Genomic DNA, 115,343 nt, shown 5'->3' with positions numbered 1-115,343 from the left:
CAGGTGGCCGAGATCACCGGCGCGCAGGGCGTCCAGCCGCTCCCCGGTCTCCTGGGCGGCGCGCAGCGGTCCCTGGCGCCAGCGGGACTCGAAGGTGTCCAGCCGGGGCGCGAGCAGCCGCGCGGCGGCGTCCAGGAAGGCGGCGAAGGCGTCCCGGCCCCCGTCGCGGAGCGTGAGGAACCCCTCGACGGCCAGGTCCCGGCGCTCCTGCGGGTCCGAGCCCACGGCCTCGGCGTACCGGCCGGGGTCGGCCAGGACGTCGGAGGGGAAGGTCAGGACGGCGTCGCCGGCCTCGGGCAGGCCGCTGTTCTGCATCAGCACCACGATGCGCAGACCGCCGTCGTTGACCAGGCGGTGGACGGTGCCGGGGGTGAACCGGACGACCTCGCCCGGGGCCAGCGAGGTCTCCCGGTAGCCGCTCCAGGTCAGGGTCTGCACGGTGCCGGAACCGGCCACCACCACGTACGCCTCGGAGCAGAGGGTGTGCAGGTGCGGGGAGCCGCCCCGCAGGCCGTCCGGGGCGGGCCCGTCGTAGACGGACAGGCCGCTCACGCCGACACCGAACACGGCTCCTCCTTCGCGCTCGTCCCGCCCGCACCCGTCCCGCTCATCCCTGCGCCGGCCACGGGTGCTCCTTCACGTACGCCTCCAGCCGGTCGCGGTCCCACGCGCCGGTGGCCACCGTCACCCGGTAGCGCAGGCGCAGCGTGTCACCGGGCGGCAGCAGGAGCGGCTCGTGGAAGGCGATGGAGGGGTTGACGGCCGCGAACGGCGTGGTGCGGACGAACCAGACGGTCGGCAGGGCGCTGCGGAACAGCAGGGTGGAGGACCGGTCGACCTCGTCGTGCCTGCCGGCGTAGGCCAGCCACTCCGACTCCCGGCCCATCATCTCCGGCCCGTCGCCGCGCTCGGCGATCACCGTCCCGTGCTCGAAGGAGCGCGGCCCGCGCCAGAACAGGCCGCAGTAGCCGGCCATCGGGCGGCCGTTGGTGGTGGGACTGCCGAAGACCAGGTCGGCGCCGCGCACGTTGACGATCTCCGTGGACAGCTCCAGCGTCCAGGAGTCCTCCTCCACGTCGCGCACCTCGAAGGTCCGGAGCTCGTCCACCCAGTGCTCGCCGCCCTGGGTGTGCCAGGTCAGGCGCTCCACGCCGGGGGAGGGGAAGTCCTCGTGCCGCATGGTCCCGTTGTTCGGCAGGTCCACGTACCCGGCGGCCTCGCGGACGTAGCTGCCGCCGCCCCAGAAGTTCTCCCCCGACAGGTCCGAGACGGTGAACTGCAGCCCCCGGTGCCAGCGGTGGTCGTGCGGGCGGTAGGCGCTGACCACGTCGCCGGCCGTGGTGCGGATCGGGTGGAAGTACGGTTTCGGTGACTCGAAGACCGGTGTCTCCGGCACGTACACGTAGCGCAGGATCGGCACGCCGCGCTCGGTGAGGGTCAGCTCCATCCGCGTCCGTCCAGTCGGTCGTAGAAGGGGTGGCCGGGGACGAGGTCGGCGCGGAGCACGGGCCGGCCGGTGGCCGCCGAGGCGTACAGGCCGGTGATCAGCTCCAGGGCCCGGCGCCCGTCGGCCCCGCCCATGGGCGGGGGCCCGCCGCGCTCGTAGGCGTCCAGCAGCTCGGCGAGCTGGGCCTCGTGCGAGCTGGGCAGGTCCTCGGGAGGGTTCCACAGCGCCGAGGTGGAGCTCCAGTCGGCGTTGCGGTAGCCGTACAGGTGGCGCAGCTCCACGGTGGCCTCGGTGTAGTCGAAGCGCAGGTAGCTCTCCTCGCGCCGCGACAGCACGCTGTTGACGACCGAGGCCATGGCGCCGGAGTCGAACCGGACCGTGGCCATGGAGACGTCCTCGGTCTCGATCCGGCGCTCCAGCGTGCCGGTCATCGCGCGGATCTCCGTCCAGTCGCCCAGCACCGAGAGCATCAGGTCCATCTGGTGGATGCCGTGGCCCATCGTGGGGCCGCCGCCCTCGGTCTCCCACCGGCCGCGCCAGGGCACCTCGTAGTAGGCGTCGTCGCGGTACCAGGTGGTCACGCAGAGCGCGACCAGCGGGCGGCCCAGCTCGGGCGCGAGCGCGCGCAGGTGCCGCGCGCCCGAGCCGAAGCGGTGCTGGGAGACGACCGAGGCGCGGCCGGCCCCCTCGGCCGCCGTGATCAGGTCGTGCTCGGCCAGCGACAGGCAGGCGGGCTTCTCGATCCACACCCAGGCGCCCGCCTCCAGGCAGGCCACCGCCTGCGCGGCGTGCAGGTGCGGGGGCGTGCACAGGTGGACCAGGTCGGGCCGCTCGGCCTCCAGCATCTCCTCCAGCGAGGTGTACGCCCCCTCGACGGAGTGCTCGGCGCAGAACGCCTTCACCCGTGCCTCGTCCACGTCCACCGCGGCCACCGGCCGGACCCGGTGGGCCTGGGAGCGCAGCGCGGGCAGGTGGCAGATCCCCGCGATGCCGCCGGTGCCCACCACCGCCGCCCGGATCACCGCCCTCCCCCCGCGATGCTCCGCGGCAGGGGGGACGTTCCGGGCGAAGGTGACGGGGGGAGGCTCATGATCCTCATCGTACGACCACGGTCGTCAGGGAGCGGGGCGGCAGGACGAGGTCTCGGCCGCCTCGCAGGCCCGGCAGCGGGGTGGCGGTGAGCGAGTGAGCGGTGTCGGTCAGGTAGGAGGTGGCCCGCCCCGGCCTGGTGGTGACCTTGGCGGAGACCTCGGTGGTGGCGGTGTTGAGGATCTCGACGACCTCCGAGCCGTCGGCGTTGCGGAAGGCGGTCACCTTCAGCGCCGGGTCGGGCGCCTCGGCGGCCAGCCGGACCGCGCCGGGCCGGATGAAGCGGCTGTAGGCGGCCAGCGCCCACAGGCGCTTGGCGACGCGGTAGGTGGAGGTCGCCTGGTCGATCTGGATCATGCCCCGGGTGGTGCCGCGCGAGGCGCCGAACCAGAAGACGTAGCCGGAGACCCCGCCCACGGTGAACGAGTCGTGGATCTGCTGGGCGACCGCGAAGCCGTCGTAGCCGCTGCCGTCGTCCCAGGCCTCGTTCCAGGTGTCGCCGTTGGGCGACCACTCCGACATCCAGGTGGGCCGGTCGGTGGGCAGCGGGCCGTCCACCGGGCTGACGTAGGGGTGCCCGGTGTGCGTGGCGACCCACCGGCGCGCGATCGGGTCGGCCTCGATGGCCTTGGTGTACTCGCGCTGCTGGGCCCACCCGGCGGCGTCGCAGCAGGCGACCTTGATGCCGGCGCGGGCCGCGACCGGGCCGAGCACCTTGACGAAGTCCGCGGCCTCGGCCGGGGTGAACCGCATCGAGGCGTAGGAGACGGTCAGGTCGGGCTCGTTGGTGAACCCCAGGTCGGTGACGCGGATGCCCTCGCGGGCGTAGAACTTCGCGTACTGCACCAGGTAGTTCGCGTACGCCTTGCGCCACTCCGGGAGCAGCGAGCCGCCGTTGCTGTCGGAGCCGTTGTCCTTCATGTAGCCCGGGGCGCTCCACGCGTCGGCGTAGAAGCGCTTCACGCCGTACCGCTTGGCCTCCTTGGCCAGCCACACCTGGCCGCCGTCGTCGCCGTCCCAGACGTACTTCGGCGGCGCGTCCGGGCCGCCCGGGTCGACGGGCTGGATGGAGGACATCAGGTCGTACGGGCTGCCGGTGGGGGAGGAGCCGATGCCCAGGCGCAGGATGCTCAGCCCGGCCCCCTTGGTGGGGCTGAGCCACAGGTCCAGGATCTCCCGCTGCGACGAGGCGGGCAGCGCGCGGACCAGCTCGTTGCGCCGGAACGCCTGGGAGAAGCCGAAGCCGTCGATCCGCTGGAGGGTCCGGTGGCGCTCCAGGCGGATCTCCGGGGCGGTCCCCGAGCCGGTCCGCGCGGCGGTCGTGCCGGCCTCGGGCCCGGCCTGGGCGGCGGCCGGGACGGAGCCGAGCAGGGGGAGCAGGAGGATCGGTACCAGTACTGTCCTGCGACGTCGAGACATGCGGGAACCCGCTTTCCGAAACTTTCACAAGATTACAGATACTTTTCGTGTGAGTACCGTAGACGTCACGCGGATGAGCGTCAACGCCCGGCCGGTGGCGAGGTGCTCTCCCGCACGACGAGTTCGGTGGCCAGCTCCACCCGCCGGGGCTCGCGCCCGCCCGGGGACGGGTCGAGCACCATCCGGGTGGCCAGCGCCGCCATCTCCTGGAGCGGCTGGCAGACCGTGGTCAGCGGCGGCCAGGCCGAGCGCGCCAGCGGCAGGTCGTCGAAGCCCACCACCGACAGGTCGCCGGGCACCCGCAGGCCGCGCCGCCTGGCCGCCTCCAGCACGCCGAACGCCTGCATGTCGCTGCCGGCGAAGATCGCGGTCGGCGGGTCGGGCAGGGAGAGCAGCTCGTGCCCGCCGTCGCGTCCGGAGCCGACCAGGAAGTCGCCGTACCCGATGAGCGCGGGGTCCACCGGAACGCCCGCGGTCTCCAGCGCGGCGCGGTAGCCGTCGACGCGGGCCCGGCTGCACAGCATGCCGGGCGGGCCGCCGATCATCCCGATCCTGCGGTGCCCCAGCTCCAGCAGGTGGCGGGTGGCGGCCAGCCCGCCGTGCCAGTTCGTGGCCCCGACCGAGGCGACCCCGGCCGGCGGCTCGCCGTCGGGGTCCACCACCACGAAGGGGATGGACCGGGCGGCCAGCCGGTCGTGCCGGTCGGCGCTGATCCGCGAGCCGACCAGGATGGCCCCGTCGGTGTGCCGGGCGGCGATCCGCTCCACCCAGTCCCGGCCCGGCCCGGCGCGGTCGTGCAGGACCGAGATCACCACACCGGCGCCGACCTCGCGGGCCGAGGCCTCCACCCCGCGCACCAGCTCCATCGCCCACGGGCTCTCGATCTCGGTGAACACCAGGTCCACCAGCCCGGCGGGGCCGTCGCCCTGGCCGCCCCTGCGCCGGTAGCCGTGCTCGCGCAGCAGCCGCTCCACCCGCTGCCTGGTCGCGGGGGCGACCTCTGGCCTTCCGTTGATGACCTTTGAGACGGTGGGCGCGGAGACCCCTGCCCGCTCGGCGATATGGGCGATCGTCACGCGCCTTGTGGTCGACATGAGCCGAATACTAAACGAAAACTTTCGGGAACCTCACCATCCCTACCGGGAGGGACACCGGGACGGGAGGGACACGGGATGGGATCACTACCTCGGCGACTATTGACGCGTAACCGCCATTTTACCTATTCTCCGGGTCACGAAATATTCGGGGTACATATGAAACTTTCTAGCCTCACTCCCGAAAGGGGATCCCATGCTGAGTCGGCGAGGCGTGGTGGCTCTGGCGGTATCGACGCTGCTTCTCGGAGCTTGCAGCACGAGCGGAGAAGGTGGCGGGGCCACGTCCGGTGCGGCCGCCGGCTCTGAAAAGGTCACCTTCGAGTTCTGGAACCTGGCGACGGCAGAACCGATGAAGACGTTCTGGGCGGAGCGCATCAAGGAGTACCAGGCGGCCCACCCGAACGTGACGATCAAGAACATCGCCATCGAGAACGACTCCTACAAGCCCAAGCTGGCCACGCTCACCCAGTCGGGCAAGGCGCCGGACCTGTACTCCACCTGGGGTGGCGGCGTCCTGAAGCAGCACGTCGAGGCGGGACTGGTCAAGGACCTGACGTCCGACGCCGCCGACGTCATCGGCGGCATCACCCCGGCCGCCCTGTCCGCCTACCAGTTCGACGGCAAGACCTACGGGCTGCCCACCGACATCGGCATGGTCGGGTTCTGGTACAACAAGGCGCTGTTCAAGAAGGCCGGCATCACCGAGCCCCCCACCACCTGGACCGGGTTCCTGGACACGGTCAAGAAGCTGAAGGCGGACGGGACCACCCCGATCGCCCTCGCGGGCAAGGCCAAGTGGCCGGGCCACTACTACTGGTCCTACCTGGCCATGCGGGTGGCCGGGCTGGAGGCGTTCAAGCAGGCCGGCACCAGCAACGACTTCACCGGTCCCGACTTCGTCGCCGCCGGCCAGAAGCTCAAGGAACTCGTCGACCTCCAGCCGTTCCAGAAGGGCTTCCAGGGCGCCGACTACTCCACCCCCGACGGCCAGGCCGCGACCATGGGCAACGGCAAGGCCGGCATGGAGCTGATGGGCCAGTGGGCCCCGTCCGTGCAGAAGGACTCCGGCAAGGGCCTCGGCGACGACCTCGGGTTCTTCACCTTCCCCGCGGTCGAGGGGGGCAAGGGGGCACCCGGCGACGCGTTCGGCGGCGGCGGCGGCCTGGCCGTGGGCGTCAACGCCCCGCCCGCGGCGCTGGACTTCCTGAAGTTCTCGCTCAAGGCGGAGAACCACAGCAAGGCCGTCAAGGCGGGCGGCGTGCTGCCCGTGCTCAAGCAGGGTGAGGAGGCGGCCGTCACCGACCCCCACGTCAAGACGGTCTCCGAGACCCTCGCGGCCGCGACCGGCTTCCAGCTCTACCTCGACCAGGAGTACCCGCCGGCCGTCGGCCAGGAGATCAACGACTCCGTGGCCGAGCTGATCGGGGGCACCAAGACGCCCGAGGAGGTCGTCAAGAGCATCACCGAGACGGCCAAGGCGGAGTCGGAGTAGCCGCCCGGATGAAGACGATGACAGGGCCGGACGCGCGTCCGGCCCTTTCCCCCGAGGGACCCGCACCGGCGCGAAGGCGCGGGCGCGGGTCCCGGCGGGGGCGCGGCTGGGTCACCGCGATCCTGTTCGTGCTCCCCGCGCTGGTCCTGTTCGCCTTGCTGGTGCTGGCCCCGATCCTGGTGGCCGGCTACACCAGCCTCTACAAGTGGAACGGCATCGGCCCGCCGAGCAACTTCGTCGGCCTGGACAACTTCACCCGGCTGTTCGCCAGCGACATCTTCGTCGGCGACCTGCGCAACGGCGGCATCCTGATCGTGCTGGGCCTGCTGGTGCAGCTGCCGCTCTCGCTGGGCCTGGCGGTGATGCTGAACCAGCGGATCCGCGGGCGGGCCTTCTACCGGCTGCTGTTCTTCGCGCCGTACATGCTCTCCGAGGCGATCATCGGCGTGCTGTTCTCGCTGATCCTCTCGCCCGAGGCGGGCCTGGCCAACCGGATGCTCGTCTCCTGGGGTCTGGAGCCCTGGACCTGGCTGTCCGAGCCGGACACCGTGATGTTCTCGCTCTTCCTGGTGATCACCTGGAAGTACTTCGGCTTCCACATGATCCTCTACCTGGCCGGCCTGCAGGGCATCCCCAGGGAGCTGAGCGAGGCGGCCAGGATCGACGGCGCCGGCAGCTGGAACGTGTTCCGCCACGTCACCCTGCCGCTGCTCGGCCCCACCATCCGGGTCAGCGTCTTCCTGTCCATCATCGGCACCATCCAGCTCTTCGACCTGGTCTGGATCCTCACCGGGGGCGGTCCTTCGCACGCCTCCGAGACCATGGCCGTCAGCATGTTCGAGTACGGCTTCAAGCGATCCCAGATCGGCTACTCCAGCGCGATCAGCGTCGTGATGTTCCTGATCAGCCTCGTCTTCGCCCTCGGCTACCAGCGGTTCGTCCTGCGCCGGGACCTGGAGGGGGCCAGCACCACCATGGGAGACCGCCGATGATCGCCCGGCTGCGCACGTTCCCGATCCACGCGATCATCTGGGTCGCGGCCGTCTTCATCGTCGTGCCCTTCCTGTACGGCCTGCTGGGGGGTTTCAAGACCTCCGACCAGCTCTCGGGCAACCCGCTGGGCCTGCCGTCGCCGTGGGTGACCGGCAACTACACCGACGTGATCCTCTCCGGCACGTTCTGGCGCCAGTTCCTCAACAGCCTGTTCGTCGCGGTCGTCACGACCGTGCTGGTCGTGGGCCTGTCGGCGATGGCCGCCTTCGCGTTCGCGCGGTTTGCCTTCCGGGGCCGCGAGTTCCTGTTCACGCTGTTCGCGATCGGGCTGATGTTCCCGTTCGCGGTGGCGATCCTGCCGCTGTTCGTCCTGCTGCGCACGTTCGGCCTGCTGGACAACCCGCTGGGGGTCATCCTGCCGCAGGCCGCGTTCGGCCTGCCGCTGACCGTCATCATCCTGCGGACGTTCTTCCGGTCCATTCCCCGGGAGGTGGAGGAGGCGGCCATCATCGACGGCTGCACCCCCTTCGGCTTCTTCTGGCGGGTGCTGCTGCCGATCGCCCGGCCCGCACTGGCCACGGTCTCGGTCCTGGCCATCGTGGCCAGCTGGAACAACTTCTTCCTCCCGCTGGTGGTCCTCAACGACCCGAACCTGTGGACGCTGCCGCTGGGCGTCCAGCAGTTCCAGGGGGAGTACATGGCCGACACCGCCAGGATCCTGGCCTACGTCATCGTCTCCATGGTCCCGGCTCTGGCCTTCTACGCCGTCGCCGAGCGTCAGCTGATCAGCGGCCTCACCGCGGGCGCCACCAAGGGCTGATCCCGTCCTCGTTCATCCCCGTTCGTCGTGTAGGAAGCGAGAAACAATGACCTTGAGCGTTGCCGGATCCCGTCTCGTCGACGCGGCCGGCACCCCGGTACGGCTGCGCGGAGTGGGCCTCGGGGGCTGGCTGAACATGGAGAACTTCATCACCGGCTACCCGGCCAACGAGGCGTCGATGCGCACGGCCGTCCGGGAGGCGCTGGGCGAGGAACGCGCCGAGATGTTCTTCGACCGCCTGCTCACCTCCTTCTTCGGGCCGGACGACGCCGCGCTGCTGGCCGGGCTCGGTACCAACTGCGTGCGTATCCCCATCAACTACCGCCACCTGGAGTCCGACGACCGCCCCTTCGAGATCGACGAGCACGGCTTCCGTCACCTGGACCGGGTGATCCGCCTGCTCGGCGAGCACGGCATCTACAGCGTCATCGACCTGCACGCCCTGCCCGGCGCGCAGAACCAGCACTGGCACTCCGACAACCCCACCCACATCGCGGCGTTCTGGCAGCACCGCCACTTCCAGGACCGCGCCGTCCACCTGTGGGAGGTCGTGGCCGACCGCTACCGCGACAACCCCTGGGTGGCCGGCTACAACCCGGTCAACGAGCCCGGCGACCCGAGCGGGCAGGTCGTCGGCCCCTTCTACGACCGCCTGGTCAAGGCCGTGCGCGCCGTCGACCCGGGCCACGTGCTGTTCCTGGACGGCAACACCTACTCCACCGACTTCTCGATCTTCCGCGAGGTGTACGAGAACACCGTCTTCGTCTGCCACGACTACGCGCTGGCCGGGTTCGCGCACGGCGGCCCCTACCCCGGGCACACCCGGGGGGAGTGGGTGGACCGCGAGCAGCTGGAGCGCTCCTTCGAGCGCCGGACCGTCTTCCAGCGCGAGACCGGCACCCCCATCTGGGTCGGCGAGTTCGGCCCGGTCTACACCGGGAACCCGGAGATCGACCGGCAGCGCTACCAGATCCTCCGCGACCAGCTGGAGATCTTCGACGCGCACGAGGCCGGCTGGTCGCTGTGGACCTACAAGGACGTCGGCCTGCAGGGGCTGGTCTGCGCGGGCGAGCCGTACATGAGCCGGTTCGGCGACTTCATCGCCAAGAAGCAGCGGCTGGGCGCGGACCGGTGGGGATCGACGATGGAGGAGGCGGCGAGCGAGCTGGCGCCGCTGCACCGCCTGATGGAGACCGAGTTCCCCTCCTGGGACCCCTACCCCTGGGGCGCCCGGTACCAGGTCGACGACCTGATCCGGCACATCCTCATCGCGCAGGCGCTGCTCCCGGAGTACGCCGGGCTGCTGCGCGACCGCTCCGACGAGGAGCTGGTCGCCCTGGCCGACTCGTTCGCGCTCGCCCGGTGCAGCCGGCGGCAGCCGCTGCTGGACCTGCTCGCCGAGAACCTGCGCGCCGGGGATCCGCTCGGAGGGGATCTCCTCGGCGGGGACTCGCACGCGGGGAACCCGGGCACGGGGAACTCGCACGCTGGGAACTCGCACGCGGGGAACTCGGGCGAGCAGGACCCGCACGCCGGGGACCCGCTCGGGAGGGAGCGGCTCGGGCAGAACTCGCTCGGGGCCTGATGCCCGGCGGCTCCTAGGTAGTAGATATCCAGAAAAATCAGGAAAGGCGTGGTATCCCGGGAAGGCCGTCACACCCCCCACCGTCCCCTTCGTTTCCACTCCTACCTGACCGAGGAGCACCGGAAAGATGCGCGCCCCCCGGCCGCGGGCAACGGCCCTGGCCCTGCTGTCCCTCGCCCTGTCCCTGCTGGCCGGAACGGTGGCGGGCCTGCCCGCCACCCCGGCCGCCCACGCCTCCACGACCGACGCCTCCACCGCCCACGCCTCCGTCACGCACACGTCCGCCGCGCAGGCGTCCGCCGCCACGATCGTCACCTACGACTTCGAGTCCGGGACCCAGGGCTGGGAGCCGCGGGGCTCGGGGGTCTCGGTCGCGACCACCCCCGACGCCGCGCACGGCGGCGCCCGCTCCCTGCTCACCACCGGCCGTACCGACACCTGGCACGGCGCGGCCGTCACCCCGCCGTTCGAGAAGGGCGTCGCCTACGAGGTGTCCGCGTGGGCACGGGCCGCGGCCGGGCAGGAGTCCTCGACGGTCGCGCTCACCGTGCAGCGCACCCCCGCCGGGGGCGAGGCCGTCTACGAGCGGGTCGCGGCGGCCACCGTCACCGATTCCGCCTGGGTCCGCCTGACGGGCACCTACACCTACACCGCCGACTCCACGCTGTCGCTGTACGCCGAGAGCTCGGTGGCGGCCGTCGCGTTCCACCTCGACGACATCGTGGTCACCGCCGACACCGACCCGGCCAGGTCCGGTCTGACCAGCGACTTCGAGACCGGGACCACCGAGGGGTGGACCTCGCGCGGCGGCGCCGTCCTGACCGCCGAGGCGGGCTCCGCGCACGACGGCGCGTACGGCCTGGGCGTCACCGACCGGCAGGCGTCCTGGGACGGCCCGTCCCGGACGGTGCTCGGCAAGCTGGCCAAGGGATCGAAGTACGACCTGTCGGTCTGGGTGCGCAGCGCCACCGCCCAGAGCGTGAGCCTGTCGATCGAACGGCGCTCGGGCGAGACCCCGTCCTACGACCGGGTCGCCGGGCCCCGCGACCTGGCCGCCGGCGAGTGGACCCGGCTCGCGGGCACCTACCTGCTCGCCCACGACGCCGACTTCCTGAGCGTCTACGTCGAGTCGGCCGAGGGGACGGCGCCGTTCGCCGTCGACGACTTCCGGCTGGCCTACATCGAGCCCAAGCCGGTGCAGACCGACATCCCCTCGCTCAAGGACGTGGTGCCGTTCACGATCGGCGCGGCCTTCGAACGGGCCGCCACCCTCGGCGAGCACGCCAAGCTGATCACCAAGCACTACGAGAGCGTCACCCCGGGCAACAGCCTCAAGTGGGACGCCACCGAACCGGCCGAGGGACAGTTCACCTTCGCCGAGGGCGACCACCTGGTGGACTGGGCGACCGGCAACGGCCTGAGGGTGCGCGGCCACACCCTGGTCTGGCACAGCCAGACGCCCGCCTGGGTCTTCGAGGGCGCCACCAAGGAGATCCTGCTGCGCCGGATGGAGAACCACATCCGCGCCGTGATGGGCCGCTACAAGGGCAGGATCGACACCTGGGACGTGGTCAACGAGGTCGTCGACGAGAACCGGCCCGACGGGCTGCGCCGCTCCCCGTGGTTCGAGATCGCCGGCCTGGACTACATCCGCACCGCCTTCCGGGTGGCCCGCGAGGTCGACCCGGACGCGACGCTCGTCATCAACGACTACAACACCGAGTTCCCCCGCAAGCGGCAGGCGCTGTACGACCTGGTCGCGAAGCTGCGCGCCGAGGGCGTCCCGATCGACGCGGTCGGCCACCAGCTGCACGTCAACGTCGAGCAGCCGCCCGCCTCGTACATCGAGGACACGATCGAGAAGTTCGCCGGCCTGGGCGTCGAGCAGCAGGTCACCGAGCTGGACGTGAGCGTCTACACCGACTTCGTGAGCTCCTACGAGACGGTCCCGGCCGAGGTCCTCGCCCTGCAGGGACACCGCTACCGGGAGATCTTCGACGTCTTCCGGCGCCAGGCGGAGCACCTGTCGTCGGTGACGATCTGGGGCGTGGCCGACGACGCGACCTGGCTGTCCACCTTCCCCATCGCGCGGCTCAACCCGCCGCTGCCGTTCGACGACGAGCTCCAGGCCAAGCCCGCGTACTGGGGCATCGTCGATGCGTCCAGGCTGCCGCCGCTCGTCCGGTCCCTGAACGTGCCCGCGGGCACGGTGCGGGTGGACGGCAAGCGGGACGGCGAGTGGGACCTGCTGCCCGGCGCCCCCGTGCCCCGGGTCGGCGGGCTGTCCGCGACCTGGCAGGCGCGCGTCGCGTCCACCGGCCCGTCCGGGGGCCTGTACGTGCTGGCCGAGGTCGTCGACGCCACCGTGAGCAAGGACGACTCCGTCACCTTCACCGTGGACGGCACGCCGTACCGCGTCCGGCGGGGCGGCACGCACGCCCACGGGTTCAAGGCGCACACCAAGCCGACCGCGACCGGCTACCGGGTCGAGGCGCTGCTGCCCCTGCCGGCCGGTACGGGCACGACGGCCGACGCGCGGGTCGTGGTGGACGACGCGACCGGCGGGGAGACCTCCTGGGCGGGGAGACTGACGTTCGTCCCGGCCGTCAGGACCGCCCTGGCGCCCAGGGGCGCGCCCGTGGTGGACGGCGTCGCCGAGGCCGCCTGGAACAGGGCACCGGAGATCACCACCGGCACCCGCGTCCAGGGCACCTCCGGCGCGACCGCCAGGGTCAGGGCCGTGTGGAACGCCGGGGTCCTGTACGTCCTGGCCCGGGTGACCGATCCGGTGCTCAGTGAGGAGTCGCCCGACGCCTGGTCGCAGGACTCCGTCGAGATCTTCGTGGACCCGCAGAACAACAAGACCAGGGGGTACGACGACGACGACGGCCAGTACCGGGTGAGCTTCACCGGCAGGCGGACCGTGGGCGGCACGTTCGACGCGTTCGCGGTCCGGGACAACCTGACCGCCGCGGCCGTGCGGACCTCCGGCGGCTACCTGGTCGAGGCGGCGATCAGGCTGCCCACCGTCACCCTGGCCAAGGACACCCTGCTCGGCTTCGACGTGCAGGTCAACGACGCCACCGGCGCCGCCCGAACGGCCGCCGCGACCTGGAACGACCCGACCGGTCGTGGCTACGTCGACACGTCGAGGTGGGGCGTGCTCCGGCTCGTCCCGTAATCACCCGCAGGCCGGTCCGACCGGCACCGCCGGCCGTCGGTCGGCCCTCATGCCCCGGCCGCCGGGTCCCGCTCCGCGAGGGCGGGACCCGGCGGCCGGTCGCGTGCCGGCCCCCCGTTCCCGGCCCGGGACCCCCTCTCACGCCGGTGGGATCAACGCGCCGAGCGCGGCGGCGGCGTCGAGGAGGGCCCTGGAGCGGGCGTCGATGCCCGCCTCCCGGGCGGACAGCGCGGCCGTCACCTCGTCCCACCGGCGGGCGCCGCGCAGCTGCGGCATCAGGGTGCGGAGCGCGGCGACGCGGTGTCCGGCCCTGCGCAGCTGGTGGACGATCCGGGCGTCCCGCACGTCGTCGGGGAAGTACCGCCGCGGTCCCGCCGGGGAGTCCCGGCGGGGCACCACCAGGCCCTCCGCGTCCCAGTGCCGCAGCGTCGAGGTCCGCACCCCCAGCGCGACGGCGAGCTCGGAGACGCTCATGACGTCCGACGGGCGCACGTCGCCGATCGGCTCCTCGGAGATCGTCGCGGCGGCCCGCCTGGCCAGCGCGAGGTCCCGCCGCTCGGTGTCGAGCCGGGCGTGCGCCGCGTCGAGCAGGGCGAGCAGCTCCGGCAGAGGGCGGGTGTGCGCCGCGCGCATGATCCGTCTTGCCTCGGCCGGCCCCGTCCCGGCCGCGAGGGCCCGGTAGGCCAGCGCCGAGCGCACGTGCGTCTCGTCGTAGACCCGGTATCCCGTGGCGGTGCGCGCCGCCACGGGCAGCACGCCGTCGCGTTCGAGATCGCGCACCTGCTGGACGGAGCACCCGGCACGCCGTGCGACGTCGATCGTCCTCATGACGGCGACTTGTGACTTCTCACCGCTCCACCTGGGAGTGTCCGGGGTGAAGTCTCCACAAGCACATGAATGAAACGCTACAGCACATGAGCATCGACGAGATCATCGAATTCCTCGGCGGCCTGGAAGGGGTCCTGGTCCTGCGGCCGGTGCCCGGCGACGGCTCACCCGAGATCAGCTGGGGCGACGCGTTCTTCTACCACGCGCCCGACGGCAAGGTCCCGGAGCGGACCCAGCCCTTCGCGACGATCGTGACGAAGGACTACCCGGACGACGAGCGCTCACGACTGGACCGCCCCGGCGCCTTCCGCCTCAACCTCTTCGCGGGCAAGGACGCCTTCGCCCGGCACACGGGCCGCGGGCCGCGCGACCCGGAGCCGGACGGGACCGACCCCAGTGTGGCCGACACCGTGATCGCCCACCCCGTCTACGGCACCCTGGGCTGGCTGGCCGTGGTGAACCCGGGGCCGCGGACGGAGCCCGCGGTCCGGGAGCTGCTCCGCGCGGCCCACGACCTGGCCCGTTCCCGTCACCTGCGGCGTGCCGGCTCGGAGTCGCCGTAGACCTCCGGCCCGGCCCCGCTCCACCGGGAGCGGGGCGGGGCCCGCGGTCGCCGATGAGGTGGCTCAGCTCTCCGAAGGGCCGGGGGTCGGGGTCTCCTCGGCCTGGAGCAGCATGTCGAGGTGCCTCTGCACCACCGGCTTGGCGGTGACGGCGATCTGCTTCACCTCGGGCGACGCGCCGCTCGCGATCTCCTTGTCCACGGCGGCGAGGGTCGCCCGGTGACCGGCGATCTCCGCGGTGATCCAGGCCCTGTCGAACTCGGCGCCGTTCAGCGCCGCCACCTTGTCCAGCTGCTCGCGCTGCGCGGGGGCGGGCGCGTCCGGGAGCTTGACCCCGAGCCGGCCGGCCACCTGCCGTACCGTCGCGTCGAGCTTGGTGTGGTCGGCGATGAACATCTCGCCGAGCTCCAGGACGGTGGCGGCGTTCGGCCGTCCGGACTGGTCGGTGGTCTTCTGCCGGGCCGCCTTGCCCGCCTCGATCTCGGAGAGGTTGGACTGGTGCGCCTTGACCAGGAAGTCCTTGTCCTGCTGGTTGGCGGCCTGCGGCGAGCCCGCCGGCGCGGAGGGGTCGGCGGGCGCCGGGGGCGGCGGGGGCGGGGGCGGCGAGAACGCGAAGGCGGTGGTGCCGCCCGTCATGGCCAGGACGGCGGCCAGCATAATGATCAGCTTTCGAAGCATCGGATCCTCCGTCGGTCCACGATCGGAAACCTCACTCCTCTCACATATGCGCCTATCCATACCGATGTAGCGCTTTGAGCGGTAAATCCTGACAAAAGGACTCATGTGCTTCGTTGGTACGGCGGCCGTCCGCCCGGGGGAGAGGCTCTGCTGGATACGCCCGGTTACTGGGTGTCTGACCGAGTGTGATGAGATTTACCTGTCGCGTCCGTTCGCGTCGCGGCCGGTCCGGGGCCCGCCACGGCCACCGGGCACCGGCCGGACCGGCCGGTCAGGCGACCCCGTCACACAGGAGGTGGGCGTCATGGGCATCGTCTCGCCCGGGTTCTTCGGCCGCCGCCGCGCCGCCAACCCGGACCTGCCGCCGGGGCAGTACCTCACCGAGGACTTCCCCGTCCTGTCGGCCGGGCCCACCCCGCACGTCTCCACCGACGAGTGGGCCTTCGAGATCGTCACCGAGACCGGCGAGACGACCCGCTGGACCTGGGCGGAGCTCGGCGCGCTGCCCCTGGAGCGGTTCACCGTCGACCTGCACTGCGTCACCAAGTGGTCCAAGCTGGCCACCACCTGGCAGGGGGTGTCGCTGGACACCCTGCTGGCCGGGGTGGAGACGTCCGCGGAGTACGCCCTGGCGCACTCCTACGGCGGCTACACCACCAACCTCCCGTTGGAGGACCTGCTCGACGGGAGGGCCTGGATCGCGACCCGCTACGACGGCGAACCCCTGGACCCCGAGCACGGCGGGCCCGCCCGGCTGCTCGTGCCGCACCTGTACCTCTGGAAGAGCGCCAAGTGGGTCCGCGGCATCCGGCTCCTCGACGAGGACCGGCCGGGGTTCTGGGAGGGCGCCGGCTATCATTCCTACGGAGACCCATGGCGCGAGCAACGGTACTGGGGCGACTGACCTGGCGGGTCGCCACGGTCGCCGCCGTCCGCGACGAGACCCCCGGGGCGCGCACGCTCGTCCTGGACGTGCCGGGCTGGCCGGGCCACCTGGCCGGCCAGCACCTCGACGTGCGGCTCACCGCCCCCGACGGCTACTCCACCCAGCGCTCGTACTCCATCGCCTCGGCCTCCGGCGGGGACCGGCTGGAGCTCACCGTCGAGCTGCTGCCCGACGGCGAGGTCTCCCCCTACCTCGCGGGCGTCCTGGCACCGGGCGACCCGCTGGAGGTGCGCGGCCCGATCGGGGGCTGGTTCGTCTGGCGTCCCGAGACGCCGGAGCCGGTGCAGCTCGTCGCGGGCGGCTCCGGCGTGGTCCCGCTGATGGCGATGATCCGCGCCCGCGCCGCGGCCGGTGCCGACGCGCCGTTCCGGCTGCTGTACTCGGCGCGCGAGCCCGGGACGGCCCTCTACCGCGCCGAGCTGGACCGCCTGTCCACCGGCGGCTCCGGCCTGGAGGTCACCTACGCCTACACGCGCCGGGCGCCCGAGGGCTGGGGACGCCCCGCGGCCCGCGTCGACGCGGACCTGCTCGCACGGGCCGTCTGGCCGCCGGAGCGGGAGCCCGCCGTCTTCGTCTGCGGGCCCACCGGCTTCGTCGAGACGGTCGCCGACCTGCTCGTCTCCGCCGGGCACGAGCCCGGCCTGATCCGCACGGAACGCTTCGGCCCCAGTGGAGGACGACCATGACCCAGGACCACATCGACGGCAACGCCGCGGGGGGAGCCCTGCGCGACGTCTTCGCCGTCGACCTGACCGCCGCCACCGGCCGCTGCTCCGCCTGCGACCGGTCCCTCGCCCTGGCCGAGGCGCACCTGTACACCCACGCCCCGGGCCTGGTGGCCCGCTGCCCCGGGTGCGGGGAGGTCGTCTTCCGGCTGGTCCGCGCACCCGGCCGGGCCTGGCTGGACATGCGCGGCATGACCTGCGTCGAGTTCGAGCTGCCCGCCCGGCCCTGACGTCCCGCCCGTCCCCGGTGCCCCGGCCCGCCCGGTCCGGCGGGCCGCGGGCGACCCGTGTTCCGATGCGCCGGCCATTGTGGAGTCGCCGCAGCTCGGAATGGGTGTCCGGCTTTTCGGCGTGAATTTTCCGGGTTTGTGGATCCGGCCGGAAATCGCCCTCACATCAGCTATTTTTCGCCATAATTATGGCGGTTTTTCTCTCTCGTTACAAAGCGCACCTTGGTATAGCATCCCTGGCATTTGGTATGGCATCCAAGGAAGGCGCAGCCGTGCCCGAACCACACCACGACGTAATGACGGCATTCGCCGAAACGGTCAGCCGAAATCCGGGCCGGACGGCGGTGACGCACAACGGCCGATCCCTTACCTACGCCGAACTCGACCTGTGGGTGCGTGCCACGGCGCGACGTCTCGGCCCGGATCCGGGAGTGGTCGGAGTGATCACGTCGCGGTCGCCGGCCACCGTGGCCGCCCTGCTCGGCACGCTGGCCGCGGGCGGTACGTACTGCCCCATCGACCCGGCGTACCCGGAGCCGAGGCGGCGGGCGCTGGCGGCGGCGGGCGGATGCCGCCTGGTGATCACCACCGGGCGGGAGACGCCCGTGCCGCCCGGGACGCGCCCGGTGCCGCTCCCCGGCCTCCCCGAGGCCGCGCACGCTCCCGGTGACACGTCCGGAACCACGCCGCCGGCCTTCGCCACCGGCGATCCGGGCGATCCGGCGTACGTCCTGTTCACCTCCGGCTCCACCGGGGAGCCGAAACCCGTGGTGACCCCGCGCGGGGCCATCGCCACCGCGACCGGCGCGCTGCGCGACCTTTTCGGCCTCACCCCGGCGGACCGCGTGCTGCAGTTCGCGTCGCTGAACTGGGACACCTGCTTCGAGGAGATCCTGCCCACGCTCACCGCGGGCGCGACGCTGGTCTTCCACGACCACGCCCACTCGGGTTCCTTCCGGCGGATGCTGCGGATGCTCGACACCGAGGGGGTCACCGTCCTGGACCTCCCCTCGGCGTTCTGGCACGAACTGGTACGCCACCTGGCGGAGGAGCGGGCGGCGCTGCCCGCGTCCGTGCGGACGGTCGTCGTCGGCGGGGAGGCGGTCAACCCCGCCCGGCTGGCCGACTGGTGCGCGCTCGACACCGGCGCGATCCGCCTGGTCAACACCTACGGATGCACGGAGACCACGCTGGTCACCCATGCCGCCGACCTGAGCGGCCCCCTCGCGGCCGGCCGGCCGGCCCCCTGGGGCCCCGGGGAACGCGTGCCGATCGGGCACCCCCTGCCCCATGTCCTGCAGCACATCGGCGAGGAGGGCGAACTGCTCGTCGGCGGTCCTTCGCTGGCGCTGGGATACGGGGACAGGCCCGACGCGGACGCGGAGCGGTTCGTCGAGCTCGACATCGGCAGTGGTCCCGAACGGTACTTCCGCACCGGCGACCGGGTCGGCCGCAGGGCCGACGGCATGCTCGTCCACGAGGGCAGGCTCGACCACGAGCTCAAGGTGCGTGGCGTCCGGGTGGACCCGGCCGAGGTGGAGGCCCAGATCGCCGGTCACCCGCAGGTGGCCGCCGTGGCGGTGACGGGCGTCACCGTCGCCGACCACACGACGCTCGCGGCCTACGTCGTACCGCGCTCGCCCGGCGGCGCCGTGACGCTGGCCGAGGACGTCCTGAACCACCTGCGCGACCGTTCCCCGGCCCATCTCGTGCCCGGACGGATCACCGTCGTGCCGGAACTCGTCCACACGGCCAGCGGAAAGGTCGACCGGGCGGGCTCGCACCGGCGATACGCATCCACCACCACCTGAAAGGGATTTTCTATGAGCGTGGACGAGTTGACCGACATATTTCGGAACGTTCTAGAAAATAACAATATAAATAGCGACTCAGACTTTTTCCTCATGGGCGGGGATTCCCTGCTCGCCACCCGCGTCCTGAGCGCGGTCGCGCGCACATGCGGCGTGGAACTCGACTTCGACGACTTCCTGGACGCGCCCACCCCCGGGGCCCTGTACAAGAAGATCGCGAGCCTGACGTGAGCGTCGTGGTCGTCGGGGCCGGGCTGGCGGGCCTCACCGCCGCCGCCGACCTGGCGGCGCACGGCCTCGACGTCACCGTCCTCGAGGCGCGTGACCGGGTCGGGGGCCGCATGCGCGGCATCGAGGTCGCGCCCGGCGGCTGGGTGGACGCCGGCGCGGCGTACCTCGGCGACCGCCACACCGCGCTGACCGCCCTGATGACCGGGCTGGACCTGAAGACCACGCCCGCCACCGTGGACGGCGACAGCCGCTTCGCGCTCGGCGGCGACGAGCGCACCAGGCCCGGCCGGTTCCCCCCGTTGTCCGCGGTCGCGCTCGGTGAGATGTTCGACGCGCTGGACGAGCTGGTCCGCACCCCGGGCCTGGACGCCCCGTGGTCGGCGGCGGACGCCGCCCGCCTCGACGCGCTGACCGCGGCCGAGTGGGCGGGCGAGCACCTGCGCCATCCGGACGCGCGGCTGTTCTTCCCGTTGTTCCTCGGGGAGATGATGGCCGCCGACCCGGCGGACGTGTCCGTCCTGCACATGGCGTTCTACCTCCGCTCCGGAGGCGGGATCCGCTACCTGAACGCGTTCGAGGGCGGTGCTCAGGAGCACCGGATCGCCGGTGGGGCGCACCGGGTGTGCGAACGGCTGGCCGCCGGGCCGGGTGTCCGGGTACGCCTGAACGAGCCGGTGCGCGCGATCCACCAGGACGACGACGGCGTGACCGTGACGGCCCCCGCCGGATCGCTGCGGGCCGACGCCGTGGTGGTCGCGGTGCCGCCGTCGCTGGCCGGCACGATCGACCACCGTCCTGCCCTGCCCGCACCCCGATCCACCGGACGCACGGCGCCCGGGTGCGCGGTGAAGGTGCACCTGGTCTACCCGGCGCCCGCCTGGCGGGAGCACGGGCTGTCCGGCTGGTCGGTCAGCGCGCGGGGCCCCCTGCTGTCCACCGTGGACGACTCGCCCGCGGACGGCGGGGTGGGCGTGCTGACCGGGTTCGTGACCGGCAGGGAGGCGCACCGGTTCTCGCGGCTGTCCGAGGACGAACGGCGCGAGCGGGCGTTCGCCCAGGCCGCGCGGCTCTTCCCCGGCCTGCCCCGGCCGATCGGGTTCCACGCCACCGACTGGGTCGGCGAGACCTACAGCCGCGGATGCTACGCGGCGCTCTTCGGACCGGGGGACTGGCTCCGGCTCGGCCCGCACCTGACGACCCCGCACCGGCGGGTGCACTGGGCCGGCACCGAGACGAGCGTGGAGTTCTTCGGCCTGATGGAAGGTGCCGTCCGGTCGGGACACCGGGCGGCCGCGGAGATCATCGCGACGTACAGATGAAGGGACATCCATGCCTGACGCCACCTCGATCGCGCCGTTGCCGGTCCGAAAATCACTGATGACCGAGCCGGACCTCGGCGCGGGGAACTTCCTGCAGTACGCCCTGGAGACCAACCCCAATCGCGGGGTGCCGTTCGTGTACAGCCACCACGACGACCACCGCGGCCGGGTGGTGCTGCGCGGCCACAGCCTGACCGACCTCGCGGCGCTGCGCGACCGGTACGCCGCCTGGTACCACGCCAACGGCGCACGGCCCGGCGAGCCGGTGGGCGTCGTGGTGGGGGAGGGGCTCGAGCCGCTGATCCACTTCCTGGCCCTCACCGCGCTCGGCGCCGTACCGGCGATGGTCAACGACGCGATGCGGCTCGACACCATGGTCCGCTACCTCGACCACGTCGGTGTCACCGGTGTGGTGGCCGACGACCCGGCCCGGCTGAGCCTCGCCTACCGTGACGCGCCGCACAACAGGCCGCGCTTCGTCGTCCCGGCCGCGGAGGTGAGGGCCCACGGCGCCGACCCGTCCGCGCTTCCCGCCGAGTACCCCTACCGGCACGCCCCGGACGACGTCGTGGCGCTGATCCACTCCTCCGGCACCACCGGCACGCCCAAGTCGACGATCCTGGGCCACCGGCAGTTCTGGGAGGGCAAGCAGCCGCGGATGCTCCGCTTCCCCGCCGAGCCGTACGACAGGCTGATGTCCCTGATGCCGCACACCCACGCGGGCGGGCTCAGCTACTTCCTCACCGCCGTGCTGCTCGGCCTGCCGACCGTGGTCATGGCGGACTGGCGGCGCGCGGCCGTGGAACCGGTCATGGAGGCGTTCCAGCCGACCATGATGGCCTCGTTCCCGCGGACGTTCGTCGAGCTCGCCACCGGGGAGCTCCCGGTCAGGGGGGGCGGCGAGGGTGCACTCCTGGTTCAACACCGGGGACAGCGCGCACCACGGGCACATCAGGCGGCTGGTGCAGCTCGGCGAGCGGCCCGCCGGTCTGATCAAGCCGTGGCTGATCCCGGACGGCACCGCGGCGGGCGAGCCGCTGCCCGGCTCCCAGTTCATCGACGGCCTCGGCTCCTCCGAGATGGGGATGGCGCTCTTCGGCCAGGTGACCACGCCCGAGAGCCCCCGGGACGACCGCTGCGTGGGCAAGGCCCAGGAGGCGGTGATCAAGGCCGCGGTACTCGACGAGAACGGCGAGGAGGTCCCCGACGGCACCGTGGGCCTGCTCGCGGTGATCACGCCGTCGCGCACCCCGGGGTACTGGAACGACCCGGGGCTGACCCGCAGCTTCGAGCTCAACGGCTACTGGCTCACCGGCGACGTGGCCCGCAGGGACGGCGAGGGCAACTTCTACCATCTCGACCGGACCGCCGACGTCATCGAGACCGCCGACGGTCCGGTCCACAGCCTGCCCGTCGAGGAGGTCCTCATCGCCGACTGCGCTGCCCTCGTCCAGGACTGCTCGGTCGTCGGCGTCCCCGGGAAGGCGGGGGAGGGGCAGCGCCCGGTCGCCGTGGTGCGGCTGCAGGCCGACGCCGGCGACGTCACCGCCGACGAGGTGCGGGAGAAGGCCAACAAGGCCCTCGCCGACGCGGGCCTGGCCACGCTCGACGCGGTGGTCATCGCCCGGACCGGCGACGACCTGCCCCTCGGTCCCACCGGCAAGGTGCTCAAGCGCGAGCTCCGCACCCGGCACGCCGCGATGTTCACCCGATGAACACCGACGCCTCCCACCGGCCGTACACCTACGTGCGCCGGCCTCTCGTCGAGCCGGACTGGCGGCGCCTGCCGGGCTGGCGCGGCGTCGGCGACGCGCAGTGGCGCGACGCCCGCTGGCAGCGCGCCCACTGCGTGAAGAACGCCGGGGAACTGCGCGCCGTCGTGGGGGACCTGCTCCAGGAATCCTTCTACGCCGACCTGGCGGCCGACGTGGAGCGGTTCGCGACCATGTCCATGCTGATCCCGCCGCAGATGCTCAACGTGATGGCGCCGCAGGCCGAGAGCGACCCCGCCTCCTTCACCGAGGCGTTCATGGCGGACCCGGTCCGCCGGTACATGCTGCCGGTGCGCTCGGACCGCCACCCGCGCTGGCCCAGCCACCCCCGCGCGCAGCGCGACTCGCTGCACGAGGCGGAGATGTGGGTGGTGGAGGGGCTGACCCACCGCTACCCGACCAAGGTCCTGGCCGAGCTGGTGGCCACCTGCCCGCAGTACTGCGGGCACTGCACCCGGATGGACCTGGTCGGCACCTCGACCCCGCAGGTCGTCAAGACCCGGCTCGTCCTCAAGCCGGCCGACCGGCAGGAGCTGATGCTGGACTACCTCAAGCGCACGCCCGGCGTGCGGGACGTGGTGGTCTCGGGCGGCGACGTGGCCAACGTGCCCTGGCCCCGGCTGGAGACGTTCGTGCTGCGGCTGCTGGAACTGGAGTCCGTACGCGACATCCGGCTGGCGACCAAGGCGCTGGTCGGCCTGCCGCAGCACTGGCTCCAGCCCGGCGTGGTCGAGGGGATGGCCCGGATCGCGGGCCTCGCCCGGCGCCGCGGGGTGAACCTGGCCGTGCACACCCACGCCAACCACGTCCGGTCGGTGACGCCGCTGGTGGCCGAGGCCGCCAGGGCCCTGCTGGACGCGGGGGTGCGCGACGTGCGCAACCAGGGCGTGCTCCTGCGAGGGGTGAACACCACCCCGGCCGACCTGCTGGACCTGTGCTTCGCCCTGCAGGGCGAGGCGGGCATCCTGCCGTACTACCTCTACCTCTGCGACATGATCCCCAACGCCGAGCACTGGCGGATCCCGGTGCACCGGGCCCAGCGGCTCCAGGAGGCCATCATGGGCTACCTGCCCGGCTACGCGACGCCGCGCATCGTGTGCGACGTGCCGTACGCCGGCAAGCGCTGGGTGCACCAGGTGGTCGAGTACGACCGGGAACGCGGCATCTCGTACTGGGCCGGGAGCCACGGGACGGGCCTCGACGGCGACGGCCCCCAGGACCGCCGGTTCCCCTTCTACGACCCGATCGACACCTTGCCCGAGTCGGGCCGCCGCTGGTGGGCCGACGGAGAGGGACGACCATGACCCCGGCCACCCCGGCGACCCCCGCGACCCCGGCGACCCCGGCGACCCCCGCGACCCCGGCGACCCTGGTCACCTCCGCGACCCCGGCCACCCCCGTCACCCACGCCGCGAGCACGCTGCGCCGCATGTGCTGGATCTTTCCCGACAGGGAGTCGAGCCGCGCGACCGCGATGTGGCACGACTTCTTCTGGGACGTCTACGCCGACGTGGCCGCCGAACTCGGCCTGAGCTGGACCAGGCACGCGCCCGACGCCGTGACGGTCGACCTGCTGGGTCCCGGCGGGCCGCGCGTCTACGTGGACGACGAGCTCGTCACCCCCGAGGACACGCTCTTCATCACCGCGCTGTACTCGCTGCCGTACCAGTCCATGGACATCTTCAACCAGTACGCGCTGTACGCGGTGCTGGAGCGGGCCGGCTTCTACCTGTCGTTCCCGCCGGGCCTGTCGGCCGTCGCCAACGACAAGCTGGCCACGATGCTCCACCTGAGGGACTCGCCCGTCCCGCCGATCCCCACGCTCCGCATCGGCACCGGGCGGGACATCGGCAAGCACCTGTACGAGGTGGCGCTCAAGGACCTCACCTACCCGGCCATCGTCAAGCCCGCGGGATGGTGCGGCGGCGGCGGGGTCAACCTGGCCCGCGACGCCGAGGAGATCCGGGGCCTGGCCAGCCTCGCGCAGGGCGGCGACACCACCCTCGTCATCCAGCCCTACCTGGGCGACGGCACGGTCGACTACCGGGTCTACGTCGTCGACGGCGAGCCGTACGCCGTCATGAAGCGGATCCCCGAGCCCGGTTCGCCGGTCGCCAACGCCAGCCGCGGCGCCACGATGGAGTTCCCGCCGGTCCCCGCCGAGCTGGCGGAGGCGACGGCGTACTTCTACCGCAAGGTGCCCGTCCCGTTCTTCTGCGTCGACTTCCTGTTCGACGGTGAGCGCTTCTGGTTCTCCGAGCTCGAACCCGACGGCGTGATCGCCCCCGACTACGGCGATCCGGAGCGGAAGCTCCAGCGGGACATCACCCGGGCGCGCTGGATCGCCTACCGCGACGCCCACGCCCGGTGGCTGGCCGCGGGTGCCGTGGACACGACCATCGAAAGCCGGTGACCACATGACCGAATCGTTCTCGCTCTCGCCCGAGGCGGCCGAGCCGCACCTGGGCGTCCCCCGCCGCTCGCTGGAGCGCCTCCGCAGCGTGCCGGAGCTCGCGCCGCGGTACGCGGGCCACGAGAAGGTGCTCACGCTCGGGGACGTCGCCGCCCTGCCCGTCATGGTGAAGGACGACCTGAACGTGGCCCTGGCGCACCTGAGACCGAAGGCCGAGCGCGGCGCCACCTGGCTCTTCCAGAGCGGCGGCAGCACCGGCGCGCCCAAGGTCGGCCACGCCCCCACCGGGTTCTACATGGACGGCGTGTACGAGCGGTGGCGCCCCCTGGAGCGGGACGACGTCTTCGTCAACGCCTGGGGTGCGGGCCGCATGTGGGGCGCCCACTTCCTGGCCGCCGCCTTCGCCGACCTGTCCGGGTGCGACGTCATCGCGCTGGGCTCGGTCGGCAGGGAGGAGTACGGCGACTGGCTGGGGTTCTTCGCCGCCAGGGGCGTGACCGCCATCGGCGGCACGCCGAGCGTGCTGCGGCTGTGGTTCGCGCACGCCCGCGCGGCCGGGACGACCCTTCCCGCGCTGCGCAAGGTGCTCTGGCTCGGGGAGGCGTGGCACCCGCAGCTCGACGAGGACATCGCCGAGGTCGCGCCGCTGGCACGCCGCTGGGGCATGTTCGGCAGCACCGAGACCTGGGTCGCCGGCACCAACACCCCGCGGTGCCCGCCGGACGTCTTCCACCTCCTGCCGGACCAGCTGGTGCACGTGGACGCGGACGAGCTGCTGGACTTCACCACCCTCAACCCGGACATGCTCAACCCGGTGCTGCGGTACCGGACCGGTGACGCGGGCCGGTTCGTGACGTGCGAGTGCGGCGGCGAGGACAGGGCGGTGCGGATCCTGGGCCGCCGCGACTCGGTGGTGCAGGTGCGCGGCCTGGGGCTGCACGTGAACGACGTCGTCGAGCGGGCCGAGCGGGAGCCCGGGGTCTCACGGGCACAGGTCCTGATCACCGAGCGGCGGGGCCGGGTGTCCACGGTGGACGTGCTGCTGCTCACCGACCGGGACGCGCCGCCGGACCTGGCGGAACGGCTGCGCGCGGACCTGATGTCCTCGACGTTCACGATCAGCACGGCGTTCCAGCACGACCCCGGGTCGTTCCGGGTGGAGGTCGTCGACGCGCTGGTCAGCAACGATCGCACCGGGAAGACCGCGGCCTTCGTCGTACGGGAGGAGCCGTGAGGCCGACGGGCTCCCCGGGCTCTTCAGGCTCCCCGGGCTCCCCGAGCTCCGCGGGCCGGGAGTTCAACCTGCTCTGGGGCGGCCAGACGGTGAGCCTCCTCGGGGACCGGATCACGGTGTTCGTGGTGCCCGCCCTGATGATCTTCGCGTTGGACGCCTCGCCGTTCGAGGTGGGCGTCGTGGCCATGGCCCAGTACCTCGGCATCCCCCTGCTGGGACCGGTCGCCGGCGTGCTGGTCGACCGGTGGGACCAGCGCCTGACCCTGATGATGTGCGACCTCGTGAGGCTGGCGGCGGTGGTGGCCATGCCCGTGGCCTACTGGTGGGGGGTGCTCTCGACACCGGTGCTGTTCGCCTGCGTGGCGCTGATCAGCGGCGCCACGATCTTCTTCAACGTCGGGTACCTCGTGGCCGTGCCCGCCACGGTGCCGCAGGACCGGCTGGTCGGGGCGTACTCGCGCCTGGAGGGCAGCAGGACGGTGTCGGAGGTGGCGGGCCCCTCGGTGGCCGCGGGGCTCTACCACGCGCTCGGGGTGGCCGCGCTGCTCGTGGACGCGGCGACCTACCTGGTCTCCGCCCTCTGCCTGCGCGCCATGCGGCCGTGGGGGACCAGGACGGTCCAGCACGGGTCGGTGCTGTCGCGGCTGTCCCTGGGGTTCCGGCTGAACTGGGCCGACCCGGTCCTGCGCCGTGTGATCGTCGCCGCCGTGATCCTGAACTCGGGCGGGCCGATCTTCGTCACGGTCCTGCCGGTGCTCGCGTACCAGGGCCTGGGCGTCTCGGTCGGCGTGTTCGGGGCGGTGATGTCCGCGGCCGCGGTCGGCGCGGTGCTCGGCGCGGTCGCCGCACCCAGGATCGCCGGCAGGCTGGGCCTCGGGCGGACCATGGCGTGGGCGCTCCTGCTCCACTGCCTGGCCGGCGTGGGCGTCCTCGCCGCACCCGCGCTGCCGCCCGCGCTCGTGATCGGCGTGACCATCGGGTTCTACGGCTTCTTCATGTCGTGCATCAACGTCTGCAGCGCCCCGATCAGGCAGTCGCGGATGGCGGCCGAGAACCAGGGGGTGACGCACGCGGCCTTCCGTACCGCCACCTGGGGGGTGATCCCGCTGGCCGCCTTCCTCGGCGGCCTGGCGGTCACCCTGCTGACCGACGACCTCGGCGTGCTCGGCGCGACCAGGACGGTCATGGTCGCCGGCACGCTGCTGGCCGCCCTGTCGTTCCTGCCGGCGACGAGGATCCAGCCGCTGCTCGACCAGGCCGAACGGCGGGCCGAGCCGGAACCCTCGGGGAGCACGCCATGACGGCACGGCGCGGGACGGTGCTGATCACGGGGACGTCGTCGGGCATCGGCCTGGCGACCGCGGTCACCGCGGCCAGGGCGGGGTTCTCCGTGGTGGCCACGGTGCGCGACCCGGACAGGACGCGCGAGCTGAGGGAGGAGGCCGTCCGAGCCGGGGTCGCGCTGGACGTCCGCCGCCTCGACGTCACCGACGAGGAGTCGATCGCCACCTGCCTCCGGGACGTACGGGAGACGTACGGGGGGCTGGACGCGGTGGTCAACAACGCCGGGATCTCCAACTTCGACCCCACGATGGAGATGTCGACGACGCAGGCCCTGCGGGCCAACCTGGAGGTGAACTTCTTCGGGGTCGTCGCGGTGAGCCGTGCCGCGATGCCGCTGCTGCGCGCCGCCGGGGGCCGCCTGCTGAGCGTCGGCAGCGTGCACGGCGTCGTCGGCCAGCCCTTCAACGAGGCGTACGCGGCGGCGAAGTTCGCCGTCGAGGGCTTCATGGAGAGTCTCGCGCCGGTCGCGGCCGAGCACGGCGTCAGGGTCTGCGTGGTCGTGCCCGGCTTCGTGCACGACACCCGGTTCGGCTACTTCCCCGACGTCAACCGGCAGACGATCCAGGCCGCCTCCGGGCCGTACGCGCGGACGTTCTCCGGCTACATCGACCGGCTGGCCGCTCAGGGCTGGGGAGGGGGCCAGTCGAAGTGGGAGGTGGCCGAGGTGGTGGTGGGCGCGCTGACCGCGGAGGAGCCGCCGTTCCGCATCCCGACCAGTGACCGGGTGGCCGGTTATCTGGCGCACAAGCTCGCCGACGGGGACGGGTCGGCCGTCCAGGCCCTGGCCAGGACCTGGGTCGCGGGCACCGAGGCGACGGTGAGGCCCACATGAGCGCGGAGCAGGACCCGTCCAGGACCGGCTACGAGGAGGACCCGGCCTGCCGGTCGCTCGGCATCGTCATCGAGGAGATCACCACGGGACGGGCACGGCTGCGGATGCGCGTCTCCGAGGACATGATGAACGGGCACGGGATCGCCCACGGCGGATACCTCTTCCTCCTCGCCGACGCCGCGTTCTCCTACGCGTGCAACACCCACGGCCCGGTCACGCTGGCGCACAGCGCGCAGGTGACGTTCCTGCGCCCGGCCGCCGCCGGCGACCAGCTGGTGGCCGAGGCGGTGGAGCGCGTCCGCCACGGCAGGGGCGGCGTGTACGACGTGACCGTGCGGCGCGCCTCGGGTGAGGTCGTCGCCGAGTTCCGCGGGCAGAGCGTGATGGTCTCCGGCACACCCGCGAGGACGCCGCGATGAGAGCGGCCGTCACCCCGCGCCGCCCGCGTCCCGCTCCGCGGCGCGACGTACCGACTAGACAAGGAACGACACATGCCCGCTAAGCCATTGCACGTCCTGGTCGACTTCGCCCGCCGGAACTCCCCGTTCTACGCGGAGCTGTACCGCGACGTCCCGGACGTCGTCTCCGACCTCACCCAGCTGCCGATCATCGACCAGAAGGAGTTCTGGGCCGCGAACACGTGGCCGGACAACCGGCTGCTGACCGGGCCGCTGACCGACGCCGGCGTGTACACCTCCGGCGGCACCACCGGGGCGCCGAAGTTCTCCCCGTGGACCCGTACCGAGCACGCGGACTCGGTGACCGCGTTCGGGGCCGGCATGGTCAGGGCGGGCCTGAGGCCGGGGCACCGGGTGGCGAACCTGTTCTTCGCCGGGGAACTGTACGGGGGGTTCCTCTACATCGAGAACGCCCTGCACCACGCCCCGGTGGAGAACGTGCGGCTGCCCGTCGGCGGCACCACGACGAACGAGTACGTCGCCGACCTGATCACCGTCTTCGGCGTCAACGTGCTGGCGGGCCCGCCGATGAAGCTCGCCGCGGTGGCCGAGGCGGTGAGCGCCCGGGGACAGGCGGCCGACACCGTGGAGCTGCTGCTGTTCGCCGGTGACCTCCTCTTCGACGACCTGCGGCCCCAGCTGACCGGGGCCTTCCCCAAGGCCGCGATCGCCTCGCTCGGGTACGCGTCGGTGGACGGCGGGCTGATCGGCGCGCCGGTGCCGGGCGACGACCCGCGGGTCCACGAGGCGTTCCCCGACCGCACGATCGTGGAGCTGGTCGACGAGGTGACGGGCGAGCCGATCACCTCACCCGGCGTACCGGGCCGCGTGGTGGTCACCAACCTGTTCCGGACCCTGATGCCGATCATCCGGTATCCGGTCGGGGACCTGGCCGAGTGGGTCGGCGACGACCTCCGCCGGTTCCGGCTGGTCGGCAGGGCGGTCGAGGGAGCCAGGGTGGCGATGGTGTCGATGAGGACCGAGGACGTCCGCGCGGCGCTCGCCTCGGCCGATCAGGACCGGGTCGTGTCCGGGGTGCAGCTGGTGCAGCGCCGCTGGGACGGCAAGGACGGCCTGGTGCTGCGGCTCGCTCACGCCTCCGCCGGGGAACCCCCGGCGGAGCTGACCCGCAGGCTCGTCGACGCCGTCCACGAGGCCCGCCCGATGTACCCCGAGTACGTGGGCCTGGGCTTCATCCACCCCCTGTCGATCGAATGGGTGCGGCCGTCCGAGCTGGTGACGAACCCGCGCACCGGCAAGCTGGTGCAGGTGGTGGACGAACGCTCGCACTCCTGACCCCTTCCCGGCCGAGCCCGAGTCCGGGCCGGGCCGGACCGGGCTGAGCCGGGCTGAGCCGGGCTGAGCCGGGCCGGGCTGAGCCGGGCTGAGCCGGGCCGGGCTACACCGCGACGGACGTCGGTGCCGTGGCCGGGTAGGGGCCGGGACGCGGCCGGAGAAGCAGGAACACGACCAGCCCGAAGGTCACGAGGAGGGCCGCGACGGCGAAGGTCCAGTGCGTCCCGCGGGCCACTTCCGCCGGTGTGGCGGTGCTGACGTCCTTCACGCCCGCGGCGAAGGCGAAGACGGCCCCCATGACCGACGCGCCGGTCATGAGCCCGAGGTTGCGGGAGAGGTTCAGCGTGCCCGACAGCAGGCCACGCCGGTCCGGGGGGACGTCCCTCATCACCGCGGTGTTGTTGGCCGCCTGGAACAGCGCGTACCCGGTGGTGACGACGACCAGGGGCACGACGTACCCGGCGACCCCGGCGGCCGTGGGCGTCAGGGAGAGTGCCACGGCGCCGCCGATGATGCCGGCGAGCCCCGCCACCACCATGGTCCCGGACCCGAGACGATCGGTGGCGCGGCCCGCCGGGACGCCGGCGAGGGCGGACACGGCGGGGCCCGCCGACATCACCAGGCCGGCGAGGGCCGGGTCGAGGCCGAGCGCCCAGGACAGGTGGAAGGGCCCCACGACGAGCGTGGTCATCATGACGGTCGAGACCAGGGCGCTCGTCGTCAGCCCGGCGGCGAGGACGGGGTCGCGGAACGTCGACAGGGTCAGCAGCGGGGACGCGACCCGGCGCTCGACGACGACGAACAGGGCCAGACCCGCCCCCGAGGCGAGGAGAAGCCCGGCGGTGAGCGAGCCGAAGGAGTTCCCCTCGATCGTCACGGCCAGCGCGTAGGTCCCCAGCGTGATCGCCAGCAACGCGGTGCCCCCGCCGTCGAACCGCCCGCGTACGGGGGTCGCCGCCGGTGCGGGGCCGGGCGTCGCCCCGAAGATGAGCGCGAGCGCGAGGAGGCCGGGCGGCACGACGGCGAGGAAGACCGCGCGCCAGCCGAAGGCCGCGACCAGGACGCCACCGAGGCCGGGTCCCAGCGCCGTGCCGACCGCCGACATCGTCCCGAGCAGCCCCATGACCCTGCCGGTGCGCTCCCTGGGCACCGTCTCGCCGACGATGGCCATGGTCAGCGCCATCATGCACGCGGCGCCGGCTCCCTGGAGCGCCCGGGCGGCGACCAGGGCCGGAAGGTTCGGGGCGAGACCGCCCAGCAGCGTCGCGAGCGTGAACACGGCCACGCCACCCCGCAGGACGCGACGCCGGCCCACGAGGTCGCCGAGCCGGCCTGCGCCGACGATCAGGGTCGTGACGGCCAGGAGATAGGCGATCACGACCCACTGGACGTCGTTGAAGGCGGCGTCGAAGGCCCCGGCGACGGTCGGCAGGGCGACGTTGGCGATGCCGGTGCCGAGCGAGGGCAGGAGCGTGCACAGCGACAGGGCGGCGAGTGCCCGGGCCTGGGGCGGGCGGCGGGGCGACAGTGCCTGCCCGGGTTCGGCTGGTGCTCTCACGGTGACGGCCTCTTCCTGTGGGGTCGGCGGGCGACGGGGTCGGTGGGTGATGGGGTCGTCACGAACCTAGGTGCCGCTCTTACCTGGCGGAAGACGCAATGATGGCAAGCCACTTGTGCACGCGACGCCATGCCGACGTCGATCCGTGAGATCCTCCGCGAATGATCCGTCCTGATCTCAACCTGCTGGTCACGCTGGACGTCCTGCTCGAGGAGGGCAGCGTGACGCGGGCGGGTGAACGGCTCGCGCTCAGCCCGTCCGCGATGAGCCGCGCGCTCGCGCGGCTGCGGCGGGTCACGGGCGATCCGCTGCTGGTGCGGGCCGGCCGGGGGCTGGTGCCCACGCCCCGCGCCGTGGAGCTGCGCGACCGTGTGCGCGCACTGGTCCAGGAGGCCGAGGCCGTCCTGCGGCCCGCCGGGAGGCTGGACCTGGCGACGCTGGAGCGGACCTTCACGCTGCGCGGCAGCGACGGGTTCGTGGAGAGGTTCGGGCCCGCGCTGGTGGCGGAGGTCGGACGCGAGGCGCCCGGCGTGCGGCTGCGGTTCCTGCGGAGGACCAGGAAGGACATCGCCTCCCTGCGCGAGGGCGCGGTCGACCTCGAGACGGGCGTCGTCGAGGACGCTCTGCCTCCCGACGTGCTGAGCGAGCCCCTGTTCACCGACCGCTTCGTCGGGGTGGTGCGAGACGAGCACCCGCTGAGCACCGGAGAGGTGACGGCGGCCCGGTACGCCTCCTCGCGGCACGTGCACGTCTCGCGGCGCGGCCTGACGGAGGGGCTGGTGGACGGTGCCCTCCGAGCGACGGGCCACGAGCGGGAGGTCGTCACGGTCGTGGACGGCTTCGGCGCCGCGCTGGCGCTGGCGAGGGCCTCGGACCTGGTCGCCACCGTCCCGGAGCGTCACACCGCGGACCTGCGGCGAGGGATGTGCTCCTTCGAACTGCCCTTCCGGGCTCCCGAGGTGACGGTCTCGCTGATGTGGCACGTCCGGCTCGACGCGGACCCGGCCCACCGGTGGTTGCGCGACCGCGTGATCGACGTGTCGTCCTCGTAGTCGCCCTCGATCGTCACCGGGCCGGTGCCGTGCCGCCGACCCGGACTCCGGCACGCCCCCCGTCGGCGCGACGGCCCGGCGGCCCGGGTGTGGCGACCTGGCGGCCCGGGCGCGACGGCCTGGCAATCCGCGTGCGGCGACCCGGCGGCCCGGGTGTGGCGACCGGGTGGCCCGGGTGCCGGATGCGCGCGGTGAGTGTCAGAAAGCCGTTTTCCTCCCGTTGACGCGCCCGTAGCACGTATGTAACCTTTGGCCAAAGCATCGCAAAAATCATACAAATATCTGCTTTGTAACTGACTTCTCTCGCAATTCCTCAGGAACGCGCCGCAGCCGTGCACCTGCCCCCCACCCGTGAGCGGTGAAGGCGCATGCCTTCACGCCCCGACCCCGTCGTGCATGACGAGAGACAGAGGAACGCGAATGAGAAAGCCGTACGGACCGTTACGGCTGGTGGCGGCCATGGTCGCCACCGGCCTGCTGGTGATGGGGGGCGGCCGTCCCGGCCTCCGCCGCGGCCGGCCCCAACCTGTCGCCGGGCAAGGCGACCCAGGCCGGCAGCGCCACCGCCGGCCACGAGGTGTCGGCCGTCAACGACGGCGACCAGTCCACCTACTGGGAGAGCGCCAACAACAGCTTCCCCGGGTGGGCGCGGATCGACCTGGGCACCGCCACGAGCGTCGACCGGATCGTCCTGAAGGTGCCCGCACCGGCCGTCTGGCAGACCCGCACCCAGACGCTCTCCATCCAGGGAAGCTCCGACGGCTCCACCTACAGCACGGTCGTGGCCTCGGCGAACCACACGTTCGACCCGGCCACCGGCAACACGGTCACGATCGGCTTCGGCGCCGCGACCCACCGGTACTGGCGCGTCAACGTCACCGCCAACACCGGCTGGCCCGCCGCGCAGATCTCCGAGTTCGAGATCTACGGCGCCGCCGGCACCGGCGACACCCAGAACCCGTCGGCCCCGGGCAACCTCGCCCTCACCCAGCCGGCCGCCGGTCAGATCAGGCTCAGCTGGAACGCCTCGACCGACAACGTGGGCGTCACCGGCTACGACGTCTACGCGAACGGGCAGCTCCGGGGCAGCGTCGGCACCGTGCTGACCTACACCGACACCCAGCCGGCGTCGGCGACCGTGACGTACACGGTGCGCGCCAGGGACGCGGCGGGCAACCGCTCGGCCGACAGCAACGCCGTGACCCGCACCGGCACCGGTGACCCCGGGACGAACCTGGCGCTCGGCAAGGAGATCACCGCCTCCGGCCACGTGCACAGCTTCGTCGCCGCCAACGCCAACGACGGCAACCCGGCCACCTACTGGGAGGCGAACTCCGGGGCGTTCCCGAACACGCTGACCGTCAGGCTCGGCGCCGACGCCTCCGTCAACGCGGTGGTCGTCAGGCTCAACCCCGACCCCTCCTGGGGCACCCGCACCCAGAACATCCAGGTCCTGGGCCGCGAGCGGAACGCCACGACCTACCAGAACCTGGTGTCGGCGGCCAACCACACCTTCAACCCGGCCTCCGGCAACACGGTGCGGATCGACGTGTCCGCGAACGTCGCCGACGTCCAGCTGAGGTTCACCGCCAACAGCGGCGCGCCCGGCGGGCAGGTCGCCGAGTTCCAGGTCCTCGGTACCCCAGCGCCGGGCCCCGACCTCACGGTCACGAACCTGTCGTGGACGCCGGCCTCGCCGACCGAGACCAGTGCGATCACGCTCTCGGCCACGGTCAGGAACGCGGGCAACGCGGCCTCCCCGGCGGACAGCGTCACCCTCTCCCTCGCCGGTACGCAGGCCGGCACCGCCGCCGTCCCTGCCCTGGCCGCGGGCGCCAGTGCCACGGTGACCCACGTCATCGGCACCCGGGGCGCGGGCAGCTACACGGTCGGCGCCAGGGTGGACGCCGACGACACGGTCGCCGAGCGGAACGAGGACAACAACACCCTGACCGCGTCCTCGCCGCTGGTGGTCGCCGAGGCCCCCGGCCCGGACCTGCAGGTGCTGGGCATCACCTCCAACCCGGCGAACCCGGCCGTCGGAGCGCCCGTCACGTTCACCGTGGCGGTGCGGAACCGCGGCAGCGCCGCCACGGGCGCGGCCACGGTCACCCGCCTGACGGCGGGTGGCACCACGCTCAACACCACGACCCCGTCGATCGCCGCGGGCACGACCGCCAACGTGGCCGTCAGCGGCAGCTGGACCGCGGTCAGCGGAGGCGCCACGCTCACCGCGACCGCCGACGCGACGAACACCGTCGCCGAGACCAACGAGACCAACAACACGTTCTCGCAGGCCATCGTGGTCGGGCGCGGCGCCGCGGTCCCGTGGACGGAGTACGAGGCCGAGGCCGCCGTCTACCAGGGCACGCTGCTGGAGACCGACCCGCTGCGCACCTTCGGGCACACCAACTTCGCCACCGAGTCCTCGGGCCGCAAGTCGGTACGGCTGAACAGCACCGGGCAGTTCGTCGAGTTCACCTCGACCGCGCCGTCCAACTCGATCGTGGTGCGCAACTCCATCCCCGACGCCCCGAACGGCGGCGGCATCGACGCCAGCATCAGCCTCTACGTCAACGGCACCTTCTCCAGGAAGCTGACCCTCTCCTCGCGCCACAGCTGGCTGTACGGCAACACCGACGGCCCCGAGGCGCTGACGAACACCCCCCAGGCCGACGCGCGGCGGCTGTTCGACGAGTCCAACGCGCTGCTGTCGCAGACCTACCCCGCGGGCACGAAGTTCCGGCTGCAGCGTGACGCGAGCGACACGGCCTCGTTCTACGTCATCGACCTGATCGACCTGGAGCAGGTGGCGCCGCCGACGAGCCAGCCGGCCGGGTGCACCTCGATCACCGCCTACGGCGCGGTCCCCAACGACGGGCTCGACGACACGGCCGCCCTGCAGCGGGCGGTGACCGACGACCAGAACGGCGTCATCGGCTGCGTGTGGATCCCGGCGGGGCAGTGGCGCCAGGAGCAGAAGATCCTCACCGACGACCCGCTGAACCGGGGTCAGTGGAACCAGGTGGGCATCAGGAACGTCACCATCCGCGGTGCGGGCATGTGGCACTCCCAGCTGTACACGCTGACCGAGCCGCAGGACGTGGTGGGCGGCATCAACCACCCGCACGAGGGCAACTTCGGCTTCGACATCGACAGCAACACCCAAATCTCCGACATCGCCATCTTCGGCTCGGGCCGTATCCGCGGCGGGGACGGCAACGACGAGGGCGGGGTGGGCCTGAACGGCCGGTTCGGCGAGAACACGAAGATCACCAACGTGTGGATCGAGCACGCCAACGTGGGCGCCTGGGTCGGCCGCGACTACGACAACATCCCGGCCCTGTGGGGTCCCGGCGACAACCTGCTGTTCAGCGGCATGCGCATCCGCAACACCTACGCCGACGGCATCAACTTCACCAACGGCACGCGCAACTCGAGGGTGTTCAACTCCTCGTTCCGCACCACCGGTGACGACGCCCTGGCGATCTGGGCCAACCAGGCCGTGAAGGACCAGGTCGTCGACAACACCCACGACAACCACTTCGTCAACAACACCATCCAACTGCCCTGGCGGGCGAACGGCATCGCCATCTACGGCGGGTACGACAACTCCGCCGAGAACAACCTCATCTACGACACCATGAACTACCCGGGCATCATGCTGGCGACCGACCACAGCCCCCTGCCCTTCTCGGGGACCACGCTGCTCGCCAACAACGGCCTCTACCGCACCGGCGGCGCCTTCTGGAACGAGGACCAGGAGTTCGGTGCCATCACGCTGTTCCCGTCGACCAAGGACATCACCGGTGTCACCATCCGCGACACCGACATCCACGACTCGACCTACGACGGCATCCAGTTCAAGACCGGCGGCGGCAACATGCCGAACGTCGCGATCACCGACGTGCGGATCACCAAGTCCAACAACGGCGCCGGGATCCTGGCCATGGGCGGCGCCCGCGGCAACGCGACGCTGACGAACGTCACGATCAGCGGCTCGGCCGACGGTGACATCGTGAAGGAACCGGGGTCCAGCTTCGTGATCACGAGGAACTGAACCCACCCCCTGTGATCACGGAGGATCGGCACCCTCCGTGATCACACAGGGCCGCCCGCCGCGAGCCGGCCGGCCTCCTCCACGATCACGAGGAGGCCGTCCCGCCCCGTGATCGCGAGGAGATCGGCTCCACTTCGTGATCACGGGAGGCGCGGCCCCTCCGGCGTGAAAGTTTCATCGGTCCCCGCCTCCGGGGACCCGCGGGACGCCCGGCGTGCTCCCCCGGTGGAAGGACCACCGGGGGAGCACGCCCGTTTCCGCCCCGCCCGCCCCGGCGGGCGCCGCCCCGGGGGAGGTGAGCGCCGCGCGGCCGTCGCCCGGCCGCCCGGGGGAGACCCCCGCGGGTACGTTCCACCGCCCGCACGGGAACGGCCGTGCGGCCGGGAGTCCCGGGCCGCGCGGGCCCGCGGGGGCCGGACGGCCGCGCGGGTGCGGGCTTGACAGGGTTTTTCGCATCCCCAACACTCTGGGAAACCTTGTCGTGAAACGAGGAGTCCCACCCCTCTGACCGTTGCGTAAAGGGTTTCTGTTATCGCTAACAAAACCCGGCGGCGTCAACGGATCGGCGACGAGGCGACGCGCACTCCCGGCGTTCGAGACCCGACCCCCCACGGAGGTTCGCACACATGGGAAGACGATGGTGGACGGCGGCGGTGCCCGCCCTGATCCTCGGCCTGCTGATGTCACCGGCCGACACCGCCCTGGCCGCGGCACCCGGAGACGGCAACCTGGCGGTCTCCGCCACGGCGAGCGCCTCCTACACCTCCTCCTGGGAGAGCATCGCGGCGATCAAGGATGACATCGACCCCCCGAGCTCCAACGACACCGCCAACCCGCGCTGGGGCACCTGGCCCGAGACCGGCACCCAGTGGGCCGAGCTGACCTGGAGCCAGCCCCAGACGCTGCGCTCGGCGCAGGTGTACTTCTTCGACGACAACGGCGGCGTGCGGGTGCCCGCCTCGTGGAGGCTGCAGTACTGGAACGGCAGCGCCTACGCCGACGTCGCCGGTGCGAGCGGTTACCCCACGGCCGTCAACGCCTACAACAAGGTCGTCTTCAACAGCGTCTCCTCCTCCCGGCTGCGCGTGGTGCTGCAGAGCGGCGCGGCCTCGGTCGGCCTGCTGGAGGTGAAGGCGTACTCCACCGAGTCGCCCGGCAACGGCGGCGGCGGCACCACCGGCTGGAACCCGCCCGCCAACCTGGTCACCCCCCTGAACCAGGTCTGGCAGCACGTCGAGAGCACCTACAACCCCGGCCCCACCGTGTTCCGCAACTTCGGCTGGGACCAGATCATGGCCAACCGGGGGAGCATCAACTACTGCGTGCGCTGGGACTCCTCGGCACCGGTCTCGGCCGCCCTGCGCGACCGGATCCACGCCTCGCTCGCCCGGCAGTTCAAGAAGTGGATGGACCTGATGGTCGGCCACAACGGCTGGCCGTACAGGGAGGTCCCGCTCAAGGTGGTCGGCTGGGCGGTGCGCGACCGCGCCACCCTGCAGTGGAGCGACAACTCCGTGGACGTCTACGTCAACGACATCCGGGAGAACGCCCCCCAGTGCGCTCAGCCCTGCGGGCGGTTCTTCAACCAGAACGGCCAGTACCCCAACTGCCCGGGCGGGGCCGCGCGCCACTACGACATGTCCCTGTGGCTGACCGCGGGCATGGGCGGGGGAGCGGGCGGTGACTGGGGCCAGCGTCTCGGCAGCGAGTACTTCGTGAACAACATCGACGCCCCCGACATGCACATCCTGCTCCACGAGATAGGGCACAGCTTCGGCCTGGACGACTTCTACGACTGGACGCCCACCGGCGTCGGCGGCTTCCTGATGAAGGCGGGAAGCGCGAGCCGGATCACCGACTTCGACGCCTGGATGTTCCGCGACTGGTGGCGGCACCTCAAGAGCCGCTACGGCCTCTGACCCACCTCGCACCGTCACCGGCCGGTCCGGACCCTCGGGTCCGGACCGGCCGCCGCGTTCCCGGCCGTCCAGTTCCCGGCTGTCGCGTCCCCGGGCGGTGGCTCAGGCGGGGGCGGGCGGCGCGGTGGACTCCCGGATCACCAGGCGGCACGGCATGGAGTGCACGCCCGGGGCCGCCCGGCCGTCGATGGCGGCGAACAGGTGCTGCGCGGCCGTGTGCCCCAGCCGCTCCAGGTTCGGGTCCACGCTGGTCAGCAGCGGCCTGGTCTCGGCCGAGAGCACCTCCCAGTTGTCGTAGCCGATCACCGCCACGTCCGAGGGCAGGCGCAGGCCGCGTTCCCTCGCGATCTCCATGAAACCGGCGGCGATCTGGTCGCTGCCGCAGAACACCGCGTCCAGGCCGGGCTGGGTGAGCAGCAGCATCTCGGCGGCCTGCCGCCCCCAGCGCTGGGACCACGCGCCGTACAGGGTCTCGCCGGCCTGTTCGAGACCAGCCTCGCCCAGCGCCCGGCGCACCCCCTCGGCCCGGTCGGCCGCGGCCTTGTAGTGCGTGGGCCCGGTGACGTGCGCGATCCTGCGCCGCCCGGTGGCCAGCAGGTGCCGTACGGCGAGCACGGCGCCGCCCACGTCGTCGGGCGTGAAGGACACGTCGCCGGGGTCGTCGGACGGGCCGTAGGCGTACACCACGGGGATCGGCAGCTCGCGGCTGATGGAGGGCCGCGGGTCGGTGCTCTCCCCCACGACGATCAGGCCGTCGACGCGGCGGGACAGCAGCATCCGTAGGTGGTGCTGCTCGCGGATGGCGTCGCCGCGCGCGTCGCACAGCACCACGGCCATCTCCCCGGCGCCGAAGGCGTCCTCCGCGCCGAGCAGGACCGGGATGCCGAACCGTCCCACGCTGTCGCTGGTGAGCAGGCCGACCGTGCGGCTCTGCCCGGTCAGCAGGTTCCTGGCCAGCGCGTTGGGCCGGAAGGAGAGCTGCTCGGCCGCCTCCAGCACCCTCCGGCGGGTGTCGGGGCGGACGTTGTCCTTGCCGTTGAGGGCCTTGGACACGGTGGCGATCGACACCCCGGCCAGCGAGGCCACGTCACTTATGGTCACCGAACGTGACCGCCTGCCCGTCATCGTGACGAAATCCTTTTCACTGTGCCTGCCAGGGCGACCCCGGCCGACCGTCCGGCCGTACCTCCCGAGGTTACCTCATGCCCAAGGATCGGCCAGGGGGTGTTGACACGCATCGGTGTTTCTTTTACGTTTCCGAAAACCTTTTATTTCTATTTCGTGCGTCGCGGGGGATGCCGGAAGAGGAGAGGACCATGCAGCCACGCGCACGCGTCATCGGCGCCGCAGCCATCCTGACAGCCCTGGCCCCCATGATCGCCTGCGGGGGGAACGGGAGCGGGAAGGCCGCGCCCGCCTCCGCGGAACCGGTCACGATCACCATGTGGACCCGCGCCGCGACGCAGGCGCAGAGCGAGCGCCTGGTCAAGGCCTACAACAGCGGCCACAGGAACCAGGTGAAGCTGACCGTCGTCCCCACCGACAACTACCAGCCGCGCATCGCGGCGGCGGCGGGGGCCAAGCAGCTGCCGGACGTGTTCGCCGCGGACGTGATCTTCGTCCCCAACTACACCTCCCAGGGGCTCTTCCTCGACATCACCGACCGGATCGCCGCCCTGCCGTACAAGGACTCCCTGGCACCCAGCCACATGAAGCTGGGCACCCAGGAGGGACGCCGGTACACCCTTCCGCACACGCTGGACCTGTCGGTCTGGTTCTGGAACAAGGACCTGTACGAGAAGGCCGGCCTGGACCCGGAGAAGGGCCCTGCCACGCTGAAGGAGTTCGCCGAGCACGCCACCACGATCGACGAGAAGCTCGGCAAGGACGGCAAGGTGCACGGCACCTTCTTCGGCGGCAACTGCGGCGGGTGCTACGTCTTCACCTTCTGGCCCTCGGTCTGGGCCGCCGGAGGCCAGGTGATGAACCCCGAGGGCACCGTCTCGCTCAGCGACAGGTCGCCGATGACCGACGTCTTCGCGATCTACAAGGGGCTGCACGAGGCGGGCGTGACCGGCCCGACGACCAAGGAGGAGCAGGGCCCCACCTGGACCGGCTTCTTCCCCAAGGGCGAGATCGGCGTCATGCCGATGCCCTCGACCACGCTCGGCTCGATGCCCGCCGGCATGAAGGTCGGCGTCGCGCCGATCGCCGGGCCCGACGGCGGCGAGTCCACCTTCGTGGGCGGCGACTCGGTCGGCATCTCCTCCACCACGAAGAACGCCGACGCGGCCTGGGAGTTCCTGTCCTGGACGGTCTCCGACGAGGCGCAGGTCGAGGTCATGGCCAAGAACAAGGACGTGCTCGCGCGCACCGACCTGTCGAACAACACGTACTCCTCCGCCGACCCGCGCGTGGTGCTGATCAACTCCATGGTCGCCAAGGGGCAGACGCCGTACGCGCCGCGCTTCGGGCAGACCTTCAACGACCCGCAGGGGCCCTGGTTGCGCCTGGCCCGTGAGGCGCTGTTCGGCGACCCCGGCAACGTCACCCGGCTCAACGCCGAGATCACCAAGTCGCTGCAGCAGTGAACACGACCCTGACCGGAACGCGGCGGAGGGTGGCGCGGGGATCCGTCCCGGCGCCGCCCCCGCGGTGGCGGGGACGACGGGCCCAGGGCTGGCTGTACGCCGCCCCGACCGCCGTCGTCGTCGTCACCCTCTTCGTGGCACCGCTGGTGCTCGTCGTCTGGATGTCGCTGAACCGCTGGCCGCTGCTCGGCCAGGCCACGTTCAACGCGCCGGGCAACTACCTCAAGATCGCCGACAACCCGCTCTTCCTCGACGCGGTGCTCTTCACGCTGAAGTACACCGCCATCGTCACCGTGCTGCTGTCGGCCGCCGCGCTCGGCCTGGCCCTGCTGGTGCAGGAGCGCAGGCCCGGCGTGGGCTTCTTCCGCACCGCGTTCTTCCTGCCCGGCGCGGTCGGCTTCGCCACGGCGGCCCTGCTGTTCTACGGCATGCTCAACAACGACTTCGGGCCGGTCGACCCCCTGCTGCGGGCCCTGGGGATCACCGACGAGCCGGTGAAGTGGACCGGCACCCCGAACATGGCGCTGTTCTCCACGATCGCGCTGGTGCTGTGGCGCTTCGCCGGGTTCAACATGCTCATCCTGCTCACCGGCCTGCAGTCGATCCCGACGGAGGTCTACGAGGCGGCCCGGTCCGACGGCGCGAACCGGTGGCAGATCTTCACGAAGATCACGCTTCCGCTGCTGCGTCCCACGCTGGCGCTGATGCTCATCCTCAGCGTCACCGGCTCGCTGCTCGCGTTCGACCAGTTCTTCATCTTCACCAACGGCGGGCCGGACAACAGCACCGTCTCCATGGTCATGGTCGTCTACCGCGACGCGTTCTTCCGCTTCGACCTGGGCGGCGCCGCGGCGCTCTCGGTCGTGCTGCTGGTCGCCCTGGTCGCGCTCAACACCGTACAGATGCGGGTGTTCAGGAGGTCCACGTGAGGCGGTGCGAGCGCGGGAACGACGCGCGCGAGGCGGTGGGGAGCCGGTGAGGGGGACCTACTACACCACGATGTCGGCGCTGGCGGTGCTCTTCCTGTTCCCGCTGGTGTGGAGCGGCTGGTCCTCCTTCGACGGGGGAGCGGACAACTACGCCGAGATGGCCCGCTTCGGCGAGGGCGTGGACGTCTACCTCGTCAACAGCGTGCTGGTGTCGGCGATGACCGTCGCGGGCACGCTGACGGTCTCCGCGCTGGGCGGCTACGCCTTCGCCCGCTTCGACTTCCCCGGCAAGAACCTGCTCTTCCTCGTCACCCTGGCCATCCTGATGGTGCCGTACGCGACCATCCTGATCCCGCTGTACGTCCTGCTCGGCCACATCGGGCTGCAGAACTCCCTGGTGGGCCTCTCCCTGGTGTTCGTGATGTTCCAGCTGCCGTTCGCGCTGTTCATGATGCGCAACGCCTTCGAGGCGATCCCCCGCGAGCTGGAGGAGGCCGCCCTCGTCGACGGCTGCGGCACCTTCCGCGCCTTCTGGCGCATCCTGCTGCACGCCGTGCGGCCCGCCCTGGTCACCGTCGCCCTCTTCGCCTTTCTCGCCTCCTGGAACGACTTCTTCGCACCGCTCATCCTGCTCAACGACGGAGCGAACTTCACCCTCCCGGTGGCCGTGGTCAGCATGACCCAGCGCACCTTCGGGGCCATCGACTACGGCATGCTGCAGGCCGGCGTCATGGTCATGGCCGTGCCCTGCCTGATCCTCTTCGTCGTCCTCCAGCGCCACTACGTGCGCGGATTCATGTCAGGAGCCCTGCGTGGTTAGTCCCGTCACCCCCTCCGCAGGGGTGCTGTCCCCCCTCGGCCTCGACGCCGTACGCCTCGCCCCGGGTTTCTGGGGCGACCGGGCGGCCCTCAACCACGAGGTCATCATCGGCCACTGCCTGGAGTGGATGGAGCGGGAGGGCTGGATCGGCAACTTCCGCGGCGAGCGTCCCCGGCGCGGCAGGGAGTTCAGCGACTCCGAGGCGTACAAGCTGCTGGAGGCGATGGCCTGGTCCGGTCACCCCGGGCTGCCCGAGCTGGCCGCGACCGTCGCCGCCGCGCAGGAGGACGACGGCTACCTCAACACCCGCTGGAGCTCCGAGCGCTACAGCGACCTCGAATGGGGGCACGAGCTGTACTGCTACGGCCACCTCATCCAGGCCGGGGTCGCCCGGCTGCGCGCGCACGGCGAGGACGAGCTCACCAAGGTCGCCCGCCGGGCCGCCGACCACCTCTGCGACCGCTTCATGGAGACCACCGAGACCTGCGGCCACCCCGAGGTGGAGATGGCGCTGGTCGAGCTGTACCGGGCCACCGGGACCGAGCGCTACCTGGAGATGGCCCGCCGCCTCGTCGAGCGACGCGGCCGGCCCGCCCTGGGACCGATCCATCTCGGGCGCGCGTACTTCCAGGACGACATGCCGGTACGCCGGGCGCGCGTGCTGCGCGGGCACGCCGTCCGGGCCCTGTACCTGGCCTGCGGCGCGGTGGACGTGGCCGTCGAGACCGGCGACGGGGACCTGCTGCAGGCGATCGAGGAGCAGTGGGAGAACACGGTCGCCCGGCGTACCCACCTGACCGGCGGGATGGGCTCGCGCCACTCCGACGAGGCCTTCGGCGAGGACTTCGAGCTCCCGGCCGACCGGGCCTACTCCGAGACCTGCGCCGGCATCGCCTCGATCATGCTCTCGCACCGGCTGCTGCTGGCCACCGGCCGGGCCCGCTACGCCGACCTCGCGGAACGCACCATGTACAACGTGCTCGCCACCTCACCGGCACCGGACGGGCGCTCGTTCTTCTACGCCAACCCGCTGCACATGCGCATCCCGCCCGAGCCGCGCGAGGGCGTCGTCGACCACACCTCCGGGGCGGGGCTGCGCTCCTCCTGGTACGACGTGTCGTGCTGCCCGAACAACATCGCCCGCACCCTCGCCTCGCTCCCGGCCTACCTGGCCGCCGCCGACGGCGACGCGCTGCACGTCCACCACTACGCCCCCGCCGAGATCCGCCACCGGGGCCTGACGCTGCGGCTGGAGACGGACTACCCCTGGTCCGGTACGGTCACCGCGCACGTCGTCGAGGGCCGCCCCGGGCGGATCGTCCTGCGCGTGCCCTCCTGGGCCGAGGGGGCGACCCTCACCCACGGCGGCACGACCCGCCCGGCCGGGCCCGGCCACGTGACGGCCGAGGCCGACTGGCGTCCGGGCGACCGGATCCGGCTCGACCTGCCGATGGCGTCCCGCTGGACCTTCCCCGACCGGCGGGTGGACGCGGTGCGCGGGTGCGCCGCGGTCGAGCGCGGCCCGCTCGTCTACTGCGCCGAGTCGGTCGCCGACGACCCGCCGCTGGCGCTGGTCACGGCCCTTCCCGAACCCCCGGCCGAGCGGACGCGGGACGGGGTCGTCGAGCTGGAGGCCCGCGCCTGCCTGGTACCGGCCGGCGACGCCCCCTGGCCCTACCGGGACGGGCACCCGGACACGACCGGGCGGGAGGTCACGCTGCGGCTGGTCCCGTACCACCGCTGGGGCAACCGCGGGCCGTCGAGCATGCGGGTGTGGCTGCCACTGGCCTGAGCCCGGCCCGTTGATCCGAGCCCGGCCCCGGCCCTGAACCGGCCCTCGGGCCGGGGCGGGGAGCAGGAGCGGGGGTGCCTTGTACCGGTCTTTGGCAACCGGGGGAACAGCTGAAGATACCGAGGTGAAAGGGCGGTTGAGTCCCTGAAGGGAGCCGTGCCACTTTTGGAGTGATCCTCCCGGCCGGGGAGGCCCGGCCGGAGGGATGTCTGCGATGTTCGCGCGGCGCGCGCTCTCCCGGGTCGTGTACGGCTCCCGCTACGACCGGGTGCCCAGGAACCACCGCTCCTACGTCCGCCCGGGGGAGAGACTCGCCCGCGAGGTCCAGTGGCGCCTGAGGATCGGGCGGACCCCCGTCATGAGGTTCCAGGACTACCGCGAGCGGACCCTGCTGGAGAGGACCGAGGAGTTCGTCACCTGCCGCCTGTGCGGGGAGACCCGTCAGCAGCCGCTGTTCCAGCGGGCCGGTGCCGGGCGCGGGGGGACCTACCGGGTGGTGCGCTGCCCGGCGTGCGGCCTCCTCTACCGCAACCCCGCGGTCCGGCCCGCGACGCCGGACGTCCCGCGCACGGACGTCCCGTACGCGGGTCTCCTGTACGCGGACGTCCCGTACGCGGATCTCCTGTACGCGGACGTTTCGCACGCGGACGACGGCGCGGCGCCGGACCGCGCGGCCGACCGGCGGCGCCGGCGCCACCGGCTGACCATGGACGCCTTCGGCCCGGTGTTCTCGTCGGGACGGGGACGCACGCTGCTCGACGCCGGTCACGGTGCCGGTGACGGGATCTTCCTCCGGCTCGCCCGGGAGCGCGGCTTCGACACGGCCCGGCTGGATCTCGCGGCCGGTCCCGTGACGGCCGCCGGCGGGTTCGACGTGATCACCCTCTGGTCGGTCCTGGCCCGGCTGCCCCGGCCCGTGGAGGACCTGCGGTGTCTGCGCGGCCTGCTCGCCCCGGGCGGGGTGATGCTGATCCTCACCGCGAACGCCGCCTCCCTGCAGCTCAAGGCGTACGGGAACGGCTGGACGGGCTTCAGGCGGGGCAACCTGATGTTCTACTCGGCCGAGACGCTGGTCACCCTGCTGAGCCGAACCGGGTTCGCCGGGGTGGCGTTCGCCCCGTTCTACGGCGACGACGTCGAGGCGGGCGCCGTCGGGCTGCCCGGCCGGATGGGCCGGCGCCTGCGCCGCAACGTCGAGGCCGGTGGCGGGAAGATGATCCGCGCGCTGGCCTTCGCCGACCGGGAGGCCGTTCACCGATGGGGCGAGCGGCTCGGGGCCCGGCGCTCCACCTGACCGTCCCGCCGTTCCCGGCTCCGGATCCGGTGCCGGGGACGGGGACGGAACCGGGGCTCACTCCAGCAGGGTGCGGGCGCGGATCTGCTCGTCGCGCATGTGTGCCCGGAACGCGTCCAGCAGGTCCCTGGGGCTCGTCGCGCTGGTCAGGGGCATGCGGTCGCAGGAGCAACCTGAGCGGTAGACGTCGCGGCCGACGTGGGCCGAGGTGATGTAGTCCATGCACCAGTCGGGCATGTGCTCCTCGCTCTGCACGAGGGGGTCGTCGTTCCAGTGCGGCATGCTCATGGGTCGCCTCACAGGAGGGTCGGTGATGGCCGTGGGGCCGGGGGCGCCTTCTCCAGAGGCCGCGATGGCGGCTTCCCCTCCCTGGGTCCCGGAGCCGGTCGTCGCTCCGGAACCGTCTCGATGACACCGGAGGATCGGTTCTTTCCGGGAGCGGTCCGGCACGGGGTCGGTGACGGCGCCGCGGTCATCGTTCAACGGGGTGCTCCGAGCATAGGCGTGAATCGGAGAGCTGGCGATTCCCCGACGAATCGTGAGACATCAGGTGAACCGTCGCCCTCACAATGATGCGTTCGGCGAAGGACGCACGGTACGGAAGCCGGGTCATTTCGGGTCACCGGTCGGTTAGCATCCGGTAAGGATCAAGGTCGGCGAGGTGACGCGCGCCCGCGCGGGGTGTGTCGTCACGTCACGTCCCGGCACGGTCACGGGAAACCGGCCGGACGGGCAGCAGGGAGCGAGCGTGGACTTCCACCTCTTGGGGCACGTCGAGGTGATCTCAGGAGAGGGCGCCGTGGTGCCGCTGCCTCCCCTCAAGAGGAGGCTGCTGGGAGCGTTGCTGCTGTCCGAGAGACGGACCATCGCGGTCGAGCGGCTGATGCTGGCCGTGTGGGGCGACACCCACGCCAGGAAGGAGGCCCTGAAGACCCACGTGTCCGAGCTGCGGCTGCTGGTCCCGGGCCGTATCCCCCCGGCCGGACCGGACGGCTACCGGCTGCGCCTGCTCCCCGGCGACACCGTCGACGTCGACACCTTCCACGACCTCGTCGCCACCGGTGAGCGCCTCGCCGAGGCCGGTGAGCACCGGGCCGCCGTCGCGTCGCTGCGGGAGGCCCTGAACCTGTGGGGCGCCGACCCGCTGGCCGACGTCCCCACCGGTGACCCGAGGCTGCGGCAGCGCCGTCAGGCCCTCCTGCGGCAGCGCCAGGACGCCATGGTCCTGATGTTCGGGACACGGCTCGCCCTCGGCCACCACCGCGAGATCATCGCCGACCTGCGCGGCGAGCTGGAGGACTCCCCGGACGCCGAGGCCCTGCACGTCCTCCTGGTGAACGCCCTGTACCGCTCGGGACAGCGCGTCCCCGCGCTCCAGCACGCCGACGCCGCGGCCGGGATCCTGCTGGAGGAGAACGGCGACCCCGGGGAACGGCTGCGCCGGCTGCGCGCGCGGATCGCGGCGGACGGAGCCGGCCCCGCCGTCACCGCGGGCGCCGGGGGTGCCGGGACCGCCCTCCCGGCGGTCCCGGCGCAGCTCCCGCCGGACGTACTGGACTTCACCGGCCGGTCGCACGAGGTCGAACGGCTCACCGAGCTCCTCACCCCGGCACCGGACGCCACCGGCGTGCCGATCGTGGGGATCAGCGGCCTGCCCGGGATCGGGAAGTCCGCGCTCGCGATCCACGTCGCGCACCGGCTCCGCCCGCGCTTCCCCGACGGCCAGCTCTTCGTGCACCTGGCGGGCCGGTCCGGGCGGTCCGCGAACGTCGGCGAGACGCTGGCCGAACTCCTCGCCACCCTCGGCGTCCCGGCGCAGGACCTGCCGCCCTCCACCGTGGGCCGGGCCGGGCTGCTGCGCTCGGTCCTGGCCGGACGGCGTGTCCTGATCGTGGTCGACGACGCCGCCGGTGTCTCGCAGGCGTCCCACTTCCTGCCGGGCACCGCCGGGTGCGCGGTCGTCATCACCGGCCGCGCCCTGCTGAACGGCGCGGGGATCCGGTCCTTCCCGCTGCAGCCGCTCCGCGGCGAGGAGTCGCTCACCCTGCTGGGCGAGATCGTCGGCGCCGACCGGGTACGCCGCGAACCTGAGGCGACCAGGACCGTGCTGGAGGCGTGCGGCGGGCTGCCGCTGGCGCTGAGGATCGCCGGGTCCCGGCTGTCGTCCCAGCCGCACTGGCCCGTCGAGCTGCTCGCGTCCCGGCTGCAGGACCGGCTGAAAGGGCTGGCCGACGGCGACCTGGCCGTCGAGGCGAGCATCGCCGAGAGCTACGAGGCGCTCCCGGCGCCGGCGCGGCACGCGTTCCGGGTCCTGGCCCTCGCCGGGCCCGGGGACTGGCCGATGTGGCTGACCGGGATGCTGCTGGGCGCGGAGCAGGCCGACGACGCGCTGGCGGCGCTGACCTCGCACAGCCTGCTGTCCCCCGCGGGGGCCGACGACCTCGGCCACCCCCGCTACCGGCAGCACGACCTGGTACGGGACTTCGCCGAGGCGCGGCTGGCCGAGCACGTCGACGAGTGGGACACCACCATGAACCGGCTGCTGCTGGGCTGGCTGCTGCTCGCCGACCGGGCCTCCGCGGCGATCCCCGGCGAGCCGTTCTTCCCGCCGCCCGCGCGCCTGCACTGGGACCTGCACGTCCCGGTACAGGCGCAGAAACTGATCGACGCCGACCCCGGCGGGTGGCTGGCCAGGGAGTGCGCGCAGCTGCTGGCGGTCATCCGGGTGGCGTGCGAGGAGAACCGCTACCGGCAGGGGTACGGCATCGCGCTGCGGCTCGCGTCCCACCTGTACCGGGCCGGCCGGGACCGGGACGCCGAGGACATGTGGCGCATCGTCATGCGCACCGCGGCCGCCGCCGGTGACCGGCGCCTGGCCGCGGAGGCGCGGCACCGGATGGCGGCGCTGATCACCCGCGGGCCCGGCGGCCCGGCCCGCGCGCTGCCGATGCTGGACACCTGCGTCGCCGTGTTCGCCGAGCTGGTGGACCGGAACCGGTGGGCGCGTTCCCTGGCGCTGCGCGCGTTCTGCGCCTACAGGCTCCACCGCGACTCCGGCGGGGCGGGAGTCGAACGGGCCGCCCGGGACGCCGAGGAGGCCCTGGAGCTGGCACGGCTCACCGGGGAGGGGCACACCGAGCTGGTGTGCCTGCGGACCCTGGGGCTGGTGGCGTCCGCGAGCGGGCGCCACACCGAGGCGATCGGCCGGTGCGAGGCGGCGCTCGCCCGGGGACGGGCCATCACCGAGACGTCCGGGGACGCGGCCTGCGAGGTGTTCGCGGCCGTGGCGCTCGCGACGGTCCTCGTCGCCGCGGGCGAGGCCGGGCGCGCGCTGACGGTGTGCGAGACCGCCCTCGACGCGGCGCGGGGGACGGGACACGTACCGGCGCAGGCGGCGCTCGCCGAACGGGCCGGCGACGCCCTGTCGGCCCTGGGCCGTACGCGGGAGGCCGCGCGGCGCTACAGGGAGGCGGTGGCGCTGTGCGGGACGGACGGGGCCGACCCGCACCGGGCCCGGTACGACGGCAAGCTGAGCCGCGCCACGACAGGCGACGGCGGCTCACCGGCATGACGCGGGCGTCCCCGGGCCCGGCCGCCGGTCAGGGTCCGGGGACAGGGATCGCGAATGCCGGGGTCGGGGGTGTGAGGGCTGCGGGTGCCGGGGCTTGCGGGCGTCAGCGCTTCCGGGTGTCAGGGCTCGCGAGGGTCAGGGCTTGCGCGCGAGGCCGCACCAGGCGTTCATGGGGCGCCTGTCGCCGGGAGGGTCGCCGTCGACGGTCCAGTCGCCGACCGTGGTGATGCCCGGGGGCAGGACGTCCCAGCCGGTGAAGAACCGGGAGAAGGCGTCACGGTCGCGGAAGTAGAAGCGGCTGGGGACGTTCGCGTACATCTCCTCGATCTTGGCGTGCACGACCGGGTCGATCTCGTGGTCGGTCACGTGGGCGATCGCGACGTAGCTGCCCGAGGGCACCTCGGACAGGATGTGCTGGACCACCCCGTACGGGTCGTCCGAGTCGTGGACGAACTGCAGGATCGACACGAACAGCACGGCCACGGGACGCCCGAAGTCGATGAGCTCCTGGGTGGCCGGGGCGTTGAGGATCCGTTCCGGGGTGCGGACGTCGCCGTTGACGTAACGGGTGTTCTCGTCCCCCACGATCAGGGCCTGCGCCTGGATGTGCACCGTGGGGTCGTTGTCGACGTAGACCACGCGGGTCCTCTGGTCGATCGCCTGGGCGACCTGGTGGACGTTGTTCGCGGTCGGCAGCCCCGACCCGATGTCGAGGATCTGCGTGATCCCGTGGTCCCCGACGACGTGCCGCACGACGCGCTCGAGGAAGCGGCGGTTGTCCGCGGCGAGGTCACGCAGCTCCGGAGCGTGGGCGAGGATCGGATCGGCCACCGCGCGGTCGACCTCGAAGTTGTCCGTCCCGCCCAGCACGTAGTCGTAGACCCGCGCGGGGGACGGCTTCGTGGTGTCCACGCCCCGGGGTGCACCCACCGCTGAACTCACCTCTCACCTGCTCTTTCACGAGATTCCGGCCGGACGGGCCCGCGAAGGGCCGGCGCCGGGCCGGGGACACCGGAATTCGATCATAATCACGGCGCTGTCCACCGTCGGGGGAATCGCGGCAAATGGAGATCACCGCGGCGTTCCGCGGCGTTCTGCGGTGTTCCGCGCCCGCACGCGGTCCCGGTGCCGTCCCGGAGGGTCACCGCCCCGGAGGGTCACCGCCGGGGCAGGATCATCGTCACTCCGGGGACGGAGCCGATCGACCTCAGGGCGGCCCCCGCCTCCTCCAGGCCGATGGACCGGGTGACCAGCGCCTGCGGCAGCACGGTCCCGCGGGCCACGGCCGCCAGCATCTCCGGGTAGGCGTGCGCGGCCATGCCGTGGCTGCCGAGGAGTTCCAGCTCGTGACCGATCACCCGGCCCATCGGGAGCGCGGTCAGCCCCGGCAGCAGGCCGATCTGGACGTGACGGCCCCGGCGGCGCAGGCCCTCGATCGAGGCCGCGCACGTCTGGGGGCTGCCGAGCGCGTCCACGGAGACGTGCGCGCCCCCCGAGGTCACCTCCCTGATCCGCGCGGCGACCTGGGCCCCGGGGACGGGAACCTCGGCCCCGTCCCCGCTCTCGACCCCGGCTCCAGCCCCGTCCCCACCTCCAGCCCTGACCCCGGCTCCGGCCTCAGCCCCGATCCCGGTCGCGACTCCGGTCCCGGGTCCGTCGCTCGTTCCGGGGGAGACGGCGACGCAGGCGACGGCGCCGAACCGCCGGGCCAGTTCCAGCGCTCCGGGGGAGACGTCCACGGCGACGACCCTGGCCCCGGCCGCAGCGGCGATCATGACGGCGGACAGGCCCACGCCGCCGCAGCCGTGCACGGCCACCCACTCCTGTGGCCGGACCCGGCCCACGGCGGTGATCGCGCGGTAGGCGGTGGCGAAGCGGCAGCCCAGGCTCGCGGCGGTGGGGAAGGTCATCTCCCCCGGGAGCCGGACCAGGTTCACCTCGGCGTGGTCGATCGCGACGTACTCGGCGAAGGAGCCCCAGTGGGTGAATCCCGGCTGGGTCTGGCGCTCGCAGACCTGCTGGTCACCGGCCTCGCACGCCGCGCACGAGCCGCAGGCGCAGACGAACGGCGCCGTCACCCGGTCACCGGGCCGCCAGGAGACGACGCCCGTGCCCACCGCCTCGACGACCCCGGAGAACTCGTGTCCCGGCACGTGCGGCAGGACCCGGATGTCCGGGTCGTGCCCCTGCCAGCCGTGCCAGTCGCTCCGGCACAGGCCGGTCGCCTCCACCCTGATCACCGCTCCGCCGGGCGGAGGCTCCGGGGCGGGCACCTCCCGGACCTCGGGATCGGCTCCGAAAGCGTCGAAGACCACCGCTCGCACCCGCGTACCCCCTTCTCGGGCTCGGACCGGCCGCGGATCCCGGCCGGGCGGACCGGTCCGCCCGGCCCCGCAGTCCCCGCGGCCCCGCACCATTGTCGACGCCCGCGGGCGCCGGGGGAAGGTGCCGCTGGGACCGCCGGGGCAGGTGTCGCGACGCTCCGGGGAGACCCCGCGGGCGTGCGGGGGAGGGGACGCGGGGCGGCCGGGGAGGTGCCCGGGGCATCTCGGTGGGACCGCCGGGGCGGCCGGGGTGGCCGCGCGATCACCCGCGTCCCGCGGAAAAGCCGGACCCCCTGGTGAAGACGTGTCCCGAGCACTGATTAGAGGGGTCATGCTGGGAGAGAGGCAGGGGGCACGAGACGGGACGAGGACCGACTGATCGGACGGTGTGATGGGGCAGAAAGTCGACAAGGACCGCTACTCCGAGGAGGAGTTCGTCCAGTTCAGGGCGAAGCTGGCGGAGCAGCTCGACACCCTGCGTGAGGTGCTGGCGCGGCCCGGCTTCGGCGCGGGGCCCGCGACCATCGGGGCCGAGCTGGAGATGTTCCTCATCACGCCCGACGGGCGGCCGCTGCCCCGCAACCACGAGGTGCAGGCCGCCGCGGGCGACGACCGGCTCACCCTGGAGATGGGCAGGTTCAACCTGGAGGCCAACCTGACCCCGCTGCCGATCGCCGGGCGGCCGTTCACCGCCCTGGTGCGCGAGGTCCGTGAGGTCATGACCGTGGTGGACGAGGCGGCCGCGACGCAGGGGGGCCAGGCCGTGGCGATCGGCATCCTGCCCTCGCTCAGCGAGTTCGACTTCACCCACGAGACGCTGAGCGGGGAGGACCGCTACAAGGCGATGTCCCGGGGCATGCGCCGGCTGCGCGCCGAACCGTTCCGGGTGCGCCTGGAGGGGATCGAGCGGCTGGAGCTGGAGGTCGAGGGGATGATCCTGGAGAGCGCCAACACCTCCTGGCAGGTCCACCTCCGCACCACCCCTGCCGACTTCGCCCGCGTCTACAACGCCGCGCAGCTGGCCATCGGGCCGGTCCTGGCGGTCAGCGGCAACTCCCCCTCCTTCCTGGGCAGGCACCTGTGGGAGGAGACGAGGATCGCGCTGTTCGAGGAGGCCGCCGACGACCGGGACGTGGAACGGCTCGACCGCAGGGACGGCCGGGTCTCCTTCGGGTCGAACTGGACCCAGGGCATCGAGGAGATGTTCGCCACCTGCGTCCGCGACTACGAGCCGGTGCTGCCGATGGTCACCGAGCCTGAGGACCCGGGCCCGGGAGGCGTCCCCGAGCTGGCCGAGCTGCGCCTGCACCAGGGCACGGTCTGGCTGTGGAACCGCCCGGTCTACGACCCGGGTGACGGGGGCCACCTGCGGGTGGAGATGCGCGCCCTGCCCGCCGGGCCCAGCTCGGCCGACATGGTGGCCAACTCCGCGTTCCTGCTCGGCCTGACCGCCGCCCTGGCCGTCCGGCCGGTGGAGGAGTTCCCCTTCGCCGGGGCCTACCGCAACTTCTACCGCGCCGCGACCCACGGCCTGGACGCGTCCATGAGCTGGCCCGGCCTGGACGAGGAGATCCCGGCCGAGCGGCTCGCCTTGGACCTGCTGCCGGTCGCCGAGAGCGGGCTCGCCAGGATGGGCGTGGAACCCGACGAGATCCGGTGGACGCTGGACATCGTGCGTGAGCGCGTCACCCGCCGCCGTACCGGGGCGATCTGGCAGCGGGAGGCGACGGCCCGCCTGGGCGGCGACCAAGGGGCGTGGGCGCGCATGGTCGCCCGGTACCGGGAGCTGGCGCTGACGGGTGAGCCCGTACACACCTGGCCTTTTTAACTGCAAAAGGGATTTGAGTAAAGGCATACTCATGAACTCCGCATCTTGGCCCGCCCCTTCCGGGCGGAACCGGACAAGGAGTGACCCTGAATGAGCCAGTTGAAGGCCGTGTCGACGGAGCCGTTCGGGCTCAGGCGTGACGGGGGCGGCCTCGCGACCGGGATCGGGCTCCTGGAGAAGGAGCTCCGGCGGGTCCCCCTCGCCACCGTCCTGGCCAAGGCGAACCGCGTCCTGGTCAGGAAGGGCGGGAACGGCGCCGGCGCGTTCACCGGGATGAGTCCCAAGCCCGTGGACTGGTACTGCTTCGACGCAGACGACAACGCGGTCAGGGAGTGGTACCCCCAGGGCCTGACCTGCGCCTCCGACGCCGGGATCGCCGGGGGCGGCGCGAGCGTGTTCGTGGTGAGCTGGTACCACACGCCCTCGTCCGGGGCCGAGCGGGGCGTCCGCCTGACCTTCCTCAACACCGCCACGCTCCGCTACCGGCACGTCCTGCTCGTGCGGGTCACCGCCGACGGCGACATCGCGCCGATCAACATCCACGCCGGCGGCGTCGCCTGGTACGGCGACCTGCTCCACGTCGCCGACACCACGCGGGGCCTGCGGGTCTTCGACGTCCGGGAGATCTTCGAGGTCGACGGCGAGGGCACGTCCTCCATCGGCAGGAAGGGCGGGTCGTACGAGGCGTTCGGTTACCGGTACGTGATGCCGCAGACCGATGCCTGGACCACCACGAGCGGCACCGTCCGCTTCTCCTTCGCCGCCGTCGACCGCAGCACCGCCCCCGACACCCTCGTCTCCGGGGAGTACGTCGACGAGGCCGGGGTGACGGGGCGGGTGGCCCGCTGGCCGCTGGCGGCCGGAGGCACCCTGAACGCCCCGGCCGGGGGCGTCGTCCAGGCGGTGGACGCCTACGCGCTGCCCGCGCGGAAGATCCAGGGCGCGCTCTCCCACAACGGCACCTGGTACCTCAGCCAGACCGCGGGCGCCGCCGGGAACGGCACCCTGATCGTCGTCGGCGGCACACCGGCCAGGCGGTCCTACGCGGTGGGCCCGGAGGACCTCACCTGCGTCCGCGACCGGCGCACGCTGTGGACCGTGAGCGAGTTCGCCGGCAGGCGGGCGGTGTTCGGCGTACCGCTCTGACCGGATCCGGCCGGGCGACGCGCCGCTCCGGGTGGGGGACGCGCCGCTCCGACCGGCTTTGACCAGGAGACGCGCCGCTCCGGCCGGAGCGGCGCGGCCGGGTCAGTGCAGGGAGCCACCGACCAGGCGGAGGTCGCCGCCCAGGGAGACGGAGACGGCGGTCGTCACGATCGCGGTGAGCGCCTGGGCGACCACCGGGACGGGCATCGAGGGGGCGGCGCCGTCGAGGACCTGCCCGGGGGAGAACGGCACGTGCACGAGGCCGCCGCGGACCTGCGGGCGTTCGGTGGCGATCAGGTGCATGAGGCCGTAGAAGACGTGGTTGCACACGAACGTGCCGGCGCTCTGCGAGACGCTCGCGGGCACCCCGGTCGCCCGGGCCGCCGCCGCGCAGGCCTTCACCGGCAGCGTGGCGAAGTAGGCCGCGGGGCCGCCGGGCACCACCGGGCGGTCGATCGGCCGCCTGCCCGCGGCGTCCGGGATCCGGGCGTCGTCCAGGTTCACGGCCACCCGTTCCAGCGTCACGTCGGGCCGGCCACCGGCCTGCCCGACGCAGATCACCACCGCGGGGTCGTGCTCGCAGACCGCGGCGCGCAGCCGCTCCAGCGACTCGCCGAACACGCAGGGCAGCAGCGCGGTCCGCACCCCGGGGACGAGCCCGATCGCCTCCCAGGGCGGGTTGCCGGTGCCGTCGAGCGGCTCCAGGGCGACGAGCAGCGCGTTCCTCATCGGCCCTCCGCCGGCCCGGCTCCGGCCGGAGGGGCGGACGGGCCGGGGGACGGCTCCCGAGGGGGCAGGGCACAGGCGGGCGTGCCGCCGGGCAGGCGGTGCCGGTTGGCGGCGACGAGCCGGTAGAGCCCGTGGGCGACCCACCGCACCGGCGGGAGGCGCAGCAGGAACCCCAGCGGGCTCCACGGGAGACCGGCGGCGATCAGCAGCCCGGCCACGGCCTGGGCGCCGCCGCGCACCCGGCCGTCCTCGACCCAGAGCAGCTCGTACTCGGCGCGCTCGCGCGTGACGCCCAGCGCCGGCAGGTCGGCCCGCTGCCAGGGGACGACCCGCGCGCGGATCCCGACCAGACGCTCGGCGAGGCCGACGCTCGTCGTGCAGAAACCGCAGTCGCCGTCGAAGACCAGTACAGGTTCTCCCGTCATGCCATCGACACTACCCAGCCCGGTTCGATCAAGGCCTGGCGACCAGGGTGACCGCGATCGGACGATGATCCGAGTGCGGGACGTCCGGGTTGGCCTGGTCCTTCCCGGTCATCCCCGGCGTGACCAGGACGTGGTCGATCTGCTCGACCGGCCCTCCCCGGCTCGGGACGGTGTCGAACGGCCGTACCGGGGCCAGGGGGTCGGTCAGGCCCGCACCGGTGAGCACCCGCCAGGCGGCGTCCCCGGGCTGGAGGTTGAGGTCTCCGGCCACGACGACCGGGGCGCCCCCGGCGACCGCGGTCCTGACGATCCCGCCGAGCTGGGTGACCTGGGCGAGGTCGTTGCGGTCCGGCGAGGGCTGCAGGTGGGTGCCGATCACGGTGACCGGCCGGCCCTGCCACCGCAGCCCGACCTCCAAGGCCTGCGCGCCGGTCGGGCCGCCCTGGACCAGCACGTGGTTGCGGACCGAGGTGATCGGCAGCGTGGTCAGCAGGGCGTCGCCCCACACCTCGTCGGTCGCGGGAGCCCAGATGTAGTGCATGTCCAGCCGCTCGGCGATCAGCCGCACCCCGTCGTGGCCGCCGTTGAGCAGCCAGCCCCGGTCGGCCTCGCTCAGCACCACCACGTGCGGCCGGAGGCGCCGCAGCTCGTCGGCCTGCTGCTCCAGCGAGAGCCTGCCGGACTCGCCGTACCCCATCCTGATGTTGTACGCAGCGACCCGCAGCCCGTCGGCCGGGGGTTCCCAGCGCGGCACGGTGCCCTGCCACAGGGGCACCGCGGCGACCAGGACGACCGCGGCCGTGACGGCCGCCGCGAACCGCCGGTCGTAGGACAGGCGGGGCAGGCCGGAGCCGCCCACCACGGCCAGGACCGCGACGACGAGCGCCGCGGAGACCGGCACCCACCCGTTGGGCAGGTAGAGGTCGTAGGCGGCGTAGTACCCGAAGACGAACACGAAGAAGAGCAGCATGCCCCCGGCCAAGGCCAGGCCGCGCCGGGCCGGGCGGTCCGGGCCGAAGGACGTCGCGGCGTGCGCCAGGCAGGCGCCCAGCGCGACCTGGCCGACGATCTGCGCGACGATCGTCCATCCGGGCGCCACCCCGTGGACCCCGTCCACGGTGGCCCTGCCCAGGGTGAACGCCACCGCCGAGGCGACCAGCGCGACCGCGGGGACCAGCGGGCGGCGCAGCACCGGCAGCGCGGCGGGCAGCGCCGACACCACCGCGAACGCCGCCACGACCAGGGCGGCGGCCTGCTGGGCCGAGTCCGTCGCCGCCTGGGCGTGCGCGGTGTTGCCCGTGTACAGCCCCCACAGCAGCAGGGCCGGGCCGATCGCGAGCCAGGCGCGCGGGGCGCCGGAGTACTCCTCGTCCGGGGGCACCGCCCGGATCAGGAGCGCGCCGAAGAGGCCCAGTTCCACCAGGAGCAGCAGCCACGGGACCGGTCCGGGCCGCCACATCAGGTCGATGCCGTCCAGCGCCGCGTGGATCACCGTGGAGGCCGCGAGACCGGTGATCACCCCGGCCATCACCGGCCGGGCGTCCAGGGCGGTCATCGCGGTGGCCGTCAGCCAGACCAGCCCGGCCAGCAGGCCCAGGCAGGCCACGTAGAGCTGGACGCCCCCTCCGTCGGTCAGCTGCAGGACCAGCCGGGCCAGCAGCAGCGCCCCGCCGGCGGCCAGCGCGATCAGCGGCGGCCTGATCCTCCTGGCCAGCGGGACGGTCAGGAAGGCCAGGACGAACCAGGCGAGGGCGAACAGGCCCATCAGCTCGGCGGGAGTGCTCCCCGCCCGGCCGAAGAGTGTGATCAACGACGGCAGGAAGACCCTGAGCACGTCCGTCAGCACCACCACGCCGAGCGCCACGTCCAGGCGGATCCGCATGTCACCTCCAGGGAATGCGAGTTATCCTCGCCTTCTTCGCTCCCGCTGACAAGGGCGACCTGCCCGGATGCGGCGTTCGCTCGGCAGGCCGGGGGCCGGTGAGCGGCGTTCGCTCAGGAGGCCGGGGGATCGGTGAGCGGCGGGCGGTCGGCGGGGGCCGGGGGATCGGCGAGGGGATCGGCGGGGGACGGCGCCGAAGGGCCGTCGAGATACCGGAAGGCCTCCTGCGCCGAACGGACGCTGTCGCGCAGCGCCTGCTCCAGATGCCCGGCGTCCTCGGCGAGCCGCCCTATCTCCGGTACGGCGAAGGCGTCCGCGCCGGACTCGGCCAGCAGCTCCTCGTAGCGGGGGAGCCGCGAGCGGAGCACCGCGATCTGCTCGTGGGCCCGCAACGCCCGATCGGCGTCGGCGACGTGGCCCGCGTAGCGTTCCAGCGCCTCCACCCGCGCGGTCACCGCGGCCTCGCTGGCGACCAGGGCACGTTCCAGCGGGGCCATGGCCGCGGCCACCTCCGGCGTGCTGCCGCCGTAGGCGAACTCCCGGTGCTCGTTCCGCAGGGCGGAGAGCTTGGTGAGCAACCGGGCGATCTCCCACTCCTGCGCGGGGAGCATCACCGCGTTGCGCGCGTCGTCCAGCAGGCCGGTGGCGTTGACCTGGGAGTGCAGGATGAAGTCGACCGACTGCTGGGTGCGGTCGAGCAGCCGGCCGGCGTCGTGGTCGAAGTCCTCGGCCAGCAGGTAGCGGCCCTCGAACCAGCGGGCCTCGCGGTACAGCTCGGTCTCCTCCGACTCCAGCTCCACGGGATCGGGGGCGGCGAGGAGACCGACGAAGACCACGAACAGCAGCAGCGCCACCACGAAGAAGAACAGCTGCCCCACGTCCAGCAGGAACAGCAGCGTCACCAGCAACAGCCCCGAGAGCGCACCGCCCGCCTGCAGGAAACGGCCCGGCAGGCGGGACGCGGACGACGGCGGCTCGGGGCTCCACCCGGCCCGGATGCGCGACAGCATCGATCCGTGTCGGCGGAACAGGTCGGCGACGTGGGCGGGAACTTCGGGATCGACCACCACGCGCCGCACAGGCTCGCCCTCCGTATCAGTCAGGACCTCTACGTGTTCACATCAGCCGTCGAGATGCCGGAACGCCTCGTGTGCCGAGCGTACGCTCTCGCGCAGCGCCCGCCGGAGCATGGCGGCGTCGTCACTGAGATACCCGATCTCCGGCAGTGCGAAGGTCGAGGCGCCCGCCTCGGCGACGAGCTGCTCGTACTCGGGCAGGTGGGCCTTGAGGACCTCGATCTGTCCCTGGGAGAGAAGGGCGCGATCGGCGTCGGCCACGTGGCGCGCGTACCGTTCCAGCGCCTCCACCCGCGCGATCACCGCGGCCTCGCTGGCGGCCAGGGCACGCTCCAGCGGAGCCATGGCCGCGACCACCTCCGGGCTCCTGCCGCCCCTGGCCAGGTGGCGGTGCCTGGCGCGCAGCGCGGAGAGCTTCGTCAGCAGCCGGGCGATCTCCCACTCCTCGGCCGGGAGCATCACGGAGTTGCGGACGCTGTCGAGCATGCCCAGGGAGTTGGTGCGGGACTTCACGATGAAGTCGATGGCCCGCTGGACCCGGCCGAGCAGGTGCCTGGCGTCGTGGTCGAAGTCCTCCAGGATCAGGAAGCGCCCCTGCCAGTCCAGGCAGTGCCGGTACAGCACGCGCTCGACGGAGTCGACGGAGGAGGGCTTCCTGGCGATGTACACCACGGTCAGGATGACCAGGGAGATGCCGCCCAGCATGATCATGAGGAAGATGGCGAGCAGCGGCGAGCCGCCGAGCACGCCGAGAGCGGCCGACAGCAGGGCCGTGGACACGCCGAGGGCTCCGACGAGCTTTCCCGGGAGGCGGGAGTCACCGGTCTGCCGGGGCACCCGTCCGGCACGGAAGCGGGAGAGCATCGGCCCGCTACTGCGGAAGAGGTCGGCGACTTCCCTGGGCACCTCCGGATCGACCACCACGCGCTGCACAGGCTCGCCCCCTTTGCCGTGTTTCACGAGCATAGCGATTAACCGGGTTTCAGGTCGTGCGTCCCTCCATGGTGCCTCTTTCCCGGATGGATGGCGCGGACCGGAAGGCGATCGTAACAACTGCCCGGATGTACGTCCGGCATCGTCCGACATGGTCCGCCGCGTCCGGCCGCGTCCGGCACGGTCCGGCCGCTTCCCGGCCGAGGCGGGCCGGGGTAGGGCCGGGCCGAGGGGGCCCGGCGCGGGGCCGGGGCCGTCCGTGCCCGTGCCCAGGGGCGGGGGTGATCGTCTCGTCCGGGCGGCGGATGGGAACTCGTCCGGGCGGAGGCACGTCCGGGAAACAGAAGATCCCAGGCCGTCGGCCTGGGATCTGTCTGGTGGACGATACAGGGATTGAACCTGTGACCTCTTCCGTGTCAGGGAAGCGCTCTCCCGCTGAGCTAATCGTCCTCGGGTGAATCAGAGCGGAAGACGGGATTCGAACCCGCGACCCTCACCTTGGCAAGGTGATGCTCTACCACTGAGCCACTTCCGCGTATCCGCTCCGGGTTTCCCCTCGGCGCCCGCACCACTTTACCGGATCCCGGGGGGTCCGTCGGCCGTGCGGTTGAGGTGGAGACGGGATTTGAACCCGTGTAGACGGCTTTGCAGGCCGTTGCCTCGCCTCTCGGCCACTCCACCGGCCGGATCCCGGAGGATCCGCCGGAGCGGAAGACGGGATTCGAACCCGCGACCCTCACCTTGGCAAGGTGATGCTCTACCACTGAGCCACTTCCGCGTGCCCCCGGAGACGTCTCCGGAGCACGTGGAAACTCTAGCGCCTCCGCCGGGCGGATGCGCGCACCACATCGGACCCCGCAGCATCCTCCGCCGTGACCGGCTGGACGTCGGAGGCGCGGACGAACATGACCCGGTGGCCGAACTGGATCTGCCGGTAGCGGACCTTCCCGACGACGACCCGGTGCCTGGAGGTGTCGTAGGAGGAGGCCCGCAGGTAGCGGGCCCGCCTGGTCATCGCGGCGCTGTACACCTGCCCGGCGGGTATCGAGTACTGCAGCGGCGCCAGCGGCTGGAAGGGCACGCCCCTGGGATAGGCCGACGCCCCCGGGTAGGCCCTGCCGTACACCTTGATCGGGGCACGGTCCGGTCGCGGGGTGACCAGCGGGCCGGACGCGGGCAGGGAGGTCGGGGCGGCGGCCGGATCGCTGAACCAGGCCTTCTGCCCGAGGTACCAGATCGCGGTCCAGCCGTCCCGGCGATCGGCGAGCGCGTACCGCTGGCCGGTGGAGGCGCGGGCGGCGTGGTCGTAGACGCTGTAGCTGGACCCGCCGGTGGGGTGCTTGCCGACGTCCTTGACCAGCGGCGCCGTGGGGGAGGGACGGGTGCGCAGCCAGACCGAGGCGGCGCCGAGCCTGCGGCACCCGCCGGGGCAGCCGGTGAAGCCCGGGCTGTTGGAGGCGTAGTGGGGCTTGATCAGCACCGAGCGGGCGTTCTCGCCGCCCGAGGCGCGCAGCGGGCTGCCGAGCAGCTCGAAGTAGTGGCCCCAGTCCCAGTAGGGGCCGGGGTCGTCGTGCATGCCGCTCACGGTCTGGGGGGTGGTGCCGGGCACGTTGTCGTGCCCGAGGATGTGCGCCCGGTCGAGAGGGATGTCGTACGTGTCCGCGAGGTGGCGCACCAGCCTGGCCGACGCCACGTACATCGCCTCGGTGAACCAGGTGCCGCCCCTGGCCAGGTACCCCTCGTGCTCCAGGCCGATGGAGCGGGAGTTGACGTACCAGTTCCCGGCGTGCCAGCCGATGTCCTTGCCCCGCAGGTGCTGGGCGATGTGGCCGTCGCGGGAGCGGATGGTGAAGTGCCAGCTCAGGTAGTCGGGGTTCTTGGCCAGCCGGGTCATGGCGTCGTAGGTGGTCTCGCCGTCGTGGATCACGATGTAGTCGATCTGCCGCCGCCCCTCGACGCGGTCGTGGTTGCCGTACCCGCCGCCCTTGAGCCGCTGGTAGACGGCGGGAAGCCATTCGCAGGAGACGCTCCTGGGGCAGTCGGGCCCGGCGGGCGGCACGGCCGCGGGGGGTCGTGCCGCGGCCGGCCTTGCGGGTGGTCGTGCGATGGGCGGGCGTGCGGCGACCGGTGGCCGTGCGGCGACGGGGGGCCGTACGGCTGCGGGTGGCCGTGCGGCGGTGGTGCCCGCCGTGACAGGGGGCCGTGCCGCCGCGGGAGGCTGTACCGCGACGGGCCGTGCGGGGCGCGCGGGCCGTCCGGTGGACCGCACCGTGGCCGGCCGTGCGGTGGCCGATCGTGCGGTGGCGGACCGCACCGCGGCCGGCCGTGCGGTGGCGGGGCGTGCGGTGGCGGGGGTGCCGGTGGGCACGGGATCGAGGACGCGGCGCTGTGCCGTCCGGGGGGAGGGTGTCCGGGCGGGCGGGGGCGTGGCGGACGGGAGGGGCGAGGTCCGGGCAGGCGGGGTCCGGGGCGCCAGGCCGGGCCTCGCGGGCAGGACCATCGGCTCGCCGTCGTCGGTCACGCGTGCGACACCGGCGCGGATCGTCGCGTAGACCTCGTCGGCGAAGGAGCGCGCCGCCTCCGGCAGGACCACCGCCCCGTCCGCGTCCACGTCCGCATCCGCGTCCGTTCCCGCATCCGTTCCCGCATCCGCACCTGCATCCGCACCCGCATTCTTGCCCGTTACCGCGTCCGCCCTCCCGCTCGTCCCGGCGCCCGTTCCCGCTTCCGCCTCCGCGCCCGTTCCCGGGGTCTCGCCGAGGGGGCCGGAGTAGCGGGCCACGGCCCCGTACCAGCCCGCGGGCCCGGCGTCCGGGTCGCCGCCGGTGGCGCGCTGGTAGGCGGCGAGCAGCGCGGCACCGCCCATGATGTTGGCGGAAGGGTCCCGGCGCAGCCGGTCGGGGGAGATGCCGGACAGCTCCGAGGCCCGTCGCAGGGTGTCCTCCGGCGAGGACGGCGCGACGGGCGGGATCGGGATCACCCTCGGCCTGCGCTCGTCGCCGCGCGGGTCCTCGCCCGCCCCGTGCGGGTGCCCCCGCTCGGCCCGGCCGTCGACCAGGTGCATCGGCCCGTACCCGGCCGAGACGCTGGGCCGCCCCGCGTGGCCGTCCCACCGCGACTCCAGGTAGGAGACCCCGAGCAGCACGCTCTCCGGCACCCCGTACGCCCGCGCCGCCGCGGCGAAGGCGGCCTGCCGGCCCGCCGGTGCCGTCCCCGGGGCGTAGGGCGTGGAGGGTGCCGGGGGTGCCGGGGGTACCGCCGCCTGGCCGCCGGAGCGTTCCGCTCGCGCGGGGACGACCGAGACCAGGACGGCGAGAGCGGTGACGACGGCGGTTCCCGGCAGGCGGCGCATGGTGGTGTTCCTCTCTCTCCGGTCACTACCTAGAGTTACCAGAGATTACCGATTGTCGCGCATTCTGACAGGGTTGAGATTCGAAGAGATTTTCTGCCCGAAATCGGGCAGAAAACTTGTTGTTCTCTTCTCCGGATGCGTAGGGTCCTGCTCTGTGTCCATGGCGCGGCATCAGCACGAGGATCTGATCACTCATCTGACCCGGACGAGCGGGCTCGGGCCGGGCGAGGCCGCGCGGGTCGTGGCGGACGTCCTGGCCTACTTCTCCGAGCCCGTCGAGGAGTTCGTCCGGCGCCGGCACGCCGAGCTCAAGGCCAGGGGGATGGTCAACGACGAGATCTTCCCCAGGGTGGCCGCCGAACTGGCGGTCCGCCGTGTCGCGGCGCCCGAGCTCTCCCTGCGCCAGTTACGCAGGATCGTCTACGGATAGCAGTCGCGCCGGATCGTCCACGGATAGAAGGAGCGCTCGTATGTGCGGAATCGTGGCCTATGTGGGGCCCAAGGACGCGGCACCCATCCTGCTGGAGGGCCTGCAGCGTCTTGAGTACCGGGGCTACGACTCCGCCGGGGTGGTGGTCTCCAACAAGGGCCTCAAGATGCGCAAGGTCAAGGGCCGGGTGGCCGACCTCGCGGCGGCCATGCCCGCGCGTTTCAAGGGCGGCCTGGGCATCGGCCACACCCGGTGGGCCACCCACGGCGCGCCCAGCGACGTCAACGCCCACCCGCACCTGTCGGCCGACGAGCGCATCGCCGTCGTGCACAACGGCATCATCGAGAACGCCGACGAGCTGCGCGCCAAGCTGGAGGCCGACGGCGTGGTCTTCCTCTCGGAGACCGACACCGAGGTGCTGGCGCACCTGATCGCCCGGACCGTCAAGGAGGCCGACTCGCTGGAGGAGGCCGTCCGCGCCGCGCTCAAGCGGATCGTCGGCACGTACGGCATCGCGGTGCTCGACGCCGAGCGGCCCGGTGAGGTGGTCGTGGCGCGCAACGGCAGCCCGATCGTGCTGGGCATCGGCGAGAAGGAGATGTTCGCCGCCTCCGACGTCGCCGCGCTGGTCCGCTACACCCGCCAGGTGGTCCACCTGGAGGACGGCGAGATCGCGGTGCTCAAGGCCGACGGGTTCACCACCTTCGCCAGCGACGCGCGGGAGACGGCCAAGGAGCCGCTGACCGTCGACTGGGAGGCCGGGCACTACGACACCGGCGGCTACGAGCACTACCTGCTCAAGGAGATCTCCGAGCAGCCCGACACCGTGGCCAGGACCCTGCGCGGGCGCCTGGACGACCGCTTCCACGTCGCGCACCTGGGCGGCCTGAACATGGACGCGCGCGAGACCCGCTCGTTCCGCCGGGTGAAGATCATCGGCTGCGGTTCCGCGTACTACTCGGGCCAGATCGGCGCGCAGCTCATCGAGGAACTGGCCCGCATCCCCGCCGACGCCGAACCGGCCAGCGAGTTCCGCTACCGCGGCCCGGTGGTGGAGGCCGACACGCTGTACGTGGCGATCAGCCAGTCGGGGGAGACCTACGACACCCTCGCCGCCGTGCAGGAGCTCAAGCGCAAGGGCGGCCGGGTGCTCGGCATCGTCAACACCGTGGGCAGCGCGATCGCCCGCGAGTGCGACGGCGGCGTCTACCTGCACGCCGGGCCCGAGGTCTCGGTCGCGAGCACCAAGGCGTTCACCTCGACGGCCGTGGCCTTCGCGCTGCTCGCGCTGCACCTGGGCCGGGTGCGGGACCTGTCCCCGGCCGACGGGCGGCGGATCTGCGACGGCCTGCGCAGGCTGCCCGAGCAGATCAAGGAGATCCTGGTGCTGGAGCCGGTCATCAGGGAGCTGGCGCGCAAGTACGCCGGGGCGCCGAGCATGATGTTCGTGGGCCGGGTCCGCGGCTACCCGGTGGCCCGGGAGGGTGCGCAGAAGCTCAAGGAGATCTCCTACGTGCACGCCGAGGCGTACCCGGCCAGCGAGCTCAAGCACGGCCCGCTGGCGCTGATCGGGCCGGAGATGCCCACCGTGGCGATCGTCCCCGACGACGAGCTGCTGGACAAGAACCTCACCACGCTGGGCGAGATCCGCGCCCGGGGCGGGCGGGTGCTCATGATCGGCCACCGCACCGCCGACCCCAAGCTGGCCGACGACTGCGTCGTGGTGCCCAAGAACGAGACCGAGCTGGACCCGATCCTGCTCTCGATCCCGCTGCAGCTCTTCGCCTACCACGCGGCCGTGGCGCTGGAGCGGGACGTGGACAAGCCTCGCAACCTCGCCAAGAGCGTCACGGTGGAATGAGGACCACTCCTTAAGGCCATACCCCTCGCACTATGACAGAAAGTGACATGGAGGTAACCTAGGGTATAAGGGGCTCTTGGGGGAAGGGGCGCTCATGCGCCGTAGGGGGTTCTTCGCGCTGGCGGCGGGGGCCGCGCTGCTCGCGGGCTGCGGGGCGGAGGACGAACCCGCGGGCCCGCTGGTGGACCGGCTGTTCCTCCTCGAACCCGCCGCCGACGGTCACGGGTGGGACGGGATCGCGCGCAGGATGGCCTCCGTCATGGTCCGGTCGGGGCTGGTGCGCACCGTCATGGCCGCCGACCGCCCCGGCCCCCTGGGCTCCGTCTCGCGCGACGCCTTCGTCGTCCCCGGCGCCTCCGGTGTCCCCGGTCTCGCCGGGGTCCCGGGGGTCCGGGGCGTCTCCTTCGCGCGCGAGGGCAGGCTGCTCGTCGCCGCGATGCCGATGCTCGCCGCCGCGGAGATCGCCAACACCACCGCCGTGGTGCGGGCCACCACCCCCCTCGCCCGGCTGGCCGGTGACTGGACGGCCCTGGTCGTCCCGGCCGGTTCCCGGCTGCGCGCCTTCGAGGATCTCGCCGCGGCGCTGCGCCACGACCCGGCCGGGCTGACGATCGGTGGCAGGCTGGAGGGGGGTTCCGACCACGTGCTCTACGGCATGATCGGCAAGTGCCTCGGCGTGGACACCCGGCTGCTGGAGTACGCCGGGTACCTGGCCGCCCGGGACGCGGTCGAGGCGCTCCAGGTCGGCCGGGTGGCGGCCCTGCTGGGGTCGGCCCGCGCTCTGCTGCCGGGGATCTCGGCCGGCCGGCTGCGTCCCCTGGCGGTCTCCTCGGGCGGCCGGATCGAGGGGATCGACGCGCCGACGCTGATGGAGCTCGACGTCCGGCTGGAGTACAGCGACTGGTGCGGGCTGCTCGGGCCCGGCGACATGAGCCCGGCCGACAGGGACGCGGCGGTCGTCCTGTGCGAGCGGCTCGACGCCACGCCGCACTGGCGTGCCCTGTGCGCGGCGAACGGGTGGAGCCGGGTCTTCCTCGGCGGCGACGACTTCCGCCGGTGGCTGTCCACCGAGACCGGCCGGACCCGGGGCGTGCTTCACGAACTCGGGCTCGCGACGTCCTCGGACACAACCTGTTGGGGTGGTTGCGTCAGACGGCCCTAGATGTAGGATCCTGATCGTTGTTGGTTCACCTGTGAAGGGTGAGGCAAGAGGGAACCCGGTGAGATTCCGGGACTGCCCCGCAGCGGTGAGCGGGAACGAAAGCCGTCATCGAGCACTGGGTGCGTCATGCCCGGGAAGCGACGGCCGGTAGGCGTGTGCGGTGCGCCCGTGAGTCCGAAGACCTGCCGGTGACGTGGTTGTCCAGGGCCTCGTGGGAGGGCCCGCGGAACGAGGCGGTCCGGCGTGCCCGGAATCGCTCGCGGACGCGTGCCCCCGGCGGGACCGCAGGGGGAGAGTCCGAGCGAGCGAGGGGCAGTACGTGACAGAGACCGTGGCACAGGCCATGACGCAGACCGTGACGGAGATCGACGCTCCGGCGGGGGACGGCGGGGAGCGCCGATCCGGTGACACCGGAGGGCCGGTGCCGCACGGTGGCGCGCGGGCCGGGGACGGCGGGGCCGACGGCCGCAGGCTGGCCATCGACGAGGCCGCAGCCCGGGTGATCACCGATCCGGAGAACTCCAGGATCGCCGCCGCCATGCTGGCCGAGCTGATCGCCGACGAGGCCGCCGGGCACGGCGTGCGGAGCTTCTCCGACTCCGTCGCCGCCACCCACCGGGCCGGGCTGGTGCAGGACCGGCTCGCGGAGTTCGTGGCCGCGCACGCCGAGGCCCTGGACGCGCTGGTCGTGCCGGACGCCGACGCCGGGTTCGAGTACTTCGGGCTGCGCACCGTCTACGACCGCTACCTGCTGCGCCACCCGAGCACCCGTGCGGTGCTGGAGCGTCCGCAGCACTTCTTCCTCCGGGTGGCCTGCGGCCTGTCCGAGACCGTCGAGGAGGCCGCCGAGCTGTACGCGCTGATGGCCTCGCTGTCGTACCTGCCCAGCTCTCCGACGCTGTTCAACTCCGGCTCGCGCCGTCCCCAGCTGTCCTCGTGCTTCCTGCTCGACTCGCCCCGCGACGAGCTGGAGTCCATCTACGAGCGCTACGGGCAGGTCGCCCGGCTGTCGAAGTACGCCGGGGGGATCGGGATCGCCTGGACGCGGATCCGCTCGCGCGGCTCGCTGATCCGCGGCACCAACGGCCACTCCAACGGCATCGTGCCGTGGCTGCGCACGCTGGACGCCAGCGTCGCCGCGGTCAACCAGGGCGGCCGGCGCAAGGGCGCGGCCTGCGTCTACCTGGAGCCCTGGCACGCCGACGTCGAGGAGTTCCTCGAACTGCGCGACAACACCGGTGAGGAGGCCCGGCGCACGCACAACCTGAACCTCGCCAACTGGATCCCCGACGAGTTCATGCGCCGGGTCGAGGCCGACGAGGTGTGGTCGCTGTTCGACCCCAAGGAGGTCCCGCACCTGACCGACCTGTACGGGACGGCGTTCGACGAGGCCTACCGGGCCGCCGAGGCCGAGGGCCGGTTCGTCCGGCGGATCCCGGCCCGCGCCCTGTACGGGCGGATGATGCGCACGCTCGCCCAGACCGGCAACGGCTGGATGACCTTCAAGGACGCGGCCAACCGGACCTCCAACCAGACGGGCAGGCCGCAGAACGTCATCCACCTGTCCAACCTCTGCACGGAGATCCTGGAGGTCACCGGGGACGCCGAGACCGCGGTCTGCAACCTCGGCTCGATCAACCTGGCCGCGCACCTGGTCACGACCCCCGCGCACGACGTCCCCCCGGGGAACGACGCGACCTCGGGGGCCAGCGCGGTCGCGGGGGACGACGGGACCCCGGGGGACGGCGCGGTCGCGGGGGACGACGGGACCGCGCGGGTCGCCGGGATCGACTGGGACCGGCTGCGCGCGACCGTCCGCACCGCCGTGCGCTTCCTGGACCGCACCATCGACCTGGGCTTCTACCCGACCCCCGAGGCCCGCGACGCCAACCTCAGGTGGCGGCCGATCGGGCTCGGCGTGATGGGCCTGGCCGACGTGCTGTTCACGCTCCGGCTCCCGTTCGACTCACCCGAGGCGCTGGAGCTGTCCACCAGGATCTCCGAGGAGATCGCGCTCGCCGCCTACGCGACCTCCTGCGACCTGGCCGCCGAGCGGGGCCGCCACCCCTCGTACGAGGAGACCAGGGCCGCGGGCGGGGTGCTGCACCCCGACCACTACGGCGCGGCCACGTCGGCGCGGTGGACCGCGCTGCGGGAGCGGATCGCGGTGACCGGGCTGCGCAACTCGCTGATGATCGCGATCGCGCCCACCGCCACGATCGCCTCCATCGCCGGCTGCTACGAGTGCATCGAGCCGCAGGTGTCCAACGTCTTCAAGCGCGAGACCCTGTCGGGGGAGTTCCTCCAGGTCAACCACTACCTGGTCCGGGACCTGCAGGCCAGGGGGCTGTGGACCACGGCGATCCGCGACGCGATCAAGCGGGCCGACGGCTCGATCCAGGACATCCCCGAGATCCCGGACGACCTCAAGCCGCTCTACCGGACCGCCTGGGAGCTGCCGCAGAAGGCGCTGATCGACCTGGCCGCCGCGCGCACCCCGTACGTCGACCAGTCGCAGTCGCTGAACCTCTTCATGGCCACGCCCACGATCGGCAAGCTCTCCTCGATGTACGCCTACGCGTGGAAGTCGGGCCTGAAGACCACCTACTACCTGCGCTCGCGCCCGGCCACCCGGATCGCCCAGGCCACCGTGGCGGCCCCCGGCCGGGCCGATGCGCAGGACACCGCTCAGGACGCCGCCCGGGACACCGCTCGGGACGCCGCGCGGACCGGTGCGCGGGAGGTTCCGCGGGACGGGTCCGGGCCCGTCGCCGACCCCGGCGCCGTCGCCTGCTCGCTGGAGAACCCCGAGTACTGCGACGCCTGCCAGTAGACCGCCCGGCCGCCCCACCTCACGAAAGGCACCGTTTCCGATGTTGCTCGACCCCGGCATGGACCTGACCCTGCGGCCGATGCGCTACCCGGAGTTCTACGAGCGCTACCGGGCGGCGATCCGCAACACCTGGACCGTCGAGGAGGTGGACCTCGCCTCCGACCTGGCCGACCTGGCGAGGATGACCCCCGAGGAACGCCACCTGATCAACCGGCTCGTCGCGTTCTTCGCCACCGGCGACTCGATCGTGGCCAACAACCTGGTCCTCAACCTCTACCAGCACCTGAACGCGCCGGAGGCGCGCCTCTACCTGAGCAGGCAGCTGTTCGAGGAGGCCGTCCACGTCCAGTTCTACCTGACCCTGCTGGACACCTACCTGCCCGACCACGACGAGCGGGTCAAGGCGTTCGCCGCGGTCGAGCACATCCCCTCGATCCGGGACAAGGCCGAGTTCTGCTTCCGCTGGATCGACTCGCTCGGCGGGCTGACCCGGCTGGAGACCCGGCAGGACCGGCGGGCGTTCCTGCTCAACCTGATCTGCTTCGCGGCGTGCATCGAGGGCCTGTTCTTCTACGGGGCGTTCGCCTACGTCTACTGGTTCCGCTCCCGCGGCCTGCTCAGCGGCCTGGCCACCGGGACGAACTGGGTGTTCCGCGACGAGTCCATGCACATGGAGTTCGCCTTCGGCGTGGTGGAGACCGTACGGGCCGAGGAGCCCGAGCTGTTCGACGACGCGCTCACCGAGCAGGTCACCCGGATGATCGAGGAGGCGGTGGAGGCGGAGCTCGCCTTCGCGGCCGACCTGTGCGGTGACGGCCTGCTCGGGATGGGCGTGGAGCAGATGCGGCTCTACCTGCGGTACGTGGCCGACCAGCGGCTGGTCAGGCTCGGCATGCCCGTCCGGTACGGCACGGCCAACGCGTTCGCGTTCATGGAGCTTCAGGACGTGCAGGAACTGGCCAACTTCTTCGAGCGACGGGTTTCGGCCTATCAGGTAGCAGTCGAGGGGAATGTCACCTTTGATGAGTCCTTCTGATTAGCTGGAGAACCCGGAAAGGAAACACAAGGACAGAAACGCCGAGGGGGTACGTCGTCCGTGTCCAACTGGATGATCATGATTGTCTCCGTGGCCGCCGCCGTCGTGGCGGTGGAGGCGGTACGCAGGATCCTGCGTTCGCGGCTGATCGGTGAGAGGTGGATCCTCGCCGGCCCGCTGGTGCGGCGCTGCACCTGGCCGGGGTTCGCCACGGCCGCCGTGGCGACCGCCTACACCGTCTACACGCCCGACCGCTCCAGCGAGCCCAGCATGGTGCAGGGCCCGGCGGGCCAGGTGATCGACCGCGGCCTGAGCCTGATCCTGATCGGATGCGCCACCTGGCTGGTCATCCAGGCCGCCTACGCGATCACCGACGTGGTCCTGGACCGCCTGATCACCGTCGAGGGCGAGCGCAACCGCAAGGCCCGCCGCATCCGCACCCAGATCACCCTGGTCCGCCGGGTCGCCTCAGCGGTGATCATCGTGGTGGCCCTGGGTGCGATGCTCTTCACGTTCCCGCAGGTACGGGCGCTGGGAGCCGGTCTTCTGGCCTCGGCCGGAATCGCCGGCGTCGTGGTCGGCATCGCCGCCCAGTCGACGCTGGGCAACATGCTCGCCGGGCTGCAGCTGGCCTTCAGCGACGCGCTCCGGCTGGACGACGTGGTCGTGGTCCAGGACGAGTGGGGCCGCATCGAGGAGCTCAGCCTGACCTACGTGGTGCTGCGGCTGTGGGACGAGCGCAGGCTGGTGCTCCCGGTCTCGTACTTCACGGCCAACTCGTTCGAGAACTGGACCCGGCACAGCAGCCGGGTGATCGGCCACGTGCTCATCCGGGTCGACTGGTCGGTGCCGGTCGAGGAACTGCGCACCGAGCTCTACCGCGCGCTGCGCGAGCACCCGCTCTGGGACCAGAAGGACTGGACCCTCCAGGTCACCGACACCCTTCCCAACGGGCTGCTGGAGCTGCGCGCCCTGATGAGCGCCTCCGACTCCGCCAGCGCCTGGGACCTCAAGTGCGACATCCGCGAGCACCTGGTGGCCTTCATCCGTGACAGGTACCCCGAGTCGATGCCTCGCTTCCGGGTCGACGTCCCGCCCGTCTCGGAGAGCGTCCCCGGGCTGCTCACCGGGATGATGGCGGCCGAGCCGGATCCCCGTCCGGCGGGTTCCCTCGCCAGGGGCGGTGACCGGCGCGAGCCGTCGCGCGGGTCCCAGGACGACGAGTCCTAGACGCTGCAGTCGCAGCAGCACCCGTCGCACCTGGCGCAGCCCTTGCAGCAGTCCCCGCAGCCGTCGCAGCCGCTGCAGCCGTCGCAGCCGTTCAGGTAGCAGCGGTCGTGCCAGGGCGCCCGGCGCTCGGGGTCCCAGCGGGGCCGCCAGAGCCCGCAGGTCAGCAGGCTCCCCGCGGCCGCGGCCGACCTGCGGACGAATCCCGGCCGCCGGTAGGAGCTCCCCGCCGGCGGCCGGGCCGCGTCCGCGGGGAGGCCGGCGCCACCGTCCGGCATCGTCCCGGCAGGGGCGGGGGAGGCGTGCCGGAAGGTCCGCTCCACCGCGCGCCGCACCTCGGTGCCCAGCAGCGCGTCCACCAGGTGCCGGTCGGCGGGCTCCAGGTCCAGCTCCAGCAGCGCGAGCCTCAGGCCGTGCGCGGCGTCCTCGCAGAGCCGGCGCGCCTCCCCGGTCGAGGTGCCGGTGGCCGCCAGCGGGTTGAACGCCCCGCGGGCCGCGTCCTCCTGGCGGTCCTCGACCGCGTCCAGCAGGTGGGCGATCCGGCCGAAGAACCGGCCCGCCTCGGCCAGCGCCGTCGCGTTGCCCGGCCTGCCGGCGAGCGTGGCGGTGTGCGCGAACGCCGCCGCGACCGCCTCCTCGGTGGGCCGGGTCAGCTCCAGCAGGGACCTGCCCGCGGCGCCCTCCACCTCCAGCTGCAGGGCGGCCGTCGCGGTCAGCGGGGCCGTGTCGAACCCGATCCCGGCCCCCATCCGGGCGCCGGCCGCCTCCCAGCGGGCCGCCAGCATCCGGCGCGCCGGGCCGGTGCCCGGCGCCGCGTCGCCGTCGGCCACATGGTCGCGGAGCTTGCCCGCGGCCAGGACCAGCGAGACCGTGGCGGCCAGCCGCGCCCCCCGGGCACGGGCGTCCACCACGTCCGCCGTACGGAACCCGCGCAGCGCGCAGGGCCCCGCGGTCCGGTGCGGGGAGCCCGCCGGGTCCTGCGCCTCGGCCAGCACCGAGATGATCAGCCCGTCGTAGTTGGTGGCCAGCCGGGCCGCGTGTCCCTGCCCGTCGCGCAGGGTCAGGCACAGGCCGCACAGGTGGGCCGTCCAGGCCCTGTGCAGCGCCGGGCAGGAGTGGTCGCCGCAGGGGCGGATGATGCCGAACATGTGAACTCACGGGGTGTGGGGGGCGGCACGAAACCGGGGAAACGTACCAGGAAAATCTATCCCGTACGGATCCGCGGGCTCACGGCCTCCGCGCCCGTCCCGTCTCGTCGGCGAAGGACACGCCTCGCGGGCGGAACGGGTGGCCGGCCCCCCGCCGGTACACGGGACCCGCCGGCTCCGGGGGCCGGCGGGTCAGGGGTGTGCCGGGGCAGGGATCCTGCGGTGAGTACCGGCCCGGGGACGGGTCAGCGTTCGACGATCTCGTTCTTGCCGATGACCACGATGCCCCCGCTGGTCACCGCGAAGCGGCTGCGGTCGTACTCCAGGTCGAAGCCGATCCGGGCGCCGTCCGGGATGACCACGTTCTTGTCGATGATGGCCTTGCGGACGATGGCGCCCCGGCCCACCTTCACGTTGCCCATCAGCACCGAGTCCTCGACCTGGGAGTGGGAGTGCAGCACCACGCCGGGGGAGAGGATCGAGCGCAGGGCGAGCCCGCCGGACACGATCGCGCCCGCCGAGACCAGCGAGTCCACGGCCCGGCCCACCCGGTCGCCGTCGTTGTGCACGAACTTGGCCGGGGGCAGCGGGTCGTGACCGGTGTAGATGGGCCACCGGCCGTTGTAGAGGTTGAAGACCGGGTGCGCCGAGATGAGGTCCATGTGGGCCTCGTAGTAGGCGTCGAGCGTCCCCACGTCCCGCCAGTAGCCCCGGTCGCGCTCGGTGGAGCCGGGCACGACGTTGTCGGCGAAGTCGTAGACCTCCGCGCTGCCGGACTTCACCATCATCGGGATGATGTTGCCGCCCAGGTCGTGCTTGCTCGCCGGGTCGAGCGCGTCCTCCCGGAGCGCGTCGATCATCGACTGGGTCCTGAAGACGTAGTTGCCCATCGAGGCGTACACCTGGTCGGGCGCGTCCGGAAGGCCCACCGCGTCCTTGGGCTTCTCGCGGAAGGCCGTGATCTTGCGTCCGGCCGGGTCGGTCTCGATCACCCCGAACTGGTCGGCCAGGGAGATCGGCTGCCGGATGGCGGCCACGGTCACCTCGGCGCCCGACTCGACGTGCTGCTGCACCATCTGCCGGGGGTCCATCCGGTAGATGTGGTCGGCGCCGAACACGATGACGTGGTCGGGCATCTCGTCGTAGATCAGGTTCAGGTTCTGGAACAGCGCGTCGGCGGAGCCGGAGAACCAGTGCGGTCCCAGGCGCTGCTGGGCGGGGACCGGCGTGACGTAGTTGCCGAGCATCGCCGACAGGCGCCAGGTCCGGGAGATGTGCCGGTCCAGGCTGTGGTTCTTGTACTGGGTCAGTACCACGATCTGCAGGTAGTGACCGTTGGCCAGGTTGGACAGGACGAAGTCGACCAGCCGGTATATCCCCCCGAAAGGCACCGCCGGCTTTGCTCGATCAGCCGTCAGAGGCATGAGCCTCTTGCCTTCTCCACCGGCGAGCACGATCGCGAGGACTCTCATGAATGGACCTTAACCTGACGACCAGGGATGAAACACTAGGCTGATCGTATGCGAGTGGATCTGCTGACCCGTGAATATCCCCCCGACGTGTACGGAGGGGCGGGCGTTCACGTCGAATACCTCGCCCGGGAGCTGCGCAGGCTCGCCGACACCCGGGTCCGCTGCTTCGGGACCTCCCGGCAGGAGGAGGGCGTCTCGGCCTACCGGGTGCCCGGTGGCCTGGAGACGGCCAACGCCGCGCTCCAGGTCCTCGGCGTCGACCTGGAGATGGCCGCCGGGTGCGAGGGCGCCGACCTGGTGCACAGCCACACCTGGTACGCCAACTTCGCCGGGCACGTGGCCAAGATGCTCTACGGGACGCCCCACGTGGTGACCACGCACAGCCTGGAGCCGCTGCGTCCCTGGAAGGCCGAGCAGCTCGGCGGTGGTTACACGCTGTCGTCGTGGGCCGAACGCGGCGCGCTGGCCACCGCCGACGCGATCATCGCCGTCTCCGAGGGCATGCGCCGCGACGTGCTGGCCAGCTACCCCGAGATCCCGGCGGAGAAGGTCACGGTGATCCACAACGGGATCGACACCGGGGAGTACGCCCCCGACCGCGACACCGACGTCCTGGAGCGGCACGCCATCGACCCGAGCAGGCCGTACGTGGTCTTCGTCGGGCGCATCACCCGGCAGAAGGGCCTGGTCCACCTGCTGCACGCGGCGCGCGACTTCCACCCCGACGCCCAGCTCGTGCTCTGCGCGGGCGCGCCCGACACGCCCGAGATCGCCGACGAGGTGACCGCGCTGGTCCGCGGGCTCGACCGCGAGGGCGTCGTGTGGATCTCGGAGATGCTCCCCCGGCCGGAGGTGATCCAGATCCTCAGCCACGCGACCGTGTTCGTCTGCCCCTCGGTCTACGAGCCGATGGGCATCGTCAACCTGGAGGCCATGGCCTGCGAGACCGCGGTCGTGGCCACCGCCACCGGCGGCATCCCCGAGGTCGTGGCCGACGGCTCCACCGGCCTGCTCGTGCCGATCGACCAGGCCGCCGACGGCACTCCGCACGACCCCGAGGCCTTCGCCGCCGGCATCGCCGAGCGGGTCAACCGGCTGCTGGCCGACCCCGCCCTCGCCACCCGGATGGGCGAGGCCGGGCGGATCCGCGCGGTGGAGCACTTCTCCTGGGAGCGCATCGCCGAACGGACCATGGAGCTCTACCGCCGGGTCGCCGGGGAGAGGGCCCCGGCCGGGACCGGCTGACGGGGGACGGGGCTCCGGGCGGCGGCGGTCAGCCGGTGATGAAGTGCAGGATCACGTTGTGCACGTGATGGGCCTTGTCGTCGCCCCGGAACTCCACCTCGTAGGTGTGGGTGCCCACGTGGATGGCGATGGCACCCGAGGAGAAGAACGAGCCGGCGAAGGACTTGTTGCTCACCACGCTGACCGCCGAGACCTTCCCGTACGGGATGCTGGTGATGGCGACCTTCTTGCCGACGAACGACTTGTCCTGGACGATCACGCGCTTGTCGGTGAGCCCCAGGAAGCCGGTGCCCGCGCCGATGGCGTCGTAGACGGCGATGATCTGCTCGCCGGGCATCAGGCCGCTCTCGATCTGCTGGTACTGCTCCTTGCGGTCGTACACGACCTGTGCCATGAGACTCGCAATCTCTCGGAGGATCGATGTTCCTGTGAAACGAACGTCCGGGAAGCGAGGTTCCGGGACCAGTAGGGTCGGCCCGTGAACTTTCAGATGAGGATCACCGACCGGCACGGCGGCGTCAGCGCCGCGCCCTACGACAGCCGCAACCTCGGGGGCATGTGCGGGGACGACCCCGGCGCGGTCGCGGCGAACAGGGCCAGGACGGCCGCCGAGTTCGGCCTGGAGCGGGTCGTGTTCATGCGGCAGGTGCACGGGGCCGACGTCCGCTACGTCGAGGAGCCGTTCGGCGACGACCCGCCTCCGCTGGACGGGATCCTCACCGGCGTGCCCGGCCTCGGCCTGGCCGCGCTCTGCGCCGACTGCGCGCCCGTGCTGGTCGCCGAGCCCGAGGCCGGTCTGGCCGGGGCCGCGCACTCGGGGCGGGTCGGCACCATGGCGGGTGTGGTCACCGCCCTGGTCGAGGAGATGGCCGGGCGCGGCGCGGACCCGGCGCGGATGACCGCGCTGATCGGGCCGATGGCCTGCGGCACCTGCTACGAGGTCCCGGCCGAGCTGCGCGACGAGGTCGCGGTGACGCTCCCGGAGGCGTGGTCGATCACCCGCCAGGACACCCCGGCGCTGGACCTGAGGGCCGCGATCACCGCGCAACTCGGCAGGGCGGGCGTCGGGGAGATCACCCACGACACCCGGTGCACCATCGAGACCGCCGACCTGTTCTCCCACCGCAGGGAGAACAGGACCGGCAGGTTCGCGGGCTACGTCTGGCTGGAGCCCTGATCCCGCCCGGCTCCCGGCACCTGCTCTGATCACGGCTCCGGTTCCCGGCCCCGGCCGGGGCTCCGGCCCGTCGCGGGCCCCGTCGCGGGCCCTGTCGCGGGTCGCGGAACCCGGCCGACGCGATCGCGCCGTTCAGGACGCGACGCGCTCCAGCACGACCACGGGGATGTCCCGGTCGGTCTTCTTCTGGTAGTCGTCGTAGGCGGGCCAGGCGGCCGTCATGACCGGCCACATCTCCTGCTTCTCCTGCGGGGTGGCGGTACGCGCCCTGGCCTTGAACCGGTCGCCCAGCACCTGGACCTCGACGTCCGGGTCGGCCTGCAGGTTGAGGTACCACAGCGGCGGTTCGTCGGCGCCTCCCTTGGAGGCCACCACCAGGTAGTCGTCGCCGTAGCGCTGGTAGATGAGCGGCGTGTCCCGGCGTTCACCGGATCTGCGGCCCGTGGTGGTGAGGATCAGGGCGGTGGTGCCCTGCCAGTCGTGTCCTTCGGCACCGTCGGTCGCGCGGTACCGCTCGACATGCTCTTGTCCGAACAGCATGATCTGTCCCCTCTGACGGTTGAAGGGTCATTACCCGTCGGAGGGGACAGATCACCTGCCCGCTCAGTCGGCGGACAGGATGCTCCCGTAGGCGCGGGCGGCGAGGTCGGCGACCAGGTCGTGCGCGCCGAGGACCCCGGCGCACTCGGCCCCGATCTCCGCCGCGGCTGAGGCCACCAGCGCGCCGGACGCCTCCGGGCCCAGGACGCACGGGGACAGCGCGATGCGCTCGGCGCCGATGCCGCGCAGCCGCTCGGCCGCGGCGGCCACCGAGGGGGCGCTGTCCAGCGAGGCGACCAGGACGGGCAGAGTCAGGCGCGAGGCCAGCAGCACGGCCGTCGGCTGTGCCTCCACCGCCGCCTTCTCGCCGCCGACGGTGGCCAGGACGACCCCGTCGACCGGGCTGGAGACGTTGATCAGCCGCATCCGGTCGGCCCGCGCCAGGCCCCGCTCCGCCAGGCGGATGTGCAGGGCCTCGGCGAGCAGCGGATGCGGGCCCAGCGGATCGGTGACCGTCGCCGTGACCCCGCTCGACGCCACGGCCTGGGAGATCAGCCGGTCCGCGACCGGATGCGGGCCGGTCAGCAGCGGCACCACGACGGCGGCGGTGACGTCCTCGGGCCGTTCCCTGGCCGCCGCCTCCAGCTCGGAGGCCAGCTGCTTGGCGTCCTCGCCGAGACCGGCCAGGCGTACCTGGATCTGGGGGTTGTCCACCCGTATGAGGGCCGCGAGCTCGGCGGCGGCGCCGGAGGCGTCACCGAGGGTGGCCAGCACCAGTGCCGGTGCCTCGGGCGGGAGCTGGGAGGGCACGGGCCTGCGGTGCCTTCCGGAGGGCCGGACCGGACGCCCTCGTACGGGGAGGATGGGACTCTCGCTCACAAGCGCGGACTCTAGGGCCATTTGCCGCTTTCCGTTACCGGAAACGCCAGGATTTCCCTCACAACATTGTGCCGGGGGGTCACCGCCGGGCGTCAGACGTCGCGGTGGCCCTCCCACTCGTCCTCCAGCGCCGAGTGCACGATGGAGTCGCGCCACGTCCCGCGCGCCCGGACGTGGTGCCTGATCCTGCCCTCCTCGACCATCCCGGCGACCAGCATCGCGAGCTGGGCGGCGGTGTTGGCGGGGGAGCGGGCGCCCCAGATGCGGTGCAGGCGCAGGTCGCGGAACCCGAAGGTCAGTATCAGGCGGATCAGGTCGGTGCCGATGCCCCGCCCCCAGTGGTCGGGACGCAATCCGAGGCCGATCTCCGCGCTGTGCGGATGGTCGGCCTCGATGTGCAGGCGGGCGACCCCGAAGGCGTCGTCGCCGTCGAGGGCGGTCACCGCCAGCACGTAGAGGAGCCGGGGCTCGGCCGTCCGGGCGTTCATCGCCTCGACGATCGTCTCCTCGACCTCCTCGCGGGTACGGGGGTCGAACGGCAGGTGCTCGGTCGCGGTGGGGTCGCCGTAGACCGCGTGCAGGGCGTCCACGTCGCCGATGGTGATCTCACGTAACCGGAGCCTCTTGCCCGTGATCTCAACGGAGCGCATACGCGGGCGCCAACGTCTCGGGGAGTCTGTGACCGGAGGTCATCCCATCAAGCGGACATACCATCATTTTGGTGATCTTATACGCATGCTTCGGTGGCTGCCCAGGCCCTTGAGTACAGCGCTGCCCCTGTTTCCTCCCTGTTCCACCCTTGTTCCTCCTGTGTCGTCCCATGTCAGCTCATGTCCCTGCTGTCCGGAGCCTGTCCGTCGGAAGGCGGTTCTGTCCGGAACCGGCCGTCCAGGGGCGGCGTGCCCCCGGACCGCCGGGCCGCTCGGGCCCCTGCTCCGAGCGGCCCGAGCGGCCCGGGGTTCCGAGTGGCCCGGGGCTCCGAGTGGCCCGGGCCGGAGGCGGGCCGGGGCGGGTCCTCACCGGGAGGTGACCACCATGTCGGGCCTGCCCGGCGCGTAGACGGTGATCCCGTCGGGGAGGGCATTCAGCTTGTCGATCTCGACGCAGGCCCGGCAGGTGCGGTAGCTCTCCTGCAGTTTCTTGTTCGCCTCGGCCTCGCCCCTGGCGGTGGCGACCGCCGCCTTCGCGTCCGCCTCGGCCTGCCTGATCTTCGCCTCGGCCTCGACGTCGGCCTGGGACGCCCTCGCCTCGGCCTCGGCGATCCCGGCCTGCGCGACCTGGGTCTTGTTCACCGCGGCCTGGATCTCGGACGGCAGCGTCACCCTGACCAGGGTGAACCGGAGCCCGGTGAAGAAACGGCCGCCGAGCAGCCGCTCCAGGTCGCGCTCCAGGAGCCGGTTGATGCCGTCCTCGGCCCGGGTGATGGAGGCGTTGCTGTCGGTCCTCGCGGGAGCGGCCCTGCCGTCCGAGGTCTGCACCAGCGAGCAGGAGGAGAGCAGGTCGGCGCATCTCGCGGCGCCGATCTGGGTACGCAGGGCGTTGTAGACCACCGGCCGCACCGACTGGATGAAGAACCCGTTCCATCCCTCGTCCCCGTCCCAGGCGTAGCGGGTCTCGCCGTCATGGCCGAGGTAGGTGCGGGTGCCGTACCTGTCGTCGAAGCGCTTGAGCGTCTCGGTGTCGAGGTTGAGGGTGAAGTACAGCGTGCCCTCGATGCCGAGGTTCACCCCGTCGGCGCTCGGCACGGTCACCACGTCCACCCCGCTGGAACTGGCCCGCCTGGCGTCGGTGGTGATGGTGTAGATCCGCTGCTGGGACGGATAGGGGTGCAGCGACGACCAGAGCCCCACCCAGGTGAGGCCGGAGCCGGGCGGGATGACCTGGCGGATGCCGGTGTCGTCCAGCGGGCCGCCGTCCCTGACGACGGCCACCTGGCCCGAGTCGGTGCGTTCGAAGCCGCCGGCGACGCCGATCAGGACGGTCGCCGCGACGATCGCGGCGACCACGGTGGCCACGGTGGTGACGGTCGTGACGGTGCGCATGTCGATCCTCCCTGGGGTGGAAGGCCGGGGGCGGTGGCGGGATGGCCGTCCTTCGCCACCGCCCGCCGGATCTCCCTTCGTGGCGGGTTCACGGGGGTGCCGATCGCTGCCGGGAACCGTCCCGGGGTACGGGGGTCCCGGGGTGTGCCGGGAGTGCCGAGGATGTCGACGTGTTCGACGACCGGACGGGCCGATGAGTTCGGAACCGGGTCCGGCCGGGTCCGGCCGAGGTGCGGGGGAAGCCGAGGCGCAGGGGAAGGGGCCGGTACGGGCCGCGGAGGGGGCCGCGGCCCGTACCGGACGGGGTCAGGCCTCCCGGGGAGCGGTCCCCGCGCGCTTTCCCAGGTCGTCGCCGGGGTCGCCCGCCGGGGCGGGGAGGTCGTCGTTCCGCGTCCCGGGGGCCATGGCCAGGCCCACCGCGGTGACGGCGAGCGCGGCGACCACGTAGAGCGAGATGGCGAGGGTGCTGCCGAACCGGTCGAACAGCCAGATCGCGATGATCGGGGCGAGCGCGCCTCCGAAGATCCCGGCGACCTGGTAGCCCATGGAGGCGCCGCTGTAGCGCAGCCGGGTGCTGAACAGCTCGGCGATGAAGGCGGCCTGCGGTCCGTACATCGCGGCGTGGCAGGCCAGCGCCACCACCGAGGCCAGCGTGATCAGCGGGAAGGAGCGCGTGTCCAGCAGCGGGAAGAAGGCGAACACCCAGACCGCGGCCCCGAGCACGCCCGCCAGGTAGACCGGCCTGCGGCCGACCCGGTCCGACAGCGCGCCGAACAGCGGGATCAGGAAGAGCTGGAAGGCCGAGCCGATCAGCACCGCGTTCAGCGCGACCCCGCGTTCCAGCCCGAGGGGACCGGTCACGTAGGCGAGGATGTACGTCACGAAGGTGTAGAAGGCGACGTCCACCCCGATCCTGGCGAAACCCGCGGAGATCAACGCGCGCGGGTGGGTGCGGAGCACCTCCACCAGCGGCATCCGGGCCTTCACGCCCGCCTGCTCCACCTGCGCGAAGAGCGGGGACTCCACGATCCGCAGGCGGATCCAGAGCCCGACGACCACCAGCGCCCCCGAGAGCAGGAACGGCACCCGCCATCCCCACGACAGGAACGCCTCCTCCGGCAGGGTCGCCGACATGATGCCGAGCACGCCCGCGGCCAGCAGGTTCCCCGCGGGCACGCCGACCTGGGGCCAGCTCGCGTTGAACCCGCTCCGCCGCGGGTCGCCGTGCTCGATGGACATCAGCACGGCCCCGCCCCACTCGCCGCCCAGGCCGAGTCCCTGCACGAAGCGCAGGGTGGCCAGCAGCAGCGGGGCGGCCACCCCGATGGTGGCGTAGCCGGGGAGCAGGCCGATCAGGAAGGTCGCCGCGCCCATCAGCAGCAACGTCACCACCAGCACGTTCTTGCGGCCGACCCGGTCGCCGAAGTGGCCGAACACGATGCCGCCGAGCGGGCGCGCGACGAAGCCGGTGGCGTAGGTGAGGAACGCCAGCAGCGTCCCGGTCAGCGGTTCGAAGGTGGGGAAGAAGAGCTTGTTGAAGACCAGCGCGGCGGCCGAGCCGTAGAGGAAGAAGTCGTACCACTCCAGGGAGGTGCCGACCAGGCCGGCCACGATGACCCGCCTTGTCTGGGATTGTGCCATCGCGTGTACTCCTCGGTACGCGGGGGAGACGGTCGCTCCGGCATGCTTCTACCGGATGCATTCAACATAAGAATCGTTGAACAATTCGACAAGACTTTTGTTTCATGATTTCTTGGGAACGTGGAAGACGTGGCCGCCGCCCTGCGGCACGACCGGGGGCGCCTCGGGCGCAGCAGCACCGCGGAGAAGGTCGCCGACATCCTGCGGGACCGGATCGCCGACGGCTCCTTCGTCCCGGGCGAACGGCTGTCGGAGGAGAGCATCGGCGCGGTGCTGGAGGTGTCGCGCAACACCCTTCGCGAGGCGTTCCGGCTGCTGGGGCACGAACGGCTGCTGGAGCACCGGCTCAACCGGGGGGTGTTCGTCCGGGTGCTCTCCGCCGAGGACGTGGCCGACATCTACCGGGTGCGCAGGGTGATCGAGGGCGCCGCGGTCCGCCACAGCGCGAACGTCACGCCCGCCGCCCTGTCCATGATCAAGGAGGCCGTGGCGGAGGGGGCCCGCGCCGCCGAACAGGAGCGCTGGCAGGACGTCGGGACGGCCAACATCCGCTTCCACCAGAACCTCGCCGCGCTGAACGGCAGCCCGCGGTTGAACGAGACGATGCGCCAGCTGCTGGCCGAGCTGCGCCTGGTCTTCCACGTCATGAAGAACCCGCGCTCCTTCCACGAGCCCTTCGTGGCCCGCAACCTGGAGCTGGTCGAGCTCATGGAGAGCGGGCGCACCGCCGAGGCCGAACGGGCCCTGGAGAGCTACCTGAACCACGCCGAGGAACTGCTCGTACAGGCATATATCCCTGAGCCGTAATCATCGTGTGATGGGGCACAATGAGCGGATGATTCCTCCGGATCCGCACGTCCTGGTGGTCACCGGTCCCGGTCTGGTCGCCGATCTCCGCCTCCTCACCGAGGTGGCCGACCGGGAGTTCGCGGTCCTGGGCGTCAGCGGGGAGCTGTCCTCCGCCCCCGACCTGCCGGCCTTCCGGGCGGCCCTGGAGTCACCCGGCGTCCTGGTCGTCCTGCCGGGTCCGGACCCGCGGGCCCGCGTGCTGCGCGCCGAGCGTCCCGATGCGGTCTGGCTCGACGTGACACGGCCGCGGACCCCGCTCCCCGCGTTCCCGCCCGGCCCCGCCGGCGCGGACGGCCCGGTCGGCCCGGTGGGCACAGTCGGCCCGGTCGGCGCGTACCTGCACGGCCGTGGTGTCTGGGGGCTGACCTGGGCGATCAGGCACGCCGTGCACCGGTCGCGCCACCCCGCGCGCCGGGTCGCCTACGGCGACCACCCCGACCAGTGGGCCGACGTACGCCCGCCGCGCGCCGCGCAGGAGCCGCCCGCGGGGACGGCCGCGACGGGAACGGCTCCCGGGACGCCCCCCACGGGAACGACGTCCGCGGGAACGGTGGCCGGGGGGGACGCCCCCGGCGGGGCCGGGGCCGTCCGGCGGTGCCGGGCCGGTGCCGGTGGCGGTGCTGCTGCACGGTGGTTTCTGGCGCCCGGTCTGGGGCGCGGACCTGATGGACGCGCTCGCCGTGGACCTCGCCGGCCGGGGGTTCGCCACCTGGAACGTCGAGTACCGCCGCCCCGACCCGCACGGCTGGGCGGCCACCACCCGGGACGTGGCGCGGGCCGTCGCCGCGGCGGCGCGGGAGGCCGCGGGCCCCCTGGTGGTGATCGGCCACTCCGCGGGCGGGCAGCTCGCGCTGCGCGCCGCCGCCGACGACCACCGGATCACCCTGGCCGTCTCGCTGGCGGGGGTGCTGGACCTGGCCGAGGGCGACCGCAGGCACATGAGCTCCGGCGCGGTGGCCACCGCCCTGGGCGGGTCCGTCACCGAGATCCCCGAGGTCTACGCGCACTCCGGGCCGCTGGAGCGGCTGCCGCTGGGCGTGCCCCAGCTGATCGTGCAGGGCGGCGGGGACGACCTTGACCTGGTCGACTTCGGCCGCCGCTACGCCCGGGCCGCGCGGGAGGCCGGGGACGAGGTGACCTACCTGGAGATGTCCGGCGACCACTTCGACGTCATCGACCCGGCCTCGCCGATCTGGCGGGCGACCGCCGGGGCCGTCGCCGACGTCGTGGCGACCCGCCCGGCCTGACCCGCCGCGCGCGGCCCCGTCCTGAGTTCTGCCGTGGGGTCTGGCCACAGGGTCCTGGCCAGAGGGTCTTCCCGGTGACCTGTCACGGCGGGCGCCGGCCGGTCACCCCGCCGAGAGAGGCCGCCAGGGCACCGGGCTGGAGAGCACCATCATGCTCGACGGGTGCCCGTACGGGGCGAGCCGGTCGATCATCTCCTCGAAGGCCGCCATCGAGGTGGCGGCCACCCGGAGCAGGCAGCAGGTGTCACCGGTCACCCGGTGCACCTCCAGGATCTCCGGCCAGGCCAGCGCCTGCTCGTCGCGGAGCACGCAGCGGGGGCCGTAGCAGGACATCCTGATCAGGGCGGCCACCGCGCGCCCGGCCAGGGCCGCGTCCACCCGGGCGTGGTAACCGGTGATCACCCCGGTCTCCTCCAGCCGCCGCACCCGCTCGGCCACCGCCGGAGCCGACAGGTGCACCCGCCGGGAGAGCTCGCTGTACGACAACCGCGCGTCGTCCTGCAGCTCGGCCAGCAGGGCCCAGTCCATCGCGTCCACGATCACGCTCCGTCACGTCGTAACTCGATCCGCCCGATGCCTTCCGTTCCGAAGGCCCCGGTTGATAATCACCTTTCTTCCATTATTTCCGTAGTGACCGATACAGCGCACCATGGAGGTGTACAGACGAAGGAGGAGCGATGACCGGGATCAAGCAGCTCACCGAAGAGGACAGAAGGGCGCGGGCCGAGGAGAACGCGGGGCTGCCGACGCTCGGCTTCGAGTCCGGGACCCCCTACGACGACTACGTGGGGACCGCCGCGCTGCACCGCCTTCAGCGCACCGTCACCGACGTCCCCGAGGAACTCGCGTTCCTGGTGACCACCCAGGTGATGGAGCTGTACTTCGGGCTGCTCCGCTCGGAGTGGCTCCTGGCGCAGCGGCAGCTCGACGACGACGACGTCGCCGCCGCGACCCTGACGATCAAGCGGACGGTCCGGCACTTCGAGGCGCTCAACGCCGCCTGGGCCTCGCTGAGCTGGATGACCCCGGCGCAGTTCAACTCCTTCCGCGACGCCCTGGGCGAGGGGTCGGGCTTCCAGTCGGCCCTCTACCGCCACGTGGAGTTCCTGCTCGGCAACAAGTCCGAGGTGCTCACCCGGCCGCACCGCCGCAACCCCGAGGCGTACCGGGAGCTCACCGAGGCGTTGCACCGGCCGAGCCTGTACGACTCGGTGCTGGCCCTGCTCGCCCGCCAGGGGTACGCGATCCCCGCGTCCGTGCTGGAGCGCGACCTGAGCGCGGAGTACGAGCCCAGCGGTGAGGTCGAGGCTGCCTGGGTCGAGGTCTACGCCGGGCCGCTGGCACCGCTGGCCGAGGCCCTGACCGACCTGGCCGAGCAGTTCTCCGACTGGCGCTACCGGCACCTGATGGCGGTACGGCGCTCGATGGGCGCCAAGCCGGGTTCCGGCGGGTCCAGCGGCCTGAGCTGGCTGGAGCGGAGCATGCGGCGGGAGATCTTCCCCGAGCTCTGGACGGCCCGCACCCTGATGTGAGGCCGCGCCCGCCGTCCACGACCGTGCCGCCCGCCGTCCAGGATCGTGCCGCCCGGCCGTTCATGATCGCGTCTCCGGCTCCCCGGCCGTCCGTGATGTGCCGTCCGGTCCGTCCGGCCGTGCGGCCGGACGGACCGGACCGGCCGGTCCTCGTGCGCGAGGCCCGCACGGAGGCGATCAGCCGGTCTGGCAGGCCGGGCACCAGAAGAGGTTGCGCCCGGTGAGCACCTCGGTGCGGATCTCGGTGCCGCACAGGTGGCAGGGCATGCCCGAGCGCCGGTAGACGTAGACCTCGCCGCCGTGGCCGTCGACCCGGGGCGGGCGCCCCATCGCCTCGGGCGTGTGCTCGGGCCTGACCGTGTCGATGTGACCCACCCGGACGCCGTCGGCCATGAGCGTGACCAGGTCCTCCCAGACGGCCTCCCACCGGGCCCGGGACAGGTCGCGGCCCGGCCGGGAGGGGGCGATCCCCTGCCGGAACAGCGCCTCGGCCCGGTAGATGTTCCCCACGCCCGCCACGACCGACTGGTCCATCAGCAGGATCCCGATGGAGGTGCGGCTCCGGCCGATCCGCCGCCAGGCGAGCTCGGGGTCGGCGTCCGCGCGCAGCGGGTCGGGCCCCAGCCTGGCGTGCAGCTCCTTCTTCCCGGCCGGGTCGAGCAGCTCGCAGGTGTTGGGGCCGCGCAGGTCGGCGTACTCGTCGTCGCCGCTCAGGCGCAGCCGCACCATCCCGGTCGGCGCGGGCGCGGGTGATGGGCCGAAGGTGTACCTGCCGTAGATCCCCAGGTGGACGTGGAGCCAGCGCTCGTCGTCGAACCCCAGCAGCAGGTGCTTGCCGTGGGCGTCGGCCTCGGTGAGCGTCCGTCCGTCGATCAGCAGGGCCCCGTCGGCGAAGCGCCCCTGGGGGCTCTGCGCGCGGACCCGGTGGCCGCCGAAGGCCCGCCGGTGCTCTCGGGCCAGGCGATGGATGACGTGTCCTTCAGGCATGGTCCGGCCAGGATATGACGCGCCCGGCCGTGCTCAGGACGGGACGCCCTCCCGCTCCGGCCGGTCCCGCCGCCCCCGCGCCACCAGGGTGTGGGCCGCCGCGGCCAGGGCGGCTCCGGCCGCGTAGGCCACCAGGTCGGCCGCGACGAAGGTGCTGCCCAGCACCAGCGCGGCCACGGGGCTCGTCCGCGACAGCGCGGCCGGGACGGGCGTGAGCTGGGCCAGCTCGACCGCCCAACTGAACGCCAGCGCGCCGAGCGCGGCCCGCACCGGGGTGATCCGGGGCCGTACGAGCACGATCAGCGCGTACACGAGCACGGTGTAGAGGGCGTCGCCCGCGTGCTCGCCGAACGGGCCGCCGGCGACCGCGCGGACGGTCAGCCCGGCGGCCACGGTCAGGCCCGCGGCGAGCGCGGCGGTCAGGCGGGTGCGCCGGGCGCTCAGGGCAGCCGTCCGGGCAGAGCGGGCAGGGCGGGCAGGCGCGGCTCGCGCAGCCACCCGGTGAACAGCGCGTCCAGCGGCAGCGACGTGCGGCGCGCGGCCAGCGCGGTGAACGCCTCGGTGGTGACGTTCCCGTGCCGGTGCCCGGCCGTCCACTCCCGCAGCAGCGCGAAGAAGGAGTCGTCGCCGACGGTCCGGCGCAGCGCGTGCAGGGTGAGCGCGCCGCGCCGGTAGACGCGGTCGTCGAACAGCCGCCGCGGGCCGGGGTCGGCCAGCACGAAGTCCTGGGGAAGGGCCGAGAGCCTGCGGTGCCAGCGGAGCGCGTGATCGTCGGACGACATGCCGCCGGAGTTCTCCGACCAGATCCACTCCGCGTAGGAGGCGAACCCCTCGTGCAGCCAGATGCAGCGCCAGTCGGACACGGTCAGGCTGTTGCCGAACCACTGGTGGGCCAGCTCGTGCGCGACCAGCCGCTCCTCGCCGCGCCTGCCGTCCACGTGGTTGATCCCGAAGATCGACATGCCCTGCGCCTCGACCGGGATCTCCAGCTCGTCGCCGGTCACCACCACGGTGTAGGAGCCGAACGGGTACGGGCCGAACCGCTCGGTGAAGACCTCCATCATCGACTGCTGCCGGGCGAAGTCGTGGCGCACCCGGGTGGCCTGCCCGGCCGGGAAGACCAGCCGCATCCCCGGCCCGAGCTCGGCCTGCCGGTAGCGGCCGATCTGCACGCTCGCCAGGTAGGAGGCCATCGGCTCGGCCTGCTCGTACACCCACGTGGTCGTCGAGGCGGCCTGCCGCCGGGAGACCAGCTCCCCGTTGGCGATCACCTGGTACGCCGAGGCGGTGGTGACCGAGATCCGGTAGGAGGCCTTGTCGTCGGGCCGGTCGTTGCACGGGAACCACGACGGCGCCCCGATGGGCTGGCTGGCCACGATGACGCCGTCGGTCAGCTGCTCCCAGCCGAGCCCGCCCCAGTGGCTGTTCACCGGCCGCGGGGCACCGGAGTAGCGCACCTCCATGGTGAACAGGCCGGCCCGCAGCGAGGCCGGCGACAGGTGCAGCTTGCCCCCGCGGTGGGTGAACCGCACCGGCGCGCCGTCGACGAGCACCGCGCCCACCCGGAAGGCGCCCAGGTCCAGGGTGAGCCGGGTGAGCGGCCGCAGGGCCACCGCCGAGATCACGGCCACGCCGCCGAGACGGTTCGGGCCCACCCGGTAGTCCAGGGTCAGGTCGTAGTGCTCCACCCGGTAGCCGTCGTCACCGTGCATGGGGAAGTACAACGGGGGGATCGTGCTCAGAACCACGCCGGCTTCCTTCGTTCCACTGTCCTGTCGCGCTATCTCCGCCGGGTCCAGGCCGCGATCGGGTTGCCGAACCAGCGGGTTCCGGCGGGCACGGACTCGCCGCGCATCACCAGCGAGGCGGGCCCGACCGTGGTGTTCTCCCCGATCGTCGCCGCGGGCAGGATCACCCCGTGAGGTCCGAGGGTCGATCCGGCTCGCATGACGACACTATCGATGCTCATCACACGGTCGTGGAACAGGTGGGTCTGCAGCACGCATCCCCGGTTCACCGACACCCCGTCCCCTAGCTCGACCAGGTCCGCCTCGGGCAGCCAGTAGGTCTCGCACCACACGCCCCGGCCCACCCGGGCCCCCAGCGAGCGCAGCCACAGGTTCAGCGGGGCCGTCCCCAGCCAGCTCTGGGCGAACCAGGGCGCGGCCAGCACCTCCACGAACGTGTCGGCCAGCTCGTTGCGCCACACGAACGAGCTCCACAGCGGCCGGTCGCCCACCGAGATCCGCCCCAGCAGCGCCCACTTGACCGCGGAGGCGAGCGCGGCGGCGACCACCCCGCCGCCCAGCACCCCGGCCCCGGACAGGACCGCCGCCACCGCGAAGCCGTACGTTGCGGCCAGCCACTCCAGCCACGCGGCGACGAGCACCGTCAGGGCCACCGCGCACATCACCGGCACGACGCGGCACACCTCGACCGCGGCGCGGGCGACCCGCAGGCGCACCGGGGGCTCGTAGGTACGGCTCCGGTCGCCCTCCTCGGCCGCCCGGCGCAGCTCCACCGGAGGCATGCCCAGGTACGACGAGCCCGCCCTGGCCTTCTTGGGCGTCGCGGACAGCACCGCGACCAGCCCGTCCTTGGGCACCTTGCGCCCGGGGGCGGTCATCCCCGAGTTGCCGAGGAAGGCGCGCTTGCCGATCCGCACGTGGTCGACGCGCAGCCTGCCGCCCTCCAGCTCGTACGGGGCCACCATGGTGTCGTCGGCGAGGAAGGCGCCGTCGCCGACGGAGGTCATCGACGGCAGCGCCAGCACGGTCGACAGCTCCACGTCCCGGCCGACCTTCATGCCCAGGACGCGCAGCCAGGCGGGAGTGAGCGTACTGGCGTACAGCGGGAACAGCCAGACCCGCGCCATCGACATCAGCAGGCCGGTCGCCCACGCCTGCCAGGCCGGGCGGCTGTGCACCGGATGCTGCCCGGCGTGCAGCCCGATCGAGAGCAGCCGTACCGAGACCACGATCAGCAGGGCCAGGGCCGTCGCCGAGACCACCGTGGCCACCGGGACCGCGTACAGGACGGAGGCGAGCGAGGGGGCGCCGTCGCGCAGCAGCACGGCCAGGCCCGGCACGGCGGCGATCACCGGGTACAGGGAGAGCACCGCGGCGGACAGTCCGTAGACGGCCGCCCAGAGCCGCGAGCGCGGCGGACGCGCGGCGGCCGGCGGGCGGGCCTTGCCGACCCGTCCGGCGGGCACGCCCGCCCAGCGCTCCCCGGCCGGCACCGACCGCGCGACCGCCGAACCCGGCGCGACCTGCGCGTTCTTGCCGATCTTCGCGCCGGGGAACAGGGTGGCGCGGGCACCGACAGTGGCCGAGGCGCCGATCTTGATCTCACCGATGTGCACCCGGTCGCCGTCGATCCAGTAACCGCTCAGGTCGGCCTCGGGTTCCACCGCCGCGCCCCTGCCCAGCTTGAGCATGCCGGTGATCGGCGGCATCGTGTGCAGGTCGGCGTCCTCGCCGATCTGGGCGCCGAGCGCCCGCGCGTAGTGGGTGAGCCAGGGTGCGCAGGCCACCTCGCCCACGCCCAGCCGCTCGGAGAGCCGCTCGGCGAACCAGAGCCGCAGGTGCACGCCGCCGCCCCGGGGATGGGTGCCCGGCTCCAGGCCGCGCAGCAGCAGCCGGGCGCCGCCCGCGGCCAGCGCGATCCGCCCGGCCGGGCTGACGAACAGCAGCGCTCCCGCGAGCACCCACCACCAGGAGACGGCGGGCGCCCAGGGAAGGCTCACCACGTTGTTCAGCGCGGCCAGCGCCACCACCCAGCGCAGCGCGCCCACCGTGAGCAGCGGCAGGGTGAGCACCGCCTGGACGATCGCGGCGCGGCGCGGCACCGGCGCGACCGTCCGGCCGGTGGTCACGATCTCCGGCGCGTCCAGCGCCGACAGGTGGGCGTCCAGCGACGGGAGCGTCGGATTGTCGTAGACGTCGCCGACGGTGACCGCGGGGTAGCGCTCCCGCAGCGCCGCGACCAGCCGGGCCGCGGCCAGGCTGGTGCCGCCCTCGGCGAAGAAGTCGCCCTCGGCGCCGCCGAGGACGTCCGTCCAGCGGCCGGCCACCCACGTGTCGACGCCCGGCATCGCGGCGGCCACGGAGCCGCCGGAGCCGTCGGCCCCGCCGAGGCCCCCGGGCGGCGGCCAGGGCAGGGCGTCCCTGTCGATCTTCCCGGAGGTACGGGTCGGCAGGTCGTCCACGACGACGATCCTGGGGACCAGCGCGGCGGGCAGGATCCGCCGGAGGTGTTCCGCGGCCTCCGTCCGGTCGAAGGCCCGGCCCGGGGAACGGCCGGGGGCACGGTCGGAGGCGGGGCCGGAGTCCCGGTCGGAGGTCGGGCCGGAGGCCGGGCCGGACGTCCGGCCGGGGCCCTCGGCGGGGACGACGTAACCGACGAGCACCTGGTGCCCGCCGGCGGTGGTCTTGACCGCCGCCGCGGCCCCCGCGGCCCCGGGCAGCGCCCGCAGGGCCGCGTCGACCTCGCCCAGCTCGATCCTGCGCCCGCCGAGCTTGATCTGCTCGTCCGCCCGCCCGACGAAGACCAGCCCTTCCGGCTCGGCCCGTACGAGATCGCCGCTGCGGTAGGCGCGCTCCCAGCCCAGCGCGTCCAGCGGGGCGTACTTCTCGGCGTCCTTGACCGAGTCGAGGTACCTGGCGAGCCCGACCCCGCCGATGACCAGCTCACCGGTCCCGCCCATGGCCACCGGCTCGCCGTCCCCGCCGACCACGGCCAGGTCCCAGCCCGCCAGCGGCAGCCCGATCCGCACCGGGCCCTCCCCGGTCAGGGGCGCCGCGCAGGCCACCACCGTGGCCTCGGTCGGGCCGTAGGTGTTCCACACCTCGCGTCCGGGCACGGCCAGCCGCTCGGCCAGCTCCGGCGGGCACGCCTCACCGCCGAAGATCAGCAGTCGTACGTCGTCGAGCGTCTCGACCGGCCAGAGCGCCGCCAGGGTCGGCACCGTCGACACGACCGTGATGCCCATCTCCATCAGCCACGGCCCCAGGTCCATGCCGGTGCGCACCAGCGCCCGTGGGGCCGCCACCAGGCAGCCGCCGTGCCGCCAGGCCAGCCACATCTCCTCGCAGGAGGCGTCGAACGCCACCGAGAGTCCGGCCAGCACCCGGTCACCGGGGCCGATGGGCTCCGAAACCAGAAACAGCTCCGCCTCGGCGTCCACGAACGCCGCCGCGTTGCGGTGGGTCACCGCCACGCCCTTGGGCCGGCCGGTGGACCCGGAGGTGAAGATGATCCACGCGTCGTCCTCGGGGGTGGGGCGTCCGTCGCGGTGGTCCTCGGGGCCGGGGTACGCCGGGGACGGGACAGGGGCGTCCGCGGGGGCGGGCCGCTCGCCGGGGGCGTCCGTTCCGGAGAGGCCGGAGGGGGAGGGGCCCGGTGCGGGGTGGGGGAGGATCCTGCCGTCCTCACCGACGACCGCGCGGACCCGCGCCTCGCCGAAGACCAGCTCGGCCCGCTCGTCGGGGTCGTCGGCGTCGACCGGCACGTAGGCCGCTCCCGCGGTGAGCACCGCGACGATCGCGACGTACAGGCCGACGGTGCCCGAGGGGATCCGCACCCCGACCCGGTCGCCGCGCCCGATCCCGGCGGCCCGCAGCCGCTGGGCCATCCGCCCGGCCTCGGCCCGCAGGCCGGTGTAGTCCAGGCGGGTCCGCCCGTCGTCGAGGGCGGTCGCGTGGGGGTGACGCCGGGTCGTCTCGTCGAGGACGTCCAGCAACGTCCTGGCCCGTGGCGCGTCGGCCCCCCGGAAGAGCGCTCGCGGTGGCGCGGCGATGTCGGCCGGTGACGAACCCACGGTCTTCCCCCAGGTGGCTACGGCCCCCGATGGGCCCGGAACAGCCTACGTGTCCGGGAGGATGGCATCGCCGACGTATCGGTGTACAAAGAGTGAACGACTCCTTTCCCCTCATTGTCTCCCCAGGTCGGAGTGCAGGGGACAGTGGCACCTTTTCCGGCATTTTTCCGGTGTTTTCAGGAAAAAGACGCGGGACCGGGCCGATCCGGAGCGTCACCTCCGGCCGGGGTCTGTCCGGGGCCCGTGGTGTCGTCCGTGCTCGAGGTGCCCGCGATGCTCACGGTGCCCGGGGCGTCGTCCCCGGCCCGGCCGCCTTCGGTGATCCTCCTGGACTCCTCGGCCGCCGAGGTGAACACCCCCCTGGCCATCAGCGACGCCTCGGACCTCGCCCTGGCGGCGAACACCTCGGCCCGGATCCCGTGCAGCGCCGTGTCGTCCGGCGCGGCCTGGACGGCCATCTCCGCCAGGTGCCCCGCCAGCCGCTCCCGCCCCGAGGCCAGCGCCCGCAGCGCCGCGTCGCCCAGCAGCCCGGCGCCCCCCGCCAGCTCCGCCACGGCCGCGGCCAGCTCGGCGTCGGGCGCCGGCTTCAGGCGGGCGGGGTTGCCGTCGTACCAGCCGCCGTACAGCCGCCAGATGTTGCGCACCACGAACTCCGGCTCGTCGTAGTGCGGGCGCAGGTAGGGCCGCTCGGCCAGGTGCGCGGGCGGCCGTACGGCACGCACGATGTCGTCGAGCCTGGCTCCCTCGTTGAGCATGCCCAGGGTGCGCTCGACCATGAACTCCAGCCACTCGGCCGTCTCGGTCAGCGCCTGCTCGACCCGGTCGGCACCGAAGATCGGGGCGCCGTGGCTGGGCAGCATGATCTCCGGCCGCAGTGCGGCCATCCTGCGCAGGGCGACCGCCCACTCGCGCGGGTAGCGCTGCGCCTTCTGCGGGTTGCCGCAGTTGGGGGTCACCCAGATGAACAGGTCGCCCGGGAGCAGGATGCGCCGCGAGGGGATCCAGCCGACGCTCGCGTCGTCGGTCTCGCCCTTGGCGTGGAAGAGCTCGATGTGGTCGAGGGACATCTCCTCGCGGTAGGTGACGTCGGGGTGGCGGAACTCGGTGGGCCAGGTCAGGTCGGGCAGTTGGAACTGCCGCCGGTTGATCACGGCGTTGTAGCCGCCGGTCAGCGCGTACCGCTCGAACCGGGCGGCGATCGCCTCGTGCCCGATCACCGCGGGCCTGGGCCACCCCTGCTCGTCGGCCTCCGCGTCGAACGGGCCGACGCCCGAGACGTGGTCGATGTGCCCGTGGGAGTAGATCGCGGCGGTCACCGGCTCGGCGGTCCAGGCCCGCAGGTCGGCGTGCAGCCTGTCCTTGCCGAAGGGGCTGCCGGTGTCGAACAGGGTCACCTCCCCGTCCTGGCGCAGCGCGATCGTGTTGCCGAAGCCGTTGCGGAATCCGACGCCGTCGGCGACCTCCGCGAAGCCCTGCCCGGCCGGACCGGCCTGCACGATGCTGTCGGGGACCTCGCCCCGCCACACGGTGTCGGCGTACTCGGTGATGTCCATGGCGCACCGGCCTCTCCCCGGCCGCCTCCGCGGCGCTGAGGCCGATGACGCGGCCGTTCTCGGAACTCCGACGACCAGGGCATCGTAATCGATCTCCGTACGTCCCGGGAACAGCGTCCCGGGAAGTCTGTCGGCACCCTCCCGGAGGGCGTCGCGGGGGCGCGTCCCGGCCCTCCGAAGGTCACGGAGCCCAGAATCCCAGGGTGTAGGCGCCGGAGCCAGCCGTGGCGGTCACCCGGTAGCGGTAGCGGCCGGCCGTGCCGGTGTAGGTGATCCTCTCGTCGGGGGCCGGGCCGTCGGCGGTGGCGACGGTCGACCAGGAGGCGCCGTTCCACCTCTGCAGGTACAGGTCGAAGTCGCCGCCCTCCGGGCCTTTCAGGCAGGCGGAGCGGGTCCCCGCGGCGCTGCGACGGTAGCGGGACCCCCTCGGCAGGTAGGCCGACCGGCCGGTCGCCAGGGTGCCGGTGAAGGCGTTCGGGAAACCGGCGCAGGTGTCCGGGGCCGGCGGGGGACCGGGGGCGGCGGTCACCAGCGTCAGGCCGTAGGCCGTCAGGATCTCGCCCACCGGCTGGAAGTAGGTGATGCCGCCGACGCTGCAGCCGCCGGAGCCTCCGGAGGTGACGCCCTGGGCCTGGTCGGCGGAGATGAACGCCCCGCCCGAGTCGCCGGGGTCGGCGCAGACGTCGGTGCGGGTCAGCCCGAACACGGCGCCCTGGGAGTAGGTGACGCTGGTGTCGCGCTGCTGGACGACACCGCAGTGGAAGTCGCTGGAGGAACCCGACCGGCAGACCGAGGCACCCTCGATGGCGACCCGCGCGCCGGTGACGGACACGACGCCGCCACCGCCGTCGTCCACCGCCGGGGTGGGCGTCCAGTTCTCGTTCACGGTGATCCAGGCGTAGTCGTCGACCGGGAAACTCGATCCCTGGAACACGCCCTGGGGTGCCCGGTTGAAGCCGTTGGTGAGACGGCCCTGCTGGCCGCAGTGACCGGCGCTGACGAAACCGCGCTCGGCCGGGTCGGTGGCGTCGATCGCGGCGAAGCCCACGGAGCAGCGGCTCGTGACGCCGATGTAGTAGGGATCCCCGCCCTTGAGGTCGTACAGGGGACGGGGCCGTTCCGAGGAGGCGACCACCACCACCTTCTCCGTGTCCATGCCCGCGGCCTTGGCGAGGTTCGCGGTCGCGACGGGTGTCGCGGACAGGACGACGATCCTGTTGCCCTTCACGTCGACGTAGCGCACGCTGCCCCCGTGCCCGTGGGACGCCATGGCCGCGTCGAGTCTCCTCTTCAGCATGGTGAGCTCGTACAGCGACGCGCCGACGACCTCGGCGCGAGCGCCCGTGGCGACGACGGCGGGGATGTCGGCGGCGCTGGTGGTGGCGACGACCAGGGAGCCGGCCGTCTTCCCGGTGAACCAGGAGCCGCCGAAGCGGGCACCCAGTCTTCTGCGCAGTTTCGCCTCGACCGGTGCCAGGCGGGCCTCGTTGAGCAGCCGGGCCTGGACCTGCTCCCGGGTGAGACCGAGGTCGCGCTGGAGTGCCTGCAGCATGCCCTCCGACGGTGCCCCGGTGACCGGAGGGCCGGCCGCCCCGGCCGCCCCGGCCGGGGCGGCCGGGATCCGTGCCGTCGCGGCCTGCGCCACCGGGGGACGGGCGGCCACCGGGACGGCCGTGCAGGCGAGCACGGTGACCGCCAGGAGACATCCTGCGGTGATGACATGCCGGTGGGAGATGGAGAACCTCCCGGGGGCCCTCACGGCGTGTTCCGTCCCAGCTCTGTCTCCCGCGATCCGGAGGCGGGGAGGGGAGGAGGTCATGGCGCCCGGAATCCCAGGGTGTAGGCGCCGGAGCCGCCCGTGGCGGTCACCCGGTAGCGGTAGCGGCCGGCCGTGCCGGTGTAGGTGAGCCGCGCGTCCGGGCCCGCACCCTCGGAGGCGGCGACGGTCGACCAGGAGGTGCCGTCGTGCTTCTCCAGGTACAGGTCGAAGTCACTGCCGTCGGGGCCGTTCAGGCAGCCGGAGTGGACCCCCGGGACGAGGACGTTCCTCGGGTGGTAGGCCGACCGCCCGGCTTCCAGGACGCCCGTGAGGGTGCCGGGGTAGCCGGTGCAGATCCCCGCGTCCTGGGGCGCGTCGCCCGCGCCGGTCTTCAGGACGAGACCGTAGGCGGTGAGGATCTCACCGATCGGCTGGAAGTAGGTGACGCCGCCCAGGGCGCAGTCGCCCGAGCCGCCGGAGGCGATGCCCTGGGCCTGGTCGAGGGAGATGAGGGAGCCTCCGGAGTCGCCGGGTTCGGCGCAGACGCTGGTGCGCGTCAGCCCGAAGACGGTGCCCTGGGGGTAGGTGACGCTGGCGTCGCGCTGCTGGATGAGACCGCAGTGGAAGTCGGTGGTGGAGCCGGATCGGCAGATCGAGGCGCCCTCGACGGCGGCCATGGCGCCGGTGACGACCACGGTGCTGCCCTCACCGTTGTTCACCGTCGGCGTGGCCCTCCACCTGTCGTTGACCGCCACCCAGGAGTGGTCGCTGCCGGGGAAGACCGATCCCTCGAAGACACCCTGCTCGACGCGGTTGAAACCGGTCGTGGTGCTGCCCTTCCTGCCGCAGTGACCCGCGGTGACGAAACCCTCCCGGGTCCCCTTGAGGACGGAGAAGCCGATCGAGCAGCGGCTGGTGACGCCGGTGTAGTAGGCGGTGCCGCCCACCAGGTCGTACAGGGGCCGGGGCACCTCGGTGGAGGGCAGCACGACCACCGAGGAGCGGTCCACGTCGGCCTTCCTGATGAAGTTCTGCGCCCGGCCGGGCTCGGGGGTCAGGACGACCACCTTGTTGGTCTTGATGTCGACGTAGCGCACGCTCGACACGAAGGGGTGCGGAGGCAGCGCGGTGTCGAGCCTCTGCTTGATGCTCGTGAGTTCGGCCAGCGAGGTGGAGACGACCTCGGCCTGGGCGCCGGCCTCGACGATCTGGGGGATGTCGGAGACCGACGTGGTGGCGACCATCAGCGTGTGCGCGGTCTTCGGCCGGAGCCAGGCGCCGCCGAAGCGGGGGCCGAGGCTTCTGCTCAGCCGCGCCGCGATCGGCATCAGGCGCGCCTCGTTGAGCAGGCGGGCCCTGGCCTGCGTCGGGGACAGGGCCAGATCGCGCACGATGGCCTCCACCATGCCCGGCGGCGGTTTGAAGGCCGAGCCGGCCGAGGGCGCCGGGGTGCCCGGGACCGTCACCGCCTCTGCCTTCGCCTTCGCCTTCGCCTTCGCGGGGGCGTTCCTACGGGGATCGGCGCCGGCCGGGACGGCGCCGAGCGTGAGCACGGTGACCAGCAGAACGCATCCGGTGGTGACGGCATGTCCGCGAGACATGAATGTTCTCTCCTCGCCCTCGGCTTTCACGGTGTGAGGGGAGGTCGCCCCGCGTCGCCGGTGGACGACGGGGCACAGCCACCTTAAATCAGCCGACGCCGCTCATCGGCGTGCACGCCGCACGCCACGCGGGCCGAATCGTCCGGCGTGCGCCGACGGCTTCACCGGACCGTCCACCAGGTGGAGCCGGATCGTGAACGGTGATCCTGGAGGGCGGGCGGCACTCGTCCTGACATGATCCCGTACGGGGTCAGGGGCGGCGCGATTCCGGGAGGATGGCGCCGATCGCCCGGGGCGAAAGAGAAGGCCGCCAGGCCCTGGGGTGGGACCGTGGCGGCCGTCGGGGTGCTACGGGTGGTGGTGGACGATACAGGGATTGAACCTGTGACCTCTTCCGTGTCAGGGAAGCGCTCTCCCGCTGAGCTAATCGTCCGCATGGGAAAGACCAGAGGTGGAGACGGGATTTGAACCCGTGTAGACGGCTTTGCAGGCCGTTGCCTCGCCTCTCGGCCACTCCACCGGAGTGAGAGCCCTAGGACCCTTCGAGCGGAAGACGGGATTCGAACCCGCGACCCTCACCTTGGCAAGGTGATGCTCTACCACTGAGCCACTTCCGCGTGCTTTCCTCCGGGTTTCGTACCCGGTGGCGACGAGAGAACTCTAGCGGGTTTTCCCGACGGTTGCGTAACCGTCCGTTCAACCGGCCGACGTCGCCCACCGGCCCGGCCGCGCGTCCGGACCGGCCGGCAGGGTCGGCACGGCCGTCGCGCCGGCCGGTTCACTCGGCCGGCTCCGGCGGGCGGCGCAGCTGGCGGGCGACGCCCCGCTCCACCGCGGGCAGGGTGAGGAAGATCTCCAGGATGCGGGTGAGGCGGTGCACCTCCATGCGGTGGAAGGCCGGGCCGTCGGCGCGGGCCAGCAGGAGGGTCAGCGCCAGCGGCGGCAGCGGGGCGGCGATCACGTGCAGCCCCGGGCCGAGGGTCAGGGCCGTCGGGCGGGCCGGGGTGTCGTCGGGGAAGGGCACCTGCTCGGGGGCGCGCCAGCTGGAGTGCACGATCGCGCGGGGGACGCGCTCGGTGCCCGCCGCGGCCCAGTCGGCGCTGAACAGCACGGGCATGGAGTCCAGCAGGGTGGCCAGGGCCCGGTCGCCCGCCGTGGTGATGTACTTGAGGATCTCCAGCTCGGGGTAGGTGCCCGGCGCCTCGCGGGTGCCCCACACGCCCTCGATCGTCACCCCCGGCACGCTCTCCAGCCCGTCGATCAGGGTCTGCCGGGGCGCGGAGTCGGGCCAGTAGACGGTGATGTCGTCCAGCGCCCGGCCCTCGCCGCGGTCCAGGACGACCACCTGGGTGATGTCCGCGCCCGCGACGCCGAGGACCCGGGTGACCTTCCCCAGGGAACCCGGCTGGTCGGGCAGCGCGATCCGCAGTCGCAGGAGCATCCGGGGCCTCCCATGCCACGTCTGACTGAACCAGGGACACCATATCCAGCGAGGATTCGTCCCGCTCGTCGCGGTGCGGTAGAAAAGCCAGGTGGAGTCCTTGAAGCTGGGATCGCTGGAGGTGTGGCCGCCGGTCGTTCTCGCGCCCATGGCCGGGATCACCAACACCGCGTTCCGCGGGCTCTGCCGCGAGCAGGGCGGCGGGCTCTTCGTCTGCGAGATGATCACGACGCGGGCGCTGGTGGAACGCAACGCCAAGACCTTCAAGATGATCAGGTTCGAGCCGGACGAGAGCCCCCGCAGCCTCCAGCTCTACGGGGTGGATCCGGTGACCGTGGGCAGGGCCGTCCGCATGATCGCCGAGGAGGACCTGGCCGACCACGTCGACCTCAACTTCGGCTGCCCGGTGCCCAAGGTCACCCGCAAGGGCGGCGGCTCCGCCCTGCCGTACAAGCGGAACCTGTTCCGGGCGATCCTGCGCGAGGCCGTGCGCAACGCCGGGACGCTGCCGGTGACCGTGAAGATGCGCAAGGGCATCGACGACGACCACCTGACCTACCTGGACGCCGGGCGGATCGCGGTGCAGGAGGGCGTCTCGGCGATCGCGCTGCACGGCAGGACCGCGATCCAGCACTACGGAGGGACGGCCGACTGGGAGGCGATCGCGCGCCTGAAGGAGAGCGTCCCGGAGATCCCGGTGCTCGGCAACGGCGACATCTGGAGCGCCGCCGACGCGCGCCGCATGATGGACGAGACCGGCTGCGACGGCGTCGTGGTGGGACGGGGCTGCCTGGGCCGCCCCTGGCTGTTCGCGGACCTGGCGGCCATGTGCGAGGGGGTCGAGAGCACCCGCCGTCCCCGGCTGGGCGAGGTCGCCGCGACCATGGACCGGCACGCCACGCTGCTGGCCGAGTGCTTCGAGAGCGAGCCGCACGCCGTGGCCGACTTCCGCAAGCACGTCGGCTGGTACCTCAAGGGCTTCACCGTGGGCTCCGACCTCCGGCGCCGGCTGGCCACCTCCGAGACCCTGGCCGGCCTGCGCGAGGGCCTGGCCGAGCTGGAGGCCGGCCAGCCCTGGCCCGAGGGCGCCGACCTGCCGCGCGGCAAGACCAACCCGCGTGACCGCGTCCAGCTCCCGGCCGGCTGGCTCGACGACCCCTACGACCTCGCGGTCCCCTCCGCCGACGCCGAGAACGACACCTCGGGCGGCTGACCCGGCCCGGCCGTCCTGCCCGTCCTGCCCGGCCGCGCCGTGCCGCCCGGATGTCCCGCTCCACAGGAGGCCCAGCCGTGCCGTGCCGGATGTCCTGCTGCACAGGCCCGACCGTGCCGTGCCGACCCGGACGTGCCGGATCGGCCGGTGCGGGACGGTGCGTGCCGCAGGTGTGACGGGAATGTGACCGCGCTCTGACGGACGGGCGTCAACGATCTCTGTACTCTGCGGTCAGAGGTCGCGGCTCACACGTGGGGACGGCGGTTGACGAGCACCACTTCAGCGGACGAGTTGATCGCGGAGTTCGACGCGGAACGGCCCGCCCGGCGCCTTTCCGGCCGGTTGGGGCAGGCCGTCACGCTGGTGGCCCTCGGCCTGTCGCTGTACGTCCTCTACCGCGCCTTCCGCGCCGGGGCCGTGCTGCCGTACCGGATGGTCTTCCTCGCGGTCGTGCTGCCCCTCACCTTCGTCTGCTACAAGCCGGGGCGGCGCGGCACCGACCGGCCGGGGGCCGTCGACTGGGGGCTCGCCGCGCTGGCCCTGGCCGCCTGCCTCTACCCGCTGGCGGTCTTCGACGACTTCATCCGGCGCGCCTTCGAGCCGACCGCCCTCGACGTGACGGCCGGGGCGGTCATCGTGCTGCTGGTGCTGGAGGGCTGCCGCCGCACCGTCGGGTGGATCCTGCCCGCGGTCTGCGTGGCCTTCGCCGCGTACGCCTACTACGGCGGTTACCTGCCCTTCGACTGGGTCGTCGGGCACCGCGGCTACGACCTCGACCGGATCGTGGTCTCGTTCGTGATGGGCACCGACGGCGTGTACGGCGTGCCGCTGGACGTGGCGGCCACGTACATCATCCTGTTCACCGTCTACGGCGCGGTGCTCGACCACTCCGGGGCGGGACGGTTCTTCGTGGACGTCTCCATGGCCGCGTTCCGCCGCTCGCGGTCCGCGCCGGGCCGTACCGTCACCCTGGCCGGGTTCCTGCTCGGCACGGTCAGCGGCTCGGGCGTGGCGACGACGGTGAGCGTGGGCAGCGTCGCCTGGCCGATCCTGCGCCGGGCGGGCTACCCGCCCGAGCAGGGCGGGGGAGTGCTCGCGGCGGCGGGCATCGGGGCCATCCTGTCGCCCCCCACGCTGGGCGCCGCGGCGTTCATCATCGCCGAGTACATGCGGGTGAGCTACCTCACCGTGCTGCTGTACGCCACCGTCCCGACGGTCCTGTACTACCTGGGGATCTTCCTGGCCATCGAGATCGACGCCCGCCGGTACGGCACCCGGGCGGTCGAGGTGGACGCGCCGCGCCTGTGGCCGCTGGTGAGGCGGTTCGGCTACCACTTCAGCTCGCTGTTCGTGATCGTCGCCCTGATGGCACTGGGCCAGTCGCCGTTCCGCGCCGTGGTGTACGCCACCCTGCTGGCCTTCGCGCTCTCCTTCCTCGACCGCGAGCACGCCCTGACCCCCCGCAGGGCGGCGCGGGCCCTGGCCGCCGGGACGACCGGGGTGCTGCCGGTCGCGGTGACCTGCGCGGCGGCCGGTCTGATCGTCGCGGTCGTCACCCTCACCGGGCTGGGCCTCAAGGCGAGCTCGCTGATCGTCGGGGCCTCGGGCGGGAACCTCGTCGTCACCGCGCTGCTGTGCGCGGTCGCGGTGCTCGTGCTCGGCCTGGCCGTGCCGGTGACCGCGTCGTTCGTCATCGCGGCCGTCATCATCGGGCCCGCGCTGATCGACCTGGGCGTCAGCCAGGCCGAGGCGTACATGTTCATCTTCTACTACGCCGTGCTGTCGGAGGTCAGCCCGCCCACGGCGCTGTCGGCCTTCGCGGCCTCGGCCATCACCGGGGGCGACGCCTACCGGACCATGACGGCCACCTGGAAGTACACGCTGCCGGCGTTCCTGGTGCCGTTCGCCTTCGTGCTGACCCCGGGCGGGGCCGCCCTGCTGGCCCAGGGCACGCTCGGTGAGATCCTCGTGGCCACCGCGGTCTCGGCGCTGGCGGTCGCCGCGCTGGCCGCCGCCACCGGCGGGCGGCTGCTCGGCCCGGCCGGGCCCGCCGAGCGGGTGCTGTGCGCGGTGGCGGCGGTGCTGCTGCTGTTCCTGTCACCGCTGCCCGTGCTGGCCGGGGCCGGGCTGCTGGTCCTGGCCGTCCTCCTCCATCTGGTGACGCGACAACGAGAGGCGAAGCGATGACCGTCAAACGAGTGGCCGCCGTGCTGGCGGCGGGTGCGCTGGTGCTCGGCGGGTTCCTCACCGGCTGCGGTGGCGACCGGTCGGCCGAGCGGGCCGCGCCGGGCGGCGACGGCTCCGCCGCAGCGGGCAGGCGGCTGTCGATCGCCACCGGGAACACCACCGGAGTCTACTACGTCCTCGGCGGCGGGCTGGCCGACCAGATCGGCAAGCACCTGCCCGGCCACCAGGCCACCGCCGAGGCGACCGGCGCCTCGGTGGAGAACGTGCAGCGGGTCGTCAGGGGCGACTCCGACATCGCCTTCACCCTGGCCGACACCGCCGCCGACGCGGTCGCGGGCAAGGGGGCCTTCACCGCGCCCCAGCCGATCCGCGCGCTGGCCCGCCTCTACGACAACTCCACCCAGGTGGTCGCCACCACCGCCTCCGGCGTGAAATCGATCGCCGACCTCAAGGGCAAGCGGGTCTCCACCGGCTCGCCCAACTCCGGGACCGAGGTGATCGCGCTGCGCCTGCTGAAGGCGGCCGGGCTCGACCCGGAGGCGGACGTCACCCGCCAGTCGCTCGGCCTGCCCGAGAGCGTGCAGGCCCTCAAGGACGGCGACCTCGACGCGCTGGTCTGGTCGGGCGGCCTGCCGACGCCGGGCATCACCGACCTGCTGACCTCCCTCAAGGAGAAGGTCGCCTTCGTGCCGCTGGACGCGGTACTGCCCGCGATGCAGGCCGAGCACGGCCGGGTGTACGCCGCGGGCACGATCGCCAAGGACGTCTACGGCACCCCGGCCGACGTGCCCACCATCTCGGTGCCCAACCTGCTCGTGGTGAACGAGACGATGGATCCCGCCCTGGCCGAGAGCCTGACGAGACTGATCTTCGACCGCAAGGCCGACCTGGAGAAGGTACACCCGGCGGCCAAGGACATCACCCGCGACAACGCCCCCAAGGCCGACCCGGTGCCGCTGCACGACGGCGCGAAGAAGTACTACGGCTGATCCCCGCCCCTTCCGGCCGGGTCCGATCGCGCCGGGACCGATTCAGGTCGGTTCCCGGCCGCGATCGGTGGCATCGTGGGGACATGGCCGACACCACGGGACGGGTGCTGAAGCTGCTGTCGCTGCTGCAGGCGCACCGGGAGTGGCCGGGGCCCGAGCTCGCCGGCCGGCTGGGGGTCAGCGCGCGCACGCTCAGGCGTGACGTCGACCGTCTGCGCGAGCTGGGCTACCCGGTGAACGCGACCCCCGGGCCGGCCGGGGGGTACCGGCTGGAGGCGGGCACCGCGATGCCGCCGCTGCTCCTCGACGACGAGGAGGCCGTCGCCATCGCGGTGGGCCTGCGCACGGCGGCGAGCGGTACGGTGGCCGGGATCGAGGAGACCTCGGTCCGGGCCCTGGCCAAGCTGGAACAGGTCCTGCCCTCCCGGCTGCGCCTGCGCGTGCACACCCTGCAGTCGCAGACGCAGCCCGTGGCGCCGATCGGGGCCGCGCCCACCGTGGAGGCGGCCACCCTGACGCTGCTGGCCCAGAGCTGCCGGGACCGCGAGCGGATCCGCTTCGGCTACCGCCGCCGCGACGGGCTCCGGAGCGACCGCGTCGCCGACCCGTACCGGCTGGCCTCCACCGGGCGGCGCTGGTACCTGGTGGCCTGGGACGTCGGCAGGCAGGACTGGCGGACCTACCGGGTGGACCGGCTGACCGGCCCGCGGGGCACCGGTGTGCGCTTCCCGCCGCGCGAACCGCCCCCCGGCCACGTCGAGGAGTCGATCACGGCCCCGCTCAGCCGCCACCGGGCCGTGGTCGTCGTGCACGCGCCGTCGGCCGTGGTCGCCGAGCGCTTCTCGGGACCCGGCTGGGTGCTGGAGGAGCTGGACGAGCACAGCTGCCTGCTGCGCACCGGCGACGACTCGCTGGAGTGGCTGGCGCTCAGCATCGGCCTGCTCGGCCTGGACTTCACCGTGCGGGAGCCGCCCGAGCTGGTCGAGCACATCCGGACGCTGGCCGCCCGCCTGCGGGCCTCCACGGAGCCCGCGGCGGACCGGTGACGGCCGGTGGAGGTTCCGCGGGCCCGGCCAAGCCTCCCCGCGTGCGGGCACACGGGCGCCGAGGGACGTCGAGGAACGCCGTCAGGGCTCGACGGAGCCGCCGCTGCGCCAGTAGACGTTGTTCTCCCGGCTGAGCATGCCCTCGTCGACCAGGTAGCGGCGCAGCGCCGCGTAGTCGTCGTGGAAGGCGCGCAGCGCGACGTTGACGTCCTTCTCGGAGTAGCGTGCCCCCGGCTCGAAGACCTGGACCACGTAATCGAGCACGACGAGCTGCTTGTCGCGCTTGCTGGGGATCGCCCGCAGCCGTCCCTCGACGAGGAAGGACTGCAGCACCTTCTCCTGCTGGGAGACCGGGGCCGCGGGCCTGGCCGTGGCGTGCAGCAGCTCGCGGAACCGCTCCCGGCGCACCTTCCAGCGGCCGTCCTCGTCCCGGACGGCCAGCCCGCCGCGCTCCAGGCGGTCCAGCGCGCGTCTCAGCGCCTCCCGCTCCAGGCCGGCATCCCTCTCGGGCTCGCCCTCCAGCACCAGCGCCGCCAGCACCCGCAGCGTGTCCTCCTGGTACAGCAGGCCGAGCACCTGCCTGATCGCCTCGTCGCTCATCCCGTCATTCTCCCGGGTCCCGGGGGCGAAGGTGATCGCACAGGTGCTCCCGCAGCGGTCTCAGAGGCGGTTCAGGCCGATGACGTGGACCACCGCGCGGCCCTCCTCGTCGGAGGCGGCCAGGTCGACCTGGGCGTCGATGCCCCAGTCGCCGTCGCCCGCCGGATCGGCGACGACCTGGCGGACCCGCCAGAACTCCTTCTCCTCCTCGATGCGCAGCAGGCCGGGACCGCGGGCGTCCGGGCCGGTGCCGATCTCCTCGTGGTCGTCGTAGTAGGCGTCGAGCGCGGCGCCCCAGTCGACGTCGGGGGCCAGCCGCTCCAGCTCCTGCTCGTCCTCCACGGCGGCCAGCTCGATCAGGCGGAACATCGCGTTGCGCACCAGCACCCGGAACGCGCGGGTGTTGGCGGTGACCGGCTTGGTGGTCTCCTCCAGGGAGGGCGCCTCCAGCTCACCGGTCGGGTTCTGCAGCTGCTCCCACTCGTCCAGCAGGCTGGAGTCGACCTGGCGGACCAGCTCGCCGAGCCATTCGATGAGGTCGACCAGGTCCTCGGTCTTGAGGTGCTCGGGGATGGTCCGCGACAGGGTGCGGTAGGCGTCGGCGAGGTAGCGCAGGACGGTGCCCTCGGAGCGGGTCAGCTCGTAGAACTGCACGTAGTCGGCGAACGTCATCGCCCGCTCGTACATGTCGCGTACGACGCTCTTGGGGCTGACGGTGTAGTCGCCCACCCAGGGGTGGCCGCGCCGGTAGGTCTCGTACGCGCCCAGCAGCAGGTCGGCCAGGGGCATCGGGTAGGTGACGTCGGCCAGGAGCTCCATCCGCTCCTCGTACTCGACGCCGTCGGCCTTCATCTGCGCGACCGCCTCGCCGCGGGCCTTGTTGAGCTGCGCGGACAGGATCTGGCGGGGGTCGTCGAGGATGGACTCGATGATCGAGACCATGTCCAGGGCGTAGTTCGGCGACTCCATGTCGAGCAGTTCCAGGGTGGCCAGCGCGAAGGTGGACAGCGCCTGGTTCAGCGCGAAGTCCTCCTGCAGGTCCACGGTCAGGCGGGCCATCCGGCCCTGCTCGTCGGGCTCGGAGAGCGTCTCCACCACGCCCCCGGCCAGCAGCGACCGGTAGATCGCGATGGCCTGGGAGATGTGCCGCCGCTGCCACTTGCGGTCCTCGTGGTTGTCGGTCAGCAGGTGGCGCATGGCCGCGTAGCAGTCGCCGGGACGGTTGATCACCGCGAGCAGCATGGCGTTGCTGACCTTGAAGCGGGAGTTCAGCGGCTCCGGCTCGGCGGTCTGCAGCTTCTCGAAGGTCTCCTCGCTCCAGCCGACGAAGCCCTCCGGCGGCTTCTTGCGGGCGAACCCGCGCCGCCTCTTGGGGTCGTCGCCGATCTTGGCCAGTGCCTTCTCGTTCTCGACCACGTGGTCGGGGGCCTGGCAGACGACGTAGCCGATGGTGTCGAACCCGGCCCGGCCGGCCCGGCCGGCGATCTGGTGGAACTCGCGGGCGCGCAGCCGGCGCACCCTGTTGCCGTCGTACTTCGACAGGGCGGTGAACAGCACGGTCCTGATCGGGACGTTCACGCCGACGCCGAGCGTGTCGGTGCCGCAGATGACCTTCAGCAGGCCGGCCTGGGCCAGGCGCTCCACCAGGCGGCGGTACTTGGGGAGCATCCCGGCGTGGTGCACGCCGATGCCGTGCCGCACCAGGCGGGAGAGGGCCTGGCCGAACTTCGTGGTGAACCGGAAGTGGCCGATCATGGAGGCGATCGCCTCCTTCTCGGCCTTGGTCGACATGTTGATGCTCATCAGCGCCTGGGCCCGCTCCATGGCCGAGGCCTGGGTGAAGTGGACGACGTAGACCGGGTACTGGTTGGTGGTGAGCATCTCCTCCAGCGTCTCGTGCAGCGGGGTCATCCGGTACGAGTAGACCAGCGGGACCGGGCGCTCGGCGTTCTTGACCACCGCGGTGGGTTTGCCGGTGCGCCGGGTGAGGTCCTCCTCGAACCTGGTGACGTCCCCCAGGGTCGCCGACATCAGGATGAACTGGACGTTCGGCAGCTCCAGCAGCGGCACCTGCCAGGCCCAGCCCCGGTCGGGCTCGGAGTAGAAGTGGAACTCGTCCATCACGACCTGGCCGATGTCGGCCTGGGCGCCGTCGCGGAGCGCGACGTTGGCGAGGATCTCCGCGGTGCAGCAGATGATCGGCGCCCCCGGGTTCACGCTGGCGTCGCCGGTCATCATCCCGACGTTCTCGGTGCCGAACACCGCGCACAGGTCGAAGAACTTCTCCGACACCAGCGCCTTGATCGGGGCGGTGTAGAAGGTGCGCACGTCCCGGGTCAGCGCGGTGAAGTGGGCTCCGGCGGCGACCAGGCTCTTGCCCGAACCGGTCGGGGTGGCCAGGATCAGGTTGTTCCCCGAGACCACCTCGATCAGAGCCTCCTCCTGCGCCGGGTAGAGGGTCAGCCCCCGCTCGGAGTTCCACTCGACGAACGCGTCGAAGATGGTGTCGGGGTCGGCGTCGATCTCTTCTGGCAGGCGGTCTACAAGGCTCACGGTCCAATACTGCCGAAGAACTCGCGGTGGTCGGACCGGTGAGGGCACTGGATCACACCGCGTTCGCCGGAAAACGCACGCCATTGCGGGATTATGGCTTTTTTTGTCAAGCCGGGAGTCAGGGCGAGGGCGGTTCCTGGAGCGCCGGGACGCCGGTGTCGCGCTTCAGGTAGGTGTAGGGGAAGCCCGAGCCGATGACCTCCCAGCCCTCGGCGCGCAGCCGCCGCACCCTGCCCGGCGACATCGTCACCCTCGTGTGCTCCCACTGCGTCCCGGAGCGGACGACGCGGTGGTAGGTGGTGCCGAACTCCACGCTGTGCCACCCGTACCGGCCGGCCAGGGCGAGCTCGTGCATCTCGTCGAAGGTGGTGGTCGGGCCGAGGACGCGCTCGTGCGGGTCCAGGCCGGTGGCGCTGGGGGCGAGGGGCGGCGCGAACCGCTTCTGCGCCGCCTGCTTGGTCATCCCGAGCGTGGCGCCGATGCTCTGCCAGGTGACACCGGCGGAACGGGCCGAGGCGACGGTCGTGCGCAGCAGCGTGGACGCCTCCTCCTGCAACGTGGCGGCGCCGGCGACCAGCCGCAGGAAGTCCTCGGTGCCGTACGGGTCCTCGACGGCGGCGTTCTCCATCAGGATCCGGGTCAGGGCCTCGTGGACCGCGTCGGAACCGGCCCGTTCAGTGGTCATCGCCGGTCCGTTCCGGCAGGGTGCTGGAGGGCCGCCACCCGCCCCGCTGCCTGTACAGGAGCCGGGTGCCGGAGTAGACGAGGGCGAGGATCGCGACGAGGGCGACGATCTCCAGCCACCGCGGGGGATCGAACAGGACGAGCGGCAGGCCGATGAACGGCGGGATCATCAGCAACGTGTAACCGAGGGTCCACTTCCGCTGGACGTGTGAGGTCATGCGTCAACCATAGGTTGACGCGGCCGGTATCGTCAACCAATGGTTGACGGCCGGGCGGTGCGCGCGAGCGAGCCGGTCAGCGCCAGGCCCGCCACGAGCGCGCCCGCGCCGACCAGCGGCGCCACCCCCGGGACGAAGCCGGTCACGGTGAAGGTGAGCAGCCCCGCCCCCACCAGGACGGTGGCCGTCGCGGCCCGGACCGCCCCGCCGGTGAACGGACGGCCCGCCGGGGGCGACTCGAACCGGCCGAAGCCCCGCAGCAGCGGCCACATCGCCAGGGCGAGCAGGAGCAGCCAGTGCGGCCAGCCCGACAGCCAGGCCGAGGTGCCCGGCGCCGGCGTCGAGATCCCCAGCCCCACCACGACCACCGAGACGATGACGAACAGCGCGCTCATGTGCCACAGGTAGAGGGTCATCATCCGCTCCGAGGCCCAGCCCAGCGCCCGTGACACCCCGGGCCAGCGCGCGAAGGAGACGATCCACCGGCGCAGGGCCAGCGCCAGCCCGATCTGGCCGACGCCCACCGCGAGCAGCGCGACCGTGGGCGGGGCCATGTTGGAGACCGCCCCCGGCATTCCGATCATGCTCGCCGGGTAGGGGCCGAAGGCCACCAGCACCGCCGCCGTGCCGTAGCCGCCCAGGGCCATCGCCCAGGGACGGGTCAGCCTGCCGTCGGCGTACAGGAAACCGAGCTGGTACACCGCGAGCCAGACCAGCACCGTGTTGGGCAGGCCGGCCACCTCCAGGCCGCCGGCGAAGCGCAGCACGTCCACCGCCACGGCCGCCGCCGCCAGCACTGCGGGCACCCGCCAGCCGTACACCGCGTTCAGCCGGAGCATCGGCGTGGTCGCCGCCACCGCGACGAGATAGATCACCAGGAACCACAGGAGCTGCCCGGCCAGCCGCGAGGCGGTCTCGACCGGCTGCGCCGGCATGCCGAGCGCCGTCAGCAGGTGCGGCAGGGGGACCCAGACCGCCGCCAGCGGCAGCACCGGCCACGCCAGCCTGCGCACGCGGCCCGCCAGCCACGCCGCGGGCGTGTCACCGCGCCGCGCCGCGCTCCGCCGGCTGATCGCCCCGGCCGCGCCGCCCGCGAAGAAGACCAGCGGCATCACCTGGCTGATCCAGGTGATCGCCCACGCGTTCCCCGTGGCCAGCGCGTTCCCGGTGACGATGCGGCCCTCGTCGAAGGACAGCAGCGGCATGCTCCAGTGCTGGAGCACCACCAGCGCCATGCCGAACACCCGGAGCACGTCCACGAAGGGGTCACGAGCGGCGGCGGACCGCGCCGGGCGGGGCGCCGGCACGAGCGGCGGTGCGGTCGCCGGCACGGTCACCGGTGCGGTCGCCGGCCGGATTGCCGGGTGGGGGATCACGGCGGTCACGGGCTCTCGATTCTCCAAGGGGACGGGTGAGGCGATGAGAAAAGCCTCCTCGCCCGGCCCCGGCGGCGCAGTGACGCACGCGGCACTCTTCCTGAGCGGACGCACCACCGGCGGAGGTAGTGCTGGCCTCACCCCCGCCAGGCGGGTCCGCCGGGTCGATGCCCGTGACCTGCTCCCCTTAGCGTTGGCGTCATGAGACCCCTGCTGCGCCGCATCGGCACCGACACCCGGTACCTGGTCGTGGGCTTCCCCCTGTCGATCATCTGGTTCGTTCTGATGGTGGCGGGTTTCGCCGTGGGGGCGGCGACGTCCGCCGTGTTCGTGGGCCTGCCGATCCTCGCCACGACCCTGCTGGCCGCCCGCGGTTTCGCCGACGTCGAGCGGCGCTGGCTGCCCGAGGTGCTCGGCCGCCCGGTCGCGCGGCCGAGGTACCGGCCCTCCCCGCCGGAGGCCGGCTGGTTCCGCAGGATGATCAACCCGTTCACCAACGGCCAGTCGTGGCTGGACCTGCTCTACGGCATCGTGGCCTTCCCGATCTCCATCATCACCTTCGTGCTGGCGGTGGTCTGGTGGGCCGGGTCGATCACCGGTCTCACCTACCCGCTCTACGGGTGGATCATCAACGCCATCCCCGGCAACACCGGCGGGCTCGGCATGCTGCTGGGCCTGGGCCCGGAGCTGTGGATCGACGTCCTCGTCAACACCACCGTCGGGATCCTGTTCGCGCTCACCCTCCCGATGATCGTGCGGGGTGCCGCGCTGGTGCAGGCCGGGCTCGGCAGGGCCATGCTGACCGGCGTGGCCGAGCTGCACGAGCGCATCGACGACCTGGCCGAGGGCCGGGCCGCCGCGGTCTCGGCCGAGGCCAACGCGCTGCGCCGGCTGGAGCGCGACATCCACGACGGTCCCCAGCAGCGCCTGGTCTCCCTGGCGATGGACCTGTCACGGGCACAGCGGCAGCTCAAGCGCGACCCCGAGGCCGTCGGCCGGATGCTCGACCAGGCCATCACCTCCACCCGCGAGACCCTGGACGAATTGCGCGCCCTCTCGCGCGGGATCGCCCCGCCCATCCTCAGCGACCGCGGCCTGGCCCCGGCGCTGGCCGCGCTCGCCGGGCGCTGCACCGTCCCGGTCGAGCTGGACCTGCAGATCACGGAGCGCTTCCCGGCCGCCGTGGAGAACACCGTCTACTTCGTCGTCGCCGAGTCCCTCACCAACGTGGCCAAGCACAGCCGCGCCACGATCTGCACGGTGTCGTTGAGCAGGACGGGGGACTACCTCATGCTCACGATCGGGGATGATGGGGTGGGCGGCGCACACGTCGCCAAGGGGCATGGCCTGTCCGGTCTCGGAGACCGCCTGAGGGCGGTGGACGGCGAGCTGGCGGTCGACTCACCCGTCGGCGGGCCGACGGTCATAGTGGCGGAGGTTCCGTGCGGGTAGTGGTGGCCGATGACGCGGTGCTCATCAGGGAGGGGCTGATCAGGCTTCTGGAGGAGTTCGGCTGCCAGGTGGTCGCCGCGGTGGGGGACGGGGACGGGATGGTGGCCGCCGTCGCCGAGCACAGGCCCGACGTCTCCGTGGTGGACGTGCGGATGCCGCCCGGCTTCACCGACGAGGGCCTCCGGGCCGCGGTGGAGGCGCGCCGCAGGGTTCCGGGCACCCCGGTGCTGATCCTGTCGCAGTACGTGGAGGTCTCCTACGCCGACGACCTGCTCGCCGACGCCAGGGGCGCGGTGGGCTACCTGCTCAAGGACCGCGTCGTGGACGTGGACGACTTCATGGGGAGCCTGCGCACGGTCGCGGCCGGCGGGACGGTCTTCGACCCCCAGGTGGTGGCCCAGCTGATGGTACGGCGCCGCCGTGACGACCCCCTGGCCCTGCTCACCCCGCGGGAACGCGAGGTGCTCGGCCTGATGGCCGAGGGCAGGTCCAACCCGGCCATCGGCCGCCAGCTCGTGGTCAGCGACGGCGCCGTGGAGAAGCACGTCCGCAGCATCTTCGCCAAGCTCGGCCTGTACGCCGAGGACGGCGACCAGCACCGCAGGGTCCTCGCGGTCCTGGCCTACCTGCGCTCCTGACCGGGGGACGGGGAGACCGGGAGACCGGAGGACCGCGACGGGGTGACGCGGCGACGCGGTGACACAGCGAGGCCGGGCGGGGGCGCCGGGCGGGCCACCTGTAGGCTCGGTCGTCGGTACGGGGCCGGGCACCGGCCGTGCGGCGGCCCTGGTGGTGGAGGAACAATGATCTCGGTCTTCGGCAGCGCCAACATGGACCTGGTGGCCTACGTCGACGTGGCCCCCGCGCTCGGCGAGACCGTGACCGGCCGGGCCTTCGCCACCGTCCCCGGGGGCAAGGGCGCCAACCAGGCCATCGCCGCGGCGCGGGCGGGCGCCCGGGTGGCCTTCCTCGGCGCCGTGGGCGACGACGACTTCGGCGCCGAGATGCGGCGGACGCTCGCCGCGGCCGGGGTCGACGTGAGCGAGCTGCGCACGGTCCCGGGCCCCTCGGGCATCGCCCAGATCGTGGTGGACGGTGACGGGGGCAACTCGATCATCGTGGTGCCCGGTGCCAACGGGACCGTGACCTCCCCCTCACCGGCCGAGATCGAGGTCATCTCCCGCTCCGACGTGCTCCTGCTCCAGCTGGAGCTCCCCATCGAGGCGGTCACCGCCGCGGCCCGCGCCGCCCGCGCGGCCGGGACCACCGTGGTCCTCACCCCCGCGCCGGTCCAGCCGCTCCCCGCCGAGCTGCTGGAGGCCGTGGACGTCCTGGTGGCCAACGAGCACGAGGCCGCGGCGATCACCGGCCAGGCCGACCACGAGCGGGCCCTGGAGGAACTGCGGGGCACGGTCGGCTGGGTCATCGTCACCCTGGGGTCGCGCGGCGCGCTCACCGCCTCGGGGGACGGCCCCGTCGTGCACGTGGAGGCGCCCCGGGTGCCCGCGGTGGACACCACGGCCGCGGGCGACACCTTCGTGGGCGCCCTCGCCGCGGCCCGGGTCGAGCGGCAGCCCCCTGACCGGGCCGTCCGCTTCGCCACCGCGGCGGCGGGCCTGTCCGTGCAGCGCGCCGGCGCCAGCACCTCCATGCCCACCCGCGCCGAGATCGACCACGCCCTCTCCGGGACGGACGCCTGAACCGGCGCGTCGGTACGGGGTCCGCTCAGTTCCCCCCGCCCAGGAGCGAGGTCTCCGAGAGCGTGAGCAGGAAGGCGCCGGCCGCGAGCAGCGCGATCGGCCACGACCGGCTGATGGCGGACCAGATCGCGGAGGCCAGGAAACAGACCAGGGCGAGCAGTACGAGAGCTTCCACGATAATCCTCCAGAGTGTCCGCCCGCGGACGATCATCGTCCGGGGCAGGCGTTCACTGCCCCACGATCATCGGAGATAACGCGAAAGTCGCCGGTTCATCAAAAACCTGTCCCCGACGGCTATGGACGTTAACGGACATACCGTGTTATGTCCCCTCGCAGAGCGCGGCGGCGGCCTCGGCGCAGGCCACGTCCTGGGGGATGCTCCCGCCGCTGACGCCGATCGCGCCGCGCACCCCGCCGTCCCCGCGGGCACCGGTGAGCGGCACGCCACCGCCGAGGCAGACGTAGCCGTCGCCCGCCAGGCCGTACAGCTCGCCTCCCGGCGCCACCAGCGGCGCCAGCTCGGCGGTCGGCATGTGATGGGCCACCGCCGTGTACGCCTTGCCGGCAGCCAGGGCCGGGCCGGCGATGCGCGCGCCGTCCATCCGCTGGAACGCGACCAGGTGCCCGCCCGCGTCCACCACCGCCACCGAGATGAGCGCTCCCTCCCGCGCGGCCTGCCTCACCGCGGCCTCACACATGCGCAACGCCAGTTCCAGGTTCACCGGGCTCCTCGTCGTCTCGAAGACCTCCGGCGTGTACGGCCGGATACGGCGCGCCGCCGGTCGGGTGATGGAGAACGTCATAACGATCCGACGCCCGCGCGGGCCCCACGGAGGACCGGCGCCGCCCGCGGTCTTCGCGAAAAGGCGTCCCGGGCAGGGGAGGTGCGAAAGGGGTGGGACGGGTGGTGCGCCGGGTGCGCGACGGTGCCGTGGGGCCGGGTCCCGTACCGCGACAGGGCCGTCGCGCAAGGACGGGGCATCGCCGCGACGGCGACGGGCGACATTCCGATGACGGTCACATGGAGTGACGAACGTGTCGCGCACGGATATGATCACCTGGCCGGTGGGAGCCGCCGGACACCGTTCCGACGAGGGAGGGGCCATGCACCGCCACAACCGCTCCAGCATCGTCCACCAGATCAGGTACGCCCTCGGCCATCCCGGCCGGATCCCCCGCCACCTGCGCCGATGGACCAGGAACGCGTGGCTGCGGATGAGGAACCGCGACCACGTCTCCTACTACCGGGCCGTCATGAGATCCGACACGGCACGCGACCCGTACGCAGCCGTGGGCAGCGCGTCCCACCGGCGCTGGACCGCGCTGGGGAAGATGCAGTTCGACTACCTGGTCCGGCACGGGCTCAGGCCCGAGCACCGCGTGCTGGAGATCGGCTGCGGCAACCTGCGGGCCGGGCGGCTGCTCATCGGCTACCTCGACGCCGGGAACTACCACGGGATCGACATCTCCCCGGACATCCTGATCGCCGCCCAGGACACCCTGGCCCACTACCGGCTGCGGGACAGGTTCCCGCACCTGATGCCGGTCAGGGACCTGCGCTTCACCGCGCTGCCCGACGGGGCCTTCGACGTCGTGCACGCCCACAGCGTCTTCTCGCACTCCCCGATCCAGGTGATCGAGGAGTGCTTCCGGAACGTCGGCCGGATCATGAAGCCGGGCGGCTGGTTCGACTTCACCTTCGACCGGACCGAGGGCGAGGAGCACCAGGTGCTGGGAGAGGACTTCTACTACCGCACCGAGACCCTGGTCGACCTGGCCGTACGGTGCGGGCTCCGGGCGACCTTCATGGAGGACTGGGAGCGGCTCCCGCACCGGCAGTCCAAGATCCGTATCACGGTGCCCGACGCCGTGACGGAGCCTTCGGAGACCGCGGAGACGGTGGAGGTCGTTGAGGCGGCGGGGATCGCGGACGCCGAGGAGATCGCGGGCGCCGGGGAGCGCCTTCCGCGGGAGGACGCCGTGCGCGACGGCGACAGGCCGGAGGAGGACGTACCGGATCGTCTCCGGACCCGGGCGTAACACCGGACCAGGGCCTGGCGCCGGACCCGGATCAGGGCCCGGCGGCGGGGCGCGGAGCCGGGCGGGTGGAGCGGGGACCCCTCGGATAGGATCCGACGCCGGGCCGACCCAGGCCCGACGCCGGCCCCGAGCCGGCCCTGGACCGACCCCCGGGGAGAGACCCATGCGCGCCCACGACCTGTCGGCCGGGGGGGGACGTGCTGGACCGCGTCCACGACGTGGCCCGCGCGGCGACGAGGGCGTACGGCCTGCCCGGCGCCGAGGTCACCCTGGTCAACGTGTCGGAGAACGCCACCTACCGGGTGGACGACCCCGACACCGGGCTGCGGTCCGTCCTGCGGGTGCACCGGCTGGGCTACCACACCACGCCGGAGATCCTGTCGGAGCTGGCCTGGCTGGAGGCGCTGCGCGAGGAGGCCGGTGTCCGCACGCCCCGGGTGATCCCGGCCCCCGACGGCTCCCGGGTGCTGACCGTCCCGGGCGCCGAACCGCGCGACTGCGTGATGTTCGAGTTCCTGCCCGGCACCGAGCCGTCCGGCGAGCACCCGGTGCCCGGCTTCGAACGGCTGGGCGCCCTCACCGCGCGCATGCACCGGCACGCGCGCGGCTGGTCCCGGCCGGCCGGCTTCACCCGCTTCCACTGGGACCACGAGGCCGCCCTCGGCGCGGGGTCGCGCTGGGGCCGCTGGCAGGACGGCCCGGGGATGGACGCCGAGGC

The 115,343-nt window shown here is 72.6% G+C and carries 92 protein-coding genes, 7 tRNA genes, 2 pseudogenes and 1 riboswitch (2 of these 102 only partly in view); of the genes and pseudogenes, 52 read left to right on the top strand and 49 right to left on the bottom strand.

Annotated features, from left to right (window positions below):
- The 5 genes from ABD832_RS27195 to ABD832_RS27175 all read right to left on the bottom strand — a co-directional run.
- Positions 1-567, bottom strand: the 5' portion of a protein-coding gene (locus tag ABD832_RS27195) for a cupin domain-containing protein (RefSeq protein WP_344900355.1). 81 nt of this gene lie to the left of the window's left edge; 567 of the gene's 648 nt are visible here — the first part of the coding sequence; it begins with the start codon at positions 565-567; its stop codon lies off the left edge, out of view.
- 40 nt (positions 568-607) lie between these two features.
- Positions 608-1,447, bottom strand: a complete 840-nt coding sequence (locus tag ABD832_RS27190; protein WP_344900353.1) for a DUF6807 domain-containing protein — start codon at positions 1,445-1,447, stop codon at positions 608-610.
- Positions 1,438-2,466, bottom strand: a complete 1,029-nt coding sequence (locus tag ABD832_RS27185; protein ID WP_344901759.1) for a Gfo/Idh/MocA family protein — start codon at positions 2,464-2,466, stop codon at positions 1,438-1,440. Before ABD832_RS27185 ends, ABD832_RS27190 begins: the two co-directional genes overlap by 10 nt.
- Before the next feature lie 76 nt (positions 2,467-2,542).
- Complete coding sequence (locus ABD832_RS27180) at positions 2,543-3,955, bottom strand: glycoside hydrolase family 30 protein (RefSeq protein WP_344900351.1); 1,413 nt, start codon at positions 3,953-3,955, stop codon at positions 2,543-2,545.
- An 80-nt stretch (positions 3,956-4,035) separates the two neighbouring features.
- Entirely contained in the window at positions 4,036-5,049 is a 1,014-nt protein-coding gene (locus ABD832_RS27175; protein WP_344900349.1) for a LacI family DNA-binding transcriptional regulator, read from the bottom strand.
- Positions 5,050-5,245: 196 nt separating this feature from the next.
- Between ABD832_RS27175 and ABD832_RS27170 the strand changes: the two genes are divergently transcribed.
- The 5 genes from ABD832_RS27170 to ABD832_RS27150 all read left to right on the top strand — a co-directional run bounded on the left by ABD832_RS27170 (position 5,246) and on the right by ABD832_RS27150 (position 13,123).
- On the top strand, positions 5,246-6,544 hold the full coding sequence (locus tag ABD832_RS27170) for an extracellular solute-binding protein (RefSeq protein ID WP_344900347.1): 1,299 nt from the start codon (positions 5,246-5,248) through the stop codon (positions 6,542-6,544).
- A gap of 8 nt (positions 6,545-6,552) precedes the next feature.
- Positions 6,553-7,536 carry a carbohydrate ABC transporter permease gene (locus tag ABD832_RS27165; RefSeq protein ID WP_344900345.1) on the top strand — a complete coding sequence of 328 codons (984 nt, stop codon included), beginning with the start codon at positions 6,553-6,555 and terminating at the stop codon, positions 7,534-7,536.
- Positions 7,533-8,357 carry a carbohydrate ABC transporter permease gene (locus ABD832_RS27160; RefSeq protein ID WP_344900343.1) on the top strand — a complete coding sequence of 275 codons (825 nt, stop codon included), beginning with the start codon at positions 7,533-7,535 and terminating at the stop codon, positions 8,355-8,357. The genes ABD832_RS27165 and ABD832_RS27160 overlap by 4 nt, the downstream gene beginning before the upstream one ends.
- A gap of 46 nt (positions 8,358-8,403) precedes the next feature.
- Entirely contained in the window at positions 8,404-9,942 is a 1,539-nt protein-coding gene (locus ABD832_RS27155) for a glycoside hydrolase family 5 protein (protein WP_344900341.1), read from the top strand.
- Positions 9,943-10,069: 127 nt separating this feature from the next.
- On the top strand, positions 10,070-13,123 hold the full coding sequence (locus ABD832_RS27150; RefSeq protein ID WP_344900339.1) for an endo-1,4-beta-xylanase: 3,054 nt from the start codon (positions 10,070-10,072) through the stop codon (positions 13,121-13,123).
- 138 nt (positions 13,124-13,261) lie between these two features.
- Here ABD832_RS27150 and ABD832_RS27145 read toward each other — a convergent pair whose 3' ends face one another.
- Entirely contained in the window at positions 13,262-13,951 is a 690-nt protein-coding gene (locus ABD832_RS27145) for a MerR family transcriptional regulator (RefSeq protein WP_344900337.1), read from the bottom strand.
- Positions 13,952-14,037: 86 nt separating this feature from the next.
- Between ABD832_RS27145 and ABD832_RS27140 the strand changes: the two genes are divergently transcribed.
- Positions 14,038-14,514 carry a DUF6194 family protein gene (locus ABD832_RS27140; protein ID WP_344900335.1) on the top strand — a complete coding sequence of 159 codons (477 nt, stop codon included), beginning with the start codon at positions 14,038-14,040 and terminating at the stop codon, positions 14,512-14,514.
- A gap of 63 nt (positions 14,515-14,577) precedes the next feature.
- Here the strand turns inward: ABD832_RS27140 and ABD832_RS27135 are convergent, their stop codons facing one another.
- A complete protein-coding gene (locus ABD832_RS27135; protein WP_344900333.1) occupies positions 14,578-15,192 on the bottom strand; it encodes a DUF4142 domain-containing protein in 615 nt (204 codons plus the stop codon).
- Positions 15,193-15,496: 304 nt separating this feature from the next.
- On the opposite strand from ABD832_RS27135, the gene ABD832_RS27130 reads away from it, so the two are divergent.
- The 15 genes and pseudogenes from ABD832_RS27130 to ABD832_RS27055 all read left to right on the top strand — a co-directional run bounded on the left by ABD832_RS27130 (position 15,497) and on the right by ABD832_RS27055 (position 29,803).
- Positions 15,497-16,096 (top strand): sulfite oxidase-like oxidoreductase, encoded by a 600-nt coding sequence (locus ABD832_RS27130; protein WP_344900331.1) that lies wholly within the window; start codon positions 15,497-15,499, stop codon positions 16,094-16,096.
- The gene (locus ABD832_RS27125; RefSeq protein ID WP_344900329.1) at positions 16,066-16,824 is read left to right on the top strand and encodes a ferredoxin reductase; all 759 of its coding nucleotides are present in this window, start codon (positions 16,066-16,068) and stop codon (positions 16,822-16,824) included. The genes ABD832_RS27130 and ABD832_RS27125 overlap by 31 nt, the downstream gene beginning before the upstream one ends.
- Positions 16,821-17,093, top strand: coding sequence for a DUF6510 family protein (locus ABD832_RS27120; protein WP_344900327.1), 273 nt, complete (start codon positions 16,821-16,823; stop codon positions 17,091-17,093). Before ABD832_RS27125 ends, ABD832_RS27120 begins: the two co-directional genes overlap by 4 nt.
- Positions 17,094-17,281: 188 nt before the next feature.
- On the top strand, positions 17,282-18,904 hold the full coding sequence (locus ABD832_RS27115) for an amino acid adenylation domain-containing protein (protein ID WP_344900325.1): 1,623 nt from the start codon (positions 17,282-17,284) through the stop codon (positions 18,902-18,904).
- 12 nt (positions 18,905-18,916) lie between these two features.
- Positions 18,917-19,135: an acyl carrier protein gene (locus tag ABD832_RS27110; protein WP_344900323.1), complete on the top strand. Its 219-nt coding sequence runs from the start codon at positions 18,917-18,919 to the stop codon at positions 19,133-19,135.
- Positions 19,132-20,454 (top strand): flavin monoamine oxidase family protein, encoded by a 1,323-nt coding sequence (locus ABD832_RS27105; protein ID WP_344900321.1) that lies wholly within the window; start codon positions 19,132-19,134, stop codon positions 20,452-20,454. The genes ABD832_RS27110 and ABD832_RS27105 overlap by 4 nt, the downstream gene beginning before the upstream one ends.
- Before the next feature lie 10 nt (positions 20,455-20,464).
- Positions 20,465-21,268 (top strand): annotated as a pseudogene (locus ABD832_RS42300) (AMP-binding protein); the annotation flags it as partial.
- A 91-nt stretch (positions 21,269-21,359) separates the two neighbouring features.
- Positions 21,360-22,169, top strand: coding sequence for an AMP-binding enzyme (locus ABD832_RS27090; RefSeq protein WP_344900315.1), 810 nt, complete (start codon positions 21,360-21,362; stop codon positions 22,167-22,169).
- Positions 22,166-23,530, top strand: coding sequence for a KamA family radical SAM protein (locus ABD832_RS27085; protein WP_344900313.1), 1,365 nt, complete (start codon positions 22,166-22,168; stop codon positions 23,528-23,530). Before ABD832_RS27090 ends, ABD832_RS27085 begins: the two co-directional genes overlap by 4 nt.
- Complete coding sequence (locus ABD832_RS27080) at positions 23,527-24,639, top strand: ATP-grasp domain-containing protein (protein WP_344900311.1); 1,113 nt, start codon at positions 23,527-23,529, stop codon at positions 24,637-24,639. Before ABD832_RS27085 ends, ABD832_RS27080 begins: the two co-directional genes overlap by 4 nt.
- A 4-nt stretch (positions 24,640-24,643) precedes the next feature.
- Positions 24,644-25,873 (top strand): AMP-binding protein, encoded by a 1,230-nt coding sequence (locus ABD832_RS27075; RefSeq protein WP_344900309.1) that lies wholly within the window; start codon positions 24,644-24,646, stop codon positions 25,871-25,873.
- Positions 25,870-27,174 (top strand): MFS transporter, encoded by a 1,305-nt coding sequence (locus tag ABD832_RS27070; RefSeq protein ID WP_344900307.1) that lies wholly within the window; start codon positions 25,870-25,872, stop codon positions 27,172-27,174. Before ABD832_RS27075 ends, ABD832_RS27070 begins: the two co-directional genes overlap by 4 nt.
- On the top strand, positions 27,171-28,049 hold the full coding sequence (locus tag ABD832_RS27065; RefSeq protein ID WP_344900305.1) for an SDR family NAD(P)-dependent oxidoreductase: 879 nt from the start codon (positions 27,171-27,173) through the stop codon (positions 28,047-28,049). Before ABD832_RS27070 ends, ABD832_RS27065 begins: the two co-directional genes overlap by 4 nt.
- The gene (paaI, locus tag ABD832_RS27060; protein ID WP_344900303.1) at positions 28,046-28,468 is read left to right on the top strand and encodes a hydroxyphenylacetyl-CoA thioesterase PaaI; all 423 of its coding nucleotides are present in this window, start codon (positions 28,046-28,048) and stop codon (positions 28,466-28,468) included. Before ABD832_RS27065 ends, paaI begins: the two co-directional genes overlap by 4 nt.
- 72 nt (positions 28,469-28,540) lie before the next feature.
- Positions 28,541-29,803: a phenylacetate--CoA ligase family protein gene (locus tag ABD832_RS27055; protein WP_344900301.1), complete on the top strand. Its 1,263-nt coding sequence runs from the start codon at positions 28,541-28,543 to the stop codon at positions 29,801-29,803.
- 103 nt (positions 29,804-29,906) lie between these two features.
- Here the strand turns inward: ABD832_RS27055 and ABD832_RS27050 are convergent, their stop codons facing one another.
- A complete protein-coding gene (locus ABD832_RS27050; RefSeq protein WP_344900299.1) occupies positions 29,907-31,361 on the bottom strand; it encodes an MFS transporter in 1,455 nt (484 codons plus the stop codon).
- A 161-nt stretch (positions 31,362-31,522) separates the two neighbouring features.
- Between ABD832_RS27050 and ABD832_RS27045 the strand changes: the two genes are divergently transcribed.
- The 3 genes from ABD832_RS27045 to ABD832_RS27035 all read left to right on the top strand — a co-directional run bounded on the left by ABD832_RS27045 (position 31,523) and on the right by ABD832_RS27035 (position 38,392).
- Complete coding sequence (locus ABD832_RS27045) at positions 31,523-32,413, top strand: LysR family transcriptional regulator (protein WP_344900297.1); 891 nt, start codon at positions 31,523-31,525, stop codon at positions 32,411-32,413.
- A gap of 577 nt (positions 32,414-32,990) precedes the next feature.
- Positions 32,991-36,473 carry a CARDB domain-containing protein gene (locus ABD832_RS27040; protein WP_344900295.1) on the top strand — a complete coding sequence of 1,161 codons (3,483 nt, stop codon included), beginning with the start codon at positions 32,991-32,993 and terminating at the stop codon, positions 36,471-36,473.
- A 626-nt stretch (positions 36,474-37,099) separates the two neighbouring features.
- Positions 37,100-38,392, top strand: coding sequence for a metallopeptidase domain-containing protein (locus ABD832_RS27035; RefSeq protein ID WP_344900293.1), 1,293 nt, complete (start codon positions 37,100-37,102; stop codon positions 38,390-38,392).
- Between the two features lie 102 nt (positions 38,393-38,494).
- On the opposite strand, the gene ABD832_RS27030 is transcribed toward ABD832_RS27035, so the two are convergent.
- Positions 38,495-39,493 carry a LacI family DNA-binding transcriptional regulator gene (locus tag ABD832_RS27030; protein ID WP_344900291.1) on the bottom strand — a complete coding sequence of 333 codons (999 nt, stop codon included), beginning with the start codon at positions 39,491-39,493 and terminating at the stop codon, positions 38,495-38,497.
- 215 nt (positions 39,494-39,708) lie between these two features.
- On the opposite strand from ABD832_RS27030, the gene ABD832_RS27025 reads away from it, so the two are divergent.
- The 5 genes from ABD832_RS27025 (at position 39,709) to ABD832_RS27005 (ending at position 45,818) form a co-directional block, all read left to right on the top strand.
- Positions 39,709-40,983 carry an ABC transporter substrate-binding protein gene (locus tag ABD832_RS27025; protein ID WP_344900289.1) on the top strand — a complete coding sequence of 425 codons (1,275 nt, stop codon included), beginning with the start codon at positions 39,709-39,711 and terminating at the stop codon, positions 40,981-40,983.
- Positions 40,980-41,912, top strand: a complete 933-nt coding sequence (locus tag ABD832_RS27020) for a carbohydrate ABC transporter permease (RefSeq protein WP_344900287.1) — start codon at positions 40,980-40,982, stop codon at positions 41,910-41,912. The genes ABD832_RS27025 and ABD832_RS27020 overlap by 4 nt, the downstream gene beginning before the upstream one ends.
- Positions 41,913-41,958: 46 nt before the next feature.
- Positions 41,959-42,732, top strand: a complete 774-nt coding sequence (locus ABD832_RS27015) for a carbohydrate ABC transporter permease (RefSeq protein ID WP_344900285.1) — start codon at positions 41,959-41,961, stop codon at positions 42,730-42,732.
- Positions 42,725-44,524 carry a glycoside hydrolase family 127 protein gene (locus ABD832_RS27010; RefSeq protein ID WP_344900283.1) on the top strand — a complete coding sequence of 600 codons (1,800 nt, stop codon included), beginning with the start codon at positions 42,725-42,727 and terminating at the stop codon, positions 44,522-44,524. Before ABD832_RS27015 ends, ABD832_RS27010 begins: the two co-directional genes overlap by 8 nt.
- A 214-nt stretch (positions 44,525-44,738) precedes the next feature.
- Entirely contained in the window at positions 44,739-45,818 is a 1,080-nt protein-coding gene (locus ABD832_RS27005) for a class I SAM-dependent methyltransferase (RefSeq protein ID WP_344900281.1), read from the top strand.
- A 57-nt stretch (positions 45,819-45,875) separates the two neighbouring features.
- Here the strand turns inward: ABD832_RS27005 and ABD832_RS27000 are convergent, their stop codons facing one another.
- Positions 45,876-46,106 (bottom strand): hypothetical protein, encoded by a 231-nt coding sequence (locus ABD832_RS27000; RefSeq protein WP_344900279.1) that lies wholly within the window; start codon positions 46,104-46,106, stop codon positions 45,876-45,878.
- 460 nt (positions 46,107-46,566) lie between these two features.
- On the opposite strand from ABD832_RS27000, the gene ABD832_RS26995 reads away from it, so the two are divergent.
- Positions 46,567-49,389 (top strand): ATP-binding protein, encoded by a 2,823-nt coding sequence (locus ABD832_RS26995; protein WP_344900277.1) that lies wholly within the window; start codon positions 46,567-46,569, stop codon positions 49,387-49,389.
- A gap of 135 nt (positions 49,390-49,524) precedes the next feature.
- Here the strand turns inward: ABD832_RS26995 and ABD832_RS26990 are convergent, their stop codons facing one another.
- Together ABD832_RS26990 and ABD832_RS26985 are read right to left on the bottom strand one after the other, a co-directional pair.
- A complete protein-coding gene (locus ABD832_RS26990; RefSeq protein ID WP_344900275.1) occupies positions 49,525-50,301 on the bottom strand; it encodes an SAM-dependent methyltransferase in 777 nt (258 codons plus the stop codon).
- A 245-nt stretch (positions 50,302-50,546) separates the two neighbouring features.
- Positions 50,547-51,704, bottom strand: coding sequence for an alcohol dehydrogenase catalytic domain-containing protein (locus ABD832_RS26985; RefSeq protein ID WP_344900273.1), 1,158 nt, complete (start codon positions 51,702-51,704; stop codon positions 50,547-50,549).
- 400 nt (positions 51,705-52,104) lie between these two features.
- Here ABD832_RS26985 and ABD832_RS26980 point away from each other — a divergent pair, with 400 nt between their 5' ends.
- The gene (locus ABD832_RS26980) at positions 52,105-53,541 is read left to right on the top strand and encodes a glutamate-cysteine ligase family protein (protein ID WP_344900271.1); all 1,437 of its coding nucleotides are present in this window, start codon (positions 52,105-52,107) and stop codon (positions 53,539-53,541) included.
- Positions 53,542-53,631: 90 nt separating this feature from the next.
- Positions 53,632-54,687, top strand: a complete 1,056-nt coding sequence (locus ABD832_RS26975) for a hypothetical protein (protein WP_344900269.1) — start codon at positions 53,632-53,634, stop codon at positions 54,685-54,687.
- Between the two features lie 102 nt (positions 54,688-54,789).
- Here ABD832_RS26975 and pcp read toward each other — a convergent pair whose 3' ends face one another.
- The 10 genes from pcp to ABD832_RS26925 all read right to left on the bottom strand — a co-directional run bounded on the left by pcp (position 54,790) and on the right by ABD832_RS26925 (position 63,084).
- Complete coding sequence (gene pcp, locus ABD832_RS26970; RefSeq protein WP_344900267.1) at positions 54,790-55,416, bottom strand: pyroglutamyl-peptidase I; 627 nt, start codon at positions 55,414-55,416, stop codon at positions 54,790-54,792.
- A complete protein-coding gene (locus tag ABD832_RS26965) occupies positions 55,413-55,841 on the bottom strand; it encodes a thiol-disulfide oxidoreductase DCC family protein (protein ID WP_344900265.1) in 429 nt (142 codons plus the stop codon). The genes pcp and ABD832_RS26965 overlap by 4 nt, the downstream gene beginning before the upstream one ends.
- A 28-nt stretch (positions 55,842-55,869) precedes the next feature.
- Positions 55,870-57,723 (bottom strand): endonuclease/exonuclease/phosphatase family protein, encoded by a 1,854-nt coding sequence (locus tag ABD832_RS26960; RefSeq protein WP_344900263.1) that lies wholly within the window; start codon positions 57,721-57,723, stop codon positions 55,870-55,872.
- A gap of 113 nt (positions 57,724-57,836) precedes the next feature.
- Positions 57,837-58,802 carry a hypothetical protein gene (locus ABD832_RS26955; protein WP_344900261.1) on the bottom strand — a complete coding sequence of 322 codons (966 nt, stop codon included), beginning with the start codon at positions 58,800-58,802 and terminating at the stop codon, positions 57,837-57,839.
- A 42-nt stretch (positions 58,803-58,844) separates the two neighbouring features.
- Positions 58,845-59,732 (bottom strand): hypothetical protein, encoded by an 888-nt coding sequence (locus ABD832_RS26950; RefSeq protein ID WP_344900259.1) that lies wholly within the window; start codon positions 59,730-59,732, stop codon positions 58,845-58,847.
- A gap of 375 nt (positions 59,733-60,107) precedes the next feature.
- A tRNA-Val gene (locus ABD832_RS26945) sits at positions 60,108-60,182 on the bottom strand.
- Positions 60,183-60,195: 13 nt separating this feature from the next.
- Positions 60,196-60,267: transfer RNA gene (locus ABD832_RS26940), tRNA-Gly, on the bottom strand.
- 75 nt (positions 60,268-60,342) lie between these two features.
- Positions 60,343-60,413: transfer RNA gene (locus ABD832_RS26935), tRNA-Cys, on the bottom strand.
- 25 nt (positions 60,414-60,438) lie between these two features.
- Positions 60,439-60,510: transfer RNA gene (locus ABD832_RS26930), tRNA-Gly, on the bottom strand.
- A 36-nt stretch (positions 60,511-60,546) separates the two neighbouring features.
- Positions 60,547-63,084 carry an N-acetylmuramoyl-L-alanine amidase gene (locus ABD832_RS26925; RefSeq protein WP_344900257.1) on the bottom strand — a complete coding sequence of 846 codons (2,538 nt, stop codon included), beginning with the start codon at positions 63,082-63,084 and terminating at the stop codon, positions 60,547-60,549.
- 160 nt (positions 63,085-63,244) lie between these two features.
- Between ABD832_RS26925 and ABD832_RS26920 the strand changes: the two genes are divergently transcribed.
- From ABD832_RS26920 to ABD832_RS26895, 6 genes are all read left to right on the top strand, one after another.
- Positions 63,245-63,514: a hypothetical protein gene (locus ABD832_RS26920; RefSeq protein ID WP_344900255.1), complete on the top strand. Its 270-nt coding sequence runs from the start codon at positions 63,245-63,247 to the stop codon at positions 63,512-63,514.
- 40 nt (positions 63,515-63,554) lie between these two features.
- The gene (gene glmS / locus ABD832_RS26915) at positions 63,555-65,375 is read left to right on the top strand and encodes a glutamine--fructose-6-phosphate transaminase (isomerizing) (protein WP_344900253.1); all 1,821 of its coding nucleotides are present in this window, start codon (positions 63,555-63,557) and stop codon (positions 65,373-65,375) included.
- A gap of 94 nt (positions 65,376-65,469) precedes the next feature.
- Positions 65,470-66,537, top strand: coding sequence for a tripartite tricarboxylate transporter substrate-binding protein (locus ABD832_RS26910; RefSeq protein WP_344900251.1), 1,068 nt, complete (start codon positions 65,470-65,472; stop codon positions 66,535-66,537).
- 4 nt (positions 66,538-66,541) lie between these two features.
- A riboswitch (cobalamin riboswitch) is annotated at positions 66,542-66,741 on the top strand.
- Between the two features lie 115 nt (positions 66,742-66,856).
- On the top strand, positions 66,857-69,370 hold the full coding sequence (locus tag ABD832_RS26905) for a ribonucleoside-diphosphate reductase subunit alpha (protein WP_425582647.1): 2,514 nt from the start codon (positions 66,857-66,859) through the stop codon (positions 69,368-69,370).
- Positions 69,371-69,410: 40 nt separating this feature from the next.
- Positions 69,411-70,406, top strand: coding sequence for a ribonucleotide-diphosphate reductase subunit beta (locus ABD832_RS26900; protein WP_344900249.1), 996 nt, complete (start codon positions 69,411-69,413; stop codon positions 70,404-70,406).
- Between the two features lie 78 nt (positions 70,407-70,484).
- Complete coding sequence (locus tag ABD832_RS26895) at positions 70,485-71,636, top strand: mechanosensitive ion channel family protein (RefSeq protein ID WP_344900247.1); 1,152 nt, start codon at positions 70,485-70,487, stop codon at positions 71,634-71,636.
- Here the strand turns inward: ABD832_RS26895 and ABD832_RS26890 are convergent.
- The gene (locus tag ABD832_RS26890; RefSeq protein WP_344900245.1) at positions 71,633-72,781 is read right to left on the bottom strand and encodes a DUF5685 family protein; all 1,149 of its coding nucleotides are present in this window, start codon (positions 72,779-72,781) and stop codon (positions 71,633-71,635) included. The genes ABD832_RS26895 and ABD832_RS26890 overlap by 4 nt on opposite strands.
- Positions 72,782-73,026: 245 nt before the next feature.
- Positions 73,027-74,253, bottom strand: a complete 1,227-nt coding sequence (gene glgC / locus ABD832_RS26885) for a glucose-1-phosphate adenylyltransferase (RefSeq protein ID WP_344900243.1) — start codon at positions 74,251-74,253, stop codon at positions 73,027-73,029.
- 48 nt (positions 74,254-74,301) lie between these two features.
- Between glgC and glgA the strand changes: the two genes are divergently transcribed.
- Positions 74,302-75,498: a glycogen synthase gene (gene glgA / locus ABD832_RS26880; protein WP_344900241.1), complete on the top strand. Its 1,197-nt coding sequence runs from the start codon at positions 74,302-74,304 to the stop codon at positions 75,496-75,498.
- Between the two features lie 28 nt (positions 75,499-75,526).
- Here the strand turns inward: glgA and ABD832_RS26875 are convergent, their stop codons facing one another.
- On the bottom strand, positions 75,527-75,892 hold the full coding sequence (locus tag ABD832_RS26875; RefSeq protein WP_344900239.1) for a PH domain-containing protein: 366 nt from the start codon (positions 75,890-75,892) through the stop codon (positions 75,527-75,529).
- Between the two features lie 96 nt (positions 75,893-75,988).
- Between ABD832_RS26875 and pgeF the strand changes: the two genes are divergently transcribed.
- A complete protein-coding gene (gene pgeF / locus ABD832_RS26870; protein WP_344901753.1) occupies positions 75,989-76,675 on the top strand; it encodes a peptidoglycan editing factor PgeF in 687 nt (228 codons plus the stop codon).
- 132 nt (positions 76,676-76,807) lie between these two features.
- On the opposite strand, the gene ABD832_RS26865 is transcribed toward pgeF, so the two are convergent.
- The 5 genes from ABD832_RS26865 to ABD832_RS26845 form a co-directional block, all read right to left on the bottom strand.
- Positions 76,808-77,215: a nitroreductase family deazaflavin-dependent oxidoreductase gene (locus ABD832_RS26865; protein WP_344900237.1), complete on the bottom strand. Its 408-nt coding sequence runs from the start codon at positions 77,213-77,215 to the stop codon at positions 76,808-76,810.
- Between the two features lie 63 nt (positions 77,216-77,278).
- Positions 77,279-78,094, bottom strand: a complete 816-nt coding sequence (locus tag ABD832_RS26860) for a sirohydrochlorin chelatase (RefSeq protein WP_344900235.1) — start codon at positions 78,092-78,094, stop codon at positions 77,279-77,281.
- Positions 78,095-78,186: 92 nt separating this feature from the next.
- On the bottom strand, positions 78,187-78,744 hold the full coding sequence (locus tag ABD832_RS26855) for a GNAT family N-acetyltransferase (RefSeq protein ID WP_344900233.1): 558 nt from the start codon (positions 78,742-78,744) through the stop codon (positions 78,187-78,189).
- 366 nt (positions 78,745-79,110) lie between these two features.
- The gene (locus tag ABD832_RS26850) at positions 79,111-80,136 is read right to left on the bottom strand and encodes an SPFH domain-containing protein (protein WP_344900231.1); all 1,026 of its coding nucleotides are present in this window, start codon (positions 80,134-80,136) and stop codon (positions 79,111-79,113) included.
- Positions 80,137-80,442: 306 nt separating this feature from the next.
- Positions 80,443-81,777, bottom strand: a complete 1,335-nt coding sequence (locus ABD832_RS26845) for an MFS transporter (protein ID WP_344900229.1) — start codon at positions 81,775-81,777, stop codon at positions 80,443-80,445.
- Between the two features lie 120 nt (positions 81,778-81,897).
- Here ABD832_RS26845 and ABD832_RS26840 point away from each other — a divergent pair, with 120 nt between their 5' ends.
- On the top strand, positions 81,898-82,584 hold the full coding sequence (locus tag ABD832_RS26840; protein ID WP_344900227.1) for a GntR family transcriptional regulator: 687 nt from the start codon (positions 81,898-81,900) through the stop codon (positions 82,582-82,584).
- Between the two features lie 638 nt (positions 82,585-83,222).
- A pseudogene (locus tag ABD832_RS26835) lies at positions 83,223-83,873 on the top strand (alpha/beta hydrolase family protein); the annotation flags it as partial.
- A 102-nt stretch (positions 83,874-83,975) separates the two neighbouring features.
- Here the strand turns inward: ABD832_RS26835 and ABD832_RS26830 are convergent.
- Positions 83,976-84,401: an Lrp/AsnC family transcriptional regulator gene (locus ABD832_RS26830; protein WP_344901747.1), complete on the bottom strand. Its 426-nt coding sequence runs from the start codon at positions 84,399-84,401 to the stop codon at positions 83,976-83,978.
- A 149-nt stretch (positions 84,402-84,550) separates the two neighbouring features.
- On the opposite strand from ABD832_RS26830, the gene ABD832_RS26825 reads away from it, so the two are divergent.
- Positions 84,551-85,405, top strand: a complete 855-nt coding sequence (locus ABD832_RS26825) for a tryptophan 2,3-dioxygenase (RefSeq protein WP_344900225.1) — start codon at positions 84,551-84,553, stop codon at positions 85,403-85,405.
- A 177-nt stretch (positions 85,406-85,582) separates the two neighbouring features.
- On the opposite strand, the gene ABD832_RS26820 is transcribed toward ABD832_RS26825, so the two are convergent.
- From ABD832_RS26820 to ABD832_RS26770, 11 genes are all read right to left on the bottom strand, one after another.
- The gene (locus ABD832_RS26820; protein ID WP_344900223.1) at positions 85,583-86,392 is read right to left on the bottom strand and encodes an Fpg/Nei family DNA glycosylase; all 810 of its coding nucleotides are present in this window, start codon (positions 86,390-86,392) and stop codon (positions 85,583-85,585) included.
- 33 nt (positions 86,393-86,425) lie between these two features.
- Positions 86,426-86,890 carry a ribosomal maturation YjgA family protein gene (locus ABD832_RS26815; protein WP_344900221.1) on the bottom strand — a complete coding sequence of 155 codons (465 nt, stop codon included), beginning with the start codon at positions 86,888-86,890 and terminating at the stop codon, positions 86,426-86,428.
- Positions 86,833-88,140 carry a M1 family metallopeptidase gene (locus tag ABD832_RS26810; protein WP_344900219.1) on the bottom strand — a complete coding sequence of 436 codons (1,308 nt, stop codon included), beginning with the start codon at positions 88,138-88,140 and terminating at the stop codon, positions 86,833-86,835. The genes ABD832_RS26815 and ABD832_RS26810 overlap by 58 nt, the downstream gene beginning before the upstream one ends.
- Before the next feature lie 32 nt (positions 88,141-88,172).
- On the bottom strand, positions 88,173-92,213 hold the full coding sequence (locus tag ABD832_RS26805) for a Pls/PosA family non-ribosomal peptide synthetase (RefSeq protein WP_344900217.1): 4,041 nt from the start codon (positions 92,211-92,213) through the stop codon (positions 88,173-88,175).
- A 176-nt stretch (positions 92,214-92,389) separates the two neighbouring features.
- Positions 92,390-93,766, bottom strand: a complete 1,377-nt coding sequence (locus ABD832_RS26800; RefSeq protein WP_344900215.1) for an alkyl sulfatase dimerization domain-containing protein — start codon at positions 93,764-93,766, stop codon at positions 92,390-92,392.
- A 181-nt stretch (positions 93,767-93,947) separates the two neighbouring features.
- Positions 93,948-95,525, bottom strand: a complete 1,578-nt coding sequence (locus ABD832_RS26795; RefSeq protein WP_344900213.1) for a S1 family peptidase — start codon at positions 95,523-95,525, stop codon at positions 93,948-93,950.
- A 56-nt stretch (positions 95,526-95,581) separates the two neighbouring features.
- On the bottom strand, positions 95,582-97,126 hold the full coding sequence (locus ABD832_RS26790; protein ID WP_344900211.1) for a S1 family peptidase: 1,545 nt from the start codon (positions 97,124-97,126) through the stop codon (positions 95,582-95,584).
- 358 nt (positions 97,127-97,484) lie between these two features.
- Positions 97,485-97,559: transfer RNA gene (locus ABD832_RS26785), tRNA-Val, on the bottom strand.
- Positions 97,560-97,575: 16 nt separating this feature from the next.
- Positions 97,576-97,646 (bottom strand) — tRNA-Cys (locus ABD832_RS26780).
- Positions 97,647-97,671: 25 nt separating this feature from the next.
- Positions 97,672-97,743 (bottom strand) — tRNA-Gly (locus ABD832_RS26775).
- A gap of 161 nt (positions 97,744-97,904) precedes the next feature.
- Positions 97,905-98,567 (bottom strand): ACT domain-containing protein, encoded by a 663-nt coding sequence (locus tag ABD832_RS26770; RefSeq protein WP_344900209.1) that lies wholly within the window; start codon positions 98,565-98,567, stop codon positions 97,905-97,907.
- Between the two features lie 91 nt (positions 98,568-98,658).
- On the opposite strand from ABD832_RS26770, the gene dusB reads away from it, so the two are divergent.
- The 4 genes from dusB (at position 98,659) to ABD832_RS26750 (ending at position 104,002) form a co-directional block, all read left to right on the top strand.
- On the top strand, positions 98,659-99,780 hold the full coding sequence (gene dusB / locus ABD832_RS26765) for a tRNA dihydrouridine synthase DusB (protein ID WP_344900207.1): 1,122 nt from the start codon (positions 98,659-98,661) through the stop codon (positions 99,778-99,780).
- 264 nt (positions 99,781-100,044) lie between these two features.
- Positions 100,045-101,967 carry a TRAP transporter permease gene (locus tag ABD832_RS26760; RefSeq protein WP_344900205.1) on the top strand — a complete coding sequence of 641 codons (1,923 nt, stop codon included), beginning with the start codon at positions 100,045-100,047 and terminating at the stop codon, positions 101,965-101,967.
- Entirely contained in the window at positions 101,964-102,956 is a 993-nt protein-coding gene (locus ABD832_RS26755; RefSeq protein WP_344900204.1) for a TAXI family TRAP transporter solute-binding subunit, read from the top strand. The genes ABD832_RS26760 and ABD832_RS26755 overlap by 4 nt, the downstream gene beginning before the upstream one ends.
- Before the next feature lie 83 nt (positions 102,957-103,039).
- Positions 103,040-104,002 carry a helix-turn-helix transcriptional regulator gene (locus ABD832_RS26750; RefSeq protein ID WP_344900203.1) on the top strand — a complete coding sequence of 321 codons (963 nt, stop codon included), beginning with the start codon at positions 103,040-103,042 and terminating at the stop codon, positions 104,000-104,002.
- Positions 104,003-104,083: 81 nt separating this feature from the next.
- Here ABD832_RS26750 and ABD832_RS26745 read toward each other — a convergent pair whose 3' ends face one another.
- The 5 genes from ABD832_RS26745 to ABD832_RS26725 all read right to left on the bottom strand — a co-directional run bounded on the left by ABD832_RS26745 (position 104,084) and on the right by ABD832_RS26725 (position 109,316).
- The gene (locus ABD832_RS26745; RefSeq protein ID WP_344900202.1) at positions 104,084-104,602 is read right to left on the bottom strand and encodes a DUF2087 domain-containing protein; all 519 of its coding nucleotides are present in this window, start codon (positions 104,600-104,602) and stop codon (positions 104,084-104,086) included.
- Between the two features lie 60 nt (positions 104,603-104,662).
- Positions 104,663-107,155 carry a DEAD/DEAH box helicase gene (locus tag ABD832_RS26740; protein ID WP_344900200.1) on the bottom strand — a complete coding sequence of 831 codons (2,493 nt, stop codon included), beginning with the start codon at positions 107,153-107,155 and terminating at the stop codon, positions 104,663-104,665.
- Positions 107,156-107,273: 118 nt separating this feature from the next.
- Positions 107,274-107,840: a hypothetical protein gene (locus tag ABD832_RS26735; RefSeq protein WP_344900198.1), complete on the bottom strand. Its 567-nt coding sequence runs from the start codon at positions 107,838-107,840 to the stop codon at positions 107,274-107,276.
- Complete coding sequence (locus tag ABD832_RS26730) at positions 107,830-108,057, bottom strand: hypothetical protein (protein WP_344900196.1); 228 nt, start codon at positions 108,055-108,057, stop codon at positions 107,830-107,832. Before ABD832_RS26730 ends, ABD832_RS26735 begins: the two co-directional genes overlap by 11 nt.
- A gap of 32 nt (positions 108,058-108,089) precedes the next feature.
- Positions 108,090-109,316: an acyltransferase family protein gene (locus ABD832_RS26725; protein WP_344900195.1), complete on the bottom strand. Its 1,227-nt coding sequence runs from the start codon at positions 109,314-109,316 to the stop codon at positions 108,090-108,092.
- 318 nt (positions 109,317-109,634) lie between these two features.
- Here ABD832_RS26725 and ABD832_RS26720 point away from each other — a divergent pair, with 318 nt between their 5' ends.
- From ABD832_RS26720 to rbsK, 3 genes are all read left to right on the top strand, one after another.
- On the top strand, positions 109,635-110,885 hold the full coding sequence (locus tag ABD832_RS26720; protein ID WP_344900194.1) for a sensor histidine kinase: 1,251 nt from the start codon (positions 109,635-109,637) through the stop codon (positions 110,883-110,885).
- Positions 110,876-111,523, top strand: coding sequence for a response regulator (locus ABD832_RS26715; protein ID WP_344900193.1), 648 nt, complete (start codon positions 110,876-110,878; stop codon positions 111,521-111,523). Before ABD832_RS26720 ends, ABD832_RS26715 begins: the two co-directional genes overlap by 10 nt.
- Positions 111,524-111,688: 165 nt before the next feature.
- A complete protein-coding gene (gene rbsK, locus ABD832_RS26710; protein WP_344900192.1) occupies positions 111,689-112,585 on the top strand; it encodes a ribokinase in 897 nt (298 codons plus the stop codon).
- Between the two features lie 25 nt (positions 112,586-112,610).
- On the opposite strand, the gene ABD832_RS26705 is transcribed toward rbsK, so the two are convergent.
- Entirely contained in the window at positions 112,611-112,760 is a 150-nt protein-coding gene (locus ABD832_RS26705; protein ID WP_344900191.1) for a hypothetical protein, read from the bottom strand.
- A gap of 145 nt (positions 112,761-112,905) precedes the next feature.
- Entirely contained in the window at positions 112,906-113,388 is a 483-nt protein-coding gene (locus tag ABD832_RS26700; RefSeq protein ID WP_344900190.1) for a GlcG/HbpS family heme-binding protein, read from the bottom strand.
- A gap of 301 nt (positions 113,389-113,689) precedes the next feature.
- On the opposite strand from ABD832_RS26700, the gene ABD832_RS26695 reads away from it, so the two are divergent.
- Both ABD832_RS26695 and ABD832_RS26690 read left to right on the top strand, forming a co-directional pair.
- A complete protein-coding gene (locus ABD832_RS26695; RefSeq protein WP_344901744.1) occupies positions 113,690-114,625 on the top strand; it encodes a class I SAM-dependent methyltransferase in 936 nt (311 codons plus the stop codon).
- A 197-nt stretch (positions 114,626-114,822) separates the two neighbouring features.
- Positions 114,823-115,343, top strand: the 5' portion of a protein-coding gene (locus tag ABD832_RS26690) for a phosphotransferase enzyme family protein (protein WP_344900189.1). The gene runs 448 nt beyond the window's last position; only the first 521 of its 969 coding nucleotides appear in the window; its start codon is at positions 114,823-114,825; the stop codon falls past the right edge of the window.

The sequence above is a fragment of the Streptosporangium longisporum genome, from assembly GCF_039534895.1.
In the GTDB taxonomy this organism is placed as follows: Bacteria; Actinomycetota; Actinomycetes; order Streptosporangiales; family Streptosporangiaceae; genus Streptosporangium; species Streptosporangium longisporum.
This window is presented reverse-complemented; position numbering and strand designations above follow the sequence as displayed.

Excerpts from the sequence above, each read along its gene's own strand:
- ABD832_RS27190 (WP_344900353.1), bottom strand. The coding sequence starts at position 1,447 with ATGGAGCTGACCCTCACCGAGCGCGGCGTGCCGATCCTGCGCTACGTG.
- ABD832_RS27180 (WP_344900351.1), bottom strand. The coding sequence starts at position 3,955 with ATGTCTCGACGTCGCAGGACAGTACTGGTACCGATCCTCCTGCTCCCC.
- ABD832_RS27175 (WP_344900349.1), bottom strand. The coding sequence starts at position 5,049 with ATGTCGACCACAAGGCGCGTGACGATCGCCCATATCGCCGAGCGGGCA.
- ABD832_RS27170 (WP_344900347.1), top strand. The coding sequence starts at position 5,246 with ATGCTGAGTCGGCGAGGCGTGGTGGCTCTGGCGGTATCGACGCTGCTT.
- ABD832_RS27165 (WP_344900345.1), top strand. The coding sequence starts at position 6,553 with ATGAAGACGATGACAGGGCCGGACGCGCGTCCGGCCCTTTCCCCCGAG.
- ABD832_RS27160 (WP_344900343.1), top strand. The coding sequence starts at position 7,533 with ATGATCGCCCGGCTGCGCACGTTCCCGATCCACGCGATCATCTGGGTC.
- ABD832_RS27155 (WP_344900341.1), top strand. The coding sequence starts at position 8,404 with ATGACCTTGAGCGTTGCCGGATCCCGTCTCGTCGACGCGGCCGGCACC.
- ABD832_RS27150 (WP_344900339.1), top strand. The coding sequence starts at position 10,070 with ATGCGCGCCCCCCGGCCGCGGGCAACGGCCCTGGCCCTGCTGTCCCTC.
- ABD832_RS27145 (WP_344900337.1), bottom strand. The coding sequence starts at position 13,951 with ATGAGGACGATCGACGTCGCACGGCGTGCCGGGTGCTCCGTCCAGCAG.
- ABD832_RS27140 (WP_344900335.1), top strand. The coding sequence starts at position 14,038 with ATGAGCATCGACGAGATCATCGAATTCCTCGGCGGCCTGGAAGGGGTC.
- ABD832_RS27135 (WP_344900333.1), bottom strand. The coding sequence starts at position 15,192 with ATGCTTCGAAAGCTGATCATTATGCTGGCCGCCGTCCTGGCCATGACG.
- ABD832_RS27130 (WP_344900331.1), top strand. The coding sequence starts at position 15,497 with ATGGGCATCGTCTCGCCCGGGTTCTTCGGCCGCCGCCGCGCCGCCAAC.
- ABD832_RS27125 (WP_344900329.1), top strand. The coding sequence starts at position 16,066 with ATGGCGCGAGCAACGGTACTGGGGCGACTGACCTGGCGGGTCGCCACG.
- ABD832_RS27120 (WP_344900327.1), top strand. The coding sequence starts at position 16,821 with ATGACCCAGGACCACATCGACGGCAACGCCGCGGGGGGAGCCCTGCGC.
- ABD832_RS27115 (WP_344900325.1), top strand. The coding sequence starts at position 17,282 with ATGGCGGTTTTTCTCTCTCGTTACAAAGCGCACCTTGGTATAGCATCC.
- ABD832_RS27110 (WP_344900323.1), top strand. The coding sequence starts at position 18,917 with ATGAGCGTGGACGAGTTGACCGACATATTTCGGAACGTTCTAGAAAAT.
- ABD832_RS27085 (WP_344900313.1), top strand. The coding sequence starts at position 22,166 with ATGAACACCGACGCCTCCCACCGGCCGTACACCTACGTGCGCCGGCCT.
- ABD832_RS27080 (WP_344900311.1), top strand. The coding sequence starts at position 23,527 with ATGACCCCGGCCACCCCGGCGACCCCCGCGACCCCGGCGACCCCGGCG.
- ABD832_RS27075 (WP_344900309.1), top strand. The coding sequence starts at position 24,644 with ATGACCGAATCGTTCTCGCTCTCGCCCGAGGCGGCCGAGCCGCACCTG.
- ABD832_RS27065 (WP_344900305.1), top strand. The coding sequence starts at position 27,171 with ATGACGGCACGGCGCGGGACGGTGCTGATCACGGGGACGTCGTCGGGC.
- paaI (WP_344900303.1), top strand. The coding sequence starts at position 28,046 with ATGAGCGCGGAGCAGGACCCGTCCAGGACCGGCTACGAGGAGGACCCG.
- ABD832_RS27055 (WP_344900301.1), top strand. The coding sequence starts at position 28,541 with ATGCCCGCTAAGCCATTGCACGTCCTGGTCGACTTCGCCCGCCGGAAC.
- ABD832_RS27045 (WP_344900297.1), top strand. The coding sequence starts at position 31,523 with ATGATCCGTCCTGATCTCAACCTGCTGGTCACGCTGGACGTCCTGCTC.
- ABD832_RS27035 (WP_344900293.1), top strand. The coding sequence starts at position 37,100 with ATGGGAAGACGATGGTGGACGGCGGCGGTGCCCGCCCTGATCCTCGGC.
- ABD832_RS27025 (WP_344900289.1), top strand. The coding sequence starts at position 39,709 with ATGCAGCCACGCGCACGCGTCATCGGCGCCGCAGCCATCCTGACAGCC.
- ABD832_RS27005 (WP_344900281.1), top strand. The coding sequence starts at position 44,739 with ATGTTCGCGCGGCGCGCGCTCTCCCGGGTCGTGTACGGCTCCCGCTAC.
- ABD832_RS27000 (WP_344900279.1), bottom strand. The coding sequence starts at position 46,106 with ATGAGCATGCCGCACTGGAACGACGACCCCCTCGTGCAGAGCGAGGAG.
- ABD832_RS26980 (WP_344900271.1), top strand. The coding sequence starts at position 52,105 with ATGGGGCAGAAAGTCGACAAGGACCGCTACTCCGAGGAGGAGTTCGTC.
- ABD832_RS26975 (WP_344900269.1), top strand. The coding sequence starts at position 53,632 with ATGAGCCAGTTGAAGGCCGTGTCGACGGAGCCGTTCGGGCTCAGGCGT.
- pcp (WP_344900267.1), bottom strand. The coding sequence starts at position 55,416 with ATGAGGAACGCGCTGCTCGTCGCCCTGGAGCCGCTCGACGGCACCGGC.
- ABD832_RS26965 (WP_344900265.1), bottom strand. The coding sequence starts at position 55,841 with ATGACGGGAGAACCTGTACTGGTCTTCGACGGCGACTGCGGTTTCTGC.
- ABD832_RS26960 (WP_344900263.1), bottom strand. The coding sequence starts at position 57,723 with ATGCGGATCCGCCTGGACGTGGCGCTCGGCGTGGTGGTGCTGACGGAC.
- ABD832_RS26925 (WP_344900257.1), bottom strand. The coding sequence starts at position 63,084 with ATGCGCCGCCTGCCGGGAACCGCCGTCGTCACCGCTCTCGCCGTCCTG.
- ABD832_RS26920 (WP_344900255.1), top strand. The coding sequence starts at position 63,245 with ATGGCGCGGCATCAGCACGAGGATCTGATCACTCATCTGACCCGGACG.
- glmS (WP_344900253.1), top strand. The coding sequence starts at position 63,555 with ATGTGCGGAATCGTGGCCTATGTGGGGCCCAAGGACGCGGCACCCATC.
- ABD832_RS26910 (WP_344900251.1), top strand. The coding sequence starts at position 65,470 with ATGCGCCGTAGGGGGTTCTTCGCGCTGGCGGCGGGGGCCGCGCTGCTC.
- ABD832_RS26900 (WP_344900249.1), top strand. The coding sequence starts at position 69,411 with ATGTTGCTCGACCCCGGCATGGACCTGACCCTGCGGCCGATGCGCTAC.
- ABD832_RS26895 (WP_344900247.1), top strand. The coding sequence starts at position 70,485 with ATGATTGTCTCCGTGGCCGCCGCCGTCGTGGCGGTGGAGGCGGTACGC.
- ABD832_RS26890 (WP_344900245.1), bottom strand. The coding sequence starts at position 72,781 with ATGTTCGGCATCATCCGCCCCTGCGGCGACCACTCCTGCCCGGCGCTG.
- glgC (WP_344900243.1), bottom strand. The coding sequence starts at position 74,253 with ATGAGAGTCCTCGCGATCGTGCTCGCCGGTGGAGAAGGCAAGAGGCTC.
- glgA (WP_344900241.1), top strand. The coding sequence starts at position 74,302 with ATGCGAGTGGATCTGCTGACCCGTGAATATCCCCCCGACGTGTACGGA.
- ABD832_RS26875 (WP_344900239.1), bottom strand. The coding sequence starts at position 75,892 with ATGGCACAGGTCGTGTACGACCGCAAGGAGCAGTACCAGCAGATCGAG.
- pgeF (WP_344901753.1), top strand. The coding sequence starts at position 75,989 with ATGAGGATCACCGACCGGCACGGCGGCGTCAGCGCCGCGCCCTACGAC.
- ABD832_RS26865 (WP_344900237.1), bottom strand. The coding sequence starts at position 77,215 with ATGCTGTTCGGACAAGAGCATGTCGAGCGGTACCGCGCGACCGACGGT.
- ABD832_RS26855 (WP_344900233.1), bottom strand. The coding sequence starts at position 78,744 with ATGCGCTCCGTTGAGATCACGGGCAAGAGGCTCCGGTTACGTGAGATC.
- ABD832_RS26850 (WP_344900231.1), bottom strand. The coding sequence starts at position 80,136 with ATGCGCACCGTCACGACCGTCACCACCGTGGCCACCGTGGTCGCCGCG.
- ABD832_RS26845 (WP_344900229.1), bottom strand. The coding sequence starts at position 81,777 with ATGGCACAATCCCAGACAAGGCGGGTCATCGTGGCCGGCCTGGTCGGC.
- ABD832_RS26830 (WP_344901747.1), bottom strand. The coding sequence starts at position 84,401 with ATGGACTGGGCCCTGCTGGCCGAGCTGCAGGACGACGCGCGGTTGTCG.
- ABD832_RS26825 (WP_344900225.1), top strand. The coding sequence starts at position 84,551 with ATGACCGGGATCAAGCAGCTCACCGAAGAGGACAGAAGGGCGCGGGCC.
- ABD832_RS26820 (WP_344900223.1), bottom strand. The coding sequence starts at position 86,392 with ATGCCTGAAGGACACGTCATCCATCGCCTGGCCCGAGAGCACCGGCGG.
- ABD832_RS26800 (WP_344900215.1), bottom strand. The coding sequence starts at position 93,766 with ATGGACATCACCGAGTACGCCGACACCGTGTGGCGGGGCGAGGTCCCC.
- ABD832_RS26790 (WP_344900211.1), bottom strand. The coding sequence starts at position 97,126 with ATGTCTCGCGGACATGCCGTCACCACCGGATGCGTTCTGCTGGTCACC.
- ABD832_RS26770 (WP_344900209.1), bottom strand. The coding sequence starts at position 98,567 with ATGCTCCTGCGACTGCGGATCGCGCTGCCCGACCAGCCGGGTTCCCTG.
- ABD832_RS26755 (WP_344900204.1), top strand. The coding sequence starts at position 101,964 with ATGACCGTCAAACGAGTGGCCGCCGTGCTGGCGGCGGGTGCGCTGGTG.
- ABD832_RS26750 (WP_344900203.1), top strand. The coding sequence starts at position 103,040 with ATGGCCGACACCACGGGACGGGTGCTGAAGCTGCTGTCGCTGCTGCAG.
- ABD832_RS26745 (WP_344900202.1), bottom strand. The coding sequence starts at position 104,602 with ATGAGCGACGAGGCGATCAGGCAGGTGCTCGGCCTGCTGTACCAGGAG.
- ABD832_RS26735 (WP_344900198.1), bottom strand. The coding sequence starts at position 107,840 with ATGACCACTGAACGGGCCGGTTCCGACGCGGTCCACGAGGCCCTGACC.
- ABD832_RS26730 (WP_344900196.1), bottom strand. The coding sequence starts at position 108,057 with ATGACCTCACACGTCCAGCGGAAGTGGACCCTCGGTTACACGTTGCTG.
- ABD832_RS26720 (WP_344900194.1), top strand. The coding sequence starts at position 109,635 with ATGAGACCCCTGCTGCGCCGCATCGGCACCGACACCCGGTACCTGGTC.
- rbsK (WP_344900192.1), top strand. The coding sequence starts at position 111,689 with ATGATCTCGGTCTTCGGCAGCGCCAACATGGACCTGGTGGCCTACGTC.
- ABD832_RS26700 (WP_344900190.1), bottom strand. The coding sequence starts at position 113,388 with ATGACGTTCTCCATCACCCGACCGGCGGCGCGCCGTATCCGGCCGTAC.
- ABD832_RS26695 (WP_344901744.1), top strand. The coding sequence starts at position 113,690 with ATGCACCGCCACAACCGCTCCAGCATCGTCCACCAGATCAGGTACGCC.